A 115,343-nucleotide genomic window follows, 5' to 3' on the forward strand; every position below is an offset into this window, starting at 1 on the left:
CCTCGAAGGAGATGCGCATTCTACAGACCTGCACCGAGGTGTCAACGGTTCGCTTTAACTTTTTTCAAAAACCGCCAAATCATCACTACCTTAAGACCAATCATCCGAAATAAAGTTCAAACTTCAACCTTCACTGAACCGGCGGCATTACGGGCTTTTTCGCGGGCCTCTTCTATAGAAGCCCCCATTGCCAGGGCAACACCCATACGGCGGCGCCCTTTCAGCTCCGGCTTTCCAAACAGGCGCAGCTGAGTGTCCGGTTCACCAAGCGCAGCCTCAAGACCAGTATAAGCAACCTCTGATGATTCACCTTCCGGGAGAATAACTGCGGACGCGGACGGACCATTCTGTCGAATTGCAGGAATGGGCAATCCAAGTATGGCCCGGGCGTGAAGTGCAAACTCAGACAGATCCTGGGAAACAAGTGTTACCAGGCCAGTGTCATGGGGGCGAGGTGAAACCTCGGAAAACCAGACATTGTCTTCCTTCACAAACAATTCAACGCCGTAAATGCCGTAGCCACCCAGATTCTCTACCACGGCACGGGCAATTTCTGCCGAACGATCAAAAGCCAGTGGTGCCATTGCCTGAGGCTGCCAGGACTCTCGGTAATCGCCGTCTTCCTGTCTGTGCCCTATGGGCTCACAGAAAGAGACACCGTCCCGGTGCTTAACCGTCAGCAAAGTAATTTCGTAATCAAAATCCACAAAGCCTTCAACGATCACCCTTCCCTTGCCGGCCCGGCCACCAGACTGGGCATATTCCCACGCGGCTTCAATTTCATCCTCAGTTTTAACGGCGCTCTGACCTTTACCAGAGGAACTCATAACCGGCTTCACCACCAGGGGCAATCCGATCTCCTCTACGGCCGCAAGGTACTCTTCACGAGTCCCGGCAAACCGGTAGGGAGACGTTGCCAGCCCCAGCTCTTCTGCCGCAAGTCGACGAATACCTTCCCGGTTCATCGTAAGGTTAACTGCCCTGGCCGTCGGGATAACGCGGTAACCCTCTTCCTCTAGGCTGATCAGCTCGGGCGTTGCAATGGCTTCAATTTCCGGAACGATCAGATTGGGCTTTTCCTGCTCAATAATACGGCGCAGGCTGGCACCGTCCAGCATGTCGATAACGTGGCTCCGATGGGCCACCTGCATTGCCGGTGCATCGGCGTACCTATCCACAGCGATCACCTCAACCCCATACCGCTGCAACTCGATAACCACCTCTTTTCCGAGTTCCCCAGAACCGCAAAAGAGAACCTTGAAGGCGTTACTTTTAAGAGGAGTACCAATTCGAACTGTGTCAGTCATGATCTACCGGCGCCTTAAATTAAACGTGAATCAAGGATTTTTTTTCGCGCTCCGCGACTTTCCGGAGTACGTCACGCCTTTCTTCATTATTCAACCGGGTCCACAGCGTGATCTCGTCCCCGCTTCGATGGCATCCAACGCAAATATCGTACTCATCCAGTGCACAGACATTCACGCAGGGAGAGCGCACCTTATCATCGACCTTCATCCCGAAAATTCTCCTGATCTCTGCTTCTTGTCGCCGAAACGATGGCAGGCCAAGGGGTGTACCCGGCCTGGCAAGTTTAACACGGCCGACCGATGTTACTCACCGGGCACCCAGAGCACATCGTCCTTTCCCTTACCATTCGAATACCTCGCAAGCACGAACAGCAGATCAGATAGCCGGTTCATGTACTCCAGCACTGCTTGGCTGATCTGTTGCTCCTCCTTCAACTCAACAATGATCCGTTCTGCCCGGCGAGTCACCGTCCGGGCATGGTGAAGGTGCGTTGCAGCGGGATTGCCCGCGGGGAGTATGAACGAACGCAGGGACGGAATATCCGCGTTGAACCTGTCAATCTCCTGCTCAAGCTCGAGGGTCTTGGCCTCAGCAAGCCTTAGCGGCGGATACTTCGGGTTCTCCTCGAAAGGTGTGCATAGATCTGCCCCCACGTCGAACAGGTCGTTCTGGATGCGTGCAAGTATCCCATCCAGCGACTCGTCTACATGCAGCCTCGCCAGACCAATAACGGAGTTGGCCTCATCCACCGTGCCATAGGCTTCGACGCGCAGATCATGCTTGGCGACCCGGCTTCCATCACCCAGGCCGGTGTCGCCTTTATCTCCGGTTTTCGTATAGATCTTGGTAAGCCTGACCATTCATTTCTCCCGTGACTCGGTTCAGTCAGTAAATGAAGCCGGTCAGATTACAGGTTTTTCGCGATAGGTTCCCCAAATGTCTTTCAGGGTTTCAACAATATCACCCATCGAAGCGCCCTCTCTAACCAACTCAATGGTAAGAGGCATCAGGTTTACCGATTCATCCTCGGCCTGCTCTTTCAGCTGCCTGAGCATACTCTGGACCTTTTCCTCATCTCGATTGTTCTTGACCTTGTTCAGGCGTTCAATTTGCCGGCGTTCTGTCTCCGGGTCATGGGGATGAGTTTCGATTTCAACATCCTCTTCCTCCTGGACGAACATATTGACGCCGATAACCGGTCTTTCGCCACTGGCCTTGCGTAGCGCGAAATCATAGGCCGAGTCGGAGATGCCTCTCTGGAAGTAACCATCGTCGATACACTGGAGCGTGCCGCCGAGTTCTTCAACCTCATCGAGGATTTTCCAGACTTCCCGCTCAATCTCGTCAGTCAGGCTTTCCACGTAGTAGGAACCGCCCAGCGGGTCTACAACCTGGGTGATGTTGGTCTCGTAGGCGATGATCTGCTGGGTCCGCAGGGCAATCCGCATTGCTTCCTCGGTGGGTATGGCGAAAGCCTCGTCCATGCCATTGGTATGCAGCGATTGCGCGCCGCCCAGCACGGCAGAGAGCGCCTGCAGCGCAGTACGGATCGGGTTGATCGTGTACTGTGGCTTGGTCAGGGTTGCCGCTGCAGTTTGCGCGTGGAAACGTAGCCGGCTGGCCGCGGGGTTCGTGGCACCGAATTTTTCCCGCATGATCTTGGCGTAAATCCGCCTGGCAGCCCGGAACTTGGCAATCTCTTCAAAGAAGTCTGCCTGGCTCACGAAGAAAAACGAAAGCCGGGGCCCGAACTCGTTAACATCGACCCCTGCATCGATGGCCGTCTTGACGTACTCCATGGTGGTGGCCATGGTGTACGCCACTTCCTGGACAGCGGTCGAGCCGGCTTCCGATATGTGATAGCCGGAGATATTAATGGCGTTATACCGCTTCATGTTCTCGGATCCGTACTGGATACAGTCACGGACCAGGCGAACCGACGGCCGCACCGGGAATATCCATTCCTTCTGGGCGATGTACTCCTTGAGAATGTCGTTCTGGATGGTGCCCGACAGGTCATTGAGGTCATAGCCGCGCTGCTGTGCCAGCGCAATGTACATGGCGTAGAGGATCCATGCCGACGGATTGATCGTCATGGAGACGGATATCTTGGTCAGATCGATGTCGTCGAACAGCTCCTCCATATCCGCCAGCGTATCGATGGCGACACCCTCACGGCCCACTTCACCCTGACTCATCGGGTGACTCGAGTCATACCCCATCAGTGTGGGCATATCGAAATCGATCGACAGGCCGGTCTGGCCCTGGGCGATAAGGTATTTGAAACGCCCGTTGGTTTCCCTGGCTGTCCCGAATCCGGCGATCTGGCGCATGGTCCAGTTCCGTCCGCGGTACATCGTGGGGTATGGCCCACGGGTGAACGGGTATTGGCCGGGAAAGCCAATATCCTCGAACGGGGTATTTTTCAGATCCAGCGGCGTGTAAGTGCGCTTCGTGGGCATGCCGGAAGCGGTAGTGTACTCAGACTGGCTCTCCGGAGCCCGCTTGATAAATGATTCAACTTCGTTCTTTTCCCACTCGTTGAACTCTTTTTCAATGTGCTTGAGTGCAGCGGGGTCATACTGGTCAGTGCGATTCATGAATCGTCTCCTTCATGGCTTTTAACAAGGTCACCGCCGCTCCATGGGGATCCAGTTCGCGTTGGGTAACCTTCTTGAGCAGCTCTTCGGTTTGCGACCTGCTGTCACGTGCAAAATTGTCCCGGACGATCTCTTCTGCGACTTTCACTACCCGGGTTAACGCAATCTGGCGTCGCCTTTCGGTAATTTCGCCACTTCGTTCCAGATGCTCCGCATGGCGATCAATCGCGGCCATCAACTCGCCGAATCCGGTGTGTTTTTCAGAACTGGTGGGCACCACTGGCACCCGCCAGATATCCTTACCGGGTTCAAGACTCATCATCAGCATGGCCTTGAGTTCCTGAATGGTCTTGTTGGAGTCCGGTCGGTCTGCTTTGCTCACGACATGGATATCGGCAATTTCCAGCACCCCTGCCTTGATGGCCTGAACGTCGTCACCCAGCCCGGGCGCATTGACAACCACGGTAGTATGAGCTGCACGCACGATATCGACTTCGTCCTGGCCTACCCCGACGGTTTCGATCAACACCACGTCAAACCCGCCCGCATCCAGGAGGTCGACCGCGTCAAGAGCCGGTCTGGCCAGGCCACCCAGGGTACCCCGGGTGGCCATGCTGCGAATGAATACGCCGGAGTCAGAAACCAGGTCTCCCATGCGAATGCGATCACCGAGGATGGCACCACCCGAGAATGGGCTCGAAGGGTCGATGGCAACCACACCGACCGTGCGGCCACTGGCCCGGTATTCATGGACCAGCTGTGTGACCAAGGTCGACTTCCCTGCGCCCGGAACACCGGTAATGCCCACCACATGGGCGCGGCCAGTACTCTTGTAAAGTTCGGCCAGAGCCTGGCGAACGTCGGGATCACCGCCGCTTTCAACCCGGGTAATAAGCCTGGCGATGGCGCGGAGGTTTCCTTCCCGAACCCGTTCAGCCAATTCCATCGAGGGTATGCGGTTAATCATTCAACCACCTCGCTTCTGGTTCAGGCTCTGGTACAGGTCCCTGTCGTCAACAACACGCTGAGCCTTGAAATCGGTGCGCGGGAAGGTCTCCGGCTCGACCATGACAACCCGTGCCCGAACACCCAGTACCCGGCTGAGCTCGGCCTCCACTCTTTCTCCCAACGCCTTGACCGCATCCGGACCGTTGTTCGCGGTCTCCTGGTCGAATTCTGCCTGTACAGCCAGCTCATCCATCGAGCCGCCTCGTGAGATGATAATGCGGTGCTCACCACCATAGCCGGCGAGACCTTCGAGAACTTCAGCTATGGCGCTGGGGTATACGTTTTCACCACGGATCTGAAACATGTCGTCGATCCGCCCGTAGATACCTTTCGGCAGTCTCGGATAGGTTCGGCCGCACGGGTTGTCTTCCATCACCCAATGGGTCAGGTCGCCGGAGACCATGCGGATCATCGGTTGCGAAGTCCGCTCGAGGTGGGTGTAAATCGGGGTGCCCTGCTCGCCGTAGGGAACACGACGATTGGTATTCGGGTCCGCCACTTCGGTGTAGACAATGTCCTGCCACAGCAGCATGCCCTCGGTGTCGGCGCTGCCCGAGGCGTGCATCCAGGGCGTCAGTTCGGCCATGGTTCCGCAATCAACCACCTTGGCACCGTAGATGTCCTGGATCTTGTCCCGGATGGACGGAATGGACCCGCCCGGCTCACCGGAAAAGAACAGCACCTTGATACCGAACTCTTTGGGGTCAACCCCTTCCTCACGGGCGACTTCCGCCAGCCTAAGTGCATAGGACGGTGTGGAGTAGAGCCCGGCGGGCTTCATCATGCTCAGCCAGGTAACCGCTCGCGCCGTCATCCCGGGAGCGCCAGCGCCAAAGGGAAACGCCTTGCAGCCCAACCGTTCGGCACCGATCAGCGCGCCCCAGGACCCCATATAGAGACTGAGGATAGCGGCCACAAACACCGTATCCCCCGGCCTCAGACCCATACCCCACATGATCCGGGCATGGTTGTTGGCGATGGTGTCCCAGTCACGGCGGGAAATACCAAAAGCGGTGGGCCGGCCGGTTGTGCCGGAGGTGCCATGGATGTGATGGATATCGCTTTCAGGGCAGCAAAGGTAATCCCCGAATGGCGGATTTTTCGCCTGGGATTCACGCAGTTCCTGCTTGGTGACGACAGGCACTTCTTCGAAGTCTGCAAGGGTGCGGATGTCTTTGGCCTTTATACCGGCCTCGTCCCATTTGCGCTGGTAAAATGGCGAGTGGTCGTAGGCATAGGCCATCACGTCGCGGATGCGCGCAACAATCAGATCATCCCGCTTCTCCGGGTCCATGGTTTCCCGGGCGCGGAACCAGTAAGGGCTGTTCGGGTCCGGAAAATAGTCTTTGTTGTAATTGGGGGGAAAATTCCACTCTTCCATCGGAGACTCCTGATATTGTTATTGGCTGTCGTCTGAGGAAACCTGTCATGGCCGCCTGGCCGACATGGCACCGGACTTATCGGGCACCACGATCAGCAACCAGTTGCCGGAACGAATCAATGATTTCCTGGGGAGGAGTGTCCTGTAACAGAATCTTGTGGACGCCCATCTGGTAGAGCTCTTTGACATCGTCATCCGGGATAACACCACCACCGGCAACGATCATGTCTTCCGCTTCCTTCGCTTTCAGAAGTTCCAGAACTTTGGGGAAAATGTGCATGTGCGCGCCCGAGAGCAGGCTGATGCCCAGGATATCCACATCTTCCTGGATAGCGGCATCGACGACTTCTTCCGGTGTGCGATGCAGCCCGGTATAGACCACATCCATACCGGCATCCCGCAGCGCACGTGCAACAACCTTAATGCCCCGGTCGTGACCGTCCAGGCCAATCTTCGCCAGCATTACCCGAATCACAGTTGCGTTATTGTCATTGTTTTGCATCGCATTCTCCTTGGATTAGATTGTTGCGCTGCCGCTTCTTTTAAGCGGTTCGCGTGAGCTCTGAATTTCCTGCTGAAGCCATTTTGATGCAGTCTCCACATGCTGCCTCGCAAGCGTTTCAGCGTTCTGCACGTCGCCGGCCAACACCGCATTGAGTATTGCCTCGTGCTCTTCCCAAATCTGTTGCTGGTTTTTCTCAACGATGAGAATGTCGCTCATCACTCGTCTTACGTGATTCCAGTGGGCCTCCATTGAATCCAGGATGAAGGTGTTACCCGCCAGTTCGTATATGAAGCCGTGAAAGCGCATGTCGGCGTCGATGAGCGCGGGAAGGTCATGGGCCTTTCCTGCCGCGTATCCATCAGCAATGATTTCCTCTCCACGCTTTCGCGCCCCGGGATCTGCCCGCCGGGCAGCGAGACCGGCACTGATCAGGTCGATCCCGCACCGGAATTCGTACAACTGCGCCACGAAATCCTCATCGAGTATCGAAACCATCAGGCCCCGACGCCCTACTGCAGAGAGGAAGCCATCATCGCGAAGGCGCTGCATTGCCTGACTTACCGGCAACCGTGAGACATCCAGTCTTTCGGCCAGACTTTCCTGGGTGACCCTCTCTCCGGGCTTGAGCAAACCTTCAACGATGGCATTGACCACGGAGTCATAAATGAGCTCCGGAAGGTTCTTCTCGGTTTGAATTTTCTTCATTGAACAAACTCCACGACACAACTCCTTCGTTATCGTTTGCATACAGTATTCACCATGTAATACCTGTTCGCCGCTTAAACACATTAGACTTTAGTCTTATTCTTGAGCGATTTTTGAGCGCAAAAACACCCTGCACCGTTATTTTCAAACGGCGCATGTCAATAATCTCCAGAAGCGGAGTGGCTAGGGGGACATCAGCAAATAACGTAAGCTGGCGAGATTTCGTCAGCCTCGTTCGGGCGGCTCGAGCAAATCAATCCGGGCATCATAAACAGCGTTCAGGAAATCAACCAGAACCACTGCAGAGAGGCCCCATATCTGGTAGCGCTCCCAACGGTAGCAGGGGACATAAAAGGTATGATTGAGAAAATTCAGCGCGTCTGTTCTTTCTCGCTTGTCCTCAAGGAAAAACGACAGCGGCACCCTGAATATGCTCTCAATCTCATGTGGATTAGGCTCCAGAGGATGATCCCCGGGAATTACGCCCACGTATGGGGTGACCAGGATACCGTAACGGGACATAACCTGACTGAGCGGTGCGACAATCTGCACCTGATCCGGTGGCAGACCAATCTCTTCGTGGGTTTCCCTTAACGCAGTCGCCGCGAGAGAGGGGTCACCAGGATCACGCTTCCCACCCGGGTAGGCCACCTGCCCCCGGTGTGTGCTCAGATTTTCCGATCTGAGCGTAAAAATCATCTCGGGGTTTCGATGGTCGTCGGTTACAGGTACTAATATACCGGCTTCGGGATAATCCAGAGCGAGCTGTCGGGGCGCATAACCGGCCAGGCGCTCGGCGAGTAAATCACGCACGTTTGGTCTCCAAGGTACATCCTGATGTTGGATGAGACAGAGGCAGCCGGGATCGTTAAACTGACTACCAAATCATAAAGTATACGGGGAAAATCATGAAGTACTGCAGCACATGCGGCCATCCGGTTGAACAACGCATCCCCGAAGGCGACAACCGGCACCGCTATGTCTGTATCAGCTGCGATACCATACATTACCAGAACCCACGCATCGTCGCCGGCACGGTTCCTGTCTGGCAGGGCAAGATTCTCCTGTGTCGGCGGGCCATTGAGCCGCGTTATGGCTACTGGACACTTCCGGCCGGGTTTATGGAGAACGCAGAAACCACTATTGAAGCAGCGGAACGGGAAACACTTGAGGAAGCCCTGGCTGAGGTAAACATCGAGGGCCTCTACTCCATTATCGACGTACCGCATATCAACCAGGTACATATGTTCTATCGGGCCACCCTCAAGGACGGGCAATTCGGTGCTGGAGAGGAGTCCCTGGAAACCAGGCTGTTCAATCTTGATGAGATACCCTGGGATGAGATCTCCTTCCCGACTGTTCGCCGAACCCTTGAGCTTTTTCTCTCAGACCTCAAAAGCGAGTCCTTCGGCGTTCATGTTAGTGACATCCGGCACCCTATGTCAGCAAGCCACCGGAAAGCCGACTAGAAGTCCTCCAGGCGATAGATTTCAAAGGCGGGTTCCTCATACGGATGGGCCCGTTTGAGTGCCGCAACAGCATCCCGGATCAGATTGTCCTCGCAAACCAGCTCCACTTTATACTCGTCAACCGCCTCAATCTCACCGGTTTTACCAAGGAACGGATCGCTTCCATCCAGGGGACGAAACTGTCCCCTGCCGAGGCATTGCCAGGCACAACTGTCGTAATTGCCAATGCGGCCGGCCCCAGCATCAAACAATGCCTGCTTTGTCTTCTCAACATGAGTTTCCGGAACGAAATAACACATCTTGTACATCGAATATTCTCCTTGAGATCGGATATTTTTTGTACAGATTAATAGCTTAGGCACTTACCCACAGAATCTGTGGATAACTCTGGGGAAAGTTTTTGGGAACACGCCTCTAAACCCCGTAATCACTGCACTTTCCTTAAATTGGCGACAAATTCACCTGATAAATTTAAGTGTTATTAATCAATACCTTATAATTGATGGACAAAAGTTGAACCGAAATCCCGCTCTTTGTTTACAGAACAAACAAGAAGGCCCCAGAAATGTGCATAAAAATACTGAGTCAAGGGAATTATTGCGAATTTCTCGGATTTTTTCTCTTGAAAAACGCTCAGAAACAGGGCGTCAAACAAAAAAGCCGGCTTTGGTGTTAACGCTCATGAAGAGCGCATCCAAAGCCGGCTTGAATTCAGACCAATTGATCAGCCGAACCAGCGTCTCGCATTTCTGAACATGCGAATCCAGGAACCGTCTTCCTGCCATTCCGAAGGGCGCCAGGAATGCTGCACAGCCCGGAACACACGCTCAGGGTGAGGCATCATGATGGTTACACGACCATCTCGGGTAGTGACGCCGGTGATGCCCGCTTCTGATCCGTTTGGGTTGTAGGGGTAACGAACCGTCGCTTCACCCCGGTTATCGACATAACGCAGGGCGACCAGTTCATTTTCAGAAAGAGCCGAGGCCGAGTTGCCACCGGCAAACTCAATCCTGCCCTCACCATGCGCGACCGCAATCGGCATACGTGAACCGGCCATACCATCCATAAAGGCCGACGGCGACGGCATCACTTCGACCATCGCCAGGCGAGCCTCGAACTGCTCTGACTGGTTGCGAACGAAGCGAGGCCAACCCTCGCTGCCCGGAATCAACTCGTGCAGGTTGGAGAGCATCTGGCATCCGTTGCAGACGCCAAGTGCCAACGTATCCTGTCGGTTGAAGAAAGCTGCAAACTGATCCCTGACGCGGTCGCTGAACAGAATGGACTTGGCCCAACCCTCGCCGGCGCCAAGAACATCACCGTATGAAAAGCCACCACAGGCAACAAGGCTGTTAAAGCCATCCAGAGTCACGCGACCAGAGAGCAGATCGCTCATGTGCACATCGACGGAGTCGAAGCCGGCACGGTCAAATGCGGCCGCCATCTCCACTTGCCCGTTCACGCCCTGCTCCCGCAGAACAGCCACCTTCGGACGTGCACCCTTGTTGATATACGGAGCAGCCACATCGTCATTGATATCGTAGGAAAGTTCGACATGAAGGCCCGGATCTTCGGAATCCAGCAGGTTATCAAACTCTTCCTGGGCGCAATCGGCATTGTCACGCAAAGACTGGATACGGTAGCTCGTCTCAGCCCATAGGCGCTGCAACTCAACGCGCGCCTCATCCACAACCGTTGAGCCTTCAAAGGTCAGGCGCAGCCGGTCAGTGTCATTCGGACTGCCAATAACGCTGATGTGATCTCCAAGTCCGGCCGCCGAGAACTGCTGCAGCACAAAACCGGTATCTTCCCGGCGCACCTGGATAACAGCGCCCAGCTCTTCGTTGAACAGTTCCCGTGCAAACTGGGTACGGTCTTCTGCCAGACCATCAAGCTTGATGTCGACCCCGGACCGGCCGGCAAAACACATCTCAGCCAGGGTTACAAACAGACCACCGTCTGAGCGGTCGTGGTAGGCCAGAACCTTATCGTCCGCATTGAGCCCCTGGATCACGGCGAAGAAGGCTTTGATATCCTCGGGGTCGTCCAGATCCGGCGCTACCGCACCCACCGCACGATATACCTGGGCTAGCGCAGAGCCGCCCAGGCGGTTCTGGCCAGCTGCCAGATCAACCAGGATAAGATCGGTTTCGCCAGTATCTTTTACTACCTGTGGCGTCAGGGTTTTCGCCACATCAGTGACCGGTGCAAAGCCGCTGACAATCAGCGAAAGCGGCGCAGTTACACTCTTCTGCTCACCGTTGTCTTCTTCCCACACGGTCTTCATAGACATGGAGTCCTTGCCGACCGGGATGGTAATTCCGAGCTCCGGGCAGAGTTCCATGCCCACCGCACGAACCGTTTCATAGAGGTTTTCATCTTCGCCCGCGTGGCCTGCAGCGGCCATCCAGTTGGCGGACAACCGGATGTCGGAAAGCTTGCTGATGGGCGCCGCAGCCAGATTGGTAATCACCTCACCCACGGCCATACGGCCGGATGCCGGCGCATCAATAGTGGCAACCGGGGTACGCTCGCCCATTGCCATGGCTTCACCGGTGCGGACATCAAATGAGCTGGCAGTGACAGCCACGTCGGCGACCGGAACCTGCCAGGGCCCGACCATCTGGTCACGGGCAACCAGGCCTGTGATGGTGCGGTCACCAATGGTGATCAGGAAGCTCTTCGAACCCACGGACGGAAGGCGGAGAATCCGGCGGATCGCATCGTGCAGATCAACCTTCGTGGAATCAAAAATCGGTTTGGTGAACGAAGCGCGGCTGATGCTGCGGTGCATACGGGGCGGCTTGCCAAATAGCACTTCCATCGGCAAGTCAACGGGCTTGTCGTCAAAATAGGAATCGCCAAGCTCAAGATGATGCGCTTCCGTTGCCTCACCGATCACTGCATAAGGGCAGCGCTCGCGACGGCAGAGGGCATCGAACATCTCCAGGTTTTCCGGAGCCACTGCCATGACATAACGCTCCTGGGACTCGTTACACCAGATCTCCAGAGGAGACATTCCAGGTTCGTCACTCGGAATATCGCGCAGCTCGAATTTGCCGCCACGGCCGCCATCCTTAACCAGCTCCGGCATGGCATTGGAGAGGCCACCGGCCCCAACATCATGAATAAACGCGATCGGGTTTCTGTCACCCATCTGCCAGCAACGGTCGATCACTTCCTGACAGCGGCGCTCCATTTCCGGGTTATCTCGCTGGACAGACGCAAAATCCAGGTTCTCATTGCTGGACCCGGAATCCATGGAGGAGGCAGCACCACCGCCGAGCCCAATCAGCATGGACGGCCCACCGAGGACAATAAGCTTGGCGCCCACAGGAATGTTGCCCTTCTCCACATGCTCTTCACGAATATTGCCGAGACCGCCGGCTATCATGATCGGCTTGTGATACCCGCGCACTTCCTCACCGGCCGCACCGGGCACCTTCTCTTCAAATGTTCGAAAATAGCCAGCCAGGTTGGGACGGCCAAATTCGTTGTTGAACGCGGCACCACCAATAGGGCCTTCGATCATAATGTCGAGGGCGGAGGCAATCCGCTCGGGTTTGCCATAGTTGATCTCCCAGGGTTGGGGATCATTGGGGAGATTCAGGTTGGACACCGTAAAACCTGCCAGGCCCGCCTTGGGCTTGGAACCACGGCCGGTGGCACCCTCATCCCGGATTTCGCCGCCGGAACCCGTCGCTGCGCCGGCCGCTGGCGCAATGGCCGTCGGGTGGTTATGAGTCTCCACCTTCATGAGGATGTGGATGTCTTCCTCGTTATAGCCGTACACGCCGGTCTCAGGATCCGGGAAGAAACGGCCACCACGACTGCCCCGGATGACGGAAGCGTTGTCCTTGTAGGCCGAGAGAACACCTTCGCTGTTCATTTCATAGGTGTTGCGGATCATGGCAAACAGTGATTTTTCCTGGCCTTCACCGTCGATATCCCAGGAGGCATTGAAAATCTTGTGCCGGCAATGCTCGGAGTTGGCCTGGGCGAACATCATCAGTTCAACGTCGGTCGGATCCCGCGAAAGATCCGTGAAAGATTTTACCAGGTAGTCGATTTCATCTTCGGCAAGGGCCAGCCCGAGGCGTGAGTTTGCCTCCACCAGCGCATCCCGGCCGCCAGCCAGAACCGGAACCCGTCCAAGAAGCCGTGGCTCTTCGTGGCTGAACAACAATTCCGCACCGCCCATTTCGTGAAACACCTTCTGGGTCATGCGGTCGTGCAACAGCGCGGCAATTTTCTCACGCTGCTCCAGTCCCAGCTTGCGGCGAGACCGGACATAGAAGGCGGTGCCGCGCTCGATCCGGTGAATCTGCCGGAGCCCGCAGTTCCGGGCAATGTCTGTCGCCTTGCTCGACCAGGGAGACAGCGTGCCCGGGCGTGGCACAACCAGGAAGAGCACACCATCGGGCTCCTCCACTGGCACGCTGGGCCCATAAGTCAGAAGCCGGTCGAGAATGGCCTGTTCGGATTCTGAAAGGTCGGCCTCCAGATCAACGAAGTGCATGAACTCTGCATACACATGCTCGATTTCAGGCACGATATCCTGAATCCGGGAATGCAATTTGCGGGAGCGGAATGGCGAGAGCGCGGGTGCGCCGCGAAGTTCAAGCATGATATCAACCTGTATCGCGCGAAACGGGGAAGTCTGGGTGCAATCTGAAAGGCCGCCATGATACTCGAAAGCGGGGTCAGGATACAGCGCTGGAAACGTTAATCCCGGACGGGGCAATTGACATTGTTTTGCATACTAATTAACCAGATTTATTGACCAGACCTCCGACACCAAGGATCATTAAAAGGGTGGAAAGGGAATCCACACTCGGGATAAAAAAGGATACGGGACTCTCACGTTCGCCGTAACCAGATGATCCAGCTGTAACGGAGACCAAGGATTTGTCGAGATTTCGTACTGCGATAGCAGGCGCACCCGCCAGGACGCTACTTCTCCTTGGTGTTGCCCTCATCATTACAGGTTGCTCACAACCCACTACCCTTCAGGAAATTCGTGAAGAGGGTGTCCTGCATGTGATTACTCGGGTCGCGCCGTCCATCTATATTGAAGAAGAGGGCGGGCCGACCGGTTACGACTATGAGCTGGCAAAACTCTTTGCCGAGGAACTGGGTGTAAAACTGAGAATTCGCGTCGCCGGAGACAATACGGAAATTCTCTCTGTTCTGACGCAAAATTACGCCCATATCGGCATGGCGGGGCTTTCAAACCAAACAGCGATTTCTGGCGAATACCACACGGTACCGACGGGCATTACGGCTCAATCAGTGCTGATCTACAACCGGGATGTTGAGCGTCCGGAATCTCTGGCGGATCTGGCAGGAAAAACTGTCCATGTCGTTGCGGACAGCAATCATGAGCAGCGCCTTTCTCAAGCTCAGTCAGACCTCCCCAAACTTCAGTGGCAGGTCCATCCTGGCCTTGATGCTGCTGGCGTCCTCAGCAGGGTGGAAAGCGGCGAATTCCGGTATGCAATCATTTCGTCCAACGTACTTGAGATGAACCAGGTCTTTTACCCCATGGTGAAAGAGGCCTTTGCCATGGGAGACCCCCGGGAGCTGGCCTGGTTTTTCCCCGCCGCACAGGACGAGTCATTGGCCAGGGCCGCCGAAAAGTTTCTGGAAAAGCTCAGGGTTAATGGCATCCTGGCCCAGATTTCCGAGCGCTTTTACGGGCATCTGGACCGACTGAACTACGTCGGCGCCCGCACGTTTATGCACCACGTGAAAAGCCGACTGCCAAAATACGAGCCACTGTTTCGGGAATACGCCAAGGAATACAAGATTGACTGGAGGCTGCTTGCCGCCATCGGCTACCAGGAATCACACTGGCGTCCCAACGCCGTTTCACCTACTGGCGTGCGTGGCCTGATGATGCTGACCCGCAACACCGCCAGTCACATCGGTATCAATAACCGGCTGGATGCCGAAGAAAGCATTCAGGGCGGCGCCAAGTATTTCAGAATAGTGCATGAAAAGATTCCGGAGCGAATTCCGGAACCTGACCGGAGCTGGTTTGCCCTGGCCTCCTACAATGTGGGCTTCGGGCATCTGGAAGACGCCAGGCGCCTGACGGAAAGCGCCGGGAAGGATCCTGACCGGTGGATGGACGTCAAGGAATTCCTGCCCCTGCTTGCCCAGAAGGAGTGGTACACAAAGACTCGCTTTGGCTACGCCAGGGGCAATGAGCCTGTGGTTTACGTTCAGAACATCCGGCGCTACTACGACGTACTGGCGCGCCTCCACGAACCGGGCACCACCCCCCCCGCGAAAAAACCGCAACTGGTCCACATGGAGGGGAAGGAGGCAAAAGACGCTCCACCCAATGGCTCGCAAGCGGGCTCAGAGCTCAGGGCGGCTCTGCCACCGGAACTGGGTGTGATACCACCCACCCTCTGACCTTCAAGCTGCAACGTTGCGGGAGGTCAGGGTGACCGAGCTTCAAGGGCGCATTCAACCTGACTGGCGGAAAACCCTCGCCGATTCAGAAAGCGCGCCTGGCGAACCTTCTCATTCCAGTCTTCACTTAGATCCGCCAGACCAAATCGCTTCTCCCTTAAACCGATCGCCTTCTGATTCCAGTCCTCGTCCGTCATTTCCTCCAGGCAGTCCGGACTGCTGTGAACCCCGCGTTGCTGGAGCTCCCCAAGAATTCGCAAGGGCCCATAACCGAGGTCCATTCGCTGGCGGGCATAGATATCGGCAAAGCGGTTGTCGTCGAGCCAGCCTTCGCCCTCATATTCGTCGAGCACAGACTCGATAATGTCGCCCGGGACTTTCCTCTGACGGAGTTTCAGGCTCAATTCCATACGGCTGTGCTCCCGCCTGGCCAGAAGCCGGAGGGCCGTTGCCCGGGCCCTATACTCCTGATCGTCCTGATTTTCCTGTTTTGCCATACAGACCCTTTCCGCATACGCATACAAAACGCTAGACTAGCCGCGAATTTCTCCAGCTGGCCAGACAGACTGGCCGGCGCAACTACCCGGCATCCACACCCGGGCGCCGATGGCCGGTGGCGGCTTAACTTTGCCCGACACCGTGAACTGGTTTCAATACCAAAGGATACTCATATGGCCGCGTTCATCCAGAAACTGTTCAAATCCCGCAAGACACCCGATGCTGCCCCGAAAAGCCGGAAAGCCCCCCAACCTGCCCCGGTCGAGCAGGAAGACACGCGGGCCACGCAGAGAGAGGAGCAGCTCAGAACGATGGAAGGCTCCCCGTCACAGGATGTCCTGGCAAAAATAGCAATTGAGGGTGCAACGGCTGACATTCGCCAGACGGCCGCCAGCCGGTTGACGGAAGAAAGTAGCCTGCAACAGGTTCAGAAGCAGGCCAAGGGCAAAGACAAAGGAGTTTATCAGACCGTAAAACTGACGCTCCAGAAACTGCGGGAAGAACAGGCCCGCCTGGAAGGTATCAACCAGACCATTGCCACTCTCATCAGGCACGCCCGGGACCAGGCACGGAGTGACGACACCAAACTCTACGAAGCCCGGCTGGAATCCTTGTTGAAGCACTGGTCAGAGGTGGAAAACCATGCCTCACCCGAACAGGCCCAGACTTTCCTGGAGGCGGTTCATCGTTGCAAGGAGCGGGTAGCTGCCACCCAGTCCGCAGCCGAGGACGAGAAACGCCAGCGCGAGCAGGCATTGCAGCGCCGGGAAACCCTGAACATGCTGACCGGCACCCTGGACGAGCTCAAGGCGCAGTCGCCAGAGACCCTGCCTTCGCAAGCGTCACTGGATGCCCTGCAAAAGACCCAGGAAAACCGGTGGCTTGAGGCCACCCGGGATACCTCAGTCGAAAAGCAGGAGCAGAAAACCTACGAGACCGCCATGCTCGCCCTGCGCAATTACCTGAGTGCGGTGAAACGCATCAACCAGGAGCGGGAAACGATAGCCGAGCTCGGGGCGGTCCTCGACAGCCAGGAGGACACATCCGAGGATCAGCGTGCCCGGGCAAAAACACTGATCCAGGAAATCAGTTGGCCGGAAGGCTACCCCAGCCCGGCACTGCTTGAGCCGCTCCGGAAACTGGCTGGAAAGCGCACGCCCCCCGTTGAAGCCCCGGCAGACCAGGAACGACAAAAAGCCCTGGCAGTCCGCCTGCAAAGCGATTTGCAACAATTGGAAGAGGCGCTTGAGGCAAAACAGCTCAAAGAATCGAAACAGTTGTTCAAGACGGCCCAGCAGCACCTACGGGATCTTGATCATCGCCACGGCAAACCATTCCAGGCCCGGATGCAGCTGTTGACCGGCCAATTGAGAGAGCTTTCCGACTGGCAGGGCTTTGCTACAGAGCCAAAGCAGATTGTTCTGTGCGAACAGATGGAATACCTGGCCAACCAGCCGATGGACCCGGAAGCCAAGGCGGAACGGATCAAGGAGTTGCAGAACGAGTGGCGGGAACTGGGCGGGTCTTCTGACCGCAGCCTGTGGTCCCGTTTCAAGGCGGCGTCGGACAAAGCCTACGAACCCTGCAAAGCCTATTTCTCGGCAAAATCCGGGTTAAAAAAGGCGAACCTGGAGAAACGATCCGCCATTTGCGAGCAATTGGAAACGTTCCTGGACAATGCCGACTGGTCTTCCATTGACTGGAAAGCCGCCGAGCGCATTCACCAGACCGCCCGACAGGAATGGAAGGATGCCTGGCCGGTGGAGTTCCGGGACAACCGGCAGGTTCAGAAGCGGTTCGACGATCTGCTAAAAAGGCTGGAAGCCCCGCTGGATGAGGAGCGCCGCAAAAACGAAGGTCTGAAACAGGAGATTGTCCAGCAAGCGCAGGCACTGGTTGATTTCGAACCCCTCCAGGATGCCATGAATCAGGCCAAGGCACTGCAAACCGACTGGCAGGCCATTGGTATTACCCGCCACCGGGAAGACCGGAAACTCTGGCAGGCTTTCCGAAAGGCCTGCGACCAGATATTCGCCCGCCGGGATGCCGAGCGCACTGAACACCAGCAGGCCTCCCGAGCCGCTGACGAGTCGGCACAAGCCAGCCTGCAGAAATCAGCCGAGGTGACTGGCGCCAGTGACGAGCAGACAATAACAACAGCAGTAACAGGACTCCGGGAAATTAATGCCTCTGCCCTGTCCAAAAGCGTCAGAGAGCAGCTCCAGCAGGAAAAACAGCGATTGGCCCAGATTCTGTCCAGCCTGCAATTGCGGTCAAAAATGGAGTCCTGGCAGTCGCTTGTGCTCGCTGCGGCAACCGGTGAAGCGGTGACAGAGGCAGCCCCGGACCATTGGCCTGCACTGGCAGACGCTTCGTACGCCCAGGACCCGACGGAATTGGTGATCCGCGCAGAAATCCTGTGCGGCGTGCCATCACCGGACTCAGACCAGCAACGCCGAATGGAAATTCAGGTGCAGCGCCTGGCCGATGGAATGGGTTCCTCGGATAGCGGCGGCGATCAGCTCAACGACGTCGAAAAGCTGGTAGCAAACTGGTGCCTCGCCGGCACTCGTTCAGCCGAGGATCGCAAACTGGCGGAGCGCCTGAATGGTGCACTTTCCAACCTGATCAACTCGTAAGCAGACAAACCGGTTACTCTCGCTGGTGCTCCCGGACAAATTCCCTGGCGTCTTTCACGGCGGCCAGGGATTTCTGTTTCATCTCCTTCAATTCCTCATCCGCCAGATAGAACATCATATCGATGGAATGGCGGTAATAGCGCGTGGGCAGGCGGTTTAGCGCCACACACATCACATCAGTCAGATAGTCTGCGGAATCAGTATCCTCACGAGTCGCGTCGATCGCGTCCGCCACCAGCCGTTCATAGAAATTGTCGATTGCATCTCGCAGAGACATGGCACACGCCTCCTGAATTCATCTGCGGTTATTAACTACCTTAGAAGCCACACCACCGCTTGTCATGGATCCTGAGCAATTTCGCCAATGCGATTGGCAGCCCGCGTCATTACACCCTGCAGCTGCAACCGGCTATGGTTATGTTATGGGTAAAAAAATCTCGAAACAAACATCACCAGAGGACATGCAATGACCACCGAGGCGTATATCTTCGATGCAGTCCGCACCCCCAGAGGGCGCGGAAAAAAAGACGGATCACTCCACAGCGTCAAACCCATCACGCTGCTGACCACCGTGCTCCACGCGCTGCAGGAGAGAAACAGCCTGGACACGGCCCAGGTCGACGACATTGTCATGGGCTGCGTGACAGCCGTTGGTGATCAGGGCGCAGATATCGCCAAAACCGCAGCGCTTGCCGCAGACTGGGACGAAAAGGTGGCCGGGGTCACCCTGAACCGTTTCTGCGCCTCGGGGCTCGAAGCAGTCAACCTGGCGGCGATGAAGGTTCGTTCCGGCTGGGAAGATATGGTGGTTGCCGGTGGCGTAGAAGCCATGTCCCGGGTACCGATGGGCTCGGACGGCGGGGCCTGGGCTACCGATCCGGAGACCAACCTGCACACCGGCTTTATGCCCCAGGGCATCGGTGCCGACCTGATCGCCACCCTCGAAGGCTTCAGCCGTATGGATGTGGACGCCTTTGCAGTGAAATCCCAGCAAAAAGCTGCCAACGCCTGGCAAAACGGCTACTTCGGAAAATCCATTATTCCAGTCACCGACCAGAACGGTGTGGTGATTCTCGATCGTGACGAGCATGTGCGCGGCAACACCACCGTTGAGTCCCTGTCTGGCCTCAGGCCCTCGTTCCAGATGATGGGCGAAATGGGCTTCGACGGTGTCGCCCGGGAAAAATACCACTACGTGGAGAAGATCAACCACGTGCACCACGCAGGCAACTCCTCAGGTATTGTTGACGGCGCCACCGCCATGCTGATTGGCAGCGAAGCCAAGGGGAAGGCTATGGGCCTGAAGCCCCGTGCCCGCATCGTCGCCACCGCCGTCACCAGCACAGACCCCACCATCATGCTCACCGGCCCTGCCCCGGCAGCCCGCAAGGCGCTGGGCAAGGCGGGCATGACCGCAGACCAGATCGACCTGTTTGAAGTAAACGAAGCCTTCGCCTCTGTAGTGATGCGCTTCCAGCGGGAACTCTCGGTTCCCGATGAAAAAGTGAACGTGAACGGCGGCGCCATCGCCATGGGCCACCCGTTGGGTGCCACCGGCGCCATGATTCTCGGCACCCTGCTGGATGAGCTGGAACGCCGCGAATTGCGCTTCGGCCTGGCGACCCTGTGCGTGGGTGGCGGCATGGGTATTGCCACCATCATCGAGCGCGTCTGAACCCGTCCACTTTTTCTTTAAGGAGAACCGATTATGAGTGCCATCCGTTATGAACTGGGTTCAGATCAGATCCTGACCCTCACCATCGACATGCCCGGACAGTCCGCCAACACCATGAATGCGGCGTTCCGGGACGCTCTCTCGGACACCGCCGCGAAGGTCAAAGGTGATCTGGACAACATCCGGGGTGTGATCGTTACCTCGGCCAAGAAAACCTTTTTTGCCGGTGGCGACCTGAAAGAGTTGCACAAGGTCACCCGGGAAGACGCTAAAACCTTTGAAGATATGGTCAACGCCCTGAAAGCCGATATGCGCTTCCTTGAGACCAGCGGCAAACCGGTGGTTGCCGCCATCAACGGTACCGCCCTTGGCGGCGGGCTCGAGGTTGCCCTGGCGTGCCATTACCGTATTGCCATTAACGATGACAGCATCCAGCTGGGCCTGCCGGAAGTGACCCTGGGACTATTGCCAGGCGGTGGCGGCACCCAGCGACTGCCCCGGATGATTGGTCTGGAGGCCGCCTTCCCATTCCTGATGGAGGGCAAGAAGGTAAACCCGAAAACCGCCCTGAAGGCCGGCATTGTCGACGAGCTGGCAGATTCTGCCGATGACATGATCACCAAGGCCCGGGCGTTCATCGATGCCAATCCGAAATGTCAGCAGCCATGGGATCAGAAAGGCTTCAAATTCCCCGGCGGCGCGCCTCATCATCCCGCTATGGCCCAGAAACTGGCCATCGCCCCTGCCATGCTGAAGCAGAAAACCAAAGGCTGCTACCCGGCGCCGGAGCGCATCCTCAGCGCTGCGGTGGAAGGCGCCCAGGTGGATTTCGACAACGGCAGCCTGATCGAGACCCGGTACTTTGCCGAACTGGTGATTGGCCCGGTCGCCAAGAACATGACCGGGACCTTCTGGTTCCAGCTGAACGCCATCAAGGCCGGTGGTAGCCGCCCGGAGGGCGTCGACAAGGAAACCTTCCGCAAGGTCGGTGTGCTTGGTGCCGGCATGATGGGCGCAGGCATAGCCTACTCTACGGCCACCCGCGGCATTGAGGTGGTTCTTAAAGATGTCTCCGTGGAAAACGCCGAGAAAGGCAAAAGTTATTCGGAGAAACTGCTGGCCAAGAAAGTTAGCCGTGGCCGAATGACCGAAGAGCAGAAGGCGGAGATTCTTGGCCGCATCACGGCCACCGGCTCGGCTGAAGATCTTGCAGGCTGCGATCTGGTCATTGAAGCCGTATTTGAGGACAGCGAGCTGAAGGCCAAAGTAACCCGGGAGGCGGAACCCAAGTTGGTAAACAATGGCATCTTTGCCTCCAACACTTCCACCATCCCCATCTCCCAGCTTGCCGGAGCCTCAGCAAGACCGGAAAACTTTATCGGCCTGCATTTCTTCTCACCGGTGGACAAAATGCAGCTGGTGGAGATCATTGTCGGTGAACACACCTCCGATGAAACCCTGGCGCGTTCGTTCGACTACGTTCAGCAGATCGGCAAGATCCCGGTGGTGGTGAATGACAGCCGGGGCTTCTTCACCTCCCGGGTATTCGGCACCTTCGTCAACGAAGGCATCTGCATGCTCGGCGAAGGCATTCATCCCTCCAGTATTGAAAATGCCGGGCTACTGGCGGGCATGCCGGTGGGGCCACTGGCAATTTCCGACGAAGTCAGCATGACCCTGATGCAGCACATCCGGGACCAGAGCAAAAAAGACACCGAGGCTGCAGGCGGCAGCTGGAACGCCCACCCGGCAGAAGCGGTGATTGACGCAATGGTTAACGAGCATGGTCGCAAAGGCAAAGCGGCAGGAGCCGGCTTCTACGACTACCCCGCCGACGGCAAGAAACACTTGTGGCCAGAGCTGGAGAATCTGTTTGTCGATGCGGAGAAGGCACGAAATGTCAGACTCCAGGAACTCAAGGACCGGATCCTGTTCATCCAGGCCATTGAAACCGTCCGTTGTCTGGAGGAAGGCGTTCTGCGTACCATCGAAGACGCCAACATCGGCAGTATTTTCGGAATCGGCTATGCGCCCTGGACCGGTGGCGCCATACAGTTCATTAATCAGTACGGTGTGAGATCGTTCACCGAGCGGGCGACAGAACTCTCCACCACCTATGGCGAGCGTTTTGCGCCACCCAAACTGCTACTGGAGAGAGCCGAGAGCAACTCGCCTTTCGTCTGAGGCCATCGCGCCGGGAGGCATGACACCGCTTCCCGGCGCTATCACTGCCAAAATCCACGCCTGGTCTGCCCGCCACCAAAGGCTTTCCGGTTACCAACCTGCCGGCTTCATGGACAGATTGTCACGAACCGATACGTGCTGGCTATGGCAACGGGTGTAGCGCTTGCCTACAATAAATTTATTCGCTCACGGTCAGATAAGCGTCTATACCGTGCTTTTCTGCCCAACACCGTCAGGTATGCATTTATGACCATTGCGGAAAGAATTATGGCCCGTCGCTCTCCGGCACAGAATATCCGGACAGGAGCATGCAAGGCGATCGCGGTTGCGCTACTGCTCTCGACGCCACTGGGATTGCAGGCCAAAGCCGACTCTCCATCGATCTACGAGCCGGTCGCGCCCACTATCGAGCAGGCACGGGCCAACATCCTGATTGCCCGTCAGCTGCAGTTTACCCATTTCCGTGATCTGGGCATCAGCGATGAGCTGTCCGGCGATGTGTTTGATTCTTACCTGGATTATCTGGATGGCCAGCGAATCTACCTCACCAAGGCGGACATCCAGAAGTTCGAGCAGATCAAAGGTCAGTTGGGTTCAGCCCTGAAAACCGGCCAGTTACAGCCCGGCTTCGATATTTACAATCTGGTCCAGCAGCGCATCATTGAGCGACTGCAGTTTGCAATTAACGTGATCGACGATGGCATCGACAAGCTGGACTTCTCTGAAAACGAGCGCATTCTCGTCGATCGCTCAGAAGCGGACTGGGTGCCTGATGCCCAGGCCCTGGACGAACTCTGGCGCAAGCGAATCAAGAACGCCGTCCTTGCACAGCGGCTCAGTGGTACTGAGGACGATGCCATCGAGGAAACGCTGCTTCGTCGTTACGAAGGACAGCTAAAGCGCGCTTACCAGGCCCGCAGCGAGGATGCGTTCCAGGCCTATATGAACGCGTTTACCGGCATGTGGGACCCACACACCTCTTATTTTTCGCCGCGCACATCCGAAAACTTCAACATCAACATGAGCCTTTCCCTGGAAGGAATCGGAGCGGTTCTGCAGTCAGACAACGAATACACCAAGGTGGTCCGACTGGTCCCCGGCGGGCCCGCGTCCAAGCAGGGCCAACTACAACCGGCAGACCGGATTGTCGCGGTGTCCCAGGAAGATGAAAAGCCCGTGAATGTCATCGGCTGGCGCCTTGACGAAGTCGTGGACCTGATCCGCGGCCCAAGAAACTCTACCGTAACCCTGGAAGTTATTCCGGCCACAGCCTCTGATGAAACCATGACCAAAACCATCGCCATCAAACGGGATGAGGTGAAACTGGAAGAGCAAAGCGCCAGCAAAGACACCCTCCAACTGGAACGGGGCGGTAAGGAATACACCATTGGCGTTGTCACCATCCCCACTTTCTACGCTGATTTCCAGGCCATGCAGGCCGGTGATCCGAACTACAAGAGCACAACAAGGGATGTTCGCAAGCTGATTTCCGAGCTCGAAGCGGAAGGCGTTAACGGTCTGGTAATTGATCTTCGCAACAACGGCGGCGGCGCCCTGCATGAAGCCAATGACCTGGTTGGTCTGTTTATCGACAAAGGCCCAACCGTGCAGATTCGCAACGCCAACAACGACGTGCAGGTACTCAACGATGAGGATCCATCGGTTGCTTATGACGGCCCTCTGGTGGTTCTGACCAACCGAATGAGTGCCTCCGCTTCCGAGATCTTTGCTGGAGCTATTCAGGACTATGGCCGTGGGCTGGTGGTTGGCTCGCAAACATTCGGCAAAGGGACAGTGCAAGCCGTCAGGCCGCTAAACCATGGCCAGCTCAAGATTACCCAGTCGAAGTTCTACCGGGTATCCGGCGGTTCGACCCAGCACAAGGGGGTTATCCCGGATATCGAGATTCCGTCCCGCATCGACAAGACCCGGATCGGTGAAGACGCCCTCGATCATGCCCTTCCCTGGGACCAGATTGAGGCCGTACCTCACACCCGTTACTACGATTTCAGCGGAATTATTGATGAGCTTCGCAAGCGTCATGAAGAGCGCTTCTCGACAAACCCCGAGTTCAGTCTTTTGCAACAGGAGATCAACTTCCTGTCAGAACAGCGGGCGACAGACAGCGTCAGCCTTAATCAGGAAGAACGCCGCGAGCAGCACAAACAGGTTGAGCGTACCCGCCTGGCGATTGCCAATGCCCGCCGGGAGCTTAAAGGAGAGCTGCCGTTCGAATCGCTGGACGATCTTGAAGACTGGCAGGACCAGCAGGCCGCCGACCTGAATTCAACCGATGAAGAACTCGATTTTGTCATTCGGGAAGGTGGCCACATTATGGCGGATATGCTGGACCTGGATAGCCGCATGGCGTCTATGCTGACCCCGCAGCAGTTTGCCGCCCAGGCGCCGGCCAGGTAAGCGGCAGCAAAAAGCCACCAGCTCCCATGACTGAAAGCGGCGACAGCGGAAAGGCCAACCGGCAAAAGGCTCGAATGCTCCAGGACATGCTCCTGGACGCCCTTCATGCCATGCGCTCCCTGGAAGAGGTTGAGGATCTTGAAAAACCGGCATCCCGGGAGCGGACACAAGAGGGTCTCATTGACCGCCTGGCCAGCCTGACTGGCTCAGCGCTCCGTTTTGGGGTCAAGGCCACCGACACTTCCCTCCGGGTTGGCCGGGCCCTGATCAATTCCCAGGATCAGCTTCGGGCCATGCTGACCGCAGGCCAATCCTTGAAGGACATCCGGGAGGTGGCCGGTCTGACCGTGTCGGAAATGAGTGAGGCCCTGAACCTCCGGGACAAGTCAGTCCTGGAAGCGATTGAAAACGGCACCACCACCCTCTCCTTCGAACTGATCCTAAGGCTCGCTGCCCTCATCGCGCGGAACGACCCCATTCCGTTCATTATGCGCACCACCCGCAACTACAACCCCGAGGTCTGGCAACTGCTGAATGACTGGGGTGTGGCAAGGCTGCCGCTGCAATTCGAGCGTGAGCGGGAATTCATCAATATCTTCCGCCGCCATGACGATGCCCGGACGCTTTCAGACGAAGGTTTCCAAAAGGTACTGGAGTTCACCCGCCACAGTTTCGAGATGTCCCTGCACTTTGTGGAAGAACAGGAACGGCAGGTGGAGGAACTGCGTGCGGCTTACGAGGGAAAGGAGCCCACTGAGCCCGAACAGCCTGAAAAGCACCCAGCTGCCAGGAAGCGTTCATCGGGCAAGAACCCCTCAGCCGAATAGTGCCCGCATACCGGTAATATTCGGGTTATGCACCACCCCCTTTTCGGTAACGATGGCATCTATCAGGCTGGCCGGCGTTACATCAAACACCGGGTTAAAGACCTTTACGCCTTCCGGCGCCAGCCGAATTCCCCGGATCTCCCGTACTTCCAGGCCGTCTCGCTCTTCAATGGGGATGTCCGCGCCCGAGGCCAGAGACATATCCACGGTGCTGGAAGGCGCCACCACCATGAAGCCCACTTTGTGATGGCGGGCCAGGACCGCCAGGCTGTAGGTGCCAATCTTGTTGGCGACATCACCGTTGGCAGTGATGCGGTCCGCACCCACAATGACCCATCGCACGTCTCCCCGGGCCATGATCGCCGCCGCCGCACCATCGGCATTCAGGGTGACGGGGATACCATCCCGGGTTAGCTCCCAGGCGGTCAGGCGGCTGCCCTGGAGCCAGGGCCGGGTTTCATCGGCAAAAACCTCCTTCAGCAGCTTTTTCTCGTTCAGCCGACGGATAACTCCCAGAGCTGTACCGTAGCCCCCCGTGGCCAGGGCGCCGGTGTTGCAGTGAGTTAGTACCGATATGGGTTTGTCCGGCGCCATGAATTCCACGGCATGGTCTGCCATCGCAAAATTGGCGGCGAGATCTTCCTGGTGAATCGTCACCGCCTCTTTGGCCAGCCGTTTTACCGCCTCGTCAAGGGAATGGCATTCGTGAAAAACCTGTTCCATGCGCTGCAACGCCCAGAACAGATTGACCGCCGTCGGGCGAGACGCCGCAAGTTCACGGATGGACTGTTTGATTTCCGCCTTCCAGTCACCACCACCAGCGTGCCGTGCTGCCAGAGCAACCCCGTAAGCCGCGCTGATACCAATGGCTGGAGCGCCGCGAACCACCATATCCCGAATGCTCTGCGCCACACCGACTGCGCCTTCAAGGGTGATCCAGTGCTCCTCCCCTGGCAGCAGACGCTGGTCCAGCAATTCCAGACTGTTGCCGTGCCAGCGGATTGCAACGGTGCCAACACCATGTTCAGAAGACGGTTTCGGGGTTTCTGCCATAATAAATGCTCCGGTTTTGCAGCGCTGAAAAGCGCCAGTATAACGGTTATACTTCCGGGCTACATTTCCATAGCGCGGCGGCACCGCGCCAACCGCTGTAAGGCAGGCTTAATGACGGCAGATACCATCACCGCAGCCGATATCCGCATCAACGCACGCTGGCTGATCCCAATTGAACCGGCGGGCGCGGTTCTCAAGAACCAGGCAGTGATCATTCAGGGAACACGGATTGTTGCGGTCACACCTCAGGAGCAGGCAGACCGGGAATTCAGAACCCGTGAAACGGTTGATCTGCCATATCATGTGGTCATGCCTGGCCTGATCAATATGCACGGCCATGCGGCAATGACACTCTTCAGAGGCATGGCGGATGACCTTCCGCTGATGACTTGGCTGAATGATCATATCTGGCCGGCCGAGGGTCGTTTCATCAGCAAACAGTTTGTTGCTGACGGTACCCAACTGGCCATGGCCGAAATGCTACGCACAGGCACCACCACTTTCTCGGACATGTACTTCTTTCCCGAGATAGCCGCCCAGGTCGCCCACGACGCGGGTATTCGCGCCCAGATCTGTTTTCCGCTGCTGGACTTCCCCACCTCCTGGGGTTCCGGGCCGGAGGAGTATCTGAGTAAGGGTCGAGCGTTTATCGACACCTGGAAGGCCGATGACTACATCATGCCAGCCATTGGCCCCCATGCGCCCTATACGGTGTCAGACGGCCCCATGGCCGAAGCGGTCCGGCTGTCAGAAGACACCGGCGCGCGGATCCAGATACACTTGCACGAAACGGCTTTCGAGGTGACCGAGGCCAGTGAAAAACTTGGCAAGCGACCAACAGCCCGGCTGGCAGAGCTTGGCGTGTTGCGCCCGGAGACCCAGTGCGTGCATATGACCCAGATCGACGACAGCGATATCAGCCTGCTGCAACAGTCCGGGGCACAGGTTATCCATTGCCCGGAATCCAACCTGAAGCTGGCCAGCGGCCTGTGCCCGGTCCAGAAACTCATTGATAGCGGAGTAAACGTTGCTATTGGTACCGACGGTGCCGCCAGCAATAACGATCTGGACCTGTTTGGCGAACTGCGCACTGCCGCCATGGTGGCCAAGGTTGTGGCCGGGGATGCGGCGGCGCTATCTGCCCACAAGGCCCTTGAGATGGCCACTATTAACGGCGCGCGGGCGCTTGGCAGGGATCACGAGCTGGGCTCCCTGATTTCGGGCAAACTGGCCGACATCATTGCCATTGACCTGAGCGATCCGTTCCTTCAGCCGGTTTATGACCCCGCCTCCCATCTCGTTTACAGCAACCACGGCCGGTCAGTAAGCCATAGCTGGATAAACGGCGTACCACAAGTACAGGATGGCCGGCTTACCCGAATTGATGTCGCCGATCTCATGCTTCGGGTCGATGACTGGGCCGGGCGAATCCGCGAACAGGCTGACTAACCGATTTTCTATTGATTCACCAGGCAGAACCAACCATGACCAATCAGAACGTAGACCGGAACGAAATCGCCAAGTTTGAGGCCCTGGCCAGCCGCTGGTGGGACCCGTCGAGCGAGTTCAAGCCGCTGCACGACATCAACCCCCTGCGCCTGAACTACATTGACGAGCGGGTATCCCTGGCTGGCAAGCGAGCGCTGGATGTCGGCTGCGGCGGTGGGCTGCTGTCCGAGGGCATGGCACAACGCGGTGCCCACGTTACCGGCATCGACATGGGTGAGGCGCCACTCTCCGTGGCGCGACTGCACGGAATGGAAACCGGCGTGAAGGTGGATTATTGCCAGATCACCGTCGAAGAACTGGCACTGGAAAGCGAACATGCCGGCCAGTACGACGTGGTCACCTGCCTGGAAATGCTGGAGCACGTGCCAGACCCGGCATCGGTGATCAGGGCCTGTGCCACCATGCTCAAGCCCGGCGGCCATCTGTTCGTCTCGACGATCAACCGCAATCCCAAGTCATTCCTGTTTGCCATTGTTGGCGCGGAATACGTGCTCGGGCTGCTTCCCAAGGGAACCCACGAGTGGAAGAAATTTATCCGGCCTTCGGAAATGTCCGATCACCTGCGCCACGCAGGGCTGGATGTCCGGGAACTCACCGGAATGACCTACAACCCGGTCACCAAGGTCTACAAGCTGGGCCGGGATGTGGATGTGAACTACCTGATGCATGCCAGGGATATTCGTGAAGCCTGAAATCTCTCCCAAAACATTGCCTGAAACCTCAGCTGTCCTGTTTGATCTGGACGGAACGCTGATCGACACGGCACCGGATTTTATCCGCTGCCTGAACCAGCTGCGCGAACTGCACGGCCTGCCCGCCCTGCCCCCGGAACACATTCGCCGCTCCGTCTCAAACGGGGCCCGGGCGATGATCCGGGTGGGTTTCGGACTGGAACCGGACCACCCCGATTACCTGGAAAAGCACACTGCGTTCCTGGATCTCTACGAAACGGGCGTGGCGGTTGAAACCACCCTGTTTGAGGGGGTGGATGAGCTCCTGAAAACCCTGGAAGCGCGGGGAATACCCTGGGGCATTGTCACAAACAAGCCAGCCAGATTCGCCGTACCGTTAATCCAGGCGCTAGGTCTGGCAGACCGTTGCGCGGCGCTGGTCTGCCCGGATCATGTCGCCCAACGCAAGCCCCACCCCGAAGCGTTGATTCTGGCCTGCCAGCAGATGGGCACGGAGCCTGGCACAGGCATTTATGTGGGCGACCACGAGCGTGATATCGAAGCCGGGCGTAATGCCGGCATGAAAACCATTGCAGTACGTTACGGCTACATCGAGCAGCCGGAGACCATTGATCTGTGGCAAGCCGACCTTATTGCAGACACCGTCACGGACCTGGCAAAGCTGTTACAATAGTCGACCAAATTTAGGATCCGGTTTCGAAACCGGTAACAGCCTGACACGGAGACAGGTTATGCATGATTACCAAGCACCCGCCGATCTTCTGAAAGACCGTATCGTGATGGTTACGGGTGCCGGAAGTGGCATTGGCAGGGCTGCCGCGAAAGCCTTTGCAGCCCATGGTGCGACCGTAGTACTTGTGGGCCGCACTGTCAGCAAGCTGGAAACAGTCTACGACGAAATCGAGGCCGCTGGTCACCCGAAGCCTGCGATTGTACCCATGAACTTTGAAGGGGCCGCGGTCAAGGATTACGAAGAGCTAGCGATGACCCTTGAGGACAACTTCGGTCAGCTGGATGGTCTGCTGCACAACGCTGCCATTCTGGGCGACCGCAGCCCGGTGGAACTCTACGATCCGGAAACCTGGAACAAGGTCATGCATGTTAACGCCACGGCCCCTTTCCTGCTCAGCCGGGCGATGATTCCCCTGTTGCGCAAGTCCGACGCTGCCTCGGTGATTTTCACCTCCTCCGGCGTCGGCCGGAAGGCCAAAGCCTACTGGGGCGCCTACGCCGTATCCAAGTTCGCAGTCGAAGGCCTGAGTCAGTTGCTGTCGGAAGAGCTGGACGATGAACGCCACAATGTTCGGGTGAACAGTCTGAACCCGGGCGCCACCCGTACCAACATGAGAGCTCGCGCCTATCCGGCGGAGAATCCACAGCAAAATCCGGCACCGGAAGACCTGATGCCGATTTACCTGTATCTCATGGGTAAGGACAGCCTGGGCGTTAACGGCCAGCAACTCGACGCACAACCAAAGTAATGGAACTGCTTTTCTATACAACAGCCCAGTGCCATTTGTGCGATTTAGCCGAAGCCCTACTAGTGAATGCGCCCATGCCGAAGCCGGTACCGGTAGATGTAGTGGACATTGCCCAGTCTGAAGAGCTGGTTGAGCGTTATGGCACCCGCATCCCGGTGCTGCGCCGTAACGACACCGGTGCGGAACTGGACTGGCCGTTTACCAGGGATGAATTGCTCACATTCCTGCAATGAGGATTGCCTGACATGTTGATGGTTATTTCCCCTGCCAAGACACTGGATTACGAAAGCCCGCTGGCGACAGACAAGGTCACCCAGCCGGACTTTCTTGACAACGCCTGTGAGCTGGTGGACCAGCTCAAGGAACTGGAACCGCACCAGATCAGCAACCTGATGGGCATCAGCGACAAGCTGGGCCAGCTGAACGCAGAGCGTTTCCGGAACTGGCACACACCGTTTACCCCCGAGAACGCCCGCCAGGCCATTCTGGCGTTCAAGGGTGATGTTTATACCGGTCTGGATGCCGAAAGTTTCAGTGAGCCGGATTTTGAGTTTGCCCAGCAACACCTGCGAATGCTGTCCGGACTCTACGGCGTGCTGAAACCACTGGACCTGATGCAGCCCTACCGGCTGGAGATGGGTACCCGGTTCGAGAACAGCCGCGGCAAGGATCTTTACGCGTTCTGGGGCAGCAGGATCACAGATGAGATCAACCGACTGCTGGCAGGCGACGACGGCGTACTCGTTAACCTTGCTTCCAATGAATATTTCAAAAGTGTAAAGAAAAAAGACCTTGAAGGCCGGCTGATTACCCCCCAATTCAAGGACTGGAAGAATGGTCAGTACAAGATGATCAGCTTCTATGCCAAGAAAGCCCGCGGCCTGATGTGCAGATACGCCATTCAGAACCGCATCACACAAGCCGACGACCTGAAGGGATTCAACCTAGAAGGCTACTACTTCAGCGAAGACCAATCCGATAAGAACAACTGGGTTTTCCTGCGGGATGAACACTAGGGAGTTGACCTGAGGCTCCCTGATCCAAGTTGATATCGGAGTAAGCAATGAATGAAGCAGTTTTTTCCCAGATCGCCATGCTGGTGTTTCTGACCGGCCTTATTGTCTGGATGGGTGTCATCGTCTGGGATCTGGCCAAAAAATCACAGGCAGGAAAGTTCGGCACGATCGCCCTGTTTACCGTACTGGGTGCCGGTGTTGTCGGCTTTATTGTCAAAACCGTACTCGTAGAGATCATGCAAATATGAAAGACAAGGACCAGGCCTGATGTGGTTTCGCAATGCCCGCGTATTCCGTTTTACCAAACCGTTTGATATCTCCGCCGAAGAGCTCCAGGAAAAGCTCCAGGCCGACACTTTCAAGCCCTGCGGCCCCCAGGAAACCAGCCGCCAGGGTTGGGTACCGCCGCTGGGCAAGCATGGTGACCAGCTGGTTCACAGCGCCAACGGGTACCATCTGATTGCTCTGCGCAAGGAAGAGAAAATTCTTCCCGGCCCGGTGGTCAAGGAAGCGGTGGAGGAGAAAGCGGAAGCCATTGAGTTTGAGCAGGGCCGCAAGGTTCGCCGCAAGGAAAGGGACGAGATCAAGGAACAGGTGATGCTGGAGATGTTGCCACAGGCGTTCTCCAAAAACCGTCGCTGCTTTGCCTATCTCGCACCACAGGACGGCGTGCTGGTGGTTGACGCCGGCTCCGCGAAACAGGCCGAAGATCTGGCTTCAACCCTGCGTAAGAGCCTGGGCTCGCTACCGGTTCGCCCACCCGCCGTGGAGCAGGCTCCCGCCTTCACCCTTACCGGCTGGCTGAACGAATCCATTGATTTGCCTGGCACCGTGGTTCTGGGCAGTGAGTGCGAACTGAAAGATCCGTCCGAGGACGGCGGTGTCGTGCGTTGCAAAGGCCTGGACTTGAAAGCGGACGAAATCCGCAATCATCTGGACGCTGGCATGCAAGTCACCAAACTGTCCCTCACCTGGGATGACAACGTCTCGTTTGTACTGGATGAGGAACTGGGCATCCGCCGTCTGAAATTTGGCGAAACCCTGCAGGACCAGCTCGACGACGTCGATGTGGACGACGCAGTGGCCAAGTTCGACGCGGCCTTCACCCTGATGACCCTGGAACTGTCCAGGCTTATTCCGGGACTGCTGGAGGCACTGGGCGGTGAAGACCGCTCGGCGATTGTCGAAGAGTAAACTGAACAGAGCGCCCCTCAATGGGCGCTCTTTCCCAACCGCTCGCGCTGCCAGTCCTTTTCCGGTTCATTCAGAACCAGCCGAAGATCCATCACTTCCTCTTCCGTGTTGAACCTGATCTCGAAACCCAGATGTTCCGCCAGCTGCAGCATCGGGCGATTGTCCGGCAGCACGTTCCCGACCATTTCCATGGTGCCCCGGGCACGGCAGTAGTCGATCATCTTCTGCATCAGTGCAACGCCAAGGCCTTCGCCCTTCATTTTGTCGTGCACCATCACCGCAAACTCGCATTGCAGGTTGTCTGCGTCGGTCCAGGTTCGCACAGTGCCCAGAGTTTCCTCGCCCTCACCATCTTCCCGGGGTGCGTTGGCGATAAACACCATTTCCCGGTCATAGTCGATCTGCACCATCTGCGCCACATCCTCCCGGGAGAAGTGCTTACGGTACTGGAAGAATCGGTAGCGAATGGATTCGGGTGACTGCAGCTCGTGGAAAGCCCGGTGGGCGGGCTCGTCTTCGGCCAGTACCGGCCGGAGAATCACCCGCCGACCGGATTTTGGCAGCACAATCCACTCCTCGAGTTCCCTCGGGTATGGCTGGATAATCGGCCGGCCGGGCTTGTCGGCCAGGTTGATGGCGATGTTCACCGCCACGGCACCCTGCTCGTTGAACAGCAGCGGCGCGATCTCCAGGCCCTGGATCTCCGGAATGTCGATCACGATCTGGGACAGCGTCACCAGGGTTTCAGAAACCGCACGGATATCCTCTTCCGGCTTCAGGCTATGCTCCTTGAGCAGCTTATACATATAGGTGCGGCGCAGGAGTTCTCGCGCCAGCACCATGTTCAGGGGTGGCAGCGCGATCTGCCGGTCGGTCATTACATTGATCTGGGCACCGGCGGCACCACAGACCACCAGGGGGCCGAACAGGACGTCCCGGGTGATGCCCACGCTAAACTCGATACCACCCACATGCTGGTAGGAACGCTGCACCGCAAACCCGAGAAACCCGCTCTCCGGAAAATGGGTCTGGTACTCATCCATCAGGAAGCGGCAGGAATCCATGATGGCCGCCTCGCTGTTCAACTTCTGGACGGTGCCCTTGTAGCGCCGCTGGGTCGGGCTCAGATCCAGAAACGGATGGCAGGCCTGCTCATGAATGATGGTGATGTCGATGGGCCGGCGCTCAACCGCAAAAGCCTCCAACACCTCCTCCATGTCATCACAATAGATTGTATTGATGGTATTGATGCCGTAATCCCTTACCAGATCCCGGGCTTCCCGGTTCGACAGGTGATGGCGACCGGAACGCAAAGCATTCACCACCACCCGCCGGGTGTGCGTCCGGTCGGCGAAATGATCGGTAAAGGATTCCGGGGTTTCCGTCAGCAGCCGCTGGACCCGCTGATGGCGGACATGCTGCATGAAGGCCATGACCGCCTTCTCCGGGTTGAAGAACGACGGCAATCCCGCACGATAAAACTCCTCCCGGGCATCCATGACCGTGCTCTGGCCCAGCCAGCAGGTGAATACATTCAGCCGGGTGCCCTTGGAAGCCTGCACCACCGCATCGGCAATCTGCAGGCTGTCTTCGGTCAGGCTGGGCGCGTACATCACCAGCACATTGGCTACTTCCGGATCCTTGGCCAGAATCTTGATGGCCTTTCCATAGAGCTCCGGAGACGCATCGTAGTTAAGATCAATAGGGTTTTTGCGCGTCCAGTATGGCGGCAGCAGCTCTGCAAGAGCCTCGATACTGGATTCCGATAGATCCGCCAGCTCGCCGCCCAGATCCGCCAGCCGGTCGACCGCCAGCACGCCGGGGCCGACGCCATTGGCCATGATCGCCAGAGTTTCCCTCCGCAACGGACGCATACGGGTCAGGGTTTCCAGGGCGTCAAACATCTGCCCCAGGCCATCAACGCGCAGCACACCGGCACGCTGAAGCATGGCGTCGTAGATGGGGTCGCTGCGTTTGAGGCCGGCAGGCAACTGATGGGGGAACCACTCGGATTCCGGCACGCGGCCGGATTTCACGGCAATCACCGGTTTGGTACGGGAGGCAACCCGGACCGCCGACATGAAACGCCGGGCGTTGGGAATGTTCTCGATATGCAGAAGAATGGCCCGGGTCTGGGTGTCCTGAGCGAGATAGTCGATCAGATCGTCGTGATCGATGTCCATGCCATCGCCGAGGGTCAGGAAATAGGAAAACCCGACACCCCGGGCGAAGGCCCAATCAATCACCGAACTGGCAATGGTGCCAGACTGACCAACGAAGGCGACTTTTCCCGGGATCGCCCCCATGTGGGCATAGGTGGCGTTCAGACTGCGAGCCGGAACCATCAGGCCAATGGTGTTGGGGCCAAGGACCCGTATACCGGTTTCGCGGGCGGCTTCCCGGACTGAATACATCAGGGGCTGCCCGGTTTTACTGTGGGTACGGGACATACCACCGGTCATCACAATGGCGGTTCGAACACCCGCCTCCCCGAGCCGCTTGATAGTCTTGGCAACAGTGTCTGGCGGAGTACAGACAATCGCCAGATCCGGGGAAAACTCCATTTTGGAGACTTTCTTGACGCAAGGTACCCCGTGAACGTTGTCGTAATCGTTCTGGTTAACCACCAGCAAGCGTCCGGGATAACCGCCTCCCATAAGGTTCCTCAGCACCATGCCGCCAAGGTTATCCCCCCGTTCCGACGCACCAATCACCACAATGGATGCGGGGTTGAACAGGCTTTCCAGATACCGGGTACTCAAGCTGACTCTCCTCACTGTCTGGCCCGGGGCCAGTTGGGTAATAAACGTAATAAAACAGGTTACTTATGGGTGCATCCCTTATCTTAGGCGCTGATCCGCCGATGTGAAATGACTATCGCCCCTATAAGACCAAAGAAACACGGCACCCTGTGGTTTTCCCTGATAAGCTTGGAGAAAATATAAGCATATCGAAGGCAGCCAGAGACGTATGACCACGGCATTCTTTTCCCACGATGACTTCATGAGACACAACATGGGCCCGGAGCATCCGGAAAGCCCGGAGCGACTTGCGGCCATCATCAGTTATCTGGCGGATACTGGCCTGGATCAGAAGCTCGATTGGGTCCGGCCGGAAGAAATCACTCGTGATCAGTTACTGATGGTGCACCCGGAGAATTACCTGCACCAGCTCGACCTGATGCAACCTACCCGGGGCCGGGTGTTTACCGACCCGGACACCGCCATGATGCCTGATACTCTTCGCGCCGCCCGCCTGGCCGCCGGTGCCAACGTCCAGGCCGTGGATATGGTGATGAGCAGTCAGGTGACTAATGCGTTTGTTTGCGCACGCCCGCCTGGCCATCATGCCGAGCGGGCCAAGTCCATGGGGTTCTGTTTCTACAACAACGTCGCTCTGGCCGCCATGCGCGCCCTCACCTTCCACCACCTTGAGCGGGTCGCGATCATCGATTTTGACGTGCACCAGGGCAACGGTACGGTGGATATTGTCAGTGGTGATGAGCGAATCCTGATGTGCTCCAGCTTCCAGCATCCGTTCTACCCCCACTCCCACGTGCACCGGCAAGCGGACAACATTGTCAATATTCCGATTGAAGCGAATTGTTCCCCGGAAGAGTACCGGAAGCTGGTGGAAGCGGGCTGGTTGAAGCGCCTGAACGACTTCAAGCCGCAGCTGGTCCTGATTTCAGCCGGCTTCGACGCTCACCGGCTGGATCCGATGGCGGAGCTGAATCTGGATACCGAAGATTATCGCTGGCTGACAGAGATGATTGTGGCCGTCGCCCACGAACACAGTAACGACCGGATTATTTCGACACTGGAAGGCGGGTACCACCTCCGGGCTCTTGCGGAGAGCGTGAATGCCCACCTGGAAGTGCTGGATTCGGTTTACTGATCCCGGCTAACCCAGCGGATCCCCGCCGTAGCCGTTAGCCTGTTGGAGTTCCGGCTGGTCACCGGCCCTCTGCAGGCGGATGTTGGTGCGGCGGTTATCAGCGGGGCGGTTAGAGACCGGGTACTGGTCACCGTGGGCCCGGACAGTAATCATGTTTTCGGCAATCCCCCGGGCCTTGAGATAATCCGCCACCACATTGGCCCGATCTTCCGAGAGGGCCCGGTTGTTGATCCGGCTGCCAATACTGTCACTGTGGCCATCCACGAAAATCCGTTCCACTGTCGAATCCGCCGTCACGTAGGACACGATATTGTCCAGCAACCTCCTGTCTCCATCTGACAACTGGGTACTGCCACTGGCAAACGGAATGCGCGAGCGGCGAATCTGGTCAAAGTTCACCGGCAGGAGGTTGGAAGTACAGCGCTGATAACGCTGATACTCGCCAGAGAAATTGATGTTGGACACCTGCACCCGCACCGGCCGGCCGTCAAACCAGGATTCCCGTGTAACGGTGGGACGCATGCCATCAAGCAGGCCGCGGGCCAGCACAAAGGCCTGGCGGGTATCCAGGGAAACCTGGCGGCGACCATCCGAGACGTTCACCGTTCCCAAGGGCCGCGGCGCCACGCCCGGGCGCCAGGATGGCGCTTCTACTACCAGGCTACCCCGCCCCGGGCGCATCAGCGGCGATTCAGACTCCAGGAAGAACGAGAGGTTTTCTCCGGCACGATGATGGAAGACCGCTCGCCCATAACCGGGCACTTCGTGCACCAGGCGACATTCGAAAACCGACTCGGCCAGGTACCACTGGCTATTTTCAATACCAGCACCATAGCTTGCAGCGTCGCCGTTCGCGGGCAAAAATGCGCCCAGAAAGCAGATAGCCAGCAAAGTCATCGGATTGTTTCGGGGACGGAATCCCATATCGTTAGCCATCGGTATCAGGGAGTTAAAAGACTCTGGGTATTTAACGGCCTTCGCCCGTGTTTCTTTAGCCCCCCAGGCGAAAACAATCGCCGGCACCTTCTGGTATAATTCGCCAAATTTTTCCGGGCCCTTCTTTATCAGCCCCGTTTTCGGCCCCGGCCTCGCCAAAGGTATTGCGGACAACTGCCATGACTGATCAGCTTACTCTTATCCGACCCGACGACTGGCACCTCCATGTTCGGGACGGCGATATCCTGAGGGACGTTGTGCCTGCCACTGCAGCCTGTTTCGGGCGGGCCATCATCATGCCCAACCTGGTGCCACCAGTGATAACCGCAGCGGATGCCACCGCCTACCGGGATCGGGTTCTCGCGGCCGCCAACGGCACCGGTTTTGAACCATTGATGACCCTGTACCTGACTGAAAGCACTACACCTGAAGCTATCCGGGAGGCCAAAGCGGCCGGCATTGTGGCCGCAAAGCTTTACCCGGCCGGTGCCACCACCAATTCCGCCTCAGGCGTGAAGGACATACGCAACATCTACCCGGTTCTGGAGGCCATGGCAGCCTGCGGCATGCTACTTCTGGTGCACGGCGAGGTGACCGATGCCGAGATCGATATCTTTGACCGGGAGAAGGTTTTTCTGGAGCGGGTTCTGGCCCCGACCCTGGAAGCGTTCCCGAACCTCAGAGTGGTACTTGAGCACATCACCACAGCGGATTCGGCGGAATTTGTCCGGCAGCACAGCGGCGATAACCTTGGCGCTACCCTGACCCCCCAGCATCTGATGTATAACCGCAACCACATGCTGGTGGGCGGAATTCGCCCGCACCTTTACTGCCTGCCAATCCTCAAACGCAGTCGCCATCAGCAGGCCCTGCGGGATGCCGTTGCCAGCGGTGACAGACGCTTCTTCCTGGGTACCGATTCGGCACCCCACGCAAAAGATCGCAAGGAAGCAGCCTGCGGCTGTGCCGGGTGTTACTCGGCTTATGGCGCCATCGGCCTGTACGCGGACATCTTCGAAGAGTTGGGCATCCTCGACAGACTCGAGGCCTTTGCCAGCTTCAACGGTGCCGATTTTTACGGGTTGCCACGCAATACCGACACCATCGCCCTGGTTCGTGAGCCCTGGACCATGCCTGCGGAACTGCCATTAGCCGATGGCACCATTGTGCCTCTGAAGGCCGGTGAAACTGTTCACTGGCAACTGGCGTAAACATAGCTGATTTTTTTCACACACGGCCAAGACCGGAGTTTGAGTGACTGACGAAAACAAACCACCACACCCGATGTCCCGCCGTTTCCGCGGCTTTCTGCCCGTTGTTGTCGATGTGGAAACAGCCGGCTTCAACCCCGAGCGAGACGCATTACTGGAAGTGGCAGCCGTAATCCTGACCATGGATGACGACGGCTGGGTGCGCCGCACCGAAACCCACGTTCAGCAGATTGACCCCTTTGAAGGCGCCAACCTGGAGCAGTCCGCCCTGGACTTCACCGGCATTGACCCCTGGAATCCGGAACGGGAAGCGGTGCCCGAGCGGGAGGGCCTGAGCGAAATCTTCAACCCGATCCGTAAGGCCGTCAAAAACCATGACTGCAAACGGGCGGTCCTGGTCGGTCACAACGCCACCTTTGACCACAACTTCATATTTGCAGCCGCACTGCGTTCCGACATCCGGCGCAATCCGTTCCACCCCTTTTCGACCTTCGACACCGCTACCCTGGCGGGCCTCGCCTACGGCCACACCGTACTGGCCCAGGCCTGCAAGCTGGCCGGTATCCCGTTCAACAATAAAGAAGCCCACTCAGCCGCGTACGATGCCGAGAAAACCGCAGACCTGTTCTGCGGCATTGTGAATCGCTGGAAGGAACTGGGCGGCTTTCCGCCTCCCCTGATCCCGGAAGAGACTGAGTAACAGCCACAAAAAAACCCGCCGAGGCGGGTTTTTTTGCTTCAGGGTATATCCGGTTACCAGTAAATGCCCCGCATGATGGCCGCAAAGGCTACCTGCTCTGAAGACACCTTGGGCCGCTGACCGGACTTGCTGCCCGCTGCGGACGGTGAATCCGGGAACATCCGGTAACCGGTATTCATGACAATCTCCCCCATCTTCGGGGCCAGAGCATGCAGCACCTGAGCAAAGATACCGAGGCGGGTTGCAATACGTTTCGGCCGGTAAACAATCGCATCCGCAACCATTGCCGCTGCTTCATCCGGAGACAGCGTTGGCACCGAATCGTAGATCTTCGTTGGTGCGATCATCGGCGTTTTTACCAGCGGCATGTTAATGGTGGTGAAGGTAACGTTGCGATCGGACCACTCAGAAGCGGCACAACGACTGAACGCATCCAATGCGGACTTGGAGGCGACGTAGGCGGAGAACCTCGGCGCATTGGTAAGTACACCGATGGAAGAAATGTTCACCACGTGGCCGCAGTGACGCTCCAGCATCTTGGGCGCAAAGCCCATGATCAGACGCACGGAGCCAAAATAGTTCAACTGCATGGTCCGCTCGAAATCGTGAAAACGATCGAAAGACAGATCCAGTGACCGGCGGATGGAACGGCCGGCGTTATTCACCAGCACATCCACATGGCCGTGGTTATCCAGAACGGTTTTGACGAACTCATCGCAGGCTTCCATATCCGAGAAATCGCACGGATAAGGGTGCACACTGGCACCACGGGACTCCAGTTCGGCCGTTACTTCTTTCAGGCGCTCCCGTTTACGGGCACCGATTACCAGAATCGCACCGGCATCGGCCAGTTTCTGGGCCGTAGCCAGACCGATACCAGACGTGGCACCGGTAACCACGCACACACGGCCCTCAACCGTTCCCCGCAGCGTGCGGTCCTTGAACAGGTCCGGATCCAGGTTGCGCTCCCAGTAGTCCCAGATAACCGCTGCATAATCCGTCAGGCGCGGCACTTCGATACCAGTATCTTTCAGAACGCGTTCGGTTTCACGGGCGTCGAAACGGGTCGGGTAATTGATGAAAGACATCACCGACGGCGGAATACCCATATCGTCCAGGACCGCAGCGGTCAGGCGCTTCACAGGCGGCAGGTTCTTCAGGCTCTGGCGGATGAACGGCGGGATAAAGCCGAACATACGGGAATCGATACGCATGCCCATTTTCGGAGCGTGCCCCGCCTCGCTGAAAATATTGAGAATCTCGCCAACCTTGTACGGATCTGTATCCACCAGGTGGAAACACTTGCCATCTTCACCTTCGAGATGAGCAATATGGTCCATCGCATTGACCACGAAATCCACCGGCACAATATTCAAGCGGCCGCCTTCAATACCAATGGTGGGAACCCACTGGGGCAGCGCGTGGCGAATTTTCTGGATCATTTTGAAGAAATAATAGGGACCGTCCACCTTGTCCATTTCGCCGGTGGCGGAATGACCGATAACCATGCCCGGGCGGTAGATGCGGAACGGCACCTTGCACTCCTCGCGCACGACTTTTTCGGACTCGTGCTTGGTGCGCAGGTACGGATGGTCCAGCTTCTCCGCTTCCTCGAACATGTCCTCACGGAAAATACCCTTGAACAGGCCGGCCGCCGCAATTGAAGACACGTGATGGAAATGCTTCGCGCCCATCGCCTCGGCTGCATTAACCGCAGCCCGGGTGCCCTCAATGTTGGTTGCCTGCTGGGCCTCTTCATCAGCGCCCATGTCGTAGACCGCCGCCAGATGAAAGAAATGATCAACTTTTCCCTTCAGGGCCGTGAGCGTTTTGGCATCGATACCCAGATTTTTACTGGTCAGGTCGCCGATAACGGCCTTTACCTGGGTTTCGTCCGCGCCCCAGCGCTCGCGCAATAGTTCGAGTTTATCCTGGGACTGCTCACGCACCAGCACATATACCGTGCCGCCACGTGCCAGCAGTTTCTCCACGAGAAATCGGCCAATAAATCCGGTGCCACCGGTCAGGAAATAATTCATCAATCTTCCACCCTGCTTGTTGCTCAGTTGTTGTCTATCCATGCCGGCGCCTATACGACTAAAGTCTTAGGTCAATCCGGAAACGTCGGCATTGTACTTAATTGCAACCTTCATGTATCGAACTTTTTTAGAGCTTTTACTCTGTAAGCCTTTGTTTTTAGTAGAGCTATTACTCTAACTTTTTGTTCCGGCGCGCATTGCGAGCCTGTCCAGTTCACCGACATAATGCTTTTGAGACTAGCACAGGAATGGCTGCCTGCCTGCCCAATTGCAGGATTACCACAAAGCAATGAAACACCCCGCCAGCAATGACATAATCGGGAACTTATTGCGCCTTTTGGCATCTCTTCATTTCACAGGACAACCGACCTCCGGAATTCCGATCATGCAAAAAGATAACCCCAACGCGGAACGCTATATTTCTATTGCCCGGGCCTGCCTGAAGGCCATTAACGACACCGCCGATAATGCCGGGTCCCGCGAGCAGAAAATTCAGGCGGTTTACGAAGCCATAGACAGCGCCTTTCAGGCCGAGTTTTCCGATTACCGGCAGTCCGTGGCCATTATGGCAACCGTTCTTGAGCGCATTGCTTCCGGCCAACTGGACAGTGAGAAGGCCGCCGATCTAGCTCGTAAGACACTGGACCAGCAGCCCGAGAGCACCCGAAACGCGCTGATGCACTGACCCCAAAATACATTCATCGGATAACAGAGAGCCTATGAGCACCCGCATCGCCAGGAAACACCCAACGGAAAGTCAGATGGTACGTCTGTTTACCCTGCTCGCACTCCTGCTGTTCAGCACCTTTACTCTTGCTGCCCAGATTCCGGAAAAAAGCCCCAATGACGACAACCAGTACCGGTTCATCGAACTGGAGAACGGTTTGAGGGTCATCCTGGTTTCGGACAAGGAAGCAGACAAGGCAGCGGCTTCGATGAATGTCGCCGTTGGCAGCGGAGACGACCCGGAAGATCGCGAGGGGCTCTCCCACTTCCTGGAGCACATGCTGTTCCTGGGCACCGAAAAATACCCGGCACCTGGTGAATACCAGCAGTTCATCAAGAGCCATGGCGGCCAGCACAACGCCTTTACCGCGTTCCAGGACACCAACTATTTCTTTGATATCCAGGCTGAATTTCTGAAGCCGGCACTGGACCGGTTCGCCCAGCAATTCGCGGCACCGCTGTTCACTGCCGAACTTGTGGACCGTGAACGCAATGCCGTCCATTCGGAGTTCAGCGCCAAACAGAAAGAGGATGGCCGCCGGTTCTATTCCGTTAAAAAGGCCGTCAGCAACCCGGACCATGCTTTTAGCCAGTTTGCGGTTGGCAACCTGAGTACGCTCGAAAATACCGACGACAACCCGTTGCGGCCGGACCTCATTGAATTCTGGAAGCAGCACTATTCCGCCAACCTTATGTCCCTGGCGGTTTACGGACCGCAAACCCTGGACGATCTGGAAGCCATGGTGCGTGGGCGTTTTGACACCATCGAAAACCGCAATCTCGAACCCAAGCGCCACATGGCCAGCCTCTTTGAGCAGGATGCTCTCCCGGCCAAGGTAACCGCGGAAGCACTCAAGGATGTGCGGAGTCTGTCGCTCAGCTTTCCCATTCCCTCGCAGGAAGACAACTACCGCACCAAGCCCGCCAATTACGTGACCAACCTGCTGGGCCATGAAGGGCCAGGCAGCCTGTTCGATGTACTCAAACGGTCGGGCCTTGCCGAAAGCCTGTCAGCCGGCCTGGGAATGGACACCGGCGAGAACGCGACTCTGGAGATCAGCATTTCCCTCACACCGGAAGGGATGAGCCGCCACAATGAAATCCTGCCACTGGTGTTTGATTACATCGATAAGATTCGCCAGAAAGGCATCAGTGAGCAACGCTTCCTGGAGATGCAGAACCTGGCCCGCATTGATTTCCGCTTCCGTGAACAGGGCAGCCCACTACATGAGGCCATGCGCCTGGCCAGCCAGCTCATGGACTATCCGGCAGAAGACCTGCTCCGTGCCCCCTGGCTGGTAGAGCGCTACGCGCCGGAACAATACAAGGACATTCTGAATCGGCTGACGCCGGATAATGTCCTCGCATTCGTTCTGTCGCCTGACCCCGGGCTGGAAAACCCGAACCGCACCAACTGGTATGAGGCGGCCTGGACCCGCGAGGCACTGGATCCGAAGGCGCTGACAACCCCGCAGCTGCCGGAACTTGCCGCCCAGCTGCAATTGCCGTCTGCCAATCCCTTTGTACCAGAAGACCTGGAGATGGTGCCGGGCCAGACCATGGCAAAGCCGACATCACTGGGCTCACTCCAGGGTATGGAGATCTGGTTTGCCCGGGACACCCGGTTTGATACCCCCAAGGCCAACGTGTTCATCAGCCTGCGAACACCAGCCGCACAGGCTTCTGCCCGCAGCAATGTACTGATTCAGCTGCTAGTGGATTCCATCAACGCCAACCTGAATGCCTGGGCCTACTCCGCCAGCCTGGCCGGTCTGGATTACAGTGTTTATCCGCACCTGCGCGGCATCACTGTTCGTGTGGGCGGTTACAACGACAAGCTGCACACCCTGATGAACCGGATCCTGCTTCAGGTGGCGTTACCGGAACTGACCAGACAGCGTTTCGATATTGCCCGACAGAACCTGATCGACAGCCTGCAGAACAAAGCCAAAGACCGCCCGGTTGAGCAGACCTCTGAATTTGTCCAGACCTCCCTGATCGAAGGAGCATGGAACACGGACGACAAACTCAGGGCGGCACGGGAAGTGACATTCGAGGAACTGCTCTCGTTCTCTGAGGCGGCTTTCTCGCAGGTAGACCCCGTGATGATGGCCCACGGTAATCTCACTGAAGCTTCGGCCCTTAATCTGGCCCGGCAGATCGACGCAATAGTACTGCGAAACACTGAAAACACGCAGGTAGCGCGCAGTCAGGTGCGCCAACTACCGGAGCGGGAAACCGAAGTTTCCCTGGCCGTGGACCACCCGGACACCGGCTACACTCTCTACATGCAGGGAGACAACACCAGTTTCGAGGAGCGGGCCCGCTTCCGCCTGCTGGCGCAGATCATCAGCAGTCCCTTCTATGAGGAAATCCGAACCAGCCGCCAGCTTGGCTACATCGTTTACGCCACCCCCTATGAAATGCTGGAGACCCCGGCATTGGGCTTTGTGGTGCAGTCGCCCTCCGCCTCACAAACCGAGATCGACCAGGCGGTAACGGAATTCTCAGCAGTGTTCGAGAACACGCTGGCCGGGCTGACCGATGAGCGGCTGAACCAGGAAAAACAGGCCGTGATCAGCAAACTGCTGGAACAGGACCGGCAGCTGGGCGAGATATCCAGCCGCTACTGGCGCGAGATTGATCGTGGTGCGGAAAGCTTTGACTCACGGGAGCAACTGGCCGAAGCCGTGAAGAACGTCAGTCTGCAGGAGCTTCTGGACACTTTCCGGAAGGCCGTACTTGAGCGGGAACAGTCGCTTCGGGTGGTCACCGGCGGCAACGGCCTGCAAGCGGATCGGGCCCTTGGCAAGTTGACCGAACTAACACCTGTGCCCGCCAGCTGACAGCCTCAGCAGGTGCGGAGAAAACGGGCCCAGTCTTCGGGCTCGTCTACATCCCAGCGGGGCTCCAGCAAGCAATAGCTGAGCCCCGCAGCATCCAGCCGCTCGCAGGTCTGGGCCAGAACATCCGGCGTCCCCCAGGCAATGTTATCCAGCATTCCCTCCGCTACCCGTGAAGCACCAATGAGGACGTAACCGCCGTCGTCGGATGGCCCGAGCACAACATCATAATCCGCCAGGCAGGCCACCGCCTTGCGGGCATAATCCGGATCAACCGATGGGCAGTCGCTGCCAACCACCAGGGCACGATCATAGTCGCAAAGAGACTGGCTGAGTGCCGCGAGCATCTTCTCCCCGAGAGTATCGCCCTGCTGCACCCCTTGAACCAGTCCGGCTCCATCCACTTCTTCAAGAATAGAGGCGGCGACTGCGGGGTGATCATCCACCAATCGGTCCCACCAGAATTCCACCGGGTAACCGGTGGCACACAGGTTGTCCAGCACTGCCAGAGTGAGCGTGATATGGGCTTCAAGAGCGCCAACCGCGCCCAATTCCGGCATCAATCGGGTTTTAACCCGGCCGGCTTCCGGCCACTTGGCAAACTGGAGAAATACCGCCGAGGGAGAGTTACTTTGAGACATTACGGACATCCGATCGGTAGATTTGGGCCAGAGACTCCGGCGATTCACCGCGCCAATAACGCCAGCGCAGCTGCCACATCAGGAAAATCGTCCGCCAGACACCGTGCTTTTGCCAGCGGCGGCTATCGGTAACGACAGGTTCTTTTATACAGAAGGGACGGGACACCAGGCAAAGGCGGCGTGAAAATTCCACATCCTCCATCAACGGCATCGGGTGGAAACCGGCAAACGCCTCGAACGCATCCCGGCGCACAAACATCGCCTGATCACCGGTGCAGATTCCCGTCAGGCGGGACCGCTGGTTCATGAACCAGGCAATCATCCGGAACACCGGCTGCTGGCCACTCAGGCGCACATTGAACCGACCCCAGGCGTGGCGCGAGCGGGCAAATTCAGCGATATGGTCCAGGGCATTGTCCGGAAGGCGGGTGTCTGCATGCAGGAAAAGAAACAGGTTGCCCCGGGCCACGGTCGCACCGGCGTTCATCTGAACCGCCCGGCCTTTGTCCGAGACCACCACCCGGTCACAAAGCGGCCGCGCCAGTTCGGCAGTGCCATCCGAGCTGCCAGCATCCACCACAATCACTTCATGGCCCTGAGCGCGAATCGGCTGCAAGGCCAGGAGCGTATCGGTGATACTCGCAGCCTCCATCCACACCGGAATAATCACGCTCAATGAGAAAAGTTCGGGCAAAACGCACTCCGTGAAATTCACCGAATCTCGGCTGCACCTTGAGCCGCAGGGCTGAGGCCGTTATCATACCGCCCTTCTCGCGATAATGCCCCCGTAGCTCATCTGGATAGAGCGTCCCCCTCCTAAGGGGAAGGTAGCAGGTTCGAGTCCTGCCGGGGGCACCAATTCCAGCTCTACCCCGCCCCACAAAAACCCCTGAAAGCCCCGCGCTGCAAGACTTCAAGATCAACCATAGCACATACTGTACAGCTATGCACAATACTAGACGTACCCACAAAATGCGGGTACTGTTGCGGGTACTTGGTCACCGATTGACCACTGGTACCCGCAATGATGCACAGGTGGCGTTATGGCTAGAGAAATCAATAAACTGACCGACAGCATGGTGAGGGCCGCAAAATCCGAAGGCCAAAAAAGGCGCAAGCTGGCGGACGGTGGTGGCCTCACCCTAGTCATCAAACCCGAATCAAAAGTCTGGTGGTTCCGCTATCGGTTTGGCGGCAAGGAAAAGACATACAGCCTGGGCAGTTATCCAGAGGTCTCACTGAAAGATGCCCGCGAAGGACGAGACGCAGCCCGCAAGCTGTTGGCTCAGCAGAAAGACCCCGTTACGCATCGCCGTTCAGAAGGCGCCAAGAATCTTTCAGCCGCCTCCAATACCTTCAAGGCCGTTGCCGAGGACTGGCTCAAGCTCCAGAAAGGCCAGCTTCAGGACAGCACCATAGACGTTACCCGCAACCGCCTGACCAAGTGGATTTATCCGCACCTTGGCAGCATGCCAATAACCGAGATTGAGCCGCCTCTGGTTCTGCAGGTATTGCGCAAGATCGAAACCAAAGGCAAGCATGAAACCGCACACCGGATGCGCCAGAGAATCAGCCAGATCTGCCGCTTCGCCATATCCGAGGGAAGAGCCAGCCGAGACCCTGCCGCCGATTTGCGGGGACTCCTGAAAGCGGTACCCGCACAGAACAGAGCCGCCATCACGAAGCCTGACGAACTTGGAGGCCTGCTCAGAGCGATTGAGGCCTATTCAGGGCAGCCGGCAACCTGTGCCGCCCTGCAGCTGGCCCCGATGCTGTTCTTGCGCCCTGGGGAACTGAGAAAGGCCGTCTGGGCAGAGATCGATCTCAAGGGCGGCATGTGGATTATTCCAGGCGGCCGGATGAAAGGAACGCTAAAGGCAAAGCGAGCCGGCCTGGTGTCAGATCTAAAAATCCCCCTGCCCCGCCAGGCAATCGAGATCCTGAAACCATTAAACCAGCTGACCGGAAAAAGGCCGTATGTTTTCGAGTCGATCAAGCCAGGCCGCCCACTGTCTGAAAACACCATCAATACCGCCTTGAGAAGCATGGGCTACGATAGTGAAACAATGGTTGGGCATGGATTCAGGGCCACCGCCTCAACACTCCTGCATGAGATGGGCTGGCCCCCGGAAATTATCGAGCTCCAACTTTCACACCAGCAGCGCAACCAAGTAGCAGCTGCCTACAACCGATCCGCCCGGATGGATGAGCGAACGGCCATGATGCAGCAATGGGCTGACTACCTGGACACTCTGAAGAAAGGTGGCTCAGTTGTGCCGTTCAAGACCAGCAAAGGGTTTTGAAAATGAAACTACCAAATAGACTTTACTACTCAATACCAGAGCTGGCGGAGCGATGGAAATGCGATATATCTGCCGTGTTGGAATGCATAGTTTGTGGCAGTCTCACTCCGAGCGTTTTCTTGGAAGATACGCCAGGTTGGGTTATCTCTGAAACGGCAGAGATAAATGTGGATATCGTAAACGAATCGCCAGAGCCTTTAACCGGCGAAGTTTGGTTTTCACCTAGTAAAGCACTTCTGAAAGGCTCCCAGAATGTAAGTGCAGGTTTGTTCTTTAGTGAATCTCCTGACATTCCGGCCCATAGCAGGGTTATTTTGCAATCCCCTATCGAAGCCTCCATCGAAACCATAAGCATTCGAAACCACCCGTTTATTCGACTATACGAAGAAACTTTTTCTGGGCCCGAGCTAAATAGATCCAATATGATTAATCTCGCCGCGGCCACTACTGAGCGAAACACGCTATACAAAATCATTCTGGGAATGGCGATGGCGAAGTATGACTACAACCCCGAAAGTCGTAGAAATAGCGCAACGGGCGAGAACGCAGGATCCATCTCTGCTGACCTGGAAGAAGCAGGCCTCTCTGTGGATGCCGACACCATCCGAGAACACCTGAAAGCCGCATACGCGGCAACACCGCCTGAAAAGAGTTAACCGAATTCGGGGAACTCATAACCGAATTCGGCCAAGCCAATAACTACCGCTGATTAACTGACTTCAGTAGACACCACTGGAAGAGGTTAATCAGCAATGACTGAAATACAGAACCCCGCTTCAAACGTAGACCGCCTTTTAAGATACCGCGAAGTCGAACAAGTGACTGGCTTTCGCCGTTCAACCATCTATCTCTGGATGAGCAAAGGCCTGTTTCCCAAACCTCTCAAAATTGGCCGGGCCGTCGCCTGGCGGGAACGTGATATTCAGCAATGGATGCACGAAAGAGTGGAGGCCATGGCATGAATGTCCGCAAGCCTCTTAAACCAGGCTCCTTCATTCGCAACGGCCGCGAATATCTGGCCCTCAGCGAAGTCTCACGAGCCCTGAACGTTCCCGCCCACGAAATCACTGACGCGGTTTCCCTCGGAGATCTCCATGTCGAGCGAGTGTCGGGCTGCAAGGTCGTGGAGCTGGCGGAGGTTATGAGATACATCAGCTTGAGGGAGACCAGGAAATGAAAAAGACGCCCGCCCCTACAGCAAAGCGCCTTTTATCCCCAAGACAGTATAGAGCACTACGTGAGCTCCTCAAAGGCCACCGGTCGGTACGCGATCTATTCAATAAGGTTAGATGCAATGGTGTTCCGCAGTTGATTGCAGCACTCAGGGCAAAAGGCCTGGTTATCCATAGCGTAGAAAAAACCGGACTCGATCGGGATGGCCAAAAGATTTACTACGGCGTCTACAGCATTGATGAGTGCTCTGTGGATAGAGCAACGGAGCTGGTAGAGGAGTACGAACAGCGGGAGGGTTTGGTGTAATGGCCAGAGCAAGAAACATCAAACCCGGGTTCTTCACCAATGATGAGCTGGGAGAGCTTTCCCCCCTCGCCCGCCTCGCTTTCATTGGCCTATGGGGCCAGGCGGACTTCAACGGCAACATCAAATGCAAACCAAAACGCCTGAAGGTTGAAATCCTGCCGTACGATAACGTGGAGTTCGGCAAGCTTCTAGAAGAGCTCGAAGGCCATGGGTTTGTTCAGCAATACCAGGTGGACGGTGAAAGCTACCTCCATGTGGTGAACTTCAGAAAGCACCAAAGGCCCCATAAAAACGAGGTTTTACGCGGTACAGACATACCTGCTCCACCGGCCGATGACAGACCAACCGGCCCCAAACCTGAACAAAACAGTTCCGAAACGGAACAGGGACGGTATGAGAACCGTTCTAATCCGCCGGATACCGGATACCGGATACCTGATACCGGATACCGGATACCTGATACCGGATACCGGATACCTGATANCCCCTCAAACGGATACCAGGAAAAACAATGGTTCGGCTAGCGCCGACCCTGCGAGTGCTCCCAGCTCTCCCAAGAAGTTCGATGATGAAGCCTTTGAGAAGTTCTGGAAATTCTGCCGTGAGCACTGGTTCGGCAGAGTTGGCAACAAAGCTCAGGCCAAGGAAGCGTTCAACAAGCTCAAGCCTGGCAAGCACGATCTTCGAGAAATTCTCCGGCTCACCCGCCAGGAGTGCGAATACCGCCGGCGCACAGAGGCAAGCGAAGGCTTCTGCGAAAACATGAAGCACGTCTTTCGCTGGATCAAGCATGAGGGCTGGAACGATACCAGGGAGCGACTGGAGGCAGGCCCTGCCCTTTCCGTGATTCAGGGATCGGACCCGACCAAAGTTAACGCACCTTACCGCGGTGAAATGCCAAGGCCAGACCGCCCTGACCGCCAGCCAACGGGAACAGAGGGCGGCCAATGAGCATTCAGGCAGAACAGTCAGTCCTGTTCGCGGTTCTGACAGATAGCTCCCGCATGAAGGAATGCGACCTTGAGCCCCATGAATTCTCTGACTGGCATCACCAGGAGGCTTTCAGCGCTGCCCGGGATATCGTGAACCAGGGAGAAATTGCGGATCTGGTGACCGTGTGCGAAGTCCTAGGAAAGCGGGTTCCGGGCGTGGATTTTGGCAAATATCTTGCCGGCGTTCTGGAAAATGCGTTCTGCGGCGCCGCCTTTGGTCAGTACGTTGAGATCGTCCACAAGAGCTATCGAAAACGGCAAGCGCTGAATATTGCCCAAAGCCTGAAAACAGCATTGAGCGAAGGCCAGGATGGTGACCCGGTGGATACGGCCATACAGCAGCTGATGAGTCTGAATCAGCTGGGTAGAAACTACGACCACGATATGAAGAGCGTCATGGCCGCCGGCATTCGGATGATTGACGAAGCCATGGCTGCAGACGGAATCGTTGGTGTTCCAAGCGGCCTACGTGATCTGGATGAATGCCTGGGCGGATTCCATGACACGGATTTGATCGTGATCGGCTCCCGGCCGGCCATGGGGAAAACAGCATTTATGCTCAATCTCGCCCTGGCGGCCGGTCAACCCGTTGGCGTGATATCGGCAGAGCAAGGGCATGAACAGATGGGGCTCCGACTGATATCGATCGAGGGCAAGCTGGACAGTCAGAAGATCCGGACCGGCGGATTCTATGATGAGGAGTGGGAAACCCTCCGCAAAGCCGTTACCCGCCTCACTGACAAACCGATCCGGGTAAACGATGAACCCGGAATGAAGATTACCAGCCTGATCCGGCAGGCCCGGGACTGGAAGTACCGCTACAACATCAGCGCCCTGTATGTGGATTATCTGCAGAGGATTGCTGGTACCGATCCCCGATCGAAGCCAACCGATCGAGTGTCAGAGGTTGCCCGCTCACTGAAGAACCTTGCCCGGGAACTGGGCATTCCCGTAATTGCCCTGGCTCAAGTCAGCCGGGAGTGTGAGAAGCGCCCCAACAAGCGCCCAATGAACTCAGACCTGGCAGACGCCTCTGAAATCGAAAAGGAGGCAGATGAGATCCTGTTTCTCTACCGGGATGAGGTCTACAACCCGGACACGCCAGACAAGGGAATTGCCGAGATTGATATTTCCAAGAACCGGCACGGCCCTACGGGCATGGTTCGATGTGTATTCACCGGCAAATTCATGCGATTCGAACAGTTGGCGCCAAAGACCTTTCAGGAACAGTACGGGGGTTCAGCATGAGCAAACAGGCCAGTTTCCGCCGCGATCGTTTCAGCAAGTCTGAGTCAGCACCTGGCCAGTTTCAGCTTGGAATGACACCCTCTGAGTTCGCCAAACGCCTGAACGGCGTGAACTGCCAACGGATCAACCAGGAGCTGGCCCGGCGTGATTGGCTTTACCGAGACGCTCCGGGGAGCTGGCGGGTTCACAGTTGGGCGATGGGCCGGTACCTGACTGAGCGCCATCACAACATCGAGCGCAGCACCGGGCTGGTAGTGGTTCGTTGCACTCCGGTACTTCTGGAAAAAGGGGCAGCCGTGATCTACAGGTTGTATCTGGCCAACGGCCTGCCGATGAAGCAGTCCTGGAATGGCGAGTTCACCCAGAACGAAGCCCTGCAAGGTGCAGCATGACTCTCGCTATCGGGATTTTCATTGCTGGCGGAACAACGGCCTCCCTGATTTGCCATCGTGACCCGTCACGCTTTCAAAACTTGGACGCTAATTCCCCGACTGTTTGAACCGGGAGTGAACCAAACTCCAGGCATTGGACACCCTCGGCGCCACGACCATGAACGGAACGACCCATGGATGACATACGCATATTTGAATCAACGCAGGGGCCAGCCGAAAAGCCCAGTGATGAAGATCTGGCCGGAGACATTGCAGAGCAGTTAATCGAGGCCCTGACCGGCTGGACTGCACAGGCCGACGGCCGGTTGCCGGAAGCGGCTCAATTGGATATCCAGCTCGACCGCGCCGAATGGATAGACGCCCGCAACCCGGCACACGCCATTCATGAGCTGCACCGAATCGGCAATCAACTCCCCCGGCACCTACCCGCCACCTCCGTCTCTGTGGACTGGACAGAGGGCGAGTTGAACGCCTACCGGCTCCTGACTGGCATCAGAGCTTGCAGCGACTCCTTGAAGGCCGTCTCAGCCGAGCCCGATGAGCTGGTCTCAATAGCCAAATCCTTTCTGGATCTCGGCGTGATCGTTACGCAGGCGCACGTTCAACCGTGGGAGAAGTACGCAACCAGGGCAATGAAAAATGAGATCAGCCTGACCAGTGCAAACCGTGGCACACCGCCGGACTCAGCCAATGCCAAGCGAAGGCTTAACAGGGAGCAAGAGATTGCGATGTGGCGGAGCGATGCCGAGAAGCTACGCGAAGAAAACTCTCGGTTGAAGGACACAGCAATCGCCAGGCTTCTTCGGAAGCGTTACGGCATGGAGCCCCGACAGGAGCAAACGATACGAAAGAAAATCAGACGTGAGAAACAAAACTCATACTGAATAGCAGAAAGTTGGTAAGGCCTGCTATGTACCAACTCTGTTTTATTGAAATCATACCCTCAGCCGAACATCACGGCGGTTCAATGGGACCAAGAGGGTTAATCAATGAACAGCGCATTACCAACACTAGAGCGAACAGTAGACTCCCCCACCCTCCTGACACTGAACCAACTCTGTGAAGTTGAGCCCGCTCTGACACCAGGCGGCGTTCGCTACCTCTTATCTAATTGCGGACACGATATTCCCGGCGTCTACCGGTTCGGCCGTCGAATCCTATTCGACCGTGCTGAATTCGTGGAGGCCATCAAGCAAGGCAAAACCGCCACCATCACACGGAGAACGCCCCTATGAAAAAGCTGACCGCTTCCCAGCGCTTTGATCGCCTGAGAGAACTTGAAGCCCACCGGGAAGAGCTGACCCAAAAGGCGAATGACCTGAATGGTCAAATCCAGCAGTGCGCCGGTCGAAAGCAGAAGCTAGAGGAGGATCTGCGTTGGGATACAGGCACGCGTCCGGCTCACGCCTATGCCACCAGGCCCGCACGAAAAGGCGAGATCGATCAGATGAAAAGCGATATTCAGGGGCTTGCGCTGCAGATCGAAGAGTTGGAAACAGAATATAAGCCAATCCAGGCTGAGCTGGCGGAAATTGAGGGCGAGTATGAATCACTCAAGAACAATCCAGGCAAGGTAACGCTGGCGGATCTGGGGAAAGCCCGGGAGGCCATCTCCAAGGCCAGCGCAGAAATGGCACGGATTGAAAAAGCGAGCGAAGAGGCCGGCTCACGTGTCCCCGACGGCCAGATCGAAAAACTGAAGAACTTGCTTGAGGAAGCAGCTGCCGAGCGGGATCTTCTCGCCACCGACGTAGATCTCGGTGAAGGTTCAGAGGGCGACTTGAAAAAGGCCAGCACGAAATTGGCCGGCTTGAAGAAGCAGCTGGCGGAACTGGAAGAGGCCTCCAGTCTTGCAGAGGCTACCGGTCGGGGATACTCACACCGCCTCGATCGGCTCGCAGATGAGAAATCCGCTGCTGAAAAGGAGTTTTCGTGTCTTCTGACTTTATATGCCCGAGACCTCTTCGAAGAAGACGTTAATCGCCTGGGGTCCGCTCTCGAAGAAATTGAAACCGCGTTCTCTGGGCTAATCGTTGCTAACGAACTTTCCGAGCGACATGGCGATGGCTCCACATTCGCAATCATGACCCGCAGCGCCAGGGTGGACCTGCCCCACATTCCAGGGCTCGACCATAATTCGGTAGAGCCACAACCAGAGGCCATCGAGAAGCGTGTGGCGGAGATTCTGACAAAAATCGATAAGGGCTGAGGCGCTGGAGAAGTGGCCGGCCCTGGCTGGCTACTCCCTGAGAACCGAAAGGCGGCAAGGTACGGGAGAGCAGGCAAAATGATTCACAGCATAGGCCAGGACACCGACGGTTACCGGTTCAGGTTTGAAAGCCTACCTCCCCCCTGGCTTTCCCCTTACCCGGGTCCCGGCGAACTCAGCCCCTTTCCTGGCCGGCTTCCTCTTTGTCCTCTTTATCCGCCAGCGATCAAAGTGAAGTCTTGCAACTGTGATCCTGTGCAAAGCATCCAGCACCAAATTAACGACGCCGCATCGCGCCGAAAAACTCCGCGAAGAAATGGCGGCCGATCCACATCACTTGCTGTTCAGCGCCTTCGAAGCGCTCACGCCATTTATGTGAGCCTGAATTTGCCGGGGGACCCTGGCCGTCTGGCCAGCCCGCGGGGGCGGCGCATCCACGCGGTATTCGGAAAATTTTTGCGCATGCATGACGCCTCACCAGATGAAAACAAAACCACTAATAAAAACAACGAATTAGAATTGTGCCGGCTGGGGAATAAGGCGCGGGAATTTTGCGAAAACGACACAGACGAATTTCCCGACTTTCTCAGAGGCCGATGACTATGGCAGATAAAACGAAAACCATTGAAATCATTTTCGGTGGCGTCGATAAAACCGGAACTGCTATCAGCTCGGTAGGCAGGAACCTGGACACGCTTACCAATAAGGCCGGCGATATTACGGGCCCGCTGGCGGGTATTTCTGACAGTATTCTGAAACTGGACGCGGCTCTGGCTGCCCTGGGCGTGGCCGCCCTGGCGTTCGCCACGAAAGAGGCGGTGACTTTTGAGGCCGCCCTGATTGACCTGCAAAAGGTCATGGACGAAGGCGAGGGAGACGCGAAGGACTACGCCGACCAGTTCAGCGAACTTTCCAGCCGGTTTGGTGTGGACGCAGGCTCCATCATTCAAAGCACCGCCGATTTCCGCCAGGCCGGATACAATATTGACGAGTCGTTAACGCTTGTTGAACAGTCGCTGCTGGCGGTTAACGCCGCCGACCTGACAACCGCTCAATCCAGTGAGTTGCTTATCGGTACGCTCGCCGGCTTCCAGGCCCCGGCATCGAAAGCGGCCAACCTTCTGGACGTACTGAACGGTGTATCCAACAAGGCCGGCGCCTCTGTTGCGCAACTCGGTGACGGCTTCCGGATATTGGCCCCAGTCGCAAACACCCTGGGTCTGTCATTTGCAGAAACCGCCGCGTTGCTGACGCCGGTTGTTGAGGTTACGCGCTCAGGCACCGAATCTGCCAACGCCCTAAAGACCGCCATCAGCAACCTTATAAAGCCCACCAAAGAGCGGTATGCGCTGCTGGTTAACGAGCTTGGAATTCAGCTTGAAATTGACGGAAAGCGCCGAGAAACAAAGGATGTTCTTTACGATCTGATTTCCGCCACGAAAGACCTGGACAGCAACGAAAAGCAGCGGGTTGCAACAATTATTGCCGGCGCCGAACAAATGAGCCGGTTTATTGCCGTGCTTAACGGCGCTGAGCGATCTGAAGAAATACTGAAAATCGCCATGGAGTCCAGCGGCTCAGCCCTGGAAGAGTTTGAGGTTAAAACCCGCTCCGCTGAATTTGCGCTGAAGCAGCTGAGGTCGGCCTTTACCACTGCAGCCGCCACCGCTGGCATGGAGTACATCGACCAGACCAAGGCGGTAACCCAGGCAACCACTAGCTTGGTTGACTCATTCCGTGAAGCGATTCAGGGTGACAACGCGGCCCAACTCTTTGACGTTCTCAGAGGTGGCCTCGAGTCCTTCGCCCAACAGGTGAACATTATCGCCGAGAATCTCCCGGAAGCCTTCGAGGGCCTGGACTTCTCGCAGCTGCTCACCGCCTTTGACGGTTTGAGCGATGAGTTGGGGGACGCGTTCGAGGCTGTGTTCGGAACCGTGGACCTTTCAACCGTCGAGGGGCTGGAGAGCGCCCTGCAGAAAGTCGTTGATGCCTTCACCGCCCTGGTGAATGTTTCCTCCGGCATTGTGAGCGGGCTGGAGCCGCTGTTCACCGCGATCGGGGCCGGCATTGAAGAATTTCAAGATCTCGACACAGCCACCCAACAAAGCATTGGTGAACTACTCGGCATCGCAAAGGCCATTGATACCGTTCTGCCGGCTCTCGGCGCCCTGGGTGGCGGACTGGAATCAGTGGGTAATGGCCTGGTAGCGCTGGCCGGTGCGCAAGGCTTCAAGGCCCTGCTGGGCAATCTCGGCGCCGTTCAAGGCATTGCGGCCGCAGCCGGTAAAGGCGGGCTCATTGGTCTTGCTCTGGCTGGCGGATATGGCGTAGGGACACTGATTAACGAATACGTCATTGAGCCGATGGAAAAGGCGTTCGGAACCTCTATCGGCTCCTGGCTCTATGAGCAGTTCAACGCCGAGGAAATCGAGAAGATTAAGAATCAGCTCAAGCCGCTGACCGAAGAGGAGGAAAAGCTCGCCAAACAGACCAGCGAGCTCAGAGATCTTAACGAGCGGCTGGCCGAGAAGTTGAAAGATACAGGCGACGCATCCGAAGACACGCAGAAATCCTGGCAGGACTACGCGAACGAACTGGTAAACGCTGCCAACAAGCAGAACGACCTCAACGACGCTATCGGGGGCGCAGGGGAAAAGCTCAACCGCTCAGGTAATGCGATCGACCAACTGACGGACAAGGCCAGCAAGAACGGGGACGCACTCGGGGACGTTGGAGAGACCACCAGGAAGCTGGCGGAAGATAACAAGACCCTCACGCTGGGTTATGACAAGGCAACCGGCAAGGTTAACAGCTGGTCCGGCACGATGGTGAAGTCCAACAAGACCCTGGACGATGCCGCCGAGAAAACAAACAAGGTTCTCAAAGAAACCGAAAGCTACCGGCTCGAACTGGAGAAAATCGACAGTAACGAGCGCATCAAAACGATTGAAGCTGTTGTGTCTCTGGATATTGCCGAAGCCGAGGCCAACGCCAAAAAGGTAGTGGCGCTGGCGGAATCCATAACCAGCACCTTCAGCGACTCCACCGAGTTGGTGGGCGATTTGTTCAATCTTTTCGCTGAGGCCGACAACTTCCGAGATAAGTGGAAAATTACCGACCAGATCAAGAACGAAAACAAGCTTCGGGACGAGCAAATGAAGTTGCAGAAAAAGCTCACTGAGGCACAGATCGATAACATCAGGGAGAGAACCAAGCGCCTGGCCAAAGGGGACGCCCTGATTAAGGTAAACGGTGAGGGCCTGGCCCCGCACCTGGAAGCCTTTATGTTCGAGATCCTGCAGGAAATCCAAGTACGCGTTAACGCAGACGGTGAGGAGATGCTGCTCGGATTGAGTGGAGGTTAACCAGAATACTCTCTGTTGAAACTCCTCCAGGGACAAGCAGAGGTATAGGCTCTGGCACATGGTCACCAAAATGTGCACGCGGCAGCTGAAGGCTGTGCGCTCAAGGATGAGTGCTGGTGGTGGCAGAGACACCCGGCAAAAACATCCTGCGGCCCGGTCAGAACCAGCCGGGCTGATGTTGGCAGGCCATCCGAAAAAAACTGCCGCCTTTTTCTCTACTGACAAACGGGAGCCACCATGACCAGCGATGAGTTTGCCAAGCGATTTCAGAGCCACCCTCTGGGGTGGAACTTTCAGAACCTTGAAACCACTGAAAGCATCGAAAATCTGGAGAAAACTGTGTCCATCACCGAGGGCATTCTGTTTTTGCTTGAATACCAGGGGGACATCACCGAAACAGAATACGAATTCTTGAGGGAGGCCCTGCAAGGCAATGCTCAGCGAAATATCAGACGCATCGAGAAAACCAACAGCTCAGGCACAAAGACGCGGCAATAACCCGCAGGCCCTTCACCTCTATCTGGTAACCGGCAAAACCGTGTTCTATGTTGACCATAGCGACCATGCCTTTGTCCTGCCGTCTCTGAGCGCGTGTCGATAACCGCAAGCCCGCTAATGTGTGAGCTTGTTTCACAGCGCAAGGAGCAGGGCCAGATGAAAAATGACTCATTTGAGCAAATGTGGACAGAGGTGAAATCCAGCAAGCCGAAACTCTTTTTCCTGATTTTCCTGGTTATCGGAGGCGCCGCTGGAATCATATCCAATGGCCTCAAGCTGCCCGGGCTGACTGAGCAGAGTATTCCCTATTCTTATGATCAACTGATGGACGAGATTTATTTGGCTGGCCTGACCACAGCACAGGCAGCTGAAAAGAAGTCTGAATTCGTGGGTAAACGAGTGAGCTGGCAAGCGACAGTGATAGACGTTGAGGCCGGCACATGGGGCAATACAGTGACGCTAAGCGATGGGCCGGAAAATTCCCTGACTGATTATTTCTTGGAGGGTGTTTCGGATAGCGATGCACTGCAGCTCTCGAAAGAGGATGTGATCAACTTTTCAGGAAACATCGACAGAATCCAGGATGGCGTGGTTACCGGTTACGTGTACCTGACGGATGTCGAAATCAAATAACCTGATCTCCGACCGTCTCCAGGGCAATCGCTCTGTCTGCCACCGCAAGACACAGAGCTATATCTCCCCTTGGGCAACTGGCTCAACGGCACACATTGTTCCTATGCCGCTCTCGGTCCCGGATTTGCTGCTCATAATAACGCTCTTCATTAATGGTGTAGCCTTGCTTTTTCTTGGTGTCCCACCGCTCCCTGGCACTTTGGAGCCGGTTCTCAGCCCCCTGGCAGATATAATCCGGCCGGCTTTGATAATCCTCCCGGATCTCTGTCACCCGCTCTCGATATCTGGCCTCAGCATTCCTCAGAGACGCCCTCTCCCTCTGCCGTTCAAGCTCCCGGGCCTGGCGGATAATATCCGACTCCCGCGAAGCATCATCACCAGTGGATCCTGATTCAATATTCTGGATTTTCACCTCTTCCTTGGTGCCTGGTGGAGGTTGACTGCCAAAGTGCGTGACGCCGCTTTCATCGGTCCATTTGTAGACCTGGGCAATAGCTGGCGGAGTAAAGGCTATGAGCAAAATTAGAATCAGGCGCATGTTACCTCCCTGTATCGGCCTTTATCTCAAAGTAGCACAGAACCGTCCTTCCAGATCGGCCATTGCCTCCGCCTGGGAAATCAGCGATCTAATTGGATGCCTGTTTCAAATTCTTTTCGGAGCTTTTCATAGGCCCGGTGCACCCTCATCCTGAATTTATCTGGGGTAATACCAAGCTCCCGACAGATCCGCTCAGAGCTCCAGAAGGTTTCCGTTCTCTGCCCTGTCACCGGGTCCGCTGTGGCCGTGGTTCGGTTATATGAGCGGGGTTCTGGTGCATGAATTGAGCCGCGGACACTCGCTATATACGACAGCACCTTGAAATTGGTTGTTGTGTGGAGGTCAGCCAACTGCCGCTGCCAGGAGCCTCGCCGCATCAAGCTCTTGGGGCTGGCGGCCTGAATCCATACCGCAACTTGCGGGCAAAAAAATCAGTTGATATTGCCGGCGGCCGCCTCCAGCTCTTTGCCGAGCTTCTTATACCCACGGTGAACCCGCGCCCGGAAGTTTTCTTTAGAAATTCCGAGCTCTCGGCTGATCCTTTCAGAGCTCCAATAGGTTTCTGTTCGCTTTCCCGTTACCGGTTCTTCTGTGATTGTGGTTCGGTTAAGATATGCACGATTGATGAGAACAGCCTGGCGGTATGGCTCATCAATTTTTTCGAGTACCGCGAGCGCCTGGCGATGCTTCGGCTTCCAGTCACCGAGAAGCCAGCCTTTTTTCCAAACCGTGACCGTGGATACTTCGCCTTTCGGAAGCACCCCGCCACAGTCCCGAACCCTCCCAAGAATGCTGGAATTCTGCCAGCCTGCATCTGCGTCCCGAGACATCAATACGTCGAGAGCCAGATCCACAATTGACTCCAGTTTTTCTTTTGTCACTTCCGCCATGGCCATACGATCCTTCCCGTTACTGACGCCAGACACAGAATAGGCAGCACATTTGATTGCCTGGAAGCGCCATAGCGCGACCTCTCTGCCACCTATTCGCTTATGCCCGCAATATTCTGCTGTTATCTGGATTGTTTTACAATTTGTCAGAACGCATAAAGCTGCAGGATGTTCAAACCTTCAGCCCGCTTTGTGGACCTCATAAACCAGGACTCGAATAGAGTGAAAGGATACTGCTGGCGGAGATACGGTTCAGAATCCGGTTTGCGCCTGGCCATGAAGCACCAAATGCCCGGGGAAGCATTGGGGATGCCTCGCTGGAGAAACCGCCGCCGGGTCAAAGGGACGAGCGAAGGTATTCGTGATCGGTGTGCTTGTGCCTTAATGAGTCTGCGTACGCTCGCTATTTGCGGGGACGCCCCTCATTGGTTGTTGTTTCTTCGTTAACCGGCAACCGATCCTGAGAGCAAGTAGCATCTACATATTGGAGCAACACAACCTCACGGATACCACAACCAAGGATTCATGGCAGATAGTCAGGCAAGAAAAAGGGGGGGATCTCCCCCCTCACACCTATACCGGTATCAGATAAGAAAAATCGGGAGGAATGGCTGCCACCATCATCAGGCCTCCGAGAACTAGGCGCCTCATCCATCGAAAACAGCCACGAAACCACTGCTCCGAAACCTCGAGAGCAAGTCGGTATCGCCCTTGCTCTTTCTTCAATGAAAATGCCACTATTGCCATATTGATGATTCTCCATCGCTGGCGGATTATCGATAGGGCGCCACGCTCACTTTGGTCGGTTTGCCGTGGCGCTCTCACTTTGAATCCCTTCTCAACAACTCCTAGTCGCATCGTTGCGCACCGGCGCTGTCTCGTCAATCCTCATAGGTTTACCCATTGTTACTTTTGAACCAAGGTTTTTAATAAGCATGCACGAACGAAAAAACCGCGTAATCACGCGGCTTTCTCGGCAACCAGGCCAGGAATCTATCAAGCAATCTCCCAGCAACCCGTAAGCCCCGGACCAGCCGGGGCTCATTGTTCTCAACGTTTAGTCAGCTTCATTGTGGCCTGCTCTGCCTGCTCCACATTCGATATCAGCTGGCCAACATAGTTTTCCAGAGCAACCCCGCTCAGCTCTGAGCCGCCCTCTCTCGCCCGCTCCAGATACAGCATCATCATCAGCAGCATGGACCGGGTTTGGCTATGAAGCGCCCCAAGGTCATCAACCGGATTCATTAACTGCGTATTGGCTGACTCCTGGGTGGTTGGCTCCCGCTGATAGTTCACGATTTCAGCCGCCGTCTTTTTGATCTCTGCCGTCACCTGGTCATCGTGGGTATCGCACATGGCCTCACAATCACCGCTGGCACTGGCTACCAGATTCCATGCCTGGCTAATCATAGCCCCTATCACCACATCGGGAGAGTCATGCTCAAGCAGGTTATTCAGGTTTTCACGGCTGTTCAGGAAATTGAGCGTAGCCTCAGCATCAAGCAGGCGTGAACGGCAATCAGTCAGACAGCTTGAGAATTTGTTCATGGCTGGCTCCCTGCGTCGGCAAAGGCTTCAGCGCTCCGGGCTGCAGCGTTTCTCAGTTCTCGCACAGCCGCTGTGTCTATACGACAGCACAGGTTATTTATTTGGCCGGAGATAGCTTCCAGGGCATAGATCACTCCCCCGTAGGTGGCGCTGTCCATCGTCCCTTCTTCGTCTTCGTCCTGCTTTATCCGGTCAGAGATGAGTACGGAGGCCAGCCCCCTGATTGCCGATGCTGCCTGCTCCAGTGCATCCAACTCAATTCTTACTTCCGAGGATAGGGTCTCAGGCGTATTGATGATGTTAAGCTTACTGCGTTGCATAGCGAACCTCTCTAGTTGCGTCGCTGTGTAATGGCCCCGGGTCTGTTGCAGCAGATCCGGGGCACCTTTCAGCCTTTCGGCTTTTTCTGCTCGCTCTCCAGCCCCGAAACAATCAACATTCTGACAGCTGCGGAACGGTTAACGGGTTGTTTCATGTAACGTTCAAGCTCGGTTCGGTAACTTTCCACCCGCTCCAGGATATCGGCGGGCAGCTTGACGTTTATGTGTGCGGAGTATTGGCTCATCTCGGCCTCCCTTCGTATTACGTCGTATTACGATAGTAAGAGTTTCTGAATAGTGCAAGAAATTGTTTTGATCTTTGTGACCGGAGATGAATACAGTGGAGCGCAGGCTCAATATCTGGCCTGGAATGCAGCGCGAGAAAATGCGGGTACTTTTGCGGGTACTATGAGGGCACACCATTACTCAACTACATTAAAATCAATTCGTTATGTCATTCCTTTGGCTCCTGCCGGGGGCACCACCCTGACTTACACCCAGATCCACAAAGTACATCGACCTACTGTTCTTAAATAGTTTATACCCAACCCTTCCTCTATCGATGTCCACTGAATCTTGCCGCTGGCGAATCAGTGTCAAAACTGTTGCCTGTGTCATTCCCTGCAACCCTTTTCATAGCTCGTCCAAGTTCCGCGGTGCTAATATGAAATTTAAAATGAAAAGGACCATGATCACCACCCGACGCAAGGAGCGCGACGTCATGAACCGCCAAAGGCTTCGCATCCGCAGCGGCGTTCGGTCATTCTGCCTGATATGGGCGGTTATCCTGTGCTATGCCGCCATGCCATCTCATGCCCAACAAAATAACGAAGAAGGAAGTGGCGCAGAGACGGCCGAGGGAAGTGTCGAGACAACTACCGAAGAAAAAAAAGCAGAACCCGAAGAAGCCAGGCCTGCTGTCCAGCCCGAACTGGAAGCGGAGACCGAAAGTCCGCCCCAAATTCAACTTCCCGACACCGAAACGGCGGATATCCGCCAACAGATTCAGGCCCTGAGAACTTCTCTGGACCAACGCCTGGTTGCAGTTGAATCCACACGCAACCGGCTTTCCTACGCGGAATCACTTCTCAACCGACTTCAAGACGAATACAACAGTTTCGAGCTTCGCCTGGAAAAAGCCGGCCTAAACCTGACCGGCAACTACGCCAATCTCCTTCAGCAGCGGCTTGAGCGACTCCAACGCCAAGGTATTGCGGAGGATCTGATTGGTGACATTGAAAGCCAGTTATCGACAGCGCGCGAAGAGCAACTTCGACTGGAAGAGTTCGAGGCTGTCATCGATCCCGGCGATGATGCCCGCGACCAGCTACGAAGTCAGAGAGCAAGTCTGATCCGCCAACTGCACAAGGCGGTCACCGAACACATCCAGGCTTTGAACGAGTATTTCAGCACGGTATCGGCGCTGAAGGAGCAGGTAGAAGCGTACCAGGTCCTTTTGCAACAGCGCCTGTTCTGGCTCCCCAGTGCTCCGGTTGTAGGAGCGGACACTCTCACAGAGCTTTTCACGGCAGTGGCCTGGTTTGCCGAGCAGTTTCGTCTCGATCCGCTTAACGAAGCGGTTGGTAAATCGGTTAAGGAGCGTGGCGGGCCCATTGCCTTTCTCATCATCCTTCTGGCACTGCTGCTCATCAAGCGACCAGCCTTCAAACGTAACCTCAGTGGCAACAGCCGGTACGTCGGGAATGTTGGCCGTGATCGTATTGAACATACTCTGTATGCGTTCACCAACAGCGTCCTACTGGCACTCCCGGGTGTGCTGGTATTCGCTATCGCGGCGCTTTTGCTAAGGGAGGGCAACGACTTTTTCTCTGCTCTGTCCGGAGGCCTGGCCACTGCGGCAATTGTCACCCTCCTGCTGGCACTGATTCACAACGTGGCCCGCCAGGGTGGATTGGGAGATGCGCATTTCAACTGGCATATCGACTCGCTGCGCGCCCTTCGCCGGGAACTTCCGTTTCTTCTGGCGGTAATCATCCCAATCACCGTTATCATGCCGACCACCGCAACACCCGACGGATCCGAATTCGTAGACAGTCTCGGGCGCTTGCTTTTCACCGCGGTATCCATCGCGCTTTCGACGTTCGCGCATCGCATCATCGGTGCGGTCCGGGCCGACCGGCCAAAGAGCAAGCACCTGTTGGCCCTGCATGTAGTAGCGGTTGCCACACCCCTGGTGCTGGTGGTGGCATCGCTACTGGGATATCACTACACCGCCCTGGAGCTGGAGCGAAACCTGTTCATCAGCATCTGCTGGATAGCCTTCAACGCCATGCTGTTCTACATCGGACTCCGGGCGCTTTCGGTCAGGGAACGTCGTCTGACCCTGGCTCGGCTGCGTGAACGCCGCGAGGCGGAACGTAAGCTCGCGGAAACCAGGGAAGCCGCAGAATCCTCGGGCGAAGGGGTACCGCAAATGCTGGATATGCCGGAAATGGATCTCAAGGATATCAATCAACAGAGTACCGCGCTCTTGCGCATCCTGGTTTCCGTGCTACTCCTTACCGGGCTCTGGTTGCTCTGGGCCAGCCTGATTCCGGCCCTGCAACTGTTCGATAACATCACGCTCTGGACCATTGCCACCGACCTTGATGGCGGCGATCCTCTGCCCATTACCCTGGGGGACCTTCTGCTGGCGCTGTTCGTCGGTGTTGGTACCGTACTCGCTGCCAGAAACCTCCCGGGCACCCTGGAAGTCATGGTGCTCAGCCGGATGAAGCTTGAGCCCGGTACCGGCTATGCCATTACTACCCTTACCACCTATACCCTGGTGTTAATCGGGGTAGTGGTTTTCCTCGGTGTGATCGGGGTGCAGTGGTCCAAACTCCAGTGGCTGGTGGCGGCTCTCGGGGTAGGTTTGGGCTTTGGCCTTCAGGAAATTGTCGCCAATTTTGTGTCCGGCATCATCCTGCTATTCGAACGTCCCATCCGCGTCGGGGATACGGTCACTATTGACGGCATCACCGGGACGGTTTCACGTATCCGCATTCGTGCCACTACGCTGGTCGACTGGGACCGCAAGGAGCAGATCATTCCCAACAAAACCTTCGTGACCCAGGATCTGACCAACTGGACGCTGTCTGACTCGATCACGCGCGTCATACTGCAAGTCGGCGTTGCCTACGGCTCCGATATGGACCAGGTGCAGGAACTGCTTACAGAGGTGGCTCAGAACAACGAACGGGTCGTGGATGATCCAGCACCCGCGGTGTTCTGCGTCGGCCTGGGAGATAGCCGTATTGATTTCGAGCTGCGGGTGTTTGTGAAAGATCCCCTGGACATTATGCCCCTGTCCCACGAGATCAACGCCGCCATTACTCGCACCCTCCATGAGGCAGGCATTGAGATTCCCTTCCCTCAGCGGGATATTCACGTGCGGACAATTGCGGATACGTGAACCGTAAGATAACGCGCGAAAACGAGGATGGCGTGATTTCACGTCATCTCCATTCTCATTTTTTACTCTTCAATCAGATCGTAGCATTAGTCATTTTGCTTCTTCTTGGCGTCGTCGTTGATCTCGCCTAACACGGTTTCATCCTTACCATGCTTCCTGGGCTTACCCTTGTCCGGAGTGGTTTTGTCGTCGGCCGTCTTTTCGGCACCTTCTCTTCCCTTCGCTCTCTCGCCGCTTGCACTTACGTTGACTTGGTTCTTGTTCATGAGCTGATCTCCCGTTGATCGTTTCGTTTGAGCACTGCCTAACCCTGAACTCATAAACCGTCAGGGTCAGGAGCCCAAGTCAGTGCTTTGCGGCCTCTTCAAACTTTTTAACCTGCCTTTCGGCTTCTTCTCTCGAAACACCGTAGGCTTGTTGAATCTCTCCCGCCAACTGGTCCCGCTTGCCGGCAATCTCGTCAAGCCGATCATCGGTCAACTTGCCCCACTGTTCTTTCACTCTACCCTTGAGCTCTTTCCAGTTGCCTTCAATGGTGTCCTTGTTCATCTTTCTCTCCTTTGGCCTGATCGCCGGTTAGTAAAATCGCTGGACGGAAATTCGCATAACGCAAATGTCACTCCATCGCCCTGTCAGATTCCCTTCTAACCGGGTTCATGTCTGTGCGTTATCAGACACAGGCATATAGATTCGAGTCAGCCGTGTGCTGCATCAGCTTGAGTCATGAGGATTAACACACAGAAACACCCGGAAGCGCCTATCAGCTATTGGCATTCTGTGTGCGCTGACGCACAGACGGCCGAGCGGCCAGGCAGCGATGCTCAACGTGTGCCTTCGCGCCGGTTGACTGCCGTAGTAGCCGTCGCGTCACGTTCCGCGTCAGGTATGCAATGGCGCATTAAGGAAATGCAATCTGAACAATGCAAGCAAGGAGCCTCTTATGATCAGATTCAAGACTGCGGCAATCACTGTCTGCCTTCTCGGTGCACTACCCCTGGCAGTATCCGCACAATCCTCACAGTTCGGCCCTGATCAGGGCGATCGGGAATTCTCCCTCTCCGGGACCGGCAGTAACGACCGGGATTTCAATAGCGGTAGCTTCGGCGTGACCGGTGATCTGGGCTGGTATCTTCGGGATAACGTGGTAGGCGGTGTCCGGCAAAGCGTCAATTTCGCCGATATTGAGGGCGAAGGCGTTACTGATGATTTCTGGAACGGCTCAACCCGTGGCTACCTCGACTATCAGTTTCTTAACGATCGCGCGCGACCCTTCGTTGGCGGTAGCCTCGGCGGCATTTATGGCGACGGAGTCAAGGACAGCGCCTTCGCTGGCTTGGAAGCGGGTATAAAGTACTACGTGCAGACCAAGACCTATTTCCTCGCTCGCGCCGAGTATCAGTTCCTGTTCAGCGACACAGATGATGCTACCGATGCGTTCCAGGACGACGGTATCTGGGCCTATACGGTAGGTCTGGGTTACAACTTCTGAACCATTTCAAAGTGCTGGCTTGAAGATATCGGAGTCGGGGCCATTGGCCAGCCGTTCGCCTTTGGCGCCACGCCCATAGAGCCGCTGGATGCCGCGCAGATCGCCGGGCTGTAGCTCGGCGAACGCTTCGGTGTAGCGAAATCCCATCACCTGCCCGGATGGCCCCGGGTGGTCCAGGCCAATGGCATGCCCGATTTCGTGAATCAGTGTGTAGCGGATGTCGTAGACGTCCTTGTCGCCGTCAAACCCGGTCTTCCACTTCTGCTCGGGGTTCAGGCACACAAGCGACTGTGCGATGGCGCGCACGCCCTCTTTCTCTTCGGGGCCATAGGATACATTCGCGAAGGCCCGCATGCGCGGCTGGCCCTGCGCACCCAGAATGATATCCGCATCCCTGACATCGGCGACCCGGTGGAATGACAGATCAGCAGCGCGTTCCCAAACCCGAAACGCCGCTTCCGTCTCCTGCACCAGCTTCTCGAAGGGGAGATCCGGCCCGGAAAGTTCCTGCATTGGCACAAGGTCACGACAGTTGCGGGCATCATCGAACCGCAGTGTTCCGTCGGCAAAGGCGTAGCTGATGCTCGCCCCCATCCCTAACCTCTGCTCGCCCCACTTGACTGTGTAACCGTCCAGTTTAAGCAGCCGGTATCCGCCATCCCTGTCTCCGGCAATCAATGGAAGCGACAGCGACAGGAAGGTTGCCACTATCAGCGTTTTTATGATGTGCCCGAACTGAAAGGGGCGTTCCCGCGGCATCAAGACTCGAATCATTACGAAAGAGTACTGACAGCCTTGGGAGATGTCGGTTGTAGTTTGGTAAAAGAATGTTTATCCGATAACGGTTATCCCAGGCGGGCAAAAGCAAACAACTCGGTCAATGGATGCGGGCGCCGTTCGATCTGTGCGCGCAGCCGACCTGCGCCAAGCATATGGCGGCTGGTGCCTTCAATTCATATTCGTCCTTGAGTGCGGCGCGGCTCAGCCAGCGAACCGGAAAGCTGTGTTGTTTCCGCCAGGCGAATTCGTCAGCCAGGCTTGAAAGGTCAGTGCAATTACTGGCGTAGTAAAGGCTGTCGCAGGTAGCGAAATCGACATCTCCGACCTCCTGGGCCAGTTCCCCGATCTCACTGATCGCGCGCAAACTGGATTGATAGGCCAGCAGCGCTGAGGCCTCGTCATAGCGCTTGGCCGCCTGTTCGTCGGTAGGCATCCTCAACAGGATGACCAGCACCGCCACGACGCCCGCCGACATGAACGCCAGCAAATTACGCTGGAAACGGTCGTCCAGGAAGATCAGCAGCGTCCGGGGCGAGAAGTGCGCGGCCATGAGGCCAACCACAACGGTGCGCATCCACAGGCCAAAAACCGCGACCGTGATCAGGCCACTGGTTACCGAACCCAGCAGAACCCGCGCGCCAGCGATGGTGCCAAGCTCGACTGGCGGGGGCCAAAACCACGCGGTGTCCACCGCCAATGCCGCCAGGCCCACGCCCAGGCCGGCAGCCATGGCTACGCCCATCGCCATCGTAATCTCGCCCATTCGGAGAGTAGTTAAGCGCGCTCGTGGCCCGCCACGGCTAGTCTGCGTCATGCTGCCAGTGCTCCTGGCTGTGGCCGAGTGGCGTGCGGTACTTTTCATCAACCCATCAACGAACCGCCCATCGACGAATCGCAACGTTTCTCGCCGCTCCGTTTGCTTGCGCACAGAGAGCTCCCGCCAACCGCGTGATACTCGATAGTCAGAGGTCGTCAAGACGATACGAGCTTCAGCCTCCACCTTTCTCGGAGAAGACCCATGGCTACGAAAAAGAAATCTGCCCAGGGAGTTCCGGGCGTGCTCAGAACCAACGACATAGTCGCGAAGCAAGCCGTCGTAAGCGATGATTTCGTCGCTGCAATGCCCCATAACAACATCAAGGAACTCGAGCACGGTCACCAAAATGCCATAGCGCCGCCGACCGGGGAGACGGTAAAACCGGGCTCCAGCAAGCTGACCGCAAGCACAACCACTGAGGAAACCGGAACCGAAAAAACCGGCGGCCCCGTTCGCCGAGAAAGGCAAAACCACACCGGTGTTCGTGCGCTTTTCCACCGTCGCCGGTGAACGCGGATCGAAAGATACCGCACGAGACGCCCGTGGTTTCGCGGTGAAGTTCTATACTGACGAAGGCAACTGGGATCTTGTCGGAAACAACATTCCCGTCTTCTTTATTCAGGATGCGATGAAGTTTCCGGATCTGGTTCATGCCGTCAAGCCAGAGCCGCATCACGGCATGCCTCAGGCAGCGTCGGCCCATGACACTTTCTGGGACTTTGTCTCACTGATGCCGGAATCCACTCACATGCTGATGTGGGTGATGTCGGATCGCGGGATACCGCGCAGCTATCGAATGATGCAAGGCTTTGGCGTTCACACCTTTCGCCTGGTCAACGATCAGGGTGAATCCGTGTTCTGCAAGTTCCACTGGACGCCACTCCCGGGAACCCACTCTCTGGTCTGGGACGAAGCGGTGAAAATTTCTGGCGCGGACCCCGATTTTCATCGACGGGATTTGTGGGAAGCCATTGAATCCGGCGAATTCCCTGAATGGGAGCTGAGGCTGCAGATATTCACGGAGGAGCAAGCCGAGAGCTTCAGCTTCTATCTGCTGGACTCGACCAAGATTGTGCCGGAGGAACTCGTGCCGGTCACGCCCGTCGGGCGTATGGTTCTGAACCGCAATCCTGATAACTTCTTCGCGGATGGGACAGCCTGCTTCGGGCCCTGAGCCTGCCGTCCCCAGAGCGATGGGGCGTGGCTATACTCTTCTTGCGAAGCCCTTAAGCAAATCTGTAAATAACCACATAGGAGGCAATCATGGCCCAATCACCGCTATTGAGCTCCGACAGACTGCGTTTTGTGTTCAGTCAGATTAAAGAGCGTTTGTGGGTCAAGCCACTGGTACTTTGCGTGCTTTCTATTGGTGGCGCATTCATTGCCAAGCTGGCTGACGATTTGGGTCTTGCCAGCGTTTTGCCGGAAGTTACCCTGGAATCCGTCGAGTCCTTACTGTCCATCATGGCGTCCAGCATGCTGGTTATTGCGACCTTTGCGGTAGGCTCCATGGTTGCTGCTTATGCATCCGCCAGTGCTGGTGCGACACCTCGTTCCCTGCCACTGGTTATTGCTGATGATGTTACCCAGAACGCACTGTCTGCGTTTATCGGCGCCTTCATCTTTAGTATTGTTTCCCTGATAGCCATCCAGAATGACATGTTTGACTCTGCAGGCCAGTTTGCAATCTTCGTGCTTACACTTCTGGTGTTTGCCATTGTCATCATCACCTTTGTTCGCTGGGTCGACAGAATTGCCCGGCTGGGCCGGGTGGTGAACACCATGGAGAAAGCGGAAAAGGCAGCCGGCGATGCACTTGATCGTCGCCGCCACGCGCCCACGCTAGGCGCATTGAGAGTCTCGCCGCATCAGGCCAGGGATAAGGGCGTGCCCGTGTGTTCTTCGACGGTGGGTTATGTCCAGCATATTGATCTGGAGACCTTACAATCCCGCGCAGAAGCGCTCAATTGCCGTGTGATGGTGACAGTACTGCCTGGTACCTTTGTGACCACCCGCCGCCCGCTGCTTTATGTTGAGGGGGCCCCTGAAGTGTGCAATGAGTTCAAACCAGACGCGTTTACCAGCGCCTTCACGATTGGCTCAAACCGTACCTTCGAAGATGATCCCCGCTTCGGGCTTCTTGCGTTGTCCGAGATCGCCGACAAGTCCCTGTCGCCTGGCATCAATGACCCGGGAACCGCGATCCATGTCATCGGCACAATGGTACGACTGTTTACGCTTTGGCAATCCCCGCTAGAAAAGGACAGATTACGGGCAATCTCCTATGACCGTGTATCGGTTCCGGAGCTAGTGATCGACGACTTGTTCGACGATGCCTTTACGGCAATCGCCCGTGACGGCGCTGGTATGGTTGAGGTTTCCATCCGACTGCAAAAAGCACTTTCTGCGTTGGCCGAAACAGACGACAGTGCAATGGTCGCCGCCGCCAGAAAACATTCGCGAATGGCACTGGCACGATCAGAGCGCGCAATGTCACTCCCTGAGGATATCGATGCTGTGCGCAGAGCTGCCGGATTCTAATGTGTCGTAAAAACACATCCGGTTTGTACCGGCTTCTTTTGCTTTGTACATGGCATGATCTGCGGCTTGCAGCAGATCAACAGGAGCGGATGCATCCTGGGGATAGAATGAGATTCCGATGCTTACGGAAATCTGGACAGGCTGCTGTGTGGTCTGGAAGGGCCTCGCGAGTGCATCAATAATCGTCTGTGCCACAAGCTCTGCATCCTTGCTCTGCCTGGAACCAGTAAGAATCACGGTAAATTCATCGCCGCCCAGACGGGCAACCGTATCGTCCTCGCGGACACAATCGGTAAGGCGCTCTGCGACGTCACACAGTACACTGTCCCCCGCTTCATGGCCGAGCGAATCGTTAACTTCCTTGAAGCCATCAAGATCCAGGAAAAGCAGCGCAAGAGGAAGGCTACTGCGTTTTGCATGTTTGACTTCTTGTTCCAGCCGATCCAGAAACAGACGTCGATTCGGCAGCCCGGTCAGAGGATCATGGTGGGCGCTGTGCCATATTTTTTCTTCGGCGAGCGCCTGTTCGGTAACATCCCGGAAAATACAGACCGCTGCTTCGGTGTTTCGTTGCTCGTCGAGCACGGGCGCAAGTAAATACTCGAACCTTTCTCCCTGGCCAGAAGCAAATGTGTGGATCAGCTTGCCCCGGTAACTGGACTGATCCGCGATCACCGTTTCCAGGTTGCGTTGGAAGTCCAGGGCGTACGAAAACCCTAGGTCAAAATTGGTCTTTCCTATGATCGCCTCTGGCTTCAGAGTGAAAAGATCCGCAGTGGCCTTGTTGGCATATATAAATCGGCCCTCCGGATCCAGCACATAAATCGGATCAGGCGAAGCGACCAGAATGGCGCCGAACAGTCGGGTTTCCATTTCCTTTACAGTCGCGTAGTGCTCCAGCGATTCGGCGACGGCCTGGTCTATGGCCTCGTGGAACCGGGTAAGGTCGTCAAGCTGCTGCGCGGTCACCTTGGGGGAAGCTTTAGTCCAGAGTGACACCACGCTCGCACGCAGGGCCCGAAACTCGGAAACGGTCTCCATGACACTAAAGCCACTGATGTGTCGGTCGCCACCGTGTATTTCTGCCCAGGACTCTCCCTCCTTCTCCTGCCCACGCCCTTTCGATTTGGCGGCCTGCTCGGAGTCACTCTGCTGTGCATCGAGATCGTCGGCAATGGCCAGAAGCATGTTCCTGGCGTGGTCCCTCAGACCAGTCTTGTTCATATGACTGGCATGAAGGATGGTTTTGGCAAACTCTTCCCAATTCTCAAGAATCGGCTCTATATTGGCCCGGATAAAATCCGCCAATCGCCTATTTTCATGCATTTCTCTGGCTCCCAATAAAAAGCGGAAAGGAACAAGAGAGACGCCTGCCGCCTGGGTGCTACCAAGCATTGGGCGCCGTACCTCAGCCTGCTGAGCTGCGCTGGATCAGCCTCAGGATGGCGAGCAGTATAACTGCGCCGATCAGCGACACGACGAAGCTCATGATGGAAATGCCCTCGTTGATGGATCCCGCGCCAAGCAGCGGCCCGATCAGCCATCCGCCGATCAATGCGCCGACAATGCCGACAACGACGTTGAGGATGATGCCCTGGCTGCCATTGGTACCCATGATCATGCTTGCGATCCAGCCGACCACGCCGCCCATGACGAGCCATATAATGATGCCCATAATTCCTTTCTCCAGATAGTCTCGACGCGAAAGGCGCCAGTTGATGAAGCGTACACTTGCCATTCCGCGGTCACCGTGCGCTACCGCACCCTGGAATCCGGGAAAGTGGTCGATGGCCGGGCGACTCTCGCAGAACGCGCTACACTCTTATGTGGGTTACTGCACCGACCGGGAAGCGCCTCACTGGCTACTGTTCGAAATGCAGCTCATCGGCGCAGCGCGGGCGGAGCACCAGCGTGACAACGGAATGAAATCCAAGCACTGACAGATGCCCCTGAGTGGCATCTGGTAACGACCAGAGGTTAGCAAGGAGCAATAACCATTAAAGCATTCAGATTTTCCGCCCACGCAGGGAATGGGCTGGGCTATGATCAGGATACCGAGTTGTTGCGCGCCGAGTTGTTCAGTATTGAGCAACTCAAGCGTCATGGCGCCATTCTGGCAGGCCAGCATGAAATCGACCCTCACCCGGGAGCCGACAGGCTTCTACCACGGCTGGCAGATAATGCCCGCGTTCTGCTGGCCGCCTATGACGTCGTTACGGCTGCCGCGACAGCGGGACAACGGATCCTGGCCACTGAAGCGTGGCTGCTCGACAACTTCTATCTGATTGAGCAACAGATCGGCTTGGCACGTCGCCACCTACCACGCGGATACAGCCGGCAACTGCCGCGTCTGGCCGATGGCCAGTCGCCGGGTTTCCCCCGCATCTACGACCTTGCCCTGGAATTAATCTCCCACATGGACGGCCGCGTCGACTGCGACAACGTTACCCAGTTCATCGCCGCCTACCAGACCGTGGAACCCTTGAAACTGGGTGAATTGTGGGCCTTCCCCATCATGCTCCAGCTGGCGCTGCTGGAAAATCTGCGTCGAGTCAGCGTGCGCATTGCCCAACGACGCGAGGAACGCGATGCGGCCATCAGATGGGCAGACCGAATGCTTGCCGCGGCCGAAAGCGATCCGAAGCAGTTGATCCAGTTGCTGGCGGAGTTTGCCCACGCCGATGTACCTCTGACTGCGCCGTTTGTGGAGGAGTTTTACGACCGGCTCCAGGCGCAGGGGTCGGTCATGGCCTTCGTGCAAACCTGGGTCGAACAGAAACTGCTCGAACAGGGTACGACCGCAACGAAGTTGTCGGAGGCGGCCGGGCAGACGGCCGCAGCCAACCAGATATCCATCGCCAACAGCATCGGCAGTCTGCGCTTCATCGGCGCCATGGACTGGAAGCATTACGTCGAGTCGCTCAGTGTGGTCGAAAATATCTTGCGCGAAGACCCGTCCGGCACCCACGCCCGTCAGGATTTTGCAACTCGCGACCGCTACCGACATGTCATCGAGGATGTCGCGGGCGGCAGCTCGTGTGGCGAAATAGCGGTTGCCCGCGAAGCCATTGTTCTCGCCCAGGCGGCTGCCGCGCATCAGGGCCGGCACGACCGCAGCGCACATGTCGGCTACTACCTGATCGATCAGGGAAGACCGCATCTGGAGCGATCGGTCGGCTGCCGTCCATCGTTTAAAACCCGCGTCAAACGGGCCGGCCGGCACATCCACCTACCCCTGTACCTCGGCCCTATCCTGTTACTGACCCTGGTCACAACGGCAGCGGTACTGACCACGTTTGACGGATTCGCACCCCAGGACTGGCGCTACTGGTTTTTTGCGATCACCGGCATGATTGGCGCCTCGGCGCTGGCGATCGCGCTGGTAAACCTGGCGGTCACGCTGTTCGTGCCGCCGCGTGCGTTACCACGACTGGATTTTTCAGAGGGTATTCCAGCCGATCACCGCAGCATGGTGGTCATACCTACCTTACTGGGCAGTCAGCAGGAGATCGATAATATTCTGGAGGCCCTGGAGATACGTTATCTCGGCAATCGTGATCGCAATCTCTACTTTGCCCTGCTGACGGATTTTCCCGACGCGCCCGAGCAAACGCTGCCGGAAGACTCGGCATTGCTATCCTATGCTCGCGCGGGAATCGAGACACTCAACGAAACCTATCGGGACGATCACCCCTGTGTCTTCTATCTGTTTCACCGGCCGCGGTTATGGAACCCGATCGAGCGGGTGTGGATGGGCTACGAGCGCAAGCGCGGCAAGCTCGAGCAGTTCAACGCCAGGCTCCGGGGTGAGGCGCGCACGGCCTTCTCGGACATCGTAGGCGATCAGTCCATCCTGGGTTCGATCCAGTTCGTCATCACCCTGGATACCGATACGCAACTGCCGCGTGACGCAGCGCGCTCCCTGGTCGGCAACCTGGCGCATCCGCTCAACCGGCCGGTCTACGACCCCGCCAGGGGGCGTATCGTCGAAGGCTATGCGATCCTGCAGCCGCGCGCCTCGATCAGCCTGACCAGCGCCAGCCAGTCACGCTTTGCCAAACTGTTCGCGGGTGACTCGGGCCTCGACCCCTACACGCGCGAGGTGTCCGATGTCTACCAGGATGTGTTCGGGGAAGGCTCGTTCATCGGCAAGGGCATCTACGACGTCGATGCCTTTCGCCAGGCCGTTGACGGACGCTTTCCTGAGAATCTCATCCTCAGCCACGACCTGCTGGAAAGCGGCTACGCGCGTTCGGCCCTGGTGACCGACGTCGATCTCATTGAGGAGCAACCGGCCAGTGTCGCCATCGAGTCCAGTCGTCGCCACCGCTGGATACGCGGAGATTGGCAGCTTGCCGGCTGGCTGCTGCCGCGCGTGCCGGGGCCACCCGACGAGAGTGGCGGAAAGTCGAAGCGGCAGGCGAATCCGTTGTCGGCCTTGTCGCTGTGGAAAATCTTCGACAACCTGCGACGCAGCCTGGTAGCGCCGGCACTGCTTGCACTGTTGGTAGGGGGATGGTTTGTTGGTCCGGGCCCAGTGTGGCTGTGGTCCCTGCTGGTCGTGGCGGTATTGTTGCTACCCACACTGCTGGCCGTCCTGATCGAGCTGATTCGCAAGCCTGAAGAATGCAACTGGCTGGTGCACTTGAGCCTGACCGGAAACTCCGCAGGCCGCCCGCTTGCCCTCGCCCTCCTGAATCTGATCTTTTTGCCCTATGACACTCAAATTGTCCTGGGGGCGATCTTGCGCTCCGGCGCGCGCATGCTGTTTACGCGGCGCGGCTTGTTGCTATGGCAATTACCCGGCTACGCACGCCGCAACGCATGCCGGTCACTGGCGGATTTTTTAAGGGAGATGTGGATTGCACCGGTTCTGGCGGTGGGGCTTGGCGTGGCCCTGGTCATGGCGGGAAACCGACCGGATGCGTGGTTCGTCGCTGCCCCTATCCTGTTGTTGTGGCTGGTGTCGCCCGTCGTCGGCTGGTGGATCAGCCGGCCGCTCGTCGCCCCCACTCCTGGCCTGAGCATTGAGCAACACGCTTTCCTGCGGACAGCGGCCCGCCGCACCTGGCGCTACTTCGCGGACTTCGTCGGCCCGGATGACAACTGGTTGCCGCCCGATAACTTCCAGGCCTATCCGGCGCCGACCATTGCCTCGCGCACCTCGCCCACCAACATTGGCATGTCGCTGCTGGCCGACCTGGCCGCGGTTGATTTCGGTTATCTCACGGTTGGAGAGTGCCTGCAACGCGTCGGCAACACCCTTGCCGCGATGGAACAGCTGGAACGCTACCGCGGCCATTTTTTCAACTGGTACGACACCCGGACGCTGCAACCGCTCCACCCTCAATACGTCTCTTCGGTAGACAGCGGCAACCTGGTCGGCAGCCTGCTCACCCTGCAGGCGGGGCTGGCCGAGCTGAAAAGCCAGCCGGTGCTGTCGTCCAGCGCACTGCAAGGCCTGCAGGACACCGCGCAGGTATTGGCCGAACAGTTACCCGCCTCACCGGCCCCCGAACTGACGGACAATATCCGCGTGCTGCAGGACACCCTGCGGGCCCTCACTCTGGAAGGTCCACCGAAGACGCTGGCAGACGCCGTCAGCGCGTTGGAACAGATCCGCCACATCGGCGAACCGCTGTTTGCCTGGCTGCCGGCGGATGTCGACACCGGAGGCGAACTGGTTTATTGGGTGCGGGCATTCGAGCAGCAGTTGCGTGCGATTCACGAGGAACTTGAAGTTCTGGTCCCCGCGAGTTGGCAAGGCAGTGAGCTCCCGACCCGGATCGAGTTGGCCGGCACACACGCCAGCTCTAATGAAATAGGCGCGCAGACACAGCTCGACCTCATCGACGATCTGATGGAGCGTTGCCGCGTTCTGGCGGAGATGGATTTCGAGTTCCTCTACGATGCCGGGTGTAGCCTGCTGACCATCGGCTACGACGTCAGTGAACGGCGCCGCGATCCTGCCTGCTACGACCTGCTGGCATCGGAAGCCCGGCTGGCCAGTTTCCTGCTTATCGCGCAGGGGCAGGTGCCCCAGAAGCACTGGTTTGCGCTCGGCCGCCTGCTGACCAGTCATGGCGGCGACGTCAGCCTGATTTCCTGGAGCGGCTCAATGTTCGAATATCTTATGCCGCAGCTGATTATGCCCAGCTACGCGAATACCCTGCTGGATCAGACGTGTAAGGCCGCCGTGTCACGCCAGATCGAGTACGGCCGGCAACGTGCCGTGCCCTGGGGCATTTCCGAATCCTGCTACAACGTCACTGACTTCGACCAGGTCTACCAGTATCGGGCATTCGGCGTGCCTGGCCTCGGCTTCAAGCGCGGGCTGGGCGACGACCTGGTGATCGCGCCCTACGCCAGCGCGCTGGCACTGACGGTGCTGCCGCAGGAAGCCTGCCGCAATCTGCAGGCATTGGCCGATGAGGGATTTCTCAGCGCTTACGGTTTTTACGAGGCCATCGACTACACGCCCACGCGTGTGCCTCGGGGCAAATTGCACGCCATCGTCCAGACCTTCATGGCGCACCACCAGGGCATGAGCCTCCTGGCCTTTGCGCATGTATTGTTCGACCAGCCGATGCAGCGCCGCTTCATGGCCGACCCGCTCGCGCGGGCGACCGAGTTGCTGCTACAGGAACGGGTTCCGAAAAAGAGTGACACCCTGCACCCGCACGCAGCCGAAGTCAGCGCTGCCGCCCGCCCCCCCACCGCAGAGGTCGGCACCATCATGCGCGTGTTTACCGATCCCGGCACGCGCCTTCCCGAAGTTCACCTGCTGTCGAACGGCCGCTATCACGTCATGGCAACCCATGCCGGCGGCAGCACCAGCCGGTGGCGCGATCTCGCCGTCACCCGCTGGCGCGAGGACGCCACCTCCGATGGCTGGGGCACCTTCATTTACCTGCGCGACCGCGACAACGGAAAGTACTGGTCGACGGCGCACCAGCCAACCCTGCGCCCGGCCGACTACTACGAAGCGATTTTCGTGCAGGCGCGCGCAGAATACCGTCGGCGCGACCACGCCATAGAAGCGCATACCGAGATCAGTGTATCCCCGGAAGATGACGTCGAGATCCGTCGCGTCACGCTCACCAACCAGTCGTCGCGCACCCGCCACATTGAAGTGACAAGCTACGCGGAAGTGGTGCTGGCGCCGCTGAACGCCGATCTGGCCCATCGCTCGTTCAGCAATCTGTTCGTACAGACGGAAATCCTGCCCGGGCAGCGGGCAATCCTCTGCACCCGACGACCCCGTACGCCGGGCGAGCAAGTACCCTGGATGTTTCACCTGCTGGCCGCCCCGGGCTCGAGGGCCGACGAGCCATCCTATGAGACCGACCGAGCCCAGTTCATCGGGCGCGGACGCACAGCGGCCAATCCGGTGGTGCTGGACAGCAGAGGCCGCCCGCCGACCTTGTCGAACACCCAGGGGGCGGTGCTCGACCCCATCGTGGCGATCCGCAACACTCTGACCTTGTCACCCGATGAATCAGAGAGCGTGCAGATCATTTCCGGGATGGCGGACACGCGCGAGGCCGCACTGACACTGATCGAGAAGTACTGCGACCGCCACTTTGTCGAGCGCGCGTTCGAGATGGCCTGGTTCCAGAGCCAGGAGGTTTTGCGCCACCTCAACGCGACCGAAGCCGATGCCCAGGTTTTTGGCCGCCTGGCCAGCTCTGTCATTTACGGCAATGGCCTGCGTCGTGCAGCGCCCAGCGTCATCTCGCGTAACCAGCTGGGGCAGTCCGGATTATGGCGCTTTGCCATCTCGGGGGATCTGCCCATAGTGCTGCTCCTCATCGGCGACCTCAACCGCATCGATCTGGTGAAGCAGGTGGTGCAGGCGCACGCCTATTGGCGCATGAAGGGACTGGCCGCCGACCTGGTGATTGTCAACGAGGGTTTCTCCGGCTATCGGGCGGAGCTGCAGGACAGGATTATGGGGCTGATCAATGCGGGACCCGAAGCCCAGGTGATCGACAAACCGGGCGGGGTCTTCGTGCGGCGGGCCGAAGAGCTTTCCGAGGACGAACGCGTGCTGCTCAAGACAGTTTCCCGCATCGTTTTCAGCGACAGCGCTGAAACCCTGATTGAGCAGGTAGATCGGCGCGTTTCGCCAGAACGGACATCCGACTTGCTGGAGCCTTCGCAGCAGAGGGGCGCCGAACCGGTTTATCCGCTGGCGCCGCGCGAACGCATTTTCAGCAATGGCCTGGGCGGCTTCACGCCCGACGGTCACGAATACGTCGTCACCCTCGAACCCGGACAGACCACGCCGGCGCCCTGGGCCAACGTGATCGCCAGCCCGCACATCGGTACCGTCGTCAGCGAAAGTGGCAGCGCCTATACCTGGGTAGGAAACGCGCACGAATTCCGCCTCACTCCCTGGCACAACGACCCGCTCTCCGACACCAGCGGCGAAGCGCTCTACATCCGCGACGAAGAAACCGGCGCGTTCTGGTCACCGACGCCGCTTCCTGCCCGCGGTCGCTCCGGCTATGTGTGCAGGCACGGCTTCGGTTACAGCGTGTTCGAGCACTTTGAGGCCGACATCGCCTCGGAGCTGTATACCTACGTCGCCATGGATGCACCGGTCAAGTTCCTGGTGGTCAAGCTGCGCAACCAGTCGAAGCGTGCGCGCAGCCTGTCGCTCACCGGTTACTGGGAGCTGGTGCTCGGCGAGTTGCGACACTCCAACCTGATGCATATAGTCACCGAAATCGACCTGCACACTGGTGCGCTGTTCGCCCGCAATGCCTACGGTCGCGAATGTGCCAACCGGGTGGTGTTCGCGCAGACCAGTGAACGCGAGCGGTCGGTGAGCGGAAACCGCACCGAGTTCATCGGCCGCAACGGCGCGCTCGCCAGTCCGGCGGCGATGCGCCGGAAGCGTCTGTCGGGCGGGACCGGGGCCGGCCTCGATCCGTGCGCCGCGATCCAGACCCGGATCGAACTCGACGCCGGCCAGGAACGCGAGATCGTGTTCGCCTTCGGGGCGGCTAGCGACGCCAACGAGGCGAGGCATTTGATCCAGCAATTCGGTGGACAGGCGGGCGCGCGACACGCGCTGGAGGCGGTATGGGAGCACTGGAACCATACCCTGGGCGCAGTCAACGTCGACACACCGGATGTGGCGCTGAACGTGCTGGCCAACGGCTGGCTGGTTTACCAGACTCTTTCGTGCAGGCTATGGGGGCGCAGCGGCTACTACCAGTCCGGCGGCGCCTACGGTTTCCGCGACCAGCTGCAGGACACCATGGCGCTGATCCACGCGACGCCATGGCTTTCCCGTGAGCAGTTGATCCGGCACGCCGGTCGCCAATTCCTCAAGGGCGACGTGCAGCACTGGTGGCACCCACCCAACGGACAGGGCGTGCGCACCCATTTTGCCGACGACTATCTCTGGCTGCCGTATGCCACCTGCCGCTATGTGCGGGCGACCGGCGATACCGGCGTGCTTGACGAGCCAATCCATTTCCTGGAAGGACGGGAATTATATGCGGAGGAAGAGGCCTACTACGACCAGCCGCAACGCTCGCCCGAAGCGGCCAGCCTGTACGAGCATTGCGTGCGCGCTCTCAAGTATGGCCTGCGATTCGGCGACCATCATTTGCCGCTGATGGGCTGCGGCGACTGGAACGACGGCATGAATCTCGTCGGCAAGGACGGCCGTGGCGAGAGTGTGTGGCTGGCCTGGTTCCTGGTCGAAAATCTCGAGCTGTTTGCCGGTCTGGCCCTTGACCGCGATGATCAGACCTTTGCCGAGTTATGCGGTGCCCAGGCAGCACAACTGCGAAGCAATATTGAGGCTCAGGCCTGGGATGGCGACTGGTATCGGCGCGCCTGGTTCGACGACGGCACGCCGCTGGGTTCGGCCAGTAACGACGAATGCCAGATCGATTCGATCAGCCAGAGCTGGGCGGTGATCTCGAAAGGCGGTGACACACTGCGGGCCCGCCAGGCGATGATGGCGGTGGACCAGCGCCTGGTAAGGCGCGACAAGCAGATCATTCAGCTGCTCGACCCTCCCTTTGACAAATCAGATCTGGAGCCCGGCTACATCAAGGGTTATATCCCAGGCGTGCGCGAGAACGGCGGTCAGTACACCCATGCCGCGATCTGGACCACGATGGCATTTGCCATGCTGGGCGACACCGAACGGGCGTGGGAATTTTTTGCCATGCTCAACCCTGTAAACCACGGCAGCACGGCTGAGTCCATCGAACGTTACAAGGTTGAGCCCTATGTCATGTGCGCGGACATCTATGGTGTGTCGCCGCACATCGGTCGCGGCGGCTGGACCTGGTACACCGGAGCTGCAGGCTGGATGTACCGGCTGACGGTGGAAACCCTGCTGGGACTGCGACTGGAGGTGGACCATCTGCGTATTGCGCCCTGTGTCCCGGCCGACTGGGAAGGCTACAAAATTCACTACCGGTTTGGTAACACCGTCTACCACATCAGTGTCAGGCGCACTGGCGAAGCATCAGGGCAGGTAACCCGCATAACAGTAGACGGTACCGAGCAGCCCGACACGCGCATTCCTTTGATCGATGACCGCCAGGAGCACTTCGTTGATGTGGACCTGGGCTAAGAACGTCGTGCCGTGCCAAGCTGGAGCCGGTGTCAGTGAGTATCCGTTTGCTGCTTACCATCCTCGATTTTCTCATCTACCTGATCGCCCTCCGCCGGGGTCGTATCCGGTTCCTCCTGCGCGGCTTCTGCTCCGGACTCCAGGCTTAGTTCGATGAAAATGGGGAAATGATCCGATCCCCAGGCGGGCCCTTTTTCCATGCGCACGAGCTTGAAGTGATCCGAGTGGAAGACGTGGTCAAGCGGCCAGCGCAGGAGCGGGTTCTTGGCGTTATAGCTATTGTACATTCCCCGTCCGACACGTGGGTCGAGCAGGCCACTGGTTTTCTGAAACAGATTCGTGGTCTGGGACCATGCTACGTCGTTGAAGTCCCCGGCAATAATAGTTGGCTTATCGCGCTTCTCCACCTCCCGGCCCACGATCAGCACTTCCGCGTCGCGCTCTGTCGTCTCTGTCGCATATTTCGGGTTGGGTGGATCAGGGTGAACAAAATGCATGAAAACACGGTCACCGGACGGCAACTGAACCTGCATGTGCATCGACGGGATGCTGTCTTTGAGAATAAACCGGATCTCGGGGTCGATCAGCTTGAGTCGACTGTACACGAGCATGCCATAGGTGTTGTCGAGCGGGTTTTTGAGCGTGTGCGGGTACTTCTCTTCCAATGTCCGGAGTGCTTGTTCCCACCACTGGTCTGTCTCAACGGTCAGGATCATGTCCGGATCATATTTGCGCACGATAGCCAGAAAAGCCTCTGCCTCCCGGTTGTCCATCAGCACATTTGCAACAAGCAGGCTGAGCCTGGCATCGTCAGAGCGCGATTCAGCCGCCAGTACCTGCTTGGGCATCAGTACCGTATACGGGAACATTTTTACGAGCTGATATCCCAAGGCCAGCACTAATAACCCCAGAACAACGGATTCGTAAATTCGATACGGATCCCAGAAATAGAGATAGAGGGCAAGAAGCACAATGCCTGCAACGGTAATCTGCCCTCTTGGAAAATCAAAAATGCGAATCCACCATTGGTTGAAACGCAGTAGCGGAAGAGCCGTGGCAATCACCACCAGCAGGCCCATCATAATCAGAACTACTTTCATCGGATGTGAACAGGCGCCGAATCAGTCGCCGTCGGTGGCATCTTCGACAGCCTCGCCCGCGTCCTCGACTTTGTCGTCAATTTCCTCACCAGCCTCCTCGACAGGACCTTGCTGATCGCAAGCTGACAACGAGATCGTCAGGGCGCTCACAAATAGGGCGGCTGCAATGGATCTACTGAGTTTCATGGCTCTTCCCTCATTATTGCTAAAGTTGGTTTAAATAATGACAGCGCGTTGCGGAATGATCTGTGCGCCAGCGTACGCACCGCTCACGTTGGTGAGACCATTGTTGATGGAGCCGGCAGCGCCCGATTGGGCCGGCTCGATACGGAAACGGCAGAGGTTTTCGCCCCTGCCGTCCGTTCATTCCACCTGAGGTGGGATACTTAAATTCAGTCCTGCGTTACATACTCCGGCGCAGACTGCAGCTCCTCACGGGTCACGTCGACCCGCAGGTCCTGCATATCAGAAGTACCTGATTGTGTTAACTCATCCCAGGCAATGGCTACATTTTTCTCACCCATGCCCAGGAATCCGCCAACGCTGACTACAACAGCCACCACCTGGCCGTTCTGGTCGATAATCAGATCTTCCACCGCACCCACATCTTCATCACCAGCGGTTTTGATTTCAGCGCCGATCAGATTGCTCGCGTGCATACCATTAGCCGGTGCAGAGTCCATGTAGCCTTGGCCTTGCATGCGGGACTTATCGCCCATTTCCTGGCCACTTTGCACGGACTTGGTGTTGGACTTCATCGCATCCTGGCCACCCTGAGTGCTCTGCTGTTCCCGATCAACATCCTTGCCGGCAGATTGTTCCGCAAGCACAGCGCCTGAACTTAACGCTATAGCCGGTGTGACCAATGCATAAAAGGCAATTGAATGTAATTTTTTCATATGATTCTCCTTCGAATCGGGTGTGTTAGTCAGACCAAACGTCCTGTCCTAACCGCTTCATCAAAGCTAACCTTCCCCGGCATCATTGCTGGAAAGGGTGCTGAATCGCCATGAAACATGGCGATTCAGGATGAGGGTCTAACCTACGCCAGGTGAGTTGGTCAGTCGGTTCGCTGACGCACTAAGCCAGGAGCAATAACAGATCGCTCCCGGCTTTCTTCTTCAAATCAGCCCAGTCAGGTTAAACTGCGAGCCCGTTCAGCTATCCGGAACCTTCAATGGCCCGCTTCAACGAAATTGGCACTGCAATAATTCCCGGCAAGGGAACTCAGCTGCGCCTGCTGCAGCGTAATGATGAGTTCTCCATCAAGATTGCCGGCACGACCGGTGAGTTGATGAACAGCCGGATACACGGCTCGGAAGATGCGCTTGCCACGCTGGCGTGCGAGCGCATTGCAGATCAACCCTCGCCCCGCGTTCTGATTGGTGGGCTGGGAATGGGGTTTACTCTTGCCGCAGCGTTAACAGCATTGGATAAAGATGCGAGGGTAACAGTGGCTGAACTGGTTCCCGAGGTTGAGGTGTGGAACCGGGGGCCGTTGGGCGCTGCGGCCGGGAACCCGTTGGCGGATCCCAGGGCCAGCGTTCATATTGGCGATGTTGCGGAATTGCTCAAAAGCAGCGATTGCGAATGGGATGCCATTCTGCTGGATGTCGACAACGGCCCGGAAGGGCTGACCCGTAAGGAGAACAACTGGATCTATTCCCCGGCTGGCATTGCCGCCGCCCAGAAATCCCTGCGCCCTGAAGGCATCCTGGCGTACTGGTCCGCCGGCCCGGAGCACGCCTTTACCGAGAGACTGCGCCGCGCCGGGTTTTCCGTGGAGCCAGTTACGGTGCGGGCTCTGCGCCCTGGCAAGGGCGCCCGTCACGTCATCTGGCTAGCGTGGTAACCTTTGACAGCCCGTTGAAACCCTGTCCTGGCTCAACTCTCTTGTCTCGATCGTGTTATATACTTGGATCAAACCAGCAAGACCATCAGGGAGGTGCCTAATGACCAAGCCAATGATCACCACTGCGGTACTGTTTTCGATTCTTTCCATGCCAGCCATGGCTCAGCCGCCGGAACAGCCCACAGAAGAGCTGGTTGCCCAGGCACGCTCAATGGTAAAAGCCTTCGGTGGCTCACTGAAGCAGGCCCTTCAGGCCGCCATCAAAGAGGGTGGTCTCACCAACGGCATTGGCGTCTGCAATACCGTGGCTCCCGAAATTGCTGCCAACAACAGCGACGAAGAATGGACCATCAGCAGGACCAGCCTGAAAGTCCGGAATCCGGAAAACGCCCCGACGGACTGGCAGGAGATTCAACTTCTGGCGATGGACAAGCAGCCGGTAAAGAACGGCAAACCGGTGGAGGTCTGGCAGGTTTCCGAAGCTTCTGGCCAGCCCGCATTTCAGTATATGAGCGCGATCCCGACACAGAAGCTTTGCCTTGGCTGTCATGGCAAGTCGATTGATCCGGCGGTGAAGGCCAGACTGGCCGAGCTATACCCTGAAGACAAGGCTACCGGATTTTCTGAAGGTGATCTGCGTGGTGCGTTCGTAGTGACCAGACAGACTTTAGCACCATAACAGAGTCATCAACCTCCGTGGCCGCCCTGACTAAGCCGGAACTGCTCTATGGTTTTTCTCAGGGTTTCCGCCATGGCCAGCAGATCGCCGGCAATGCGAGCAGTCTCCTTGGCATCCCCGGAGGTCTGCTCCGCTGAGCGGCTGATTTCGATCACGTTGTGATTGATGGATTCGGAAACGTCGCTCTGCTCGTTGGCCGCGCTCTCCATTTCCTGGTTGAGATCGGTAATCTCGCGCACCGCAGCTGCAATGGTCTGTAGTTCGGATTCAACCTTCAGAATCGCCGATACCTGATACTCCGCCATTTCCGAGGCGTGGCGCATGGTCGCCACGCAGTCCACCACTTCGCCCTTCAGGCCGTTGATGGTGTTACGGATTTCCTCAGTGGAATCCTGGGTGCGAGAGGCAAGCGCCCGCACTTCATCCGCCACCACCGAGAAGCCACGGCCCTGCTCACCAGCCCGCGCGGCCTCAATAGCAGCATTCAGCGCCAGCAGGTTGGTCTGGTCAGCAATTTTGGAAATCACTTCCAGCATGTCAGACATCTGGCCGGTGCGCTGGTTAAGCTGTTCAATCCGTTTCGCGCCGCTCTGTACTTCAGTATTGAGCGCCTCGATGCCTTCCACGGCATTGCGGGCGAGGCTTTCGCCCTTGCTGGCGGATTCCGCCGTGTCGGCAGATTTGCGGGTGGTGTGGATGGCGTTCTCCCGCACCTGGACGGCAGACGCGGCCATTTCCGTAGTTGCACTGGCCACCTGATCGGTATTGTCGCGCTGGGCCAGGACCTCACGTTCGGTTGTGTCTGCCTTGTCGGCAATACTGCGGGCAGCCTGTTCAACCTGCTCGGCGTTATCCATCACCGTGTTCATGCTTTCGCGGATCTTCGCCATCATCCGGTTAAATGCGCGGGAGACGGAGCCAATTTCATCATTACGGCTAACTTCCAGCTCAATGGTCAAGTCGGAATTGCGGGAAATTTCGTCCATCCGGTCATGAAGCCGGCGCAGACGGGAAAACACCAGCCGGCTCAGGGCCGCCGCCGTCAGGAAAAACACCGCCGCGAAAATGGCCACCTGGATCCCGCCACTGGTCAGCTGCTGTTGCTGCAAACGGGCATCGCTTTCGGCCAGGGAATAATCCACCCGGATGGCACCAAGCACGTCCCCTTCTTTGGCCTGGTGACAGCCGAGACAATTCACGCCCTGGTAGTTCTCCATGGCAATAACCGGCTCAATCAGGGTGTAGACTCGCCCGTCCTCATTGCTGGAATAGGTCTCCACCCGCTCACCGGCCAGCGCCTTCTTATCCAGCGGTTCTCGCTTCTGTTCCGATGCGTTGCCGGCACCGAAGGTGCGGTTCAGGTGGTCACTGCGAATTACCCGCACATCGAGCACATCTTCCGGCGCCATTACCTTTTGCCGAAGCACATCCCGGTTGCTGATGGTGCCAGTGACCATCATGGTATTAAGCCCGTCGAAATAGGACTTGGCCAGCCCATCAACATACTTGTGGCTGAACTCTTCGACATGATCACGCTGTGAATCCGCGTTGTAGAGTACGGTAAACACAAGCACCAGTGAGAAAGCCGCCGCCAGGGCAGCGAGAAGCAGAAAACGAATGGAATAGTGTTTTTTCATGGCAACCCGGCATAGGAGCCGCCCAGCCGGCGGCTTGAAGATTGTTTTAACTGGTAATAATGACGGCCAACTGTCGCCGAACTTTATAGATGTGCGTCAATTATTTCCTGACTTAGATCAGATCGAGGGCAGGTCAATCACACTTCCTGCACAGAAAAAGGAGAAACGTACGGGGCCAAAGAGTTGGCCTGAAAGCTGCAAAGGTTCTGTGGTGAGTACCAGGAATTCCAAACGCTAAATGGCCGGCAACCGCAATGCGGTGGGTCGAAGGAGGAAAACCATCCATGTCCCTACTGACTTCTCTGATCCGGGCGAGTACCCAGTTCCAGCAGGCCATGGAAAAGCGCCAGACACCTGCCACAGGCCCGGAAGCCTCAGCTGCCAGGTCCCAGGGCAAAACAGTAGAAGCCGAACTGACGGACGGCGATGACCGCTTCACACCCTCTGACAGCAACCAGACCGACCTTGGCCGCCTGAAATCCCGCAACCTTGCCATGGCCGACTACAAACAAACCGTGGGGCAGGATCTTGCCTTCGTGCGGGAGACGCTGCGGCACAAACTTGCCGAATACAACCTGCACCCGGCAACCACGCTCAACGTGAGCAAAGATGAAAATGGCGGTGTCGCGGTGGAAGGAAAAATAGCGGACAAGACCCGTGCGCTGATTGAGAAAGACCTCAACGTGAACAAAAACTTCAAGGAAGCGTTCAATCGCCTGAGCGTCAACGAACCAACACTGGATTTCATGGACAACGCACTCAAGCTGAACCAGGCCTATGGAGTCAACAACCCGTTACTGGACACCCTGATCAGCGAAAACCAGCAGTTCAACGGCCTTCAGGACCTGGTTCACCGATACGACACCATGCGGCGCTCGGTGAGTGCCGAACAGATAGAAGCGGCGGGCGGCAATACCCGGGCGTACGCTTTCAACCTGAACGCCCGGGCCTGATACTGGGTATCAGACTTCGAAAGGAGCCGGATCCCCTTTGCCAACCCGGATCACCACCGGCGCTTCCCCGGTGAAATCCACCACCGTAGTTGCCTCCATACCGCAGAATCCGCCATCAATAATCAGATCCAGCTCATGCTCCAGGGTGTCCCGGATATCGTAGGGGTCGGTCATCGGCTCCATTTCACCGGGCAGAATCAAGGTACTGCTCATGATCGGCTCACCGAGCTCACCCAGCAATTCCTGAACAATGGCATTATCCGGCACCCGCACACCCACAGAGCGACGCTTCGGATGCAGTAACCGGCGTGGCACCTCACTGGTGGCATCCAGAATGAAGGTGTAGGGCCCCGGCGTGAAATTCTTCAGCAACCGATACTGAGTGTTGTCTACCTTGGCATACACCCCAATGTCGGAAAGGTCCCGGCACACCAGCGTAAAATTGTGCTTGTCATCCAGCCTGCGAATCCGCTTGATCCGGTCCGCCGCCTGCTTGTCACCCAGGTGACAACCAATGGCGTAGGCGGAATCCGTGGGGTAAACAATCACGCCCCCCCGACGAAGGATATCCACCGCCTGGTTGATCAGACGCTTCTGCGGCGTCTCCGGATGGATCTGGAAAAACTGACTCATTAACCCTCTCCCTGAGCGGTTCGCGCCGCCATCGCCGGATCCTTCTTGGAACCGCCCATACAATTGGGAGACTCCGGCGCCGCCTGCCCGGAAGCCTCCCACTCCTCCGGAGAATACAAATGCAGCGCCAACGCATGCACCTCACCCTCCAGTTCCTCAGCCAACACCTTATAAATAGCCTGATGCCGCCGCACCTTCATCTGCCCCTCAAATTCCGGTGACACCAGCGTCACCTTGAAATGGGTTTCAGAATTCGGCGGCACACTGTGCTTGTGACTCTCGTTTTCCACCTGAAGAAGACGCGCATCAAACGCATCTTTCAGTTTGGTTTCAATCGCATTCTGGATTTTCATGTTTCAAGACTCCTACTGCTCAAGCCGCGAAAAAAAAGGGCGAATGGCAAATGGTTAGAAGCGGGTGTGAAGATGGCCTTCCCAAAAGTGTGTGTTGCCAGGGATGGCAACACCAAGCCCCCAAGGATGGGTTCACGGCGTCTTTTGGGAAGGCCATCTTCACAGCCGCCTCCACCAACACTCCCAGTCTACTACACATACAAGGCACCACCCGAACCTTGACAGCATAAAGCCAAAACGCCACATTCCCATCCCGTTTCCAAAACACCAGACCCCATGCACCTGTACATCGCCGAAAAACCAAGCCTCGGCCGCGCCATCGCCGCCGCCCTACCCGGCCCGCACCAGAAAGGCCAGGGCTGGATTCGCTGTGGCCAGGGCGAACAGGCAGCCACCGTCAGCTGGTGCATCGGCCACCTACTGGAACCGGCCGAACCCGCCCGCTACAACCCGGCCTGGAAAAAATGGCGCCTGGAAGACCTCCCCCTGTTTCCCGAAAAATGGGAAGTCATGCCCAAGGACAGCGTGCGCCAACAGCTCAAAGTCCTCGAATCCCTGATCCGCCAGGCCGAAACCATCACCCACGCCGGCGACCCGGACCGCGAAGGCCAGCTCCTGGTGGACGAAGTTATCCGCTATTTCGGTGCCAGCGCACCGGTAAAGCGGGTCCTGATCAACGATCTGACCCCGGCGGCCGTGGCCAAAGCGCTCCGGAGCCCGAAAGATAACCGCGAATTCCGGCGCCTTTCCCACTCGGCCTTGGCCAGGCAGCGGGCCGACTGGCTCTACGGCATCAACCTGACCCGCTTCTACACCCTCAGTTACCAGCAGCAAGGAGAACAGGGTGTCTATTCCGTTGGCCGGGTGCAAACCCCGGTGCTTGGCCTGGTGGTGGAACGGGACAACACCATCGAGAACTTCCAGCCCAGACCCTATTTCAGGATTGAGGCCCGCTTCAAGGCCGAGGAAGAAGAAGCCGACCAGCAAACCTTCACCGCCCGCTGGCTACCGGACGACCAATTCCAGGACCACCTTGACGAAGAAAATCGCCTGCTAAGCCGGGAAGTGGCCGAGGAGATAGCCCAGAGCGTACAAAGCCGGCCCGGCAAGATCACCGAATCCCGCTTCCGGGACCGACCGGAAGCACCGCCACTGCCATTTTCCCTGTCGGCACTGCAGATCGAAGCCGGCCGGTTGTTCCGGATGGGCGCCAAAGAGGTGCTTGATACCGCCCAGAACCTCTACGAACGCCACCAGCTGATCACCTACCCCCGTTCCGATTGCCGTTACCTGCCGGAAGGGCATTACGACCAGCGGGAACAGGTGGTGCGGGCGATCGGCCGGGTGGCGCCGGACCTTCAGCAAGCCTGTGATGGCGCGAACCTGGAACGGAAAACCGCCGCCTGGAACGACAAACAGGTAGATGCCCACCATGCGATTATCCCCACCAGCCGGCCGACGCCCAACGGCAAACTCAGTGCGGCGGAACAGAAAATCTACGGCCTGATCAGCCGCTACTACCTGATGCAGTTTGCCGCAGACGCAGTGCACCGGGAAGGCAAGCTTACGGTACGGGTGGGGGAACACCAGTTCCGGGCCACGGAAACCGCCCTTCTGGTGCCCGGCTGGAAAGCCCTGGAGATAAAACTCAGGGAAGGCCGTACCGAACTGGAGAAAACACCGCTACCCCGACTGGAGAAGGACGAACCGGTTTTCTGCGAAGACACCTCCGTTGTAGAGCGGAAGACGCAGCCGCCCCAGCATTTTACCGATGCCACCTTGTTATCGGCGATGACAAATATCGCCCGTTTTGTAACCGACACCGAGCTTCGAAAAACCCTGCGCGAAACCGATGGCCTCGGCACAGAGGCGACCCGGGCGGCCATCATCGACACTCTTTTCAAACGGGATTATCTGTACCGGGACAGCCGACACATCCGCGCCACGGACAAAGGCAAGGCACTGATCAGCGCCCTGCCTGAATCGGCCAGTACGCCGGATCGCACGGCGGTGTGGGAGGCCACCCTGGAGAGCATTCGCCGTGGCGAGGGCGACCCGAAAAAGTTTCTGGAAACCCTGAAACAGGAAATTCGCGGCTTCCTGAACCGGCCCCAGGGCCAGCCAGCGGGCGGTTCCACGGCTCCTGAGACTGGCGCACCGGAAAACCAGCCCCACTGCCCGAAATGCCGGGCCCCCATGCTCGAACGGGACGGCAAGTTCGGGCGCTTCTATGCCTGCACCCGCTACCCGGATTGCCGCGGCACTCGCCCACTGGAAGAGGCCAGCCCCCAGGACGGTACCAGCCAAAAGCCGATCCCCTGCCCCCACTGCTTCTCACCCCTGGTTCGGCGAAAAGGAAAAAAAGGCTGGTTCTGGGGCTGCAGTAATTTCCCCGGCTGCCGACAAACGCTGGATGATGACAACGGAAAACCCGCAGTCCGTTTACGCAAATCTACATAACGATACTGAACACAAATGCACATTTTGTGATAATTGGTTGATATAGCAGAGCACTCCGCCCAAAGCTCTGCACCATGCCTGGCAAAAAAAGCAAAACTCCGGGAGAGGCTTAATGCGTATTGCTTTGCTTGAAGACGAAACCGAACAGGCACAGCACATCCAATCGATTCTGTCTGAGCGCGGACACCACTGCGACAGCTTCCCTACCGGCCAGAACTTCCTGAGCGCGGTACTGCATCGCAGCTACGAGCTCCTGATCCTCGACTGGCAAATTCCGGACATGACCGGTATCGACGTTCTTGAAAGCGTACGGGCCCAACTGAACTGGCCGATTCCCGTGGTTTTTCTCACCCAGCGCGACAGCGAAGCCGATATCGTCCGCGCCCTGGACGCCGGTGCCGACGATTACCTCGCCAAGCCCGCCCGGGCGGCGGAACTGGTTGCGCGTATCAACGCCCTGGCCAGACGCACGAATCCGGACAGCGAAAAGGAAGTCCTTCGTTATGGACCTTTCGAAATCAACACCCAGCACCGAACCATTGCCCTGCATGGCGAAGAACTCACGCTGACAGACAAGGATTTTGACCTGACCCTGTTCCTGTTCCAGAACCAGGGCCGGCTGCTGACCCGGGAAATGCTGCTTGAGCGGGTCTGGGGCCTGGCCCGCGATATCAACACCCGCACTGTTGACACCCACATGAGCCGTCTTCGCCGGCGCCTGGGCCTGAATCCGGAAAACGGTTTCCGGATCAAAACCATTTACCAACGCGGCTACCGCCTGGAAACCATGAAAGCCCAGGAGCAGGATGTCGATTCACCTGAGACAGACACGGTAACCAATGATTGATACTCGGTTGCCAAGGCTGCCTGCACTACTGCTGACAATTACCCTCCTCGCCTGTGCGTTTCCGACAGCTGCGGAACTGTCGGTAGCCCGTGGGTCCGCCGGGCAGCCTGATGCTTCGTCGGCCAGCCCGGTGCCGGAGTGGATCTACACCCTGCACCCGGGCGAGAGCTTCTCGGAAGTGGCAAACGACTTGCTGGCACAGAACTTCAGCACCAGCCGCCTGCTTCAGTACAACAAGATCAGCAATGGCGCCATCCTCGGTGCCGGCGACGCCGTTCGCATTCCCCTGGCGTGGCTGAAGCGCCAGCCACAACCGGCGAAGGCCACCACCGTCTCGGGAACTGTTCAACTGATTTCAGGCAACACCGGCCGCAAGATACCCCTGAGCGAAGACACCCTGATTCGAGTGGGCGACGAGATTCTGTCGGCCTCTGGTACCGCGACCATCGAACTGGCCGACGGCTCGGAAGTAAGGATCTCGCCCAACTCCCGCCTGATATTCAATCGTCTGACCCAATACGGCAAGGCTGGCATGGTCGACACCCGCCTGCGGCTCAACCACGGTGAAATCCACACCCGGGTAAAACCGGTAATAGAAGGTGGAGCACGTTTTGAGATTGAAACTCCGTCAGCCGTAGCCGCCGTGCGCGGCACCGCATTTGCCCTCCAGGCCTCAGCCAAAGGCACCAGCCTGCAGGTAACCGAAGGCGAGGTGGATTTCGGCGCACCGGGCAAAACCCGCCGTATTCCCGCCGGCTTCGGTGCCAGTCTGTCTACCAATAGCAACAGCGGCCTGAGCATTCGCCGCCTGCCGCCCGCTCCGGCAATCAACCCTCTACCCCCAACGCTGACCCAATTGCCATCAACAATGACCTGGCAGGAAAGCCGAGCCCCCCTGCACCGGGTGGACATTTTTGAAGCCGACAGCGGCCGCTGGGTGGAAAGCCGGAAAATTACCGGTAACAGCTTTGATATCGGCCGGCTGGACAACGGCAGCTACGAAATTCACCTGGCCGCTCTGGACAGCCGCGGCATCGCCGGTATGCCTGGCGTGATTCCTGTCGACGTCGACCTGCAGGCCAGAATAGCAAGCCTGGTATCACCCTCAGACGGTGAAACCGTGAACGATGACATGCCGGAATTCCGGTGGCAGCTCAACGGCGACAACGAAGTGGCCCGGGTGGAAGTCGCCGAAGACCAAGACTTCCGGAACCTGGTCGCCACCAGCGAATGGGCACCGGAAACCTCGGCCCTGCCATCACGCCCTCTCGGGCCGGGCAAATATTACTGGCGTGTTGTCACCGAGGCCGGAGGCAACTCCGTGGCCACCACCGAGGCACGGCAGCTTGTGGTCAATGGCAGCCTGCCGCCGGTACGCATCATCAGCGTCAACTACATCGACAGCCAGGTGCGAGTGTTCTGGGAGAAGATCGTCACGGCGACAGATTACCGCCTGCAGCTGTCTGAAGAGCCGGGATTCAACAACATTATCAAGGAAGCAACTCTGTCTGATACCACGGCAGCCTTGCGTCTGATTCCCGGAAGGCGGTATTTTGTGCGCCTGAAAGCTCTTTCTGATGGTCCGCTGCAAAGCCGCTGGGGACCTGGGAGGGAATTGTACCTGGAATAATCCGTTTTTCGACCGACACACAGCAGGGCTCATGAACCGGGATTGGCTGCCAATTAAAACGACCCCCTGGACACTGGGCCTGATACTGCTGGCACTCCTTCTGCTCATCCAGATCACCGCACTGCCCCAGCGCCTCGATTACTGGCTTTACGACAGGGTCATCACCGCCAACCCGGTGCAGGCATCTGACGACGTTGTTCTGGTAACCATCGACGAACTCAGCCTGAACCGTCTGGGTCGTTGGCCATGGCCCCGGAATCTGCACGCGGAACTGATTGCAAAACTCGACCAGGCAGGCGCTGAAACCATCGTTTTCGACATCCTGTTTGCTGAGCCCTCACCCGATGATGACGAACTGGCCGAACAGATGCATGACCACGGCAATGTGATTCTGCCGGCATATCTGTCACCACCCACCTCCCAGTACCTGTTAAGCGAACAACTTCCCGTCGGTCCACTTGCTTCAGCGGCCGCTGGCCTTGGCCACGCCCATGTCGAGCTGGACAGCGACGGTGTTGCCCGGGGTCTTTATCTCTATAACGGTCTCGGCGAGCGTCTCTGGCCCAGCCTTTCCCTGGCCGCAACGGGCGAAGGGCCGCAACGCGCGAAAACCGAAGACACACCCCCATACGTGAACGTGCGGGATCAGTACCGGGCCGTTCCCCTGATCGGCGGTGCCGGTTCCCTGCCGGCGTACTCGTTCGCCCAGGTACTGACTCACGCACCGGCGCCGGAACTTTTCAGCGGCAAGACCGTATTTGTCGGTGCCACGGCCGCAGGCTTCGGAGACATACTGCCAACGCCCTTCTCCGGCCTCAGCCGGCCCATGTCCGGTGTGGAGTTCCACGCCAATGTGTTTTCTGCCCAGGCCAGGAGCCTGCTTATTCGCCCGGCACCGGACTGGGTATCTGCGCTTCTGGCACTGGCAACGATTCTGGTGTTCGCACTTGCCCTGCCTCCCATGCGGCCGGCACGGACTCTCCTGGCCTGCGCAACTGCAGTGGTTGCGCTGGCCGGATTTTATCTGTTCATGCTTCTGGTTCTCAGATGGTGGGTACCACTCGCCAGTGCGATGATCGTTCCTTTCCTGGCCTTCCCGGTATCCAGCGGCCTTCGTCTGGCCATGACCAACCGGTTCCTGAACCGCCAGCTGGATGATCTGGCCAGAAGCCCCCAGGTTGCCCTCCCCGCACCTTCAGGTCGACACCCAACACAGCTGCTGGAGCATTTACAGGCCCTGTTCCAGCCCACCGGATGGCTGCTCACGGAAGAAGGCGACATCCTGTCCAGGCGAAACCTCTGCCCCGCAGACATTCCGGAAGATCTGACACCTGGCGACTGGCTCCACGACAGCAACCGCAGCTGGATTCAGCTCTTGCGCGGAGACACCCGCTACCACCTTGGCCTGTTACTGCCCAACGACCTCGGCCGCGAAGCCATCCAGCGCTATCTTGGCAGGCTTCATCTTGAGCAGACAGCACGGGCAAACCGCAACGCCCGGCCCAACGAGAACATCTCCGCACGAATCGAACGGGTTCGCGTTGCCACGGATCGGCTGAATCAGATGCAGCAGTTCATCCGCAGGAGCTTCGAACGAATGCCAGATGGCATCATCGTGACCGACGAGCTGGGCGTTATCCGCTTTGCCAATGGCCATATCGAAGAATGGTTTCGGGAGCCCATGCCCAGCCTGGGCGGTCTGCCTCTGGTCAGACTCCTTGAGGGCCACGACCCCCGGGAAACCCCTCCCTGGCATGAAACGGTTTCAGACACCCTGACACTGCGGCAAAGTCGCACCGTGGATCTGAGAATTCGCGACAAGGACTTCCTGATTCATTTCGCCCCGTTTTCGCTGCCCGACACTGACCAGCAAGGCATCATCGCCAACATTTCCGACATCTCGGAACTGCGGGAGCAGCAGCGCCAGCATCGCGAGGCCATCGACTTTATTTCCCACGATGTCCGCTCACCTCTGGTGTCTCAGCTAGCACTTATTGAACAGCTCAAACGCGACCCCAGCCACATTGAACAAAGCCAGCTGGAGCAACTGGGAAGACTCGCCCGGCGAAGCTATCACCTGGCAGAGGAATTCGTACAGCTTGCCCGGGCCGAGCAGCTTACTGAAACCCGGTTCTACGAATGCGAGTTCCTCGCCATCGTTGAAAACGCCCGTGACAGCGTTAGTGAACAAGCGGTGGAGAAACAGATACAGCTTCAGCTGCAGGGCACGGAGGATCTTTGGCTCAGGGGTAACGCCGAGCTATTGGAGCGAGCGGTGATCAACCTGCTTACCAACGCGGTTCAGTACAGTCCGGGAGGCTCCGGCGTCAGCATTCAGGTATTCCGGGCGGGCCACCAGGCGTGCCTGACCATCGCCGACGAAGGCTCCGGAATAGATCCCGAGGAGCTGCCATACCTGTTTGACCGTTACCGGCGTCAAAAAAGCAGCGAGCTGGCCGGAGTGCACGGCACCGGACTCGGACTTTCCTTCGTAAAAACCGTGGTGGAGAAACACCGAGGGGAGATTTCGGTCTCCTCCACTGTGGGCGAAGGCTCTGCCTTCACTCTGAAACTGCCGATTGCCGACCCGTTGGCCTGAGACCACATACCGTCAGGCAAACGGGCTGGGAACATCAGGAACTGACGGACTTGCTCACCACTTCGGAGGGCTCGCTGATCAGCCCGTTAATATCCTCCACCTGAATAGTGAAGTACCAGGTGCCATTCCCCAGGCCGCCTACTTCGTATGACATCTCTGCCTCGGTAGCAGCATTCGTGACAACGACTTTTTCGCTGAGGTTATCGGTATCCTGACCGTACCGGATAACGTATTTGTCCAGTTCGCCCATCGGGATACTCTCGCCATTAACCCGGGTAAGCGGTGCGCTCCAGCTTAGAACCGCAGTGCGCTCCGGCGCTGAAACCGGCCCACTGGAACCAGCCTGTGAATCCGGTAAGCGAGAACTGGCAGATTCAGAAGAACCACCCCCGCCACACCCTGTAAGCAGAATCCCAAAAATAAACGCGGCAATCCATGCCTGTGACATTTTGATGACGCGCTTGGTATACATTCAGCACCACTATTTCATCGAATTTGTGAAATTTTATAAAACGGCGCCGATTATCGATGCGAATCCCGTCACTTTCCAAGTTACGAAATCGTCAGTTTATTGTCGGTCAAAGGTTATTGAATAGGGAGACAGGTGCTGGTAGAGCGGGGTTTTCTTGCCCGGGCAGGGTGATTACACGCCCAACCACTCAGCTACCTGAAGGTTGGTTTTCAAACGCAGACGTTGTTGCAGCATACCCTCAAGGACGTTGGCGGCGATTGCCCCCAACAACGCTTGTAGCCGGGCGAGATTTAATCTTCGGCGATGATTTTCTACAACGTTGGAAGTGCGCCGGTGCCATCATCTGCAGCTTTCTAACCCGGGGCACTACAAGCCTGCTCTTTCATTGCCAGAATGTCTCTGGGCGCCACACCCAGGTCACTCCACTTTTCCGGATGGCAGGTAAAAAGCAGTATCTGATGCCGGTTGGCGGCATCGAAAAGAATTCGCTTCATGTCTTCAAGGCGGTCTGTGTCGCTGTGTACCAGCGTGTCGTCCAGTATCACCAGGGTAGGCCTTCCAGCTTCCCGCAGCAGGTCTGCGTAGGCCAGGCGACTGATCAATCCCATTTGTTCGCGGGCGCCAAAACTCAGCTCGGCGATCTGCCCCAGTTCGGTTCCTCGTGAGAAGGTTCCCGGCCGCAGGTGTTCGTCCACTTCCAGGGTGGCTTGGGGGAACAGTAGCGAGAGATAGTGGTTCAGGTGCTTTTGCAGAGGGGCCTGCAGGCGGCGGGTCAGTGCCTGCCGTTTTTCTGTCAGCAAAGTAAGCAGAAGGTTCAGCGCCTGGGCGCGACGATGAAGCTCCTGGTAGCGACGATGGCACTTCTCGAGTTCAGCCACTTTTTCGTTGCATTGCTCTTCCAGGCCCTCGGCACCCCAGGCTTCGAGCCTTACCTGTATGTCTCTCAATTCCCGTTGCCGTTCTTCCTGGGTCTGGCGCAGGTTGCTGATGCTGCGCTGATAGCGTTCGATGTCCTGTTTCAGGATCGATGGGCGGGCTTCAATTATTTCCTGCTCACGAGCCTGCAGGGTGGCTTCCAGCCGAACCCGTTTGTCTTCGATTCCTGCCAGTTCCGCGGAGAGCTTCTGGAGCTGTTTCTGGTGTTCCGGGTTTTGCACTTCGTCCTGCAGCTGGTACCACTCGGATTCTGCGTTGTCACGGGTCTGGCGGCGGGTCAAAAGTTCCGTTTGGTGCTTGCGTTCCTCGGCCTCGGCTTCGGCCAATCGGGTTTCAGCCTGGGTTCGCTTGGCCTCCGCCGACGCAACGTCGGTTACCTGGGCCTGCTGGCCCGGTTCTGGCGCAGGGCTGTTCTGCAATTGGGCTTTTGCCTTTTGCAGCTCGGATTCGGTTTCTTTCTGGTCAGCCAGGAGCTGATCGATCCCCACAGGTGCGACAGACCCGAGCAATTCGCGGGAATGCCGCAGCGTCCTTTCAGCCGCTTCATGGGCTGCAACGCGATACTCTGCCTGCTGAACGGAGTCCACACCCAGCGTTGTCATTTGCTCGGTCAGGCTTTGCTCCAACGCAGACAGTTTACGGCGGGTACTGGCTAGATCCTCGCCACCAGGGGTGATTCCCAATGTGCCCACACCAGTAATCACCAGGCTGGATTCCTCGAGCAGTTGTCGCTCGCCCTGCCCCTCAAGCGGTTCCTCATTCAGCGCCAGCCTGGCGCCCGGCTCGAGCTGCCAGGTTAATCGGGTTGCGATGGTTTGCGAGCGGATTCTCTCTTCTTTCAGTTGATGCTCGGTGTTCTTGAGAACTTTCACTTCCCTGGAATCAATCTGATTTTGTCGGGACTGCTCCCTGGCTTGCTCCAGTTCTTGCTGATATTGCCGGGCTTTTTCGAGGTTCTGAGTCAGAGTCTGGTTCTGCTGTTCCAGCCGACGGATATCCTGCTCCAGCCGGGAACGAATGTCCTGCAGGCGCGCCTGCTCGAGCTGCTTGGCGGCTGCCTCATAGGCGGTTTTTGCTGCCTTGATGCTGCTCGCAGTGGCGGGGCTGCGGGCCTCGGCCTGCTCCAGTTCCCGCTGGGCCTTATCCAGTTCTGCTTTGCGGACTTCCAGTTTTTTGTTCAGGCTCCAAAGCTGTTCCTGGTTCTGCCGTAACAGCTGTTGGTTATTCTGCAGGTGGGTCAGGGTTTCTTTTTCCTGGGCCTGCTGTTGTTCCAGCTTCTGGACTTGCCGATAACGCTCTTTCGTCTGCTCAAGTTGCCGCTCGACCTCTTCCCAGGGGCGTTCGTGCTGGGTGCGCTCGTAGTCCTGGGTCAGTTTGCCAAGCCGGTCTACCTGCTCCTGGTATTTCTGGATGCGGGCCTGCAGCTCGTCGATTTCCTGTTGGTGTACTTCCCGCTCCTTTTCCAGCCTCTGATAATCGCCACTGGGTTTGCCGGTAGGTGTAAACAGTTCACTCCAGCGGGCCTTGACCTGTTCGATCAGCTCGTCACCGCCGGTGCTGGCCACTTCGCCGACCAGGGAATTGAGTGCGGATTTCAGATGCTCGCCGGCGTGCTCTACCGCCTGCTCGATGTTCTGCCCGGTACCCTGTTCAACCCACAGCAATCCGGGCACGCCCCAGTGCTCGGGCTTACTGACACCCTTGGCGGAGAACTGGAAGCCCAGGAGTTCCGCGAGCTTTTCTTCGGCCTCGTCTTCAGTGTAGCTGGTTGAATCAATCGTAAGGTCGCAGCGTTTGCGCTGGAGAAAGCTTTTAACCAAGTGCCAGGATTTGTGCTGGGCATCAAAGTCCAGCGTGATGGTCGGGGCTGCAGCAGAATCGCCCCAGGGACGAAGATCATCAACGGAGCTGGTTCGGTAGCGCTCGAAAAAGGCGGCACGAATGGCCCGCACCAGGGTGCTCTTGCCAGACTCGTTTGGGCCATGAATCAGGTTGAGGCCCGGCTGCAGATCGTCCATGACAAACGGCTGCCGGAACTGGCGAAGCTGTTCCACCTTCAGACGACGAAGCCTCATTCGCTGGCCTCCTGCTTCCGGTCTTTCAGCAGCCCTGCCAGAATGGCGAGTGCATCCCGGGCAGCTTCAGCATCCTCGTCCTGTTGCTGGATCCTGAGATGTTCAATCACTTCCCCAACGTAACCATCCGCCTTCAGTGCGGCAATATCGTCATCGGTGGGCTCCAGCTGTAACCCGCTTCGATCACACTGGATGCTGCGGAATCTGGCCTCTGCCACGGACAGTGCATTGATCAGTTTCTCCTCACCGGCCAGAGTGATGGATCCTTCCAGGCGGAGATCAACGACGGAGAGCTCAGGCAGTGCCTGGAGCCTGTCCAGCAACTGGTCCAGATCAGATTCAACAGTCAGGATTTCCCGCCACTGGTGCCATTGGTAGCGAGCGGTTTCCAGTGGCGTCACCTTCGGCAACGCTCCTGGCTTGGGCACGTTCACCACCAGGGCGTAGCCGGCACCGTTGTTGCGGAACCGCTCCGGCTCTGGAGTGCCGCTGTACCAGGTGCGCTCATCAATCTGCTTGGTACCGTGCCAGTCACCAAGGGCGAGATAATCCAGGCGCGCTGTTTCGGCACGGTTCGGCAGTATGGGATTGGTCGAGTCGATGTCCTCAGGCAATACGCCCTGCACGCTGCCATGGGCAAGCCCAACCCGAATCAGGCTTTCCGGGGTTTCCAAGGTGTTGAAGGTTTCCGTAAGGTCACTGTAGGTGTTGCGTTGCGTCAGAGGGGCACAGAGAATCGCCAGACCTTGAGGCTTAAGATTGATAACGCCCGGCTCCAGAGCCAGATGGACATTATCTGGCACCGCGCCCAGGCGCTTCGCTCGCGTCCAGACACTTTCCGCCAATGCCGCATCATGGTTTCCGGGCAGCATGACCCAAGGGCCCGTGAATTCTCTGGTGGCGTTGAAGACGCGGCGAATGGTCCGGTCCGCGACAGTCTGGGCGTCAAAGACATCCCCTGCCACCAGGACCGCATCGCACTGGTGCTCGTTAGCCAACCGTGCGAGTTTTTCAATGGCCTCAAACCGCGCCTCAACCAGAGCAGCGCCATCTTCTGTTTCGAAGCGACTGAACGCCCGCCCCATTTGCCAGTCTGCCGTGTGTAAAAACTTGGGCATGTTACCTTTCCTGGATCAGTACGAAACCGTGGGCTGTTTTAGCCGCCGGGGACTTTGTAACAGATATCGTACCGACAGTCAGCGACAAATAATGTCGCGAAAGCAACGAGTCAGTGCCCCGCCTGGACCAGGCGGGGCACTGGAGGTCAGCTCGCTTTGACGGGTTTGCGGCTTCTCTGGCTTTGAGGCGATTTCTTCGTTGCGGGCTTTCGGGTTGTACTCCTGGCGGCGACGGCCCTGGGTTTGCGTTGCGGGGGTGCTTCCGGCGCCGGCTGATTGCGCACATAGGAGCCAGGAGCCGGCTCAATAACGGGCAATTCGCCGTCTCCCGGCATTCTCGCCGGAACTTCACCGCCACTGAACTGCTCGGCCCACTTGACCCAGTCCGGCCACCAGGAGCCCTCAAACTGCTCTGCACCGGTAAGCCACTCATCCGGTGACAGGTCCGTGTTTTCGTTGATCCGATAGCCGTATTTGTGCTTGTCAGGCGGGTTTATGATTCCGGCGATATGGCCAGAGCCACCCAGCACAAAGCGAACGGGGCCACCCAGATAGCGCGACCCCTTGTAGCAGGACACCCAGAGAGCAATGTGATCCTCGATGGCCGAGGCGAAATAGGCGGGCACTTTGACCTGTGAAAGATCGATCGGCGTTCCGGCAAGGGTGATGCCACCGGGCTTACCCAGGCGATTCTCGAGATACATGTTACGCAGGTAAAAACTGTGCATGGCGCCTGGTAGCCGGGTGCAGTCTGAATTCCAGTGCAGCAGGTCGAAAGGCGGCGTGTCGCGGCCCAGCAGGTAATTGTTGATAAAGAAGGACCAGATCAGGCTGTTGGCGCGCAACATATTGAAGGCCATCGCCATGGAGGCGCCATCAAGATAGCCCTGCTTCTTCATGGCCTTTTCCATCTTCTGGATCATGTCCTCGTCGATAAAGACCTCCAGATCGCCAACGTCTGAAAAGTCCAGCAGGCTGTTGAAGAAGGTGGCACTCTTCACGCGATCGTCGCCGCGAGCGGCCAACCAGGCGAGCGCGCAGCCTAGCAATGTCCCGCCGATGCAGTAACCGATCGTGTTTATCTCCCTCTCTCCGGTGGCTTTCTGAATGGCATCCAGGGCCGCCACCGGCCCCTCAAGCATGTAGTCCTCGAATCCCTTGCTCGCGTGCTCCTTTCCCGGGTTAACCCAGGAAATAACGAACACCGTATGCCCTTTCTCGACCCAATAGCGGATGAACGACTTTTTCGCACCCAGGTCCAGAATGTAATACTTGTTGATCCAGGGCGGCACCACGAGAAGCGGCCGGCGATGCACCGTCTCCGTGGTTGGTCGGTACTGGATAAGCTGCATCAGATCATTCTGGTAGATGACATCACCAGGGGTATCGGCCAGGTTCTTGCCAACCTCAAAGGCGTCCGGGTCTGTCATTCTGAAGGACAGCTGACCATCGGCTTCGTCGAGATCCCGAAGAAAATTGGCGAAGCCACGCACCAGGTTGCGTCCCCGGCTGTCTACCGTTGCCCGCAGCACTTCGGGATTGGTCAGAACAAAGTTGCTGGGTGACAGTGCGGCGGTGATCTGACTGGTAAAGAAGCGAACTTTACGGCGGTCGTGGTCATCAAGGCCCCGGACATCATCGATAGTGTCGCTGACCCAACGATCCGACATCAGATAAGCCTGCTTGAGCAAGTTGAAGTAGGCGACGTCGGTCCAGGCATCATCCTTGAAGCGGCCATCTCCTCGTTCAGGTGAAGCCACCCGCATCGGCTCCCGGCTGATCAGACTCGTCACCGCACCGCCTCCCAGGATGGTCGCGTTCTGCACCAGCCTCATCTGAGCGGTAATAACCGCATCTGGCTGGGAGGCGAATTTCATGGTAAAGCGAACAAAGGGTGTTGCCATACTCTTCAGACTGACCGGGTTGGGTCGGCCGCCTTTCAGGCGTCTGAGCACAGAACGCGCAATCAGTCGGCTGCCATGCTTCCCGGCGCTGACAAGGGACTTACCGACACCTTGGGATTCCTCACCGCCACCAGAAAGTGACTTGACGGGCTTCGTGGACATGGATCTTTTCCCTCGATTCACCACTGCTGCATTGTTGAAGTATTGTTCGAAGCAATGAATTCAAACTAGCAGAGGGAAGCAGGTGCAACAAGAAACCTGAGCAGTGGTCCGCTCAGGCTTTGCGAATGAATTTCTGAAGGCTGGGAGCAATCTCCTCTCGCCAGCGGCGGCCGTTGAACGTCCCGTAATGGCCGACTCCAGGCTGCAAGTGGTGCACGCGGCGGTCGTCAGGAATGTTGCCGCAGAGTGTGTGGGCGGCGCGGGTCTGGCCGGGGCTGGAAATGTCATCTTTCTCGCCCTCTATTGTCATCAGCGCCGTTTTGCGGATGGCCGCAGGGTCCACCAGCCTGCCACGGTGCTTGAAGCAGCCACGAGCCAGGTGAAATTCCTGGAAGACACGTTCAATGGTGTCCAGGTAGTAGGCATCGGGCAGGTCCATGACCGCCAGATATTCGTCGTAAAACTCTCTGTGGCGGGCGACTTCTTGCACGTCATCATCGCGAATGGACCTGAACAGTCCCCGATAGGCATCCAGGTGGCGGTCGAAATTCATATTGATGAAGCCCGTCAGCTGTAAAAATCCGGGGTAAACTTTGCGCATGGTGCCCGGGTAAGGCGCTGGCACACTATGAATCAGGTTGCGTCTGAACCAGGAAAGCTTGTGTTTGCTGGCCAGCTCGCAAGGTTCTGTCGGATCAACGCGTCCATCCACCGGGCCGCTCATCAGGGCCAGAGAACGGGGCGCCGACGGATGATCATCCTGAGCCATCAACGCGGTAGCCGCCAGCACCGGCACGACCGGCTGGCAAACTGCCAGAACGTGGGTGTCAGGCCCAATGTGATCAATAAAATCAATAACATAATCAATGTAGTCGTCGAGGCCGAAATTGCCTTCCGTAATCGGCACCATACTGGCATCCCGCCAGTCTGTAATGTAAACGTCGTGCTCCGGTAACATGGCTTCCACAGTGCCTCTGAGAAGCGAAGCAAAATGGCCGGACAATGGCGCCACGATTAACAACTTGGGGTCATCGGGACGATCAATGTTGCGCTGGAAGTGCTTGAGCTGGCAGAAAGGTTTGCGTTTGACGATGGTCTCGTTGACCAGAACCGTCTCACCATCGCAAACCGTTGTATCCAGATTGAAGGCAGGCTTGGGATACCGCCTGGTGAGATCTCCAAACACGTTGAGTGCCGAGGCAATACTGCGGGTTCCGGGAACTCTGGACCAGGGGTTCAGCCGGTGGCGAAGCATCTTGCTCTGGGTGTTAGCCAGCAAGCGGGCTGGAGTCAGAGCAAGACGGCCCATTTCGTGCGTGTAGTACATCATCATGCGCATTACCCTGGATGAGTTCAGTTGGTCCCTATCTGTGCCAATGCTCCCAATCCCTGGATACTGGCTCCCGAACCCTTCGGGCCGTATATGGTGGACAATGCGTTCAGCATACGCCTGTTTGTCGGTCAACGCGAAGACACAAAAAAAAAGCAGATCAGTCAATGACTGATCTGCTTTTAAAAATGGTAGCGGGGGCAGGATTCGAACCTACGACCTTCGGGTTATGAGCCCGACGAGCTACCAGACTGCTCCACCCCGCATCAAACTGGTTGTTTACCGGGGCAACCCCGATCAACGTGCGCGTATACTAAGGATTCGATCGATCGCTGTCAATCTATATCTTCAAAAAGGTCAGTGCGGTATTGGAGTTCTTCTGGTTCTGTCGGCACGATTTGCTGGTAGAGGCCCACCTTATCAATGACTTCCCGAACCGGCCGGAAAGAGCGGCGGTGTTCAGGCGTTGCTCCGAGGCGCCGCAGTGCCTCCAGGTGCACCGGGGTTGGGTAGCCTTTGTGCTGTGCCAGGCCGAAGCCGGGGAATCGGGTTTCCAGCTCTTCCATCTCGCGGTCGCGGGTTACCTTGGCGATGATGGAGGCGGCGCTGATTGCTTCTACGCGGCTGTCACCTTTTATCACGGGCTCCGAGGGCCAATGCCATTTGGGGCAGCGGTTTCCGTCTACCAGCACATACTCGGGCGCAATGACGAGACCGGAAACGGCGCGCTCCATTGCCAGCATGGTGGCCTGGTAGATGTTCAGCTTATCGATCTCTTGAGCCTCACATCTTCCAATGCTCCAGGCATGAGCATGCTCGAGGATTTCGTCGTAAAGGACATTTCGGCGCTTTTCGGTGAGTTTCTTGGAGTCTGCCAGGCCGGCGATGGGCCGTTCCGGATCCAGAATGACGGCAGCAGTGACGACGGCGCCGATCAGCGGCCCCCGACCGACTTCGTCTACACCGGCCAGGAGCGAGCCGGTGTAACGGCATACAAATGGCGGCAAGAGTGTCTTGGCCATCAGTTTGCCGCTCCTTCCACCAGTTCCGAGATAGCCTGGGCCGCTTTCTCGTCGGCGCCCTGCTTCAGGGTGTAATGCAGTTCGGTGAACGCTTCCTTGAGCCGGGCCCGTTCATTGCTGTTCTCCAGGCGTTCGAGCACGGCGGCGCCAAGGCTTTCGGCGGTGGCGTCATCCTGAAGCAGCTCAGGCACCAACTCGCGTTTCGCCAGCAGGTTGGGGAGTGCCACGTGGGGCACCTTCACCAATTTGGAAAGTAAGGCGTAACTGAATCCGCTCAGGCGGTAACCCACCACCATGGGCTTTTTCAACAGCATGGCTTCCAGAGTGGCCGTACCGGATGCGAGCAGAACCACATCGGAAGCGGCCATCACATCCCGGGATCGACCCAGGACGATGGTGACCGGCAGCTTCACATCCAGTGCATCCACCAACTCCCGGACCTGCTTCTCGCGATCGCGGTTCACACAGGGAATCACCAGCTGAAGATCCGGACGTTTTTCCTGAATCCAACGGGCAGCTTCCAGAAACAGGGTGCCAAGGCGCCCCACCTCCCCTGCCCGGCTTCCAGGCAGAACCGCCAGAACCGGCGCGCTGGCATCAAGGCCAAAGGACTGCCTCATCTTCAAGGTGTCCGGTTCCATGGGGATGCGGTCTGCCAGGGGGTGACCCACGAAAGCTACCGGAATCTGGTGTTCCTCGTAGAACCGGGCTTCAAAGGGAAACAGGGTGAGCATTAGGTTGACAGATTTGGCGATCTTGAAGATCCGCTTCTGGCGCCAAGCCCACACCGAGGGGCTCACATAATGAACCGAGAGTATGCCGGCTTCCCGGCAGCGCCGCTCAATCGCCAGGGTGAAATCCGGGGAATCGATGCCGATGACCACATCCGGTGGTGTGGTGAAAAAGTATTCGAGTAAGCGAGCGCGAATGCTGAACAGCTCGCGGATTCTACCCAGGACTTCCACCAGACCCATCACCGACAGGCGCTCCATGGGCACCAGGGAATGGAAGCCTTCGGCGATCATTTCGTCGCCACCGATTCCCACAAAACGGGCATGGGGATAACGATGCCGGAGGGAGCGGATCAGCCCGGCACCGAGAATGTCTCCCGATGCCTCGCCAGCAATGATTCCGAAAGTGATACTGCGCTCGCTGATGATCGCGCGTGAAGGATTGTCCGTCACCGACTGGCTCCCCGCCGGGTTAGCGGATGATGCCGCGGTCTGCTGCACGCAGGGAGTCTATAAGAGGCCGCACTTCCGGAACCTCGGAATAGGCTCTTTCCAGTTCTACCACAGCCTGCTCGGTGGTCAGGCCCTGGCGGTAGATCACCTTGTAGGCCCGACGTAACGCCAGCAGCACATCCTTGCCGAATCCGCGGCGCCTCAGGCCCTCCACGTTCATGCCATGGGGCTGGGCAGACTGGCCGCTGGCCATCACGTATGCGGGTATGTCTTTCAATACGATACTGCCGCCGGCGGCCATGCTGTGCGTGCCGATGTGGCAGAACTGATGCACCATGGTGCCACCCCCCAGAATGGCGTAATCACCCACCGATACATGGCCTGCGAGGGTCGCGCAGTTGGCCAGGATGGTGTTGTCACCCACGATGCAGTCATGGGCCACATGCACGTAGGCCATTAGCAGGTTACCGCTGCCAATCCGGGTCTCGCCACGGTCCTGGACCGTACCCCGGTGGATGGTGCAGTTCTCTCGAATGACATTGTTGTCACCGATTACCAGAGTTGTAAGCTCGCCTGCGTATTTCTTGTCCTGGCACTCTTCACCAATGCTGCAAAACTGGAAAATACGGTTGTTTCGGCCAATCACTGCTGGACCTTTGACCACCACATGGGAAAGGATTTCGGTACCGTCTCCGATCTCCACATCTGGGCCAATGTAGCTCCAGGGGCCAACGGTAACGTTGTCCCCGAGCCTGGCTGACGGGTCTACAATCGCCTGAGGATGGACACCCGACCAGTCATTTGTCGCCATCAAACTTCTCTCTCAGCGGTCAGAATCTCTGCCACGCAGACGACTTCACCGTCGACCAGCGCGCGACAATCGAATTTGTAAATACCACGTTTTCCGGAGACGAGTTCCGATTCCATGCGCAGTTGGTCACCCGGCAAAACGGGCCGCTTCCAGCGTACCTTGCTGGCTCCAGCCAGATATTGTACCACGCCGTCAGAGGGTTTCCGGCCCACGGTCACAAAACCAAGAATGCCTGAAAGCTGGGCCATGGCTTCAATGATCAGAACACCCGGCATGATCGGGTTGTTCGGGAAATGCCCCTGGAAGAACTCCTCGTTGAATGAAAGATTCTTGTAGCCCTTGATCGACTTTCCCTTTTCGAGCTCTGTTACCCGATCCACCAGCAAAAACGGGTATCGGTGCGGCAGGTATTCCAGTATTTCTTTGGTGGTCATTATCATGTTGATCAGCCTCGGCCCTCTGATTTTTTTTCCAGTTCTTTAATACGTCGCGCCAAGGTATCAAGCTGGCGAAAACGTACGGCGTTCTTGCGCCATTGGCGGTTGGTATCCGCGCTGGTTCCGGAAGAGTACACGCCCGGTTCCCGGATATCGCCGGTCACGAGGGTCATGCCCGTCAGGTGAACCTGGTCGCCAATCTCGAGATGGCCTGCCACGCCGGAAGCACCGCCAAAGACACAATGCCTGCCAATACGGGTACTCCCCGCAATCCCCACCATGGCGGCCATGGCACTGTGATCGCCAATGCAGACGTTGTGAGCAATCTGAATCAGGTTGTCGAGTTTCACACCGTTGCCAATAACGGTGTCGTCGAGAGCGCCCCTATCGATGGTGGTGTTCGCACCCACTTCCACATCATCCCCGAGAACAACGCGGCCCAGTTGCGCAATGCGGTGCCATACGCCCTTCTCGCTGGCAAAACCAAAACCGTCGGAGCCGATAACGGCGCCACTGAGAATATGGCAACGCTGGCCAACCACAACGTCGTGAGCCAGGGTCACCCGTGGCCGGATCACAGTCCGGGCGCCAATTCGAGTGCGGGCGCCAATGATCGAACCGGCACCGATCACCGCTTTTGCACCAATTTCGGCGTCAGCTTCCACAACCACGTTAGGACCGATGCAGGCGTCTTCAGCCAGGGTTGCCGAGGGGTCAATCACCGCAGTCGGATGAACGCCTGGAGAGGCAACCGGTGCCGGATCAAACCAGTGACTGAGGCGAGCATAACCGAGGTAGGGGTTGTCCAGTAACAGGACGTTGGTAGGAGCGTCCTTTGCAGTGGCGGGGGATGCAATGACCGCCGACGCATGGGTGTCAGCCAGATACTTGGCGTAGGAGGGGTTAGCCAGGAAACTGATCTGGCCAGGCCCGGCTGCCTGCAGTGTTGCCAGGCCAGAAACCCGCACATCAGGATCCCCCCGCAGCTCTGCACCCAGGGCGCTGGCAATTTCCCCCAGGCAGTACGACCTATCTGTCATTGCGTGCTCCCAAGCAACTTTCCGGGCACCCGGGTGCCCGTCACGAGTTAACGGTTCAGCTTTTCGAGAAGCTGAGAGGTCAGATTCATTTCAGGCTTCACATAGACGACCGCTTCGCTCGGGAGAATCAGGTCGAGATCATTTTCTTCAAGAAGTTGTTTCACAGCCGCGTCCACTTCCGGGCGGGCCTCTTCCAGGAACGCCTGCTTGCGCTGATTGACCGTGGAATCGAGCCGCTGCTTGAGAAAGTTGAACTCTTTCACTTTTTCCTGGAACTCACCGGCAAGTTTGTTACGTTCGGTCTCGTTCATCATGGCGCCGTCTTTTTCAAGGCGCTCTTTGAGCTTACGGGCTTCTTCCTGCACTTCACGGACTTTGGCTTCATCGCCGGCAAAATCCTTCTGGAGCGATTCGCTGAACGCCTTGGCATCGTTCGAAGAAAACAGTGCCTGCCGCAAATCGACCACACCAATACGGGTTTCTGCCACGGCAGGCATTGAAAACGCCATGATCACAGCGGCGAACATCAATATGAATCGAGACATTGGTTTTCTCCTGGTTTTCATCCGTAGGTTGTTATTATCCATGCTTTAGAAGGTCTGGCCCAGTGAGAACTGGAACATCTGGGTGTCGTCACCGGGTTTGTCATTCAGCGGCATCGCCAGACTGAAGGCAAGTGGGCCAACTGCGGTAATCCACTGGAAGCCGACACCGGCCGACAGCCTAACCTCCCCCAGTTCCGGGTCAAACCCGCGTTCCGTGTCAAAAACCTGACCGGCATCGAGGAAGAAGGATGTCCTCATGGAGCGTGTGTCACCTGCAAAGGGAGTCGGGAAAATCAACTCAAGACCACCTTCGGTGAGCAGGTTGCCACCGAACGGGTCCGGATCAGAAAAGTCGTTAACGTTATTCGTTGCCCTGTTGCCCAGGGAATTGGACTGGTAACCGCGAACCGAGCCATACCCCCCTGTGTAGAAATGCTCATAGAATGGCATCTGGGTCCGATCCCCGTACCCGTCACCATAGCCAATATCCGATCGCGCACGGAATACCCAGCGATTATTATCAGTGATCGGGTAATAGAAATCGGTCTTGTGGCTCACTTTATAGAATGTCAGATCACTGCCCGGTACCGCCACGTCCAACGATAGGGACTGGCTGTAGCCATCAGAGGGCAGCACGCCCCGGTTGAGTGTGCTGCGGCGCCAGCTGCCGAACAGGAAGAAGTTGTTGAACGTGTCCCCTTCTTCGTCAATAAACTCCATTACCTCCTGGGAGGTGAAGAGGCCTTCTTTCAGGTTGGACTGGGTGAAACCAGCACCGAAGTTCAGTCGGGTGATGCTGTCCGTCGGGTAACCGAAGGTGACACGACCGCCATATTCGTCCAGCAGGAATGATGAAATATCTTCATCTTCATAGTCGGTTTCGCGAGCAAATACGCTGAAGCCACGGCTCACACCATCAACGGTGTAGTAGGGATCCAGATAGGAAATATTTGCACTCTTTACCGAATCACTGACGTTTACGCCAAATGAGACCCGTTTGCCGGTACCGAAGAAGTTGTTCTCGGAAACATTGGCACCAAGAATGACCCCGGAATCCTGAGAGAAACCGACGGAGGCCGACAGACTACCCGTTGGTTGCTCTTCCACCGAGTAATTCACGTCAACCAGGTCGTCGGTGCCCGGAACCGGAACTGTCTCAACATTCACTGTCTTGAAGAAACCCAGGCGTTCCAGCTTGGTCTTGGAAAATTCGATGCGGTCTGAGGAGGCGACACCGCCTTCCATCTGGGTCATTTCCTGGCGAAGAACATCATCGCGAGTGGAAACGTTGCCATCGAAATTGATACGGCGCACATAGGCCCGCTTGCCCGGTTCTACGAAAAAGGTCACCGCAGCAGTATTGCCCTCGCCCGGCTCAGGAACGGCATTGACGTTGGCAAAAGCATAGCCTTCGCGGCCGAGCCTGAATGCCAGGGCTTCAGATATGGCGGTCATACGGGAGCGGGAGAAAACGTCACCCTCTTCCACCGGGATCAGTGACCGCAGTTCTTCCTCGCCCACAATCAGCTCACCACGCAGATTGATCTCCGAGATAGTGTACTGGGGCCCTTCATTCAGGGCGATGGCGATGAAGACCTTCTGTTTGTCCGGCGAGATGGAGACCTGGCTGGACTCCACATTGAAGTCCAGATAGCCGCGATCCAGATAGAACGAGCGCAGGGATTCCAGATCACCACTGAGGCGCTCTCGCGCGTATTTGTCCGAGTTGGTGATCGAGTTCCACCAGCTCGTGGTCTGCAGCTCAAACAGGCCCTGGAGCTCTTCGTCGCTGAAGTCCTGATTCCCGATCAGATTTATATGGTGTATTGCCGCCACGGAGCCTTCGTTGATGTCCAGGCGGATAGAAACGCGATTCCGGGCCAGCTCCTCAGCCGTTGCCTTTACCCGGGCGTTGTAACGACCCTGGGCGATGTAGGAGCGCAGGATTTCCAGCTCAAGACGTTCAAGGGTTGCCCGCCGGAACACCTGGCCTTCCTGGAGCCCGGCACCCGCGAGAGCATCCATCAGCATCTCGGTTTCGATATTCTTGTTGCCTTCGATCTCGATGTTGCTGATGGACGGGCGCTCACGAACCGTCAGGATGAGAACGCCGGCATCGCGGCTGGCCTCAATGTCGGTAAACAATCCGGTCCGGAACAGGGACTTGATGGCGTCGGCCAACTCGGTCTCGTCCACCTGCTCACCGATATTGACGGGGAACGCGGAGAAAACAGTACCGGCAGATACCCTCTGCAGGCCTTCCACCTCAATATCTGCAACTGTGAACTGATCAGCAAGTGCCGGCTTCATGCCAGACATGGCTACAGCGAGGCCAATGGCTACACCTAGAAGAGAACGTCTCATTCAAATATTTCGCCTGGTTAATGCGCGTAAGGAGCCCGCAATTCTCACAACCGCATCAGGTCGTTGTAAAGAGCAAACACCATTAATGTGAGGATCATTGCCATACCAATTCGTAACCCGAGCGCCTGAACCTGCTCGGAAAGTGGCTTTCCGCGCAGGGCCTCGATGGTGTAGTACACAATATGGCCACCATCGAGCACTGGCACCGGCAGAAGATTCAGGATGCCCAGACTCACACTGAGGTAGGCGAGAAACCGAACAAAATCTTCAAATCCGGAGCTGACACTGGCTTCAGCAACCCTGGCAATAGTGATTGGCCCGCTGAGATTGGTGGGTGACAGCAGGCCAGTGACCATTTTCTTGATGGCCACGAGAGTCAGCCGGGTGTCGGCCCAGGTTTCACTGAGGGCAACGGGAACCGCAGCAAACGGACCATAGCTGACTTCGCGCAGCACTTCATCCGGCCATGAGATGGCTTCAACGCCGGCGCCAATAAAGCCTATTGATTCGCCACTCTCTTCGCTTTTCGCTTCCGGCGTAACACTGATTGAGCGTTCCGCGCCATTGCGCTTTATGGTTACCTGTAACGTTTGTTCAGGGGCCTTGCGAATGAACTCGACCAGATCAAACCAGCTACTGATGGGCTCTCCGTCAACGGCAACTACGCGATCCCCGGCTTGAAGGCCGGCGGCCTGGGCCCGGCCACCCTCGGAAATCTGGCCCAACACAGGAGGCACCGCGGGGCGCCAGGGTGTAATACCGAATTCCGCCAGCGGGTTTGGAGTGTCGTCGCTCAGACCCCAGCCAGCAAGCTCCCCGCTGACCGTGCCACGGGCGCCGCCGTCAGTCACCTCCATGGAAATCAGGCCCTGCTCACCGGTTCGCTCCAGAATACGCATGTTGACATCGCGCCAGGAGGAAACCTGATGGCCGTCCACAGAATGGATTTCCATGCCTTCCTGCAAGCCGACGCGCGCTGCCACACTCTCATCCGCCACCTGCCCCACGATGGGGGCAACATGGGTAACCCCGACCACGCTCAGCAGCCAGTAGGCGAAAATCGCAAAAATGAAGTTTGCCAACGGACCCGCTGCGGCAATGGCAATACGACGGGATGGTGGTTTGGAAGTGAAGGCCTGGTCTTTCAGTTCTTCGGGTACCGGCCCTTCCCGCTCGTCCAGCATTTTGACATAGCCGCCAAGCGGAATGGCAGCTATGGCGAATTCGGTGCCGTGCCTGTCGTACCAGGAATACAGAGGCTTTCCGAAACCAACGGAGAAGCGGAGCACTTTAACACCGCAACGGCGGGCAACCCAGAAATGACCGTATTCATGCAGGGTCACGAGGATACCCAGGGTCAGCGCAAGTGCGAGGACAGTTTCAATAATCTGCATAGCGTTCCTGGTTAATGGCTTCAGCCGAGCAGCATATGGCTGCGAGTATCAGACAGTTAACAGACCAATCTGTTCCCGTGCCCGGGCCCGTGCTTCGGTGTCCTTTGCGAAGATAACCTCAAAACTGTCAGCTGATTCAACCGCGGTCGCAACCAGCGTGCGCTCTATGATAACGGGGATATCGGCAAAACAAAGGTTTCCTTCGAGAAAAGCGGCAACCGCCACTTCATTTGCTGCGTTCAGGACGGCTGGTGCCGTGCCTCCAGCCTGGAAGGCTTCCGCAGCCAGGCGAAGGCAGGGGAAGCGAACCAGGTCCGGGCGCTCGAAATGGAAACGGCCGATGGCGAACAGATCCAGCGGCGCGACGCCTGCATCAATCCGCTCGGGCCAGGCCAGACCGTTGGCAATGGGGGTTCTCATATCCGGGCTGCCAAGCTGGGCAAGCACAGAACCATCCGCATACTCCACCATGGAGTGGATTATACTCTCCGGGTGAACATGCACTTCCACCCGTTCCGGGGTTGTATTAAAAAGCCAGCAGGCTTCAATCAACTCCAGGCCTTTGTTCATCAGTGTTGCTGAGTCTACGGAAATCTTCTGCCCCATGGACCAGTTCGGGTGGGCACAGGCCTGTGAAGGCGTTACCGACCGAAGCGCTTCGGCACTGTGTTCCCGGAACGGCCCGCCGGAGGCTGTCAGCAGAATTCGGGTAATACCGGCGCCGGCGGGGTCCCGGATTTTATCGGCCGGCATACACTGGAAAATGGCATTGTGTTCGGAATCAATAGGCAGGAGCTCAGCGCCAGCCTCGGCCACGGCGTCCATAAACAGCTTCCCGGACATCACCAGCGCTTCCTTGTTGGCCAGCAGGACCCGCTTGCTGGCACGCACGGCTGCGAGGGTCGGCGACAGGCCAGCGGCGCCGACAATGGCTGCCATCACGGTATCAATTTCCGGGGCCGAAGCCACTTCGCACAGCCCTTCCACGCCCCCCAGAACCTGAATATCCGGCAAATCGGACAATAACCCGACGAGCGTTCGCGCCGCTTCAGGATTCGCCATAACGGCTACCCGGGGTCGGAATTCGCGGCACAATATCGCGAGTTCTTCCGCACGGGTACTGGCTGTCAGCGCATAGACCGAGAACCGGTCAGGGTGCCGGCGAATGACATCCAACGTACTCAGTCCGATGGAGCCAGTGGCTCCCAATACACTGATATGACGGGTTACCATAGTTACCATAATCACCAGTGTCCGGCTGTCAGCCAACCCAACTGGGTAATGATCAGGGCGAACACTGGGATGGCGGCGGTAAGGCTGTCAATCCGGTCCATTATACCCCCATGACCGGGAAGCAGCTGGCTGCTGTCCTTGATGCCACGAAAGCGTTTGAGCATGCTCTCCAGCAAATCTCCCAGCACCGAGACAAACCCGGTTATCAGGCTGGCAGCGACCAGCAACAGGGTCTCGCCGGTTCCGGCGGATGCAATGAAGCTTACCACCAGAGCGAAAACGCCAACGGCCACAAGCCCACCCCAGACACCCGCCCAGGATTTTCCAGGACTTACCCGGGGCGCCAGCTTGGCCTTACCAAAAGCCCGCCCGGCAAAGTAGGCACCGATATCTGCAACCCAGACCACACAAAAAACATACAGGATTAGGAGCAGGTTGTTGGTGCTGTCACCAAACTGGAACCCGCCTGTGCGCAGATGATTCAACCCGACCCATGCGGGCACCAGAACAAGCAGCCCCATAACCGCTCGTGCGACCACGCTGCCCCATTTTTCTGAGCCAGCTGGGTAGCTGCGAACCAGCAGAAAACAGATAAACCACCAGGCGAGCGCCAGCCAGAGCACCGCAACAAAAGGAACGTTCAGCAAACCGTACAGGATGGCTGCAGTCATCAGGGCGTACGCCACACGGCCCGAAGGAGTCTCAATGCCGGACATATTCGCCCACTCCCAGGCACCCACGGAAACGATGGCACCCGTAAAGAGTGCGAAACCCAGGGGCGGGAGGAAGAAAATCCCGCCAATGGCAATGGGCGCGAGGATCAGTGCGGTGATAATTCGGGTTTTTAACACGGTTAACGTCGCTATCGTTCGTTATTGTTGTGGGGCCTTGGCCGTTATCTGATCATCTGTCTGGCCAAAACGACG

The 115,343-nt window shown here is 57.3% G+C and carries 97 protein-coding genes, 2 tRNA genes and 1 pseudogene (1 of these 100 running past the window's edge); 47 read left to right on the plus strand and 53 right to left on the minus strand.

The features are described from left to right. Positions 1-116 precede the first annotated feature (116 nt). The 9 genes from purT to CLH62_RS14395 all read right to left on the minus strand — a co-directional run bounded on the left by purT (position 117) and on the right by CLH62_RS14395 (position 8,320). Entirely contained in the window at positions 117-1,307 is a 1,191-nt protein-coding gene (gene purT / locus CLH62_RS14355; RefSeq protein ID WP_099618892.1) for a formate-dependent phosphoribosylglycinamide formyltransferase, read from the minus strand. 19 nt (positions 1,308-1,326) lie between these two features. Further along, positions 1,327-1,515, minus strand: a complete 189-nt coding sequence (locus tag CLH62_RS14360; RefSeq protein WP_099618893.1) for a DUF1289 domain-containing protein — start codon at positions 1,513-1,515, stop codon at positions 1,327-1,329. 95 nt (positions 1,516-1,610) lie between these two features. Further along, complete coding sequence (locus CLH62_RS14365; RefSeq protein WP_099618894.1) at positions 1,611-2,168, minus strand: cob(I)yrinic acid a,c-diamide adenosyltransferase; 558 nt, start codon at positions 2,166-2,168, stop codon at positions 1,611-1,613. A gap of 42 nt (positions 2,169-2,210) precedes the next feature. Next, on the minus strand, positions 2,211-3,908 hold the full coding sequence (locus tag CLH62_RS14370) for a methylmalonyl-CoA mutase family protein (protein ID WP_099618895.1): 1,698 nt from the start codon (positions 3,906-3,908) through the stop codon (positions 2,211-2,213). After that, complete coding sequence (meaB, locus tag CLH62_RS14375; RefSeq protein ID WP_099618896.1) at positions 3,895-4,875, minus strand: methylmalonyl Co-A mutase-associated GTPase MeaB; 981 nt, start codon at positions 4,873-4,875, stop codon at positions 3,895-3,897. Before meaB ends, CLH62_RS14370 begins: the two co-directional genes overlap by 14 nt. Beyond that, positions 4,876-6,297 carry a phenylacetate--CoA ligase family protein gene (locus tag CLH62_RS14380; RefSeq protein WP_099618897.1) on the minus strand — a complete coding sequence of 474 codons (1,422 nt, stop codon included), beginning with the start codon at positions 6,295-6,297 and terminating at the stop codon, positions 4,876-4,878. It lies immediately after the preceding gene. A 76-nt stretch (positions 6,298-6,373) separates the two neighbouring features. Then, on the minus strand, positions 6,374-6,799 hold the full coding sequence (locus CLH62_RS14385; RefSeq protein ID WP_099618898.1) for a cobalamin B12-binding domain-containing protein: 426 nt from the start codon (positions 6,797-6,799) through the stop codon (positions 6,374-6,376). Between the two features lie 15 nt (positions 6,800-6,814). Further along, the gene (locus tag CLH62_RS14390; protein WP_099618899.1) at positions 6,815-7,507 is read right to left on the minus strand and encodes a GntR family transcriptional regulator; all 693 of its coding nucleotides are present in this window, start codon (positions 7,505-7,507) and stop codon (positions 6,815-6,817) included. 225 nt (positions 7,508-7,732) lie between these two features. Further along, positions 7,733-8,320, minus strand: a complete 588-nt coding sequence (locus tag CLH62_RS14395; protein WP_099618900.1) for an NUDIX hydrolase — start codon at positions 8,318-8,320, stop codon at positions 7,733-7,735. Between the two features lie 95 nt (positions 8,321-8,415). Between CLH62_RS14395 and CLH62_RS14400 the strand changes: the two genes are divergently transcribed. Then, positions 8,416-8,976: an NUDIX hydrolase gene (locus tag CLH62_RS14400; RefSeq protein ID WP_099618901.1), complete on the plus strand. Its 561-nt coding sequence runs from the start codon at positions 8,416-8,418 to the stop codon at positions 8,974-8,976. Here CLH62_RS14400 and CLH62_RS14405 read toward each other — a convergent pair. After that, positions 8,973-9,284 (minus strand): YqfO family protein, encoded by a 312-nt coding sequence (locus tag CLH62_RS14405; RefSeq protein WP_099618902.1) that lies wholly within the window; start codon positions 9,282-9,284, stop codon positions 8,973-8,975. The two genes, CLH62_RS14400 and CLH62_RS14405, sit on opposite strands and share 4 nt — an antisense overlap. A 416-nt stretch (positions 9,285-9,700) precedes the next feature. Then, positions 9,701-13,606 carry a phosphoribosylformylglycinamidine synthase gene (gene purL, locus CLH62_RS14410; RefSeq protein ID WP_099618903.1) on the minus strand — a complete coding sequence of 1,302 codons (3,906 nt, stop codon included), beginning with the start codon at positions 13,604-13,606 and terminating at the stop codon, positions 9,701-9,703. A 281-nt stretch (positions 13,607-13,887) separates the two neighbouring features. Here purL and mltF point away from each other — a divergent pair, with 281 nt between their 5' ends. Continuing rightward, positions 13,888-15,402 carry a membrane-bound lytic murein transglycosylase MltF gene (gene mltF, locus CLH62_RS14415; protein ID WP_099618904.1) on the plus strand — a complete coding sequence of 505 codons (1,515 nt, stop codon included), beginning with the start codon at positions 13,888-13,890 and terminating at the stop codon, positions 15,400-15,402. 26 nt (positions 15,403-15,428) lie between these two features. Here the strand turns inward: mltF and CLH62_RS14420 are convergent, their stop codons facing one another. Continuing rightward, positions 15,429-15,899 (minus strand): regulatory protein RecX, encoded by a 471-nt coding sequence (locus CLH62_RS14420; protein ID WP_099618905.1) that lies wholly within the window; start codon positions 15,897-15,899, stop codon positions 15,429-15,431. Between the two features lie 174 nt (positions 15,900-16,073). Here CLH62_RS14420 and CLH62_RS14425 point away from each other — a divergent pair, with 174 nt between their 5' ends. Continuing rightward, positions 16,074-18,539: a DUF349 domain-containing protein gene (locus CLH62_RS14425; protein WP_099618906.1), complete on the plus strand. Its 2,466-nt coding sequence runs from the start codon at positions 16,074-16,076 to the stop codon at positions 18,537-18,539. 13 nt (positions 18,540-18,552) lie between these two features. On the opposite strand, the gene CLH62_RS14430 is transcribed toward CLH62_RS14425, so the two are convergent. Beyond that, positions 18,553-18,816, minus strand: a complete 264-nt coding sequence (locus tag CLH62_RS14430) for a late competence development ComFB family protein (protein ID WP_099618907.1) — start codon at positions 18,814-18,816, stop codon at positions 18,553-18,555. A gap of 189 nt (positions 18,817-19,005) precedes the next feature. On the opposite strand from CLH62_RS14430, the gene CLH62_RS14435 reads away from it, so the two are divergent. The 4 genes from CLH62_RS14435 (at position 19,006) to CLH62_RS14450 (ending at position 25,643) form a co-directional block, all read left to right on the plus strand. Further along, positions 19,006-20,214, plus strand: a complete 1,209-nt coding sequence (locus CLH62_RS14435) for an acetyl-CoA C-acetyltransferase (RefSeq protein ID WP_099618908.1) — start codon at positions 19,006-19,008, stop codon at positions 20,212-20,214. 33 nt (positions 20,215-20,247) lie between these two features. Then, positions 20,248-22,398: a 3-hydroxyacyl-CoA dehydrogenase NAD-binding domain-containing protein gene (locus tag CLH62_RS14440; RefSeq protein ID WP_099618909.1), complete on the plus strand. Its 2,151-nt coding sequence runs from the start codon at positions 20,248-20,250 to the stop codon at positions 22,396-22,398. 246 nt (positions 22,399-22,644) lie between these two features. Further along, entirely contained in the window at positions 22,645-24,816 is a 2,172-nt protein-coding gene (locus CLH62_RS14445) for a carboxy terminal-processing peptidase (protein ID WP_099618910.1), read from the plus strand. A gap of 26 nt (positions 24,817-24,842) precedes the next feature. Continuing rightward, positions 24,843-25,643 (plus strand): helix-turn-helix domain-containing protein, encoded by an 801-nt coding sequence (locus tag CLH62_RS14450; protein WP_099618911.1) that lies wholly within the window; start codon positions 24,843-24,845, stop codon positions 25,641-25,643. Here the strand turns inward: CLH62_RS14450 and mtnA are convergent. Next, entirely contained in the window at positions 25,632-26,696 is a 1,065-nt protein-coding gene (gene mtnA / locus CLH62_RS14455; RefSeq protein WP_099618912.1) for an S-methyl-5-thioribose-1-phosphate isomerase, read from the minus strand. The two genes, CLH62_RS14450 and mtnA, sit on opposite strands and share 12 nt — an antisense overlap. A gap of 111 nt (positions 26,697-26,807) precedes the next feature. Between mtnA and CLH62_RS14460 the strand changes: the two genes are divergently transcribed. The 8 genes from CLH62_RS14460 to rdgC are packed head-to-tail and all read left to right on the plus strand — an operon-like array spanning position 26,808 to position 32,588. After that, entirely contained in the window at positions 26,808-28,145 is a 1,338-nt protein-coding gene (locus CLH62_RS14460; RefSeq protein WP_099618913.1) for a TRZ/ATZ family hydrolase, read from the plus strand. Positions 28,146-28,180: 35 nt separating this feature from the next. After that, positions 28,181-28,897: a bifunctional 2-polyprenyl-6-hydroxyphenol methylase/3-demethylubiquinol 3-O-methyltransferase UbiG gene (ubiG, locus tag CLH62_RS14465; protein WP_099618914.1), complete on the plus strand. Its 717-nt coding sequence runs from the start codon at positions 28,181-28,183 to the stop codon at positions 28,895-28,897. Next, a complete protein-coding gene (gene gph, locus CLH62_RS14470; protein ID WP_099619476.1) occupies positions 28,872-29,570 on the plus strand; it encodes a phosphoglycolate phosphatase in 699 nt (232 codons plus the stop codon). The genes ubiG and gph overlap by 26 nt, the downstream gene beginning before the upstream one ends. A 58-nt stretch (positions 29,571-29,628) precedes the next feature. Further along, positions 29,629-30,378 (plus strand): YciK family oxidoreductase, encoded by a 750-nt coding sequence (locus CLH62_RS14475; protein ID WP_099618915.1) that lies wholly within the window; start codon positions 29,629-29,631, stop codon positions 30,376-30,378. Then, positions 30,378-30,611 carry a glutaredoxin family protein gene (locus tag CLH62_RS14480; RefSeq protein WP_099618916.1) on the plus strand — a complete coding sequence of 78 codons (234 nt, stop codon included), beginning with the start codon at positions 30,378-30,380 and terminating at the stop codon, positions 30,609-30,611. The genes CLH62_RS14475 and CLH62_RS14480 overlap by 1 nt, the downstream gene beginning before the upstream one ends. 12 nt (positions 30,612-30,623) lie before the next feature. Further along, a complete protein-coding gene (gene yaaA, locus CLH62_RS14485) occupies positions 30,624-31,394 on the plus strand; it encodes a peroxide stress protein YaaA (protein ID WP_099618917.1) in 771 nt (256 codons plus the stop codon). A 47-nt stretch (positions 31,395-31,441) separates the two neighbouring features. Beyond that, a complete protein-coding gene (locus CLH62_RS14490) occupies positions 31,442-31,642 on the plus strand; it encodes a DUF2788 domain-containing protein (protein ID WP_099618918.1) in 201 nt (66 codons plus the stop codon). Between the two features lie 19 nt (positions 31,643-31,661). Continuing rightward, positions 31,662-32,588: a recombination-associated protein RdgC gene (gene rdgC / locus CLH62_RS14495; RefSeq protein ID WP_099618919.1), complete on the plus strand. Its 927-nt coding sequence runs from the start codon at positions 31,662-31,664 to the stop codon at positions 32,586-32,588. A gap of 17 nt (positions 32,589-32,605) precedes the next feature. On the opposite strand, the gene CLH62_RS14500 is transcribed toward rdgC, so the two are convergent. Next, on the minus strand, positions 32,606-35,350 hold the full coding sequence (locus CLH62_RS14500) for a bifunctional acetate--CoA ligase family protein/GNAT family N-acetyltransferase (protein ID WP_099618920.1): 2,745 nt from the start codon (positions 35,348-35,350) through the stop codon (positions 32,606-32,608). A gap of 208 nt (positions 35,351-35,558) precedes the next feature. Between CLH62_RS14500 and CLH62_RS14505 the strand changes: the two genes are divergently transcribed. Further along, complete coding sequence (locus CLH62_RS14505; RefSeq protein WP_099618921.1) at positions 35,559-36,485, plus strand: histone deacetylase family protein; 927 nt, start codon at positions 35,559-35,561, stop codon at positions 36,483-36,485. Between the two features lie 6 nt (positions 36,486-36,491). Here the strand turns inward: CLH62_RS14505 and CLH62_RS14510 are convergent, their stop codons facing one another. After that, positions 36,492-37,382, minus strand: a complete 891-nt coding sequence (locus CLH62_RS14510) for a flagellar protein MotY (RefSeq protein ID WP_228152864.1) — start codon at positions 37,380-37,382, stop codon at positions 36,492-36,494. A 218-nt stretch (positions 37,383-37,600) separates the two neighbouring features. Here CLH62_RS14510 and pyrC point away from each other — a divergent pair, with 218 nt between their 5' ends. Together pyrC and rnt are read left to right on the plus strand one after the other, a co-directional pair. Beyond that, positions 37,601-38,632, plus strand: a complete 1,032-nt coding sequence (gene pyrC / locus CLH62_RS14515) for a dihydroorotase (protein ID WP_099618923.1) — start codon at positions 37,601-37,603, stop codon at positions 38,630-38,632. A 43-nt stretch (positions 38,633-38,675) separates the two neighbouring features. Continuing rightward, positions 38,676-39,332 carry a ribonuclease T gene (gene rnt, locus CLH62_RS14520; RefSeq protein WP_099618924.1) on the plus strand — a complete coding sequence of 219 codons (657 nt, stop codon included), beginning with the start codon at positions 38,676-38,678 and terminating at the stop codon, positions 39,330-39,332. A 53-nt stretch (positions 39,333-39,385) separates the two neighbouring features. Here the strand turns inward: rnt and CLH62_RS14525 are convergent, their stop codons facing one another. Continuing rightward, positions 39,386-41,371 (minus strand): SDR family oxidoreductase, encoded by a 1,986-nt coding sequence (locus tag CLH62_RS14525; RefSeq protein WP_099618925.1) that lies wholly within the window; start codon positions 41,369-41,371, stop codon positions 39,386-39,388. Between the two features lie 385 nt (positions 41,372-41,756). On the opposite strand from CLH62_RS14525, the gene CLH62_RS14530 reads away from it, so the two are divergent. Together CLH62_RS14530 and CLH62_RS14535 are read left to right on the plus strand one after the other, a co-directional pair. Next, a complete protein-coding gene (locus CLH62_RS14530) occupies positions 41,757-42,056 on the plus strand; it encodes a hypothetical protein (RefSeq protein WP_099618926.1) in 300 nt (99 codons plus the stop codon). Between the two features lie 34 nt (positions 42,057-42,090). Beyond that, complete coding sequence (locus tag CLH62_RS14535; protein WP_099618927.1) at positions 42,091-44,943, plus strand: insulinase family protein; 2,853 nt, start codon at positions 42,091-42,093, stop codon at positions 44,941-44,943. A 5-nt stretch (positions 44,944-44,948) separates the two neighbouring features. Here the strand turns inward: CLH62_RS14535 and CLH62_RS14540 are convergent, their stop codons facing one another. Together CLH62_RS14540 and CLH62_RS14545 are read right to left on the minus strand one after the other, a co-directional pair. Further along, the gene (locus CLH62_RS14540) at positions 44,949-45,581 is read right to left on the minus strand and encodes a TIGR04282 family arsenosugar biosynthesis glycosyltransferase (RefSeq protein ID WP_099618928.1); all 633 of its coding nucleotides are present in this window, start codon (positions 45,579-45,581) and stop codon (positions 44,949-44,951) included. After that, complete coding sequence (locus CLH62_RS14545) at positions 45,568-46,275, minus strand: TIGR04283 family arsenosugar biosynthesis glycosyltransferase (protein ID WP_099618929.1); 708 nt, start codon at positions 46,273-46,275, stop codon at positions 45,568-45,570. Before CLH62_RS14545 ends, CLH62_RS14540 begins: the two co-directional genes overlap by 14 nt. A gap of 87 nt (positions 46,276-46,362) precedes the next feature. On the opposite strand from CLH62_RS14545, the gene CLH62_RS14550 reads away from it, so the two are divergent. The 13 genes from CLH62_RS14550 (at position 46,363) to CLH62_RS14615 (ending at position 58,703) form a co-directional block, all read left to right on the plus strand. Further along, a tRNA-Arg gene (locus tag CLH62_RS14550) sits at positions 46,363-46,439 on the plus strand. Positions 46,440-46,624: 185 nt separating this feature from the next. Continuing rightward, positions 46,625-47,884, plus strand: coding sequence for a tyrosine-type recombinase/integrase (locus CLH62_RS14555; protein ID WP_099618930.1), 1,260 nt, complete (start codon positions 46,625-46,627; stop codon positions 47,882-47,884). After that, positions 47,881-48,540: a hypothetical protein gene (locus CLH62_RS14560; protein WP_143752373.1), complete on the plus strand. Its 660-nt coding sequence runs from the start codon at positions 47,881-47,883 to the stop codon at positions 48,538-48,540. Before CLH62_RS14555 ends, CLH62_RS14560 begins: the two co-directional genes overlap by 4 nt. Before the next feature lie 96 nt (positions 48,541-48,636). Further along, positions 48,637-48,846, plus strand: a complete 210-nt coding sequence (locus tag CLH62_RS14565) for a helix-turn-helix transcriptional regulator (RefSeq protein WP_099618932.1) — start codon at positions 48,637-48,639, stop codon at positions 48,844-48,846. Further along, positions 48,843-49,061 (plus strand): hypothetical protein, encoded by a 219-nt coding sequence (locus CLH62_RS14570; RefSeq protein ID WP_099618933.1) that lies wholly within the window; start codon positions 48,843-48,845, stop codon positions 49,059-49,061. Before CLH62_RS14565 ends, CLH62_RS14570 begins: the two co-directional genes overlap by 4 nt. Positions 49,062-49,192: 131 nt before the next feature. Then, a complete protein-coding gene (locus tag CLH62_RS21135; protein ID WP_170005812.1) occupies positions 49,193-49,363 on the plus strand; it encodes a hypothetical protein in 171 nt (56 codons plus the stop codon). Between the two features lie 947 nt (positions 49,364-50,310). Further along, the gene (locus CLH62_RS14585) at positions 50,311-51,603 is read left to right on the plus strand and encodes a replicative DNA helicase (RefSeq protein ID WP_099618936.1); all 1,293 of its coding nucleotides are present in this window, start codon (positions 50,311-50,313) and stop codon (positions 51,601-51,603) included. After that, a complete protein-coding gene (locus CLH62_RS14590) occupies positions 51,600-51,995 on the plus strand; it encodes a phage antirepressor KilAC domain-containing protein (RefSeq protein WP_099618937.1) in 396 nt (131 codons plus the stop codon). The genes CLH62_RS14585 and CLH62_RS14590 overlap by 4 nt, the downstream gene beginning before the upstream one ends. 173 nt (positions 51,996-52,168) lie before the next feature. Beyond that, positions 52,169-52,879: a hypothetical protein gene (locus CLH62_RS14595; protein WP_099618938.1), complete on the plus strand. Its 711-nt coding sequence runs from the start codon at positions 52,169-52,171 to the stop codon at positions 52,877-52,879. A 347-nt stretch (positions 52,880-53,226) separates the two neighbouring features. Next, positions 53,227-54,204, plus strand: coding sequence for a coiled-coil domain-containing protein (locus CLH62_RS14600; RefSeq protein ID WP_099618939.1), 978 nt, complete (start codon positions 53,227-53,229; stop codon positions 54,202-54,204). Between the two features lie 602 nt (positions 54,205-54,806). Beyond that, positions 54,807-57,572, plus strand: coding sequence for a phage tail tape measure protein (locus CLH62_RS14605; protein ID WP_170005813.1), 2,766 nt, complete (start codon positions 54,807-54,809; stop codon positions 57,570-57,572). A gap of 237 nt (positions 57,573-57,809) precedes the next feature. Beyond that, positions 57,810-58,070 carry a hypothetical protein gene (locus CLH62_RS14610; protein WP_099618941.1) on the plus strand — a complete coding sequence of 87 codons (261 nt, stop codon included), beginning with the start codon at positions 57,810-57,812 and terminating at the stop codon, positions 58,068-58,070. Between the two features lie 156 nt (positions 58,071-58,226). Next, complete coding sequence (locus CLH62_RS14615) at positions 58,227-58,703, plus strand: hypothetical protein (protein ID WP_099618942.1); 477 nt, start codon at positions 58,227-58,229, stop codon at positions 58,701-58,703. Positions 58,704-58,785: 82 nt separating this feature from the next. On the opposite strand, the gene CLH62_RS14620 is transcribed toward CLH62_RS14615, so the two are convergent. From CLH62_RS14620 to CLH62_RS21140, 5 genes are all read right to left on the minus strand, one after another. Next, entirely contained in the window at positions 58,786-59,241 is a 456-nt protein-coding gene (locus tag CLH62_RS14620) for a DUF4124 domain-containing protein (protein WP_099618943.1), read from the minus strand. A gap of 431 nt (positions 59,242-59,672) precedes the next feature. Next, the gene (locus tag CLH62_RS14630; RefSeq protein WP_099618945.1) at positions 59,673-60,137 is read right to left on the minus strand and encodes an RNA polymerase sigma factor; all 465 of its coding nucleotides are present in this window, start codon (positions 60,135-60,137) and stop codon (positions 59,673-59,675) included. 1,044 nt (positions 60,138-61,181) lie between these two features. Further along, entirely contained in the window at positions 61,182-61,679 is a 498-nt protein-coding gene (locus CLH62_RS14640) for a hypothetical protein (RefSeq protein WP_099618947.1), read from the minus strand. After that, entirely contained in the window at positions 61,676-61,999 is a 324-nt protein-coding gene (locus tag CLH62_RS14645; RefSeq protein WP_099618948.1) for a hypothetical protein, read from the minus strand. Before CLH62_RS14645 ends, CLH62_RS14640 begins: the two co-directional genes overlap by 4 nt. A gap of 68 nt (positions 62,000-62,067) precedes the next feature. Continuing rightward, the gene (locus CLH62_RS21140) at positions 62,068-62,244 is read right to left on the minus strand and encodes a hypothetical protein (protein ID WP_170005814.1); all 177 of its coding nucleotides are present in this window, start codon (positions 62,242-62,244) and stop codon (positions 62,068-62,070) included. Between the two features lie 443 nt (positions 62,245-62,687). Between CLH62_RS21140 and CLH62_RS14650 the strand changes: the two genes are divergently transcribed. Next, positions 62,688-65,414 (plus strand): mechanosensitive ion channel domain-containing protein, encoded by a 2,727-nt coding sequence (locus CLH62_RS14650; protein ID WP_228152866.1) that lies wholly within the window; start codon positions 62,688-62,690, stop codon positions 65,412-65,414. An 86-nt stretch (positions 65,415-65,500) separates the two neighbouring features. On the opposite strand, the gene CLH62_RS14655 is transcribed toward CLH62_RS14650, so the two are convergent. Together CLH62_RS14655 and CLH62_RS14660 are read right to left on the minus strand one after the other, a co-directional pair. Continuing rightward, on the minus strand, positions 65,501-65,680 hold the full coding sequence (locus CLH62_RS14655; protein WP_099618949.1) for a hypothetical protein: 180 nt from the start codon (positions 65,678-65,680) through the stop codon (positions 65,501-65,503). A 79-nt stretch (positions 65,681-65,759) separates the two neighbouring features. Further along, a complete protein-coding gene (locus CLH62_RS14660; protein ID WP_099618950.1) occupies positions 65,760-65,963 on the minus strand; it encodes a CsbD family protein in 204 nt (67 codons plus the stop codon). A 391-nt stretch (positions 65,964-66,354) separates the two neighbouring features. On the opposite strand from CLH62_RS14660, the gene CLH62_RS14665 reads away from it, so the two are divergent. After that, the gene (locus tag CLH62_RS14665) at positions 66,355-66,903 is read left to right on the plus strand and encodes an outer membrane beta-barrel protein (RefSeq protein WP_099618951.1); all 549 of its coding nucleotides are present in this window, start codon (positions 66,355-66,357) and stop codon (positions 66,901-66,903) included. 6 nt (positions 66,904-66,909) lie between these two features. On the opposite strand, the gene CLH62_RS14670 is transcribed toward CLH62_RS14665, so the two are convergent. Further along, positions 66,910-67,662 carry a matrixin family metalloprotease gene (locus tag CLH62_RS14670; protein WP_211285784.1) on the minus strand — a complete coding sequence of 251 codons (753 nt, stop codon included), beginning with the start codon at positions 67,660-67,662 and terminating at the stop codon, positions 66,910-66,912. Between the two features lie 118 nt (positions 67,663-67,780). Then, positions 67,781-68,431 (minus strand): DUF2254 family protein, encoded by a 651-nt coding sequence (locus tag CLH62_RS14675; protein WP_211285786.1) that lies wholly within the window; start codon positions 68,429-68,431, stop codon positions 67,781-67,783. Between the two features lie 270 nt (positions 68,432-68,701). On the opposite strand from CLH62_RS14675, the gene CLH62_RS21430 reads away from it, so the two are divergent. The 3 genes and pseudogenes from CLH62_RS21430 to CLH62_RS14690 all read left to right on the plus strand — a co-directional run bounded on the left by CLH62_RS21430 (position 68,702) and on the right by CLH62_RS14690 (position 71,041). Further along, positions 68,702-69,010, plus strand: a complete 309-nt coding sequence (locus CLH62_RS21430; RefSeq protein WP_099618953.1) for a hypothetical protein — start codon at positions 68,702-68,704, stop codon at positions 69,008-69,010. After that, a pseudogene (locus CLH62_RS14685) lies at positions 68,955-69,650 on the plus strand (catalase); the annotation flags it as partial. The gene CLH62_RS21430 and the pseudogene CLH62_RS14685, both read left to right, overlap by 56 nt. A gap of 113 nt (positions 69,651-69,763) precedes the next feature. Continuing rightward, a complete protein-coding gene (locus CLH62_RS14690) occupies positions 69,764-71,041 on the plus strand; it encodes a DUF2254 domain-containing protein (RefSeq protein WP_099618954.1) in 1,278 nt (425 codons plus the stop codon). Here CLH62_RS14690 and CLH62_RS14695 read toward each other — a convergent pair. Both CLH62_RS14695 and CLH62_RS14700 read right to left on the minus strand, forming a co-directional pair. Next, entirely contained in the window at positions 70,994-72,367 is a 1,374-nt protein-coding gene (locus tag CLH62_RS14695; RefSeq protein WP_099618955.1) for a diguanylate cyclase domain-containing protein, read from the minus strand. The genes CLH62_RS14690 and CLH62_RS14695 overlap by 48 nt on opposite strands. Positions 72,368-72,449: 82 nt before the next feature. Next, the gene (locus CLH62_RS14700; protein WP_099619479.1) at positions 72,450-72,716 is read right to left on the minus strand and encodes a GlsB/YeaQ/YmgE family stress response membrane protein; all 267 of its coding nucleotides are present in this window, start codon (positions 72,714-72,716) and stop codon (positions 72,450-72,452) included. Positions 72,717-72,759: 43 nt separating this feature from the next. On the opposite strand from CLH62_RS14700, the gene CLH62_RS20980 reads away from it, so the two are divergent. Further along, a complete protein-coding gene (locus CLH62_RS20980; protein ID WP_143752375.1) occupies positions 72,760-72,981 on the plus strand; it encodes a hypothetical protein in 222 nt (73 codons plus the stop codon). A gap of 119 nt (positions 72,982-73,100) precedes the next feature. After that, the gene (locus CLH62_RS14705) at positions 73,101-81,647 is read left to right on the plus strand and encodes a glycoside hydrolase family 94 protein (RefSeq protein ID WP_099618956.1); all 8,547 of its coding nucleotides are present in this window, start codon (positions 73,101-73,103) and stop codon (positions 81,645-81,647) included. A 32-nt stretch (positions 81,648-81,679) separates the two neighbouring features. Here the strand turns inward: CLH62_RS14705 and CLH62_RS14710 are convergent, their stop codons facing one another. From CLH62_RS14710 to CLH62_RS14715, 3 genes are all read right to left on the minus strand, one after another. Beyond that, on the minus strand, positions 81,680-82,729 hold the full coding sequence (locus CLH62_RS14710) for an endonuclease/exonuclease/phosphatase family protein (protein WP_211285788.1): 1,050 nt from the start codon (positions 82,727-82,729) through the stop codon (positions 81,680-81,682). A 39-nt stretch (positions 82,730-82,768) separates the two neighbouring features. Continuing rightward, positions 82,769-82,933 carry a hypothetical protein gene (locus tag CLH62_RS21145; RefSeq protein ID WP_170005815.1) on the minus strand — a complete coding sequence of 55 codons (165 nt, stop codon included), beginning with the start codon at positions 82,931-82,933 and terminating at the stop codon, positions 82,769-82,771. 206 nt (positions 82,934-83,139) lie between these two features. Further along, positions 83,140-83,646, minus strand: a complete 507-nt coding sequence (locus CLH62_RS14715) for a PRC-barrel domain-containing protein (RefSeq protein ID WP_099618958.1) — start codon at positions 83,644-83,646, stop codon at positions 83,140-83,142. Between the two features lie 278 nt (positions 83,647-83,924). Here CLH62_RS14715 and CLH62_RS14720 point away from each other — a divergent pair, with 278 nt between their 5' ends. After that, positions 83,925-84,599, plus strand: a complete 675-nt coding sequence (locus CLH62_RS14720; protein WP_099618959.1) for a spermidine synthase — start codon at positions 83,925-83,927, stop codon at positions 84,597-84,599. Positions 84,600-84,699: 100 nt separating this feature from the next. Continuing rightward, a complete protein-coding gene (locus tag CLH62_RS14725; protein WP_099618960.1) occupies positions 84,700-85,278 on the plus strand; it encodes a Tll0287-like domain-containing protein in 579 nt (192 codons plus the stop codon). An 8-nt stretch (positions 85,279-85,286) separates the two neighbouring features. Here the strand turns inward: CLH62_RS14725 and CLH62_RS14730 are convergent, their stop codons facing one another. Continuing rightward, positions 85,287-86,915 (minus strand): methyl-accepting chemotaxis protein, encoded by a 1,629-nt coding sequence (locus CLH62_RS14730; protein WP_099618961.1) that lies wholly within the window; start codon positions 86,913-86,915, stop codon positions 85,287-85,289. 284 nt (positions 86,916-87,199) lie between these two features. Between CLH62_RS14730 and CLH62_RS14735 the strand changes: the two genes are divergently transcribed. Continuing rightward, entirely contained in the window at positions 87,200-87,868 is a 669-nt protein-coding gene (locus CLH62_RS14735; RefSeq protein ID WP_099618962.1) for a hypothetical protein, read from the plus strand. Between the two features lie 9 nt (positions 87,869-87,877). Here CLH62_RS14735 and CLH62_RS14740 read toward each other — a convergent pair whose 3' ends face one another. Then, entirely contained in the window at positions 87,878-88,501 is a 624-nt protein-coding gene (locus CLH62_RS14740; RefSeq protein ID WP_099618963.1) for an L-threonylcarbamoyladenylate synthase, read from the minus strand. Next, a complete protein-coding gene (locus CLH62_RS14745; protein WP_099618964.1) occupies positions 88,501-88,854 on the minus strand; it encodes a BolA family protein in 354 nt (117 codons plus the stop codon). Before CLH62_RS14745 ends, CLH62_RS14740 begins: the two co-directional genes overlap by 1 nt. A gap of 276 nt (positions 88,855-89,130) precedes the next feature. Here CLH62_RS14745 and CLH62_RS14750 point away from each other — a divergent pair, with 276 nt between their 5' ends. The 4 genes from CLH62_RS14750 to CLH62_RS14765 all read left to right on the plus strand — a co-directional run bounded on the left by CLH62_RS14750 (position 89,131) and on the right by CLH62_RS14765 (position 96,390). Further along, complete coding sequence (locus CLH62_RS14750; RefSeq protein WP_099618965.1) at positions 89,131-91,314, plus strand: DNA topoisomerase III; 2,184 nt, start codon at positions 89,131-89,133, stop codon at positions 91,312-91,314. A gap of 112 nt (positions 91,315-91,426) precedes the next feature. Further along, positions 91,427-92,161: a response regulator transcription factor gene (locus CLH62_RS14755; RefSeq protein ID WP_099618966.1), complete on the plus strand. Its 735-nt coding sequence runs from the start codon at positions 91,427-91,429 to the stop codon at positions 92,159-92,161. Continuing rightward, positions 92,154-93,791, plus strand: coding sequence for a FecR family protein (locus CLH62_RS14760; RefSeq protein ID WP_099618967.1), 1,638 nt, complete (start codon positions 92,154-92,156; stop codon positions 93,789-93,791). Before CLH62_RS14755 ends, CLH62_RS14760 begins: the two co-directional genes overlap by 8 nt. A 31-nt stretch (positions 93,792-93,822) precedes the next feature. After that, a complete protein-coding gene (locus tag CLH62_RS14765; protein WP_099618968.1) occupies positions 93,823-96,390 on the plus strand; it encodes a CHASE2 domain-containing protein in 2,568 nt (855 codons plus the stop codon). A 34-nt stretch (positions 96,391-96,424) separates the two neighbouring features. Here CLH62_RS14765 and CLH62_RS21435 read toward each other — a convergent pair whose 3' ends face one another. From CLH62_RS21435 to uppS, 17 genes are all read right to left on the minus strand, one after another. Beyond that, a complete protein-coding gene (locus CLH62_RS21435; protein WP_228152867.1) occupies positions 96,425-96,838 on the minus strand; it encodes a fibronectin type III domain-containing protein in 414 nt (137 codons plus the stop codon). A 377-nt stretch (positions 96,839-97,215) separates the two neighbouring features. Next, a complete protein-coding gene (locus CLH62_RS14775) occupies positions 97,216-99,873 on the minus strand; it encodes an AAA family ATPase (RefSeq protein ID WP_099618969.1) in 2,658 nt (885 codons plus the stop codon). Beyond that, positions 99,870-100,991, minus strand: coding sequence for a metallophosphoesterase family protein (locus CLH62_RS14780; protein WP_099618970.1), 1,122 nt, complete (start codon positions 100,989-100,991; stop codon positions 99,870-99,872). Before CLH62_RS14780 ends, CLH62_RS14775 begins: the two co-directional genes overlap by 4 nt. A gap of 146 nt (positions 100,992-101,137) precedes the next feature. After that, positions 101,138-103,057 (minus strand): class I poly(R)-hydroxyalkanoic acid synthase, encoded by a 1,920-nt coding sequence (gene phaC, locus CLH62_RS14785; RefSeq protein WP_099618971.1) that lies wholly within the window; start codon positions 103,055-103,057, stop codon positions 101,138-101,140. A 112-nt stretch (positions 103,058-103,169) separates the two neighbouring features. After that, positions 103,170-104,390, minus strand: coding sequence for a polyhydroxyalkanoate depolymerase (locus CLH62_RS14790; protein ID WP_228152868.1), 1,221 nt, complete (start codon positions 104,388-104,390; stop codon positions 103,170-103,172). 186 nt (positions 104,391-104,576) lie between these two features. Continuing rightward, a tRNA-Met gene (locus tag CLH62_RS14795) sits at positions 104,577-104,653 on the minus strand. A gap of 69 nt (positions 104,654-104,722) precedes the next feature. Further along, complete coding sequence (rnhB, locus tag CLH62_RS14800) at positions 104,723-105,409, minus strand: ribonuclease HII (protein WP_099618972.1); 687 nt, start codon at positions 105,407-105,409, stop codon at positions 104,723-104,725. Beyond that, a complete protein-coding gene (lpxB, locus tag CLH62_RS14805) occupies positions 105,409-106,593 on the minus strand; it encodes a lipid-A-disaccharide synthase (RefSeq protein ID WP_099618973.1) in 1,185 nt (394 codons plus the stop codon). Before lpxB ends, rnhB begins: the two co-directional genes overlap by 1 nt. A 19-nt stretch (positions 106,594-106,612) precedes the next feature. Then, the gene (lpxA, locus tag CLH62_RS14810; protein ID WP_099618974.1) at positions 106,613-107,404 is read right to left on the minus strand and encodes an acyl-ACP--UDP-N-acetylglucosamine O-acyltransferase; all 792 of its coding nucleotides are present in this window, start codon (positions 107,402-107,404) and stop codon (positions 106,613-106,615) included. Then, positions 107,404-107,841 (minus strand): 3-hydroxyacyl-ACP dehydratase FabZ, encoded by a 438-nt coding sequence (fabZ, locus tag CLH62_RS14815; RefSeq protein WP_099619482.1) that lies wholly within the window; start codon positions 107,839-107,841, stop codon positions 107,404-107,406. The genes lpxA and fabZ overlap by 1 nt, the downstream gene beginning before the upstream one ends. 8 nt (positions 107,842-107,849) lie before the next feature. Then, on the minus strand, positions 107,850-108,881 hold the full coding sequence (gene lpxD, locus CLH62_RS14820) for a UDP-3-O-(3-hydroxymyristoyl)glucosamine N-acyltransferase (RefSeq protein ID WP_099618975.1): 1,032 nt from the start codon (positions 108,879-108,881) through the stop codon (positions 107,850-107,852). Positions 108,882-108,928: 47 nt separating this feature from the next. Next, positions 108,929-109,426, minus strand: coding sequence for an OmpH/Skp family outer membrane protein (locus tag CLH62_RS14825; RefSeq protein ID WP_099618976.1), 498 nt, complete (start codon positions 109,424-109,426; stop codon positions 108,929-108,931). Between the two features lie 45 nt (positions 109,427-109,471). Further along, positions 109,472-111,790, minus strand: coding sequence for an outer membrane protein assembly factor BamA (gene bamA, locus CLH62_RS14830; protein WP_099618977.1), 2,319 nt, complete (start codon positions 111,788-111,790; stop codon positions 109,472-109,474). Between the two features lie 44 nt (positions 111,791-111,834). Continuing rightward, complete coding sequence (rseP, locus tag CLH62_RS14835; protein ID WP_099618978.1) at positions 111,835-113,184, minus strand: RIP metalloprotease RseP; 1,350 nt, start codon at positions 113,182-113,184, stop codon at positions 111,835-111,837. A 48-nt stretch (positions 113,185-113,232) separates the two neighbouring features. Then, positions 113,233-114,417 (minus strand): 1-deoxy-D-xylulose-5-phosphate reductoisomerase, encoded by a 1,185-nt coding sequence (ispC, locus tag CLH62_RS14840; protein WP_099619483.1) that lies wholly within the window; start codon positions 114,415-114,417, stop codon positions 113,233-113,235. An 11-nt stretch (positions 114,418-114,428) separates the two neighbouring features. Continuing rightward, a complete protein-coding gene (locus CLH62_RS14845; RefSeq protein WP_099618979.1) occupies positions 114,429-115,268 on the minus strand; it encodes a phosphatidate cytidylyltransferase in 840 nt (279 codons plus the stop codon). Positions 115,269-115,289: 21 nt separating this feature from the next. Further along, a protein-coding gene (uppS, locus tag CLH62_RS14850) for a polyprenyl diphosphate synthase (protein ID WP_099619484.1) crosses the window boundary here: on the minus strand, positions 115,290-115,343 show its end. The gene runs 717 nt beyond the window's last position; only the last 54 of its 771 coding nucleotides appear in the window; the start codon falls outside the window, past its right edge; its stop codon occupies positions 115,290-115,292.

The sequence above is a fragment of the Marinobacter guineae genome (assembly GCF_002744735.1).
GTDB classification, from domain to species: Bacteria; Pseudomonadota; Gammaproteobacteria; order Pseudomonadales; family Oleiphilaceae; genus Marinobacter; species Marinobacter guineae.

What these genes read in the sequence shown, in the direction of transcription:
- meaB (WP_099618896.1), bottom strand. Translation starts at nt 4,875, where the DNA reads ATGATTAACCGCATACCCTCGATGGAATTGGCTGAACGGGTTCGGGAA.
- CLH62_RS14385 (WP_099618898.1), bottom strand. Translation starts at nt 6,799, where the DNA reads ATGCAAAACAATGACAATAACGCAACTGTGATTCGGGTAATGCTGGCG.
- CLH62_RS14435 (WP_099618908.1), top strand. Translation starts at nt 19,006, where the DNA reads ATGACCACCGAGGCGTATATCTTCGATGCAGTCCGCACCCCCAGAGGG.
- CLH62_RS14730 (WP_099618961.1), bottom strand. Translation starts at nt 86,915, where the DNA reads ATGAAAAAACACTATTCCATTCGTTTTCTGCTTCTCGCTGCCCTGGCG.
- CLH62_RS14825 (WP_099618976.1), bottom strand. Translation starts at nt 109,426, where the DNA reads ATGTCTCGATTCATATTGATGTTCGCCGCTGTGATCATGGCGTTTTCA.
- CLH62_RS14390 (WP_099618899.1), bottom strand. Translation starts at nt 7,507, where the DNA reads ATGAAGAAAATTCAAACCGAGAAGAACCTTCCGGAGCTCATTTATGAC.
- CLH62_RS14640 (WP_099618947.1), bottom strand. Translation starts at nt 61,679, where the DNA reads ATGAACAAATTCTCAAGCTGTCTGACTGATTGCCGTTCACGCCTGCTT.
- CLH62_RS14620 (WP_099618943.1), bottom strand. Translation starts at nt 59,241, where the DNA reads ATGCGCCTGATTCTAATTTTGCTCATAGCCTTTACTCCGCCAGCTATT.
- CLH62_RS21140 (WP_170005814.1), bottom strand. Translation starts at nt 62,244, where the DNA reads ATGAGCCAATACTCCGCACACATAAACGTCAAGCTGCCCGCCGATATC.
- CLH62_RS14675 (WP_211285786.1), bottom strand. Translation starts at nt 68,431, where the DNA reads ATGGCGATGGGCGTAGCCATGGCTGCCGGCCTGGGCGTGGGCCTGGCG.
- CLH62_RS14370 (WP_099618895.1), bottom strand. Translation starts at nt 3,908, where the DNA reads ATGAATCGCACTGACCAGTATGACCCCGCTGCACTCAAGCACATTGAA.
- CLH62_RS14540 (WP_099618928.1), bottom strand. Translation starts at nt 45,581, where the DNA reads ATGTCTCAAAGTAACTCTCCCTCGGCGGTATTTCTCCAGTTTGCCAAG.
- bamA (WP_099618977.1), bottom strand. Translation starts at nt 111,790, where the DNA reads ATGAGACGTTCTCTTCTAGGTGTAGCCATTGGCCTCGCTGTAGCCATG.
- yaaA (WP_099618917.1), top strand. Translation starts at nt 30,624, where the DNA reads ATGTTGATGGTTATTTCCCCTGCCAAGACACTGGATTACGAAAGCCCG.
- CLH62_RS14555 (WP_099618930.1), top strand. Translation starts at nt 46,625, where the DNA reads ATGGCTAGAGAAATCAATAAACTGACCGACAGCATGGTGAGGGCCGCA.
- CLH62_RS14430 (WP_099618907.1), bottom strand. Translation starts at nt 18,816, where the DNA reads ATGTCTCTGCGAGATGCAATCGACAATTTCTATGAACGGCTGGTGGCG.
- CLH62_RS14765 (WP_099618968.1), top strand. Translation starts at nt 93,823, where the DNA reads ATGAACCGGGATTGGCTGCCAATTAAAACGACCCCCTGGACACTGGGC.
- CLH62_RS14440 (WP_099618909.1), top strand. Translation starts at nt 20,248, where the DNA reads ATGAGTGCCATCCGTTATGAACTGGGTTCAGATCAGATCCTGACCCTC.
- purL (WP_099618903.1), bottom strand. Translation starts at nt 13,606, where the DNA reads ATGCTTGAACTTCGCGGCGCACCCGCGCTCTCGCCATTCCGCTCCCGC.
- CLH62_RS14460 (WP_099618913.1), top strand. Translation starts at nt 26,808, where the DNA reads ATGACGGCAGATACCATCACCGCAGCCGATATCCGCATCAACGCACGC.
- CLH62_RS14380 (WP_099618897.1), bottom strand. Translation starts at nt 6,297, where the DNA reads ATGGAAGAGTGGAATTTTCCCCCCAATTACAACAAAGACTATTTTCCG.
- CLH62_RS14490 (WP_099618918.1), top strand. Translation starts at nt 31,442, where the DNA reads ATGAATGAAGCAGTTTTTTCCCAGATCGCCATGCTGGTGTTTCTGACC.
- CLH62_RS14450 (WP_099618911.1), top strand. Translation starts at nt 24,843, where the DNA reads ATGACTGAAAGCGGCGACAGCGGAAAGGCCAACCGGCAAAAGGCTCGA.
- pyrC (WP_099618923.1), top strand. Translation starts at nt 37,601, where the DNA reads ATGACTGATCAGCTTACTCTTATCCGACCCGACGACTGGCACCTCCAT.
- CLH62_RS14590 (WP_099618937.1), top strand. Translation starts at nt 51,600, where the DNA reads ATGAGCAAACAGGCCAGTTTCCGCCGCGATCGTTTCAGCAAGTCTGAG.
- CLH62_RS14725 (WP_099618960.1), top strand. Translation starts at nt 84,700, where the DNA reads ATGACCAAGCCAATGATCACCACTGCGGTACTGTTTTCGATTCTTTCC.
- CLH62_RS14505 (WP_099618921.1), top strand. Translation starts at nt 35,559, where the DNA reads ATGACCACGGCATTCTTTTCCCACGATGACTTCATGAGACACAACATG.
- CLH62_RS14360 (WP_099618893.1), bottom strand. Translation starts at nt 1,515, where the DNA reads ATGAAGGTCGATGATAAGGTGCGCTCTCCCTGCGTGAATGTCTGTGCA.
- CLH62_RS14700 (WP_099619479.1), bottom strand. Translation starts at nt 72,716, where the DNA reads ATGGGCATCATTATATGGCTCGTCATGGGCGGCGTGGTCGGCTGGATC.
- CLH62_RS14420 (WP_099618905.1), bottom strand. Translation starts at nt 15,899, where the DNA reads ATGGCAAAACAGGAAAATCAGGACGATCAGGAGTATAGGGCCCGGGCA.
- CLH62_RS14655 (WP_099618949.1), bottom strand. Translation starts at nt 65,680, where the DNA reads ATGAACAAGAACCAAGTCAACGTAAGTGCAAGCGGCGAGAGAGCGAAG.
- CLH62_RS14530 (WP_099618926.1), top strand. Translation starts at nt 41,757, where the DNA reads ATGCAAAAAGATAACCCCAACGCGGAACGCTATATTTCTATTGCCCGG.
- CLH62_RS14750 (WP_099618965.1), top strand. Translation starts at nt 89,131, where the DNA reads ATGCACCTGTACATCGCCGAAAAACCAAGCCTCGGCCGCGCCATCGCC.
- CLH62_RS14650 (WP_228152866.1), top strand. Translation starts at nt 62,688, where the DNA reads ATGATCACCACCCGACGCAAGGAGCGCGACGTCATGAACCGCCAAAGG.
- CLH62_RS14775 (WP_099618969.1), bottom strand. Translation starts at nt 99,873, where the DNA reads ATGAGGCTTCGTCGTCTGAAGGTGGAACAGCTTCGCCAGTTCCGGCAG.
- CLH62_RS14600 (WP_099618939.1), top strand. Translation starts at nt 53,227, where the DNA reads ATGAAAAAGCTGACCGCTTCCCAGCGCTTTGATCGCCTGAGAGAACTT.
- ispC (WP_099619483.1), bottom strand. Translation starts at nt 114,417, where the DNA reads ATGGTAACCCGTCATATCAGTGTATTGGGAGCCACTGGCTCCATCGGA.
- CLH62_RS20980 (WP_143752375.1), top strand. Translation starts at nt 72,760, where the DNA reads ATGAAGCGTACACTTGCCATTCCGCGGTCACCGTGCGCTACCGCACCC.
- CLH62_RS14595 (WP_099618938.1), top strand. Translation starts at nt 52,169, where the DNA reads ATGGATGACATACGCATATTTGAATCAACGCAGGGGCCAGCCGAAAAG.
- CLH62_RS14565 (WP_099618932.1), top strand. Translation starts at nt 48,637, where the DNA reads ATGACTGAAATACAGAACCCCGCTTCAAACGTAGACCGCCTTTTAAGA.
- mtnA (WP_099618912.1), bottom strand. Translation starts at nt 26,696, where the DNA reads ATGGCAGAAACCCCGAAACCGTCTTCTGAACATGGTGTTGGCACCGTT.
- lpxA (WP_099618974.1), bottom strand. Translation starts at nt 107,404, where the DNA reads ATGGCGACAAATGACTGGTCGGGTGTCCATCCTCAGGCGATTGTAGAC.
- CLH62_RS14715 (WP_099618958.1), bottom strand. Translation starts at nt 83,646, where the DNA reads ATGAAAAAATTACATTCAATTGCCTTTTATGCATTGGTCACACCGGCT.
- CLH62_RS14405 (WP_099618902.1), bottom strand. Translation starts at nt 9,284, where the DNA reads ATGTACAAGATGTGTTATTTCGTTCCGGAAACTCATGTTGAGAAGACA.
- CLH62_RS14480 (WP_099618916.1), top strand. Translation starts at nt 30,378, where the DNA reads ATGGAACTGCTTTTCTATACAACAGCCCAGTGCCATTTGTGCGATTTA.
- CLH62_RS14365 (WP_099618894.1), bottom strand. Translation starts at nt 2,168, where the DNA reads ATGGTCAGGCTTACCAAGATCTATACGAAAACCGGAGATAAAGGCGAC.
- purT (WP_099618892.1), bottom strand. Translation starts at nt 1,307, where the DNA reads ATGACTGACACAGTTCGAATTGGTACTCCTCTTAAAAGTAACGCCTTC.
- CLH62_RS14740 (WP_099618963.1), bottom strand. Translation starts at nt 88,501, where the DNA reads ATGAGTCAGTTTTTCCAGATCCATCCGGAGACGCCGCAGAAGCGTCTG.
- CLH62_RS14660 (WP_099618950.1), bottom strand. Translation starts at nt 65,963, where the DNA reads ATGAACAAGGACACCATTGAAGGCAACTGGAAAGAGCTCAAGGGTAGA.
- CLH62_RS14735 (WP_099618962.1), top strand. Translation starts at nt 87,200, where the DNA reads ATGTCCCTACTGACTTCTCTGATCCGGGCGAGTACCCAGTTCCAGCAG.
- CLH62_RS14610 (WP_099618941.1), top strand. Translation starts at nt 57,810, where the DNA reads ATGACCAGCGATGAGTTTGCCAAGCGATTTCAGAGCCACCCTCTGGGG.
- rseP (WP_099618978.1), bottom strand. Translation starts at nt 113,184, where the DNA reads ATGCAGATTATTGAAACTGTCCTCGCACTTGCGCTGACCCTGGGTATC.
- CLH62_RS14695 (WP_099618955.1), bottom strand. Translation starts at nt 72,367, where the DNA reads ATGCATGAAAATAGGCGATTGGCGGATTTTATCCGGGCCAATATAGAG.
- CLH62_RS14755 (WP_099618966.1), top strand. Translation starts at nt 91,427, where the DNA reads ATGCGTATTGCTTTGCTTGAAGACGAAACCGAACAGGCACAGCACATC.
- CLH62_RS14615 (WP_099618942.1), top strand. Translation starts at nt 58,227, where the DNA reads ATGAAAAATGACTCATTTGAGCAAATGTGGACAGAGGTGAAATCCAGC.
- CLH62_RS14585 (WP_099618936.1), top strand. Translation starts at nt 50,311, where the DNA reads ATGAGCATTCAGGCAGAACAGTCAGTCCTGTTCGCGGTTCTGACAGAT.
- CLH62_RS14510 (WP_228152864.1), bottom strand. Translation starts at nt 37,382, where the DNA reads ATGACTTTGCTGGCTATCTGCTTTCTGGGCGCATTTTTGCCCGCGAAC.
- CLH62_RS14720 (WP_099618959.1), top strand. Translation starts at nt 83,925, where the DNA reads ATGGCCCGCTTCAACGAAATTGGCACTGCAATAATTCCCGGCAAGGGA.
- rnhB (WP_099618972.1), bottom strand. Translation starts at nt 105,409, where the DNA reads ATGGCCAAGACACTCTTGCCGCCATTTGTATGCCGTTACACCGGCTCG.
- CLH62_RS14425 (WP_099618906.1), top strand. Translation starts at nt 16,074, where the DNA reads ATGGCCGCGTTCATCCAGAAACTGTTCAAATCCCGCAAGACACCCGAT.
- CLH62_RS14710 (WP_211285788.1), bottom strand. Translation starts at nt 82,729, where the DNA reads ATGATGGGCCTGCTGGTGGTGATTGCCACGGCTCTTCCGCTACTGCGT.
- CLH62_RS21145 (WP_170005815.1), bottom strand. Translation starts at nt 82,933, where the DNA reads ATGAAACTCAGTAGATCCATTGCAGCCGCCCTATTTGTGAGCGCCCTG.
- CLH62_RS14745 (WP_099618964.1), bottom strand. Translation starts at nt 88,854, where the DNA reads ATGAAAATCCAGAATGCGATTGAAACCAAACTGAAAGATGCGTTTGAT.
- CLH62_RS14760 (WP_099618967.1), top strand. Translation starts at nt 92,154, where the DNA reads ATGATTGATACTCGGTTGCCAAGGCTGCCTGCACTACTGCTGACAATT.
- phaC (WP_099618971.1), bottom strand. Translation starts at nt 103,057, where the DNA reads ATGTCCACGAAGCCCGTCAAGTCACTTTCTGGTGGCGGTGAGGAATCC.
- CLH62_RS14665 (WP_099618951.1), top strand. Translation starts at nt 66,355, where the DNA reads ATGATCAGATTCAAGACTGCGGCAATCACTGTCTGCCTTCTCGGTGCA.
- CLH62_RS14645 (WP_099618948.1), bottom strand. Translation starts at nt 61,999, where the DNA reads ATGCAACGCAGTAAGCTTAACATCATCAATACGCCTGAGACCCTATCC.
- CLH62_RS14790 (WP_228152868.1), bottom strand. Translation starts at nt 104,390, where the DNA reads ATGATGATGTACTACACGCACGAAATGGGCCGTCTTGCTCTGACTCCA.
- CLH62_RS14525 (WP_099618925.1), bottom strand. Translation starts at nt 41,371, where the DNA reads ATGAATTATTTCCTGACCGGTGGCACCGGATTTATTGGCCGATTTCTC.
- CLH62_RS14445 (WP_099618910.1), top strand. Translation starts at nt 22,645, where the DNA reads ATGACCATTGCGGAAAGAATTATGGCCCGTCGCTCTCCGGCACAGAAT.
- CLH62_RS14605 (WP_170005813.1), top strand. Translation starts at nt 54,807, where the DNA reads ATGGCAGATAAAACGAAAACCATTGAAATCATTTTCGGTGGCGTCGAT.
- CLH62_RS14570 (WP_099618933.1), top strand. Translation starts at nt 48,843, where the DNA reads ATGAATGTCCGCAAGCCTCTTAAACCAGGCTCCTTCATTCGCAACGGC.
- CLH62_RS14670 (WP_211285784.1), bottom strand. Translation starts at nt 67,662, where the DNA reads ATGCCGCGGGAACGCCCCTTTCAGTTCGGGCACATCATAAAAACGCTG.
- rdgC (WP_099618919.1), top strand. Translation starts at nt 31,662, where the DNA reads ATGTGGTTTCGCAATGCCCGCGTATTCCGTTTTACCAAACCGTTTGAT.
- gph (WP_099619476.1), top strand. Translation starts at nt 28,872, where the DNA reads ATGCCAGGGATATTCGTGAAGCCTGAAATCTCTCCCAAAACATTGCCT.
- CLH62_RS14630 (WP_099618945.1), bottom strand. Translation starts at nt 60,137, where the DNA reads ATGGCCATGGCGGAAGTGACAAAAGAAAAACTGGAGTCAATTGTGGAT.
- CLH62_RS14690 (WP_099618954.1), top strand. Translation starts at nt 69,764, where the DNA reads ATGGCCCAATCACCGCTATTGAGCTCCGACAGACTGCGTTTTGTGTTC.
- lpxD (WP_099618975.1), bottom strand. Translation starts at nt 108,881, where the DNA reads ATGACAGATAGGTCGTACTGCCTGGGGGAAATTGCCAGCGCCCTGGGT.
- CLH62_RS21435 (WP_228152867.1), bottom strand. Translation starts at nt 96,838, where the DNA reads ATGTCACAGGCATGGATTGCCGCGTTTATTTTTGGGATTCTGCTTACA.
- CLH62_RS14475 (WP_099618915.1), top strand. Translation starts at nt 29,629, where the DNA reads ATGCATGATTACCAAGCACCCGCCGATCTTCTGAAAGACCGTATCGTG.
- CLH62_RS14780 (WP_099618970.1), bottom strand. Translation starts at nt 100,991, where the DNA reads ATGCCCAAGTTTTTACACACGGCAGACTGGCAAATGGGGCGGGCGTTC.
- CLH62_RS14535 (WP_099618927.1), top strand. Translation starts at nt 42,091, where the DNA reads ATGAGCACCCGCATCGCCAGGAAACACCCAACGGAAAGTCAGATGGTA.
- CLH62_RS21430 (WP_099618953.1), top strand. Translation starts at nt 68,702, where the DNA reads ATGGCTACGAAAAAGAAATCTGCCCAGGGAGTTCCGGGCGTGCTCAGA.
- CLH62_RS14400 (WP_099618901.1), top strand. Translation starts at nt 8,416, where the DNA reads ATGAAGTACTGCAGCACATGCGGCCATCCGGTTGAACAACGCATCCCC.
- ubiG (WP_099618914.1), top strand. Translation starts at nt 28,181, where the DNA reads ATGACCAATCAGAACGTAGACCGGAACGAAATCGCCAAGTTTGAGGCC.